Origin of the sequence: Lactobacillus isalae, from assembly GCF_947539375.1 — a bacterium.
GTDB classification, from domain to species: domain Bacteria; phylum Bacillota; class Bacilli; order Lactobacillales; family Lactobacillaceae; genus Lactobacillus; species Lactobacillus isalae.
This window is the reverse complement of sequence record NZ_OX443569.1, coordinates 865,073-980,415: the sequence shown is the minus strand read 5'-3', so window position 1 is coordinate 980,415 and position 115,343 is coordinate 865,073. Positions and strand designations below refer to the sequence as shown.

Annotated in this window: 106 protein-coding genes, 3 pseudogenes and 1 CRISPR repeat array (2 of these 110 running past the window's edge); of the genes and pseudogenes, 96 read left to right on the top strand and 13 right to left on the bottom strand. The window is 33.2% G+C overall.

The features are described 5' to 3' along the window. The 6 genes from QM512_RS04710 to recD2 all read left to right on the top strand — a co-directional run. Positions 1-215, top strand: the 3' portion of a protein-coding gene (locus QM512_RS04710) for a cysteine desulfurase family protein (RefSeq protein ID WP_282806357.1). Its footprint begins 940 nt before the window's first position; the window shows 215 of its 1,155 coding nt (coding positions 941-1,155); the start codon falls outside the window, past its left edge; the stop codon is at positions 213-215. A gap of 116 nt (positions 216-331) precedes the next feature. Beyond that, positions 332-667 (top strand): DUF1831 domain-containing protein, encoded by a 336-nt coding sequence (locus QM512_RS04705; protein WP_282806356.1) that lies wholly within the window; start codon positions 332-334, stop codon positions 665-667. A 17-nt stretch (positions 668-684) separates the two neighbouring features. Then, complete coding sequence (gene mnmA / locus QM512_RS04700; RefSeq protein ID WP_282806355.1) at positions 685-1,812, top strand: tRNA 2-thiouridine(34) synthase MnmA; 1,128 nt, start codon at positions 685-687, stop codon at positions 1,810-1,812. A gap of 102 nt (positions 1,813-1,914) precedes the next feature. After that, complete coding sequence (locus tag QM512_RS04695) at positions 1,915-2,574, top strand: histidine phosphatase family protein (protein ID WP_282806354.1); 660 nt, start codon at positions 1,915-1,917, stop codon at positions 2,572-2,574. Position 2,575: 1 nt separating this feature from the next. After that, complete coding sequence (locus QM512_RS04690) at positions 2,576-3,220, top strand: tetratricopeptide repeat protein (RefSeq protein WP_282806353.1); 645 nt, start codon at positions 2,576-2,578, stop codon at positions 3,218-3,220. After that, entirely contained in the window at positions 3,207-5,585 is a 2,379-nt protein-coding gene (gene recD2 / locus QM512_RS04685; RefSeq protein ID WP_282806352.1) for an SF1B family DNA helicase RecD2, read from the top strand. Before QM512_RS04690 ends, recD2 begins: the two co-directional genes overlap by 14 nt. 36 nt (positions 5,586-5,621) lie before the next feature. Here recD2 and QM512_RS04680 read toward each other — a convergent pair whose 3' ends face one another. The 4 genes from QM512_RS04680 to def form a co-directional block, all read right to left on the bottom strand. After that, positions 5,622-6,557 (bottom strand): diacylglycerol/lipid kinase family protein, encoded by a 936-nt coding sequence (locus QM512_RS04680; RefSeq protein WP_282806351.1) that lies wholly within the window; start codon positions 6,555-6,557, stop codon positions 5,622-5,624. A 48-nt stretch (positions 6,558-6,605) separates the two neighbouring features. Beyond that, the gene (gene rnjA / locus QM512_RS04675) at positions 6,606-8,285 is read right to left on the bottom strand and encodes a ribonuclease J1 (protein WP_282806350.1); all 1,680 of its coding nucleotides are present in this window, start codon (positions 8,283-8,285) and stop codon (positions 6,606-6,608) included. 5 nt (positions 8,286-8,290) lie between these two features. Beyond that, the gene (locus QM512_RS04670) at positions 8,291-8,518 is read right to left on the bottom strand and encodes a DNA-dependent RNA polymerase subunit epsilon (RefSeq protein ID WP_003648621.1); all 228 of its coding nucleotides are present in this window, start codon (positions 8,516-8,518) and stop codon (positions 8,291-8,293) included. A gap of 187 nt (positions 8,519-8,705) precedes the next feature. Beyond that, the gene (gene def, locus QM512_RS04665) at positions 8,706-9,260 is read right to left on the bottom strand and encodes a peptide deformylase (RefSeq protein ID WP_282806349.1); all 555 of its coding nucleotides are present in this window, start codon (positions 9,258-9,260) and stop codon (positions 8,706-8,708) included. Between the two features lie 245 nt (positions 9,261-9,505). Here def and typA point away from each other — a divergent pair, with 245 nt between their 5' ends. The 9 genes from typA to holA all read left to right on the top strand — a co-directional run bounded on the left by typA (position 9,506) and on the right by holA (position 19,004). Beyond that, positions 9,506-11,362 carry a translational GTPase TypA gene (gene typA, locus QM512_RS04660; protein ID WP_049149733.1) on the top strand — a complete coding sequence of 619 codons (1,857 nt, stop codon included), beginning with the start codon at positions 9,506-9,508 and terminating at the stop codon, positions 11,360-11,362. A 113-nt stretch (positions 11,363-11,475) separates the two neighbouring features. Further along, a complete protein-coding gene (locus QM512_RS04655) occupies positions 11,476-12,660 on the top strand; it encodes an FtsW/RodA/SpoVE family cell cycle protein (RefSeq protein ID WP_282806348.1) in 1,185 nt (394 codons plus the stop codon). Beyond that, positions 12,657-12,992, top strand: coding sequence for a YlbG family protein (locus QM512_RS04650; RefSeq protein WP_282806347.1), 336 nt, complete (start codon positions 12,657-12,659; stop codon positions 12,990-12,992). Before QM512_RS04655 ends, QM512_RS04650 begins: the two co-directional genes overlap by 4 nt. Next, positions 12,989-13,537 carry a 16S rRNA (guanine(966)-N(2))-methyltransferase RsmD gene (gene rsmD, locus QM512_RS04645; protein ID WP_282806346.1) on the top strand — a complete coding sequence of 183 codons (549 nt, stop codon included), beginning with the start codon at positions 12,989-12,991 and terminating at the stop codon, positions 13,535-13,537. Before QM512_RS04650 ends, rsmD begins: the two co-directional genes overlap by 4 nt. A gap of 1 nt (position 13,538) precedes the next feature. Continuing rightward, positions 13,539-14,039, top strand: coding sequence for a pantetheine-phosphate adenylyltransferase (gene coaD / locus QM512_RS04640; RefSeq protein WP_282806345.1), 501 nt, complete (start codon positions 13,539-13,541; stop codon positions 14,037-14,039). Then, positions 14,026-15,036, top strand: a complete 1,011-nt coding sequence (locus tag QM512_RS04635; protein WP_282806344.1) for a SepM family pheromone-processing serine protease — start codon at positions 14,026-14,028, stop codon at positions 15,034-15,036. The genes coaD and QM512_RS04635 overlap by 14 nt, the downstream gene beginning before the upstream one ends. Positions 15,037-15,095: 59 nt before the next feature. Beyond that, positions 15,096-15,779, top strand: a complete 684-nt coding sequence (locus QM512_RS04630) for a helix-hairpin-helix domain-containing protein (RefSeq protein ID WP_282806343.1) — start codon at positions 15,096-15,098, stop codon at positions 15,777-15,779. Continuing rightward, positions 15,736-18,018 carry a DNA internalization-related competence protein ComEC/Rec2 gene (locus QM512_RS04625; protein WP_282806342.1) on the top strand — a complete coding sequence of 761 codons (2,283 nt, stop codon included), beginning with the start codon at positions 15,736-15,738 and terminating at the stop codon, positions 18,016-18,018. Before QM512_RS04630 ends, QM512_RS04625 begins: the two co-directional genes overlap by 44 nt. Then, on the top strand, positions 18,015-19,004 hold the full coding sequence (gene holA / locus QM512_RS04620) for a DNA polymerase III subunit delta (protein WP_282806341.1): 990 nt from the start codon (positions 18,015-18,017) through the stop codon (positions 19,002-19,004). The genes QM512_RS04625 and holA overlap by 4 nt, the downstream gene beginning before the upstream one ends. A gap of 70 nt (positions 19,005-19,074) precedes the next feature. Here holA and rpsT read toward each other — a convergent pair whose 3' ends face one another. Then, positions 19,075-19,332, bottom strand: coding sequence for a 30S ribosomal protein S20 (gene rpsT / locus QM512_RS04615; RefSeq protein ID WP_003647133.1), 258 nt, complete (start codon positions 19,330-19,332; stop codon positions 19,075-19,077). A gap of 194 nt (positions 19,333-19,526) precedes the next feature. On the opposite strand from rpsT, the gene rpsO reads away from it, so the two are divergent. From rpsO to QM512_RS04440, 35 genes are all read left to right on the top strand, one after another. After that, complete coding sequence (rpsO, locus tag QM512_RS04610) at positions 19,527-19,796, top strand: 30S ribosomal protein S15 (RefSeq protein ID WP_004894315.1); 270 nt, start codon at positions 19,527-19,529, stop codon at positions 19,794-19,796. A 163-nt stretch (positions 19,797-19,959) separates the two neighbouring features. After that, positions 19,960-21,735, top strand: a complete 1,776-nt coding sequence (locus QM512_RS04605; protein ID WP_282806340.1) for a ribonuclease J — start codon at positions 19,960-19,962, stop codon at positions 21,733-21,735. Continuing rightward, positions 21,735-22,592 (top strand): hypothetical protein, encoded by an 858-nt coding sequence (locus tag QM512_RS04600; RefSeq protein WP_282806339.1) that lies wholly within the window; start codon positions 21,735-21,737, stop codon positions 22,590-22,592. The genes QM512_RS04605 and QM512_RS04600 overlap by 1 nt, the downstream gene beginning before the upstream one ends. Positions 22,593-22,769: 177 nt before the next feature. Further along, positions 22,770-23,960 carry an elongation factor Tu gene (gene tuf / locus QM512_RS04595; RefSeq protein WP_282806338.1) on the top strand — a complete coding sequence of 397 codons (1,191 nt, stop codon included), beginning with the start codon at positions 22,770-22,772 and terminating at the stop codon, positions 23,958-23,960. A 160-nt stretch (positions 23,961-24,120) separates the two neighbouring features. After that, a complete protein-coding gene (tig, locus tag QM512_RS04590; RefSeq protein WP_282806337.1) occupies positions 24,121-25,470 on the top strand; it encodes a trigger factor in 1,350 nt (449 codons plus the stop codon). Between the two features lie 144 nt (positions 25,471-25,614). Further along, positions 25,615-26,880, top strand: a complete 1,266-nt coding sequence (gene clpX, locus QM512_RS04585; RefSeq protein WP_282806336.1) for an ATP-dependent Clp protease ATP-binding subunit ClpX — start codon at positions 25,615-25,617, stop codon at positions 26,878-26,880. After that, a complete protein-coding gene (yihA, locus tag QM512_RS04580; protein ID WP_282806335.1) occupies positions 26,880-27,464 on the top strand; it encodes a ribosome biogenesis GTP-binding protein YihA/YsxC in 585 nt (194 codons plus the stop codon). The genes clpX and yihA overlap by 1 nt, the downstream gene beginning before the upstream one ends. Before the next feature lie 212 nt (positions 27,465-27,676). Then, positions 27,677-28,153, top strand: a complete 477-nt coding sequence (locus QM512_RS04575; RefSeq protein WP_282806334.1) for a low molecular weight protein-tyrosine-phosphatase — start codon at positions 27,677-27,679, stop codon at positions 28,151-28,153. After that, complete coding sequence (locus QM512_RS04570; protein ID WP_282806333.1) at positions 28,153-28,668, top strand: SA1002 family membrane protein; 516 nt, start codon at positions 28,153-28,155, stop codon at positions 28,666-28,668. The genes QM512_RS04575 and QM512_RS04570 overlap by 1 nt, the downstream gene beginning before the upstream one ends. A 120-nt stretch (positions 28,669-28,788) precedes the next feature. Then, positions 28,789-28,959, top strand: coding sequence for a hypothetical protein (locus QM512_RS04565; protein ID WP_282806332.1), 171 nt, complete (start codon positions 28,789-28,791; stop codon positions 28,957-28,959). An 18-nt stretch (positions 28,960-28,977) separates the two neighbouring features. Next, positions 28,978-29,628 carry a DsbA family oxidoreductase gene (locus QM512_RS04560; RefSeq protein ID WP_282806331.1) on the top strand — a complete coding sequence of 217 codons (651 nt, stop codon included), beginning with the start codon at positions 28,978-28,980 and terminating at the stop codon, positions 29,626-29,628. A 141-nt stretch (positions 29,629-29,769) separates the two neighbouring features. Next, on the top strand, positions 29,770-30,300 hold the full coding sequence (locus QM512_RS04555; protein ID WP_282806330.1) for a DUF4767 domain-containing protein: 531 nt from the start codon (positions 29,770-29,772) through the stop codon (positions 30,298-30,300). Between the two features lie 95 nt (positions 30,301-30,395). Continuing rightward, the gene (locus tag QM512_RS04550) at positions 30,396-31,664 is read left to right on the top strand and encodes a hypothetical protein (RefSeq protein WP_282806329.1); all 1,269 of its coding nucleotides are present in this window, start codon (positions 30,396-30,398) and stop codon (positions 31,662-31,664) included. A 67-nt stretch (positions 31,665-31,731) separates the two neighbouring features. Then, positions 31,732-32,397 (top strand): DsbA family oxidoreductase, encoded by a 666-nt coding sequence (locus QM512_RS04545; protein ID WP_282806328.1) that lies wholly within the window; start codon positions 31,732-31,734, stop codon positions 32,395-32,397. Positions 32,398-32,515: 118 nt separating this feature from the next. Next, on the top strand, positions 32,516-33,370 hold the full coding sequence (locus QM512_RS04540) for a hypothetical protein (protein WP_282806327.1): 855 nt from the start codon (positions 32,516-32,518) through the stop codon (positions 33,368-33,370). A 204-nt stretch (positions 33,371-33,574) separates the two neighbouring features. After that, the gene (locus QM512_RS04535) at positions 33,575-34,063 is read left to right on the top strand and encodes a sigma-70 RNA polymerase sigma factor region 4 domain-containing protein (RefSeq protein ID WP_282806326.1); all 489 of its coding nucleotides are present in this window, start codon (positions 33,575-33,577) and stop codon (positions 34,061-34,063) included. 246 nt (positions 34,064-34,309) lie between these two features. Continuing rightward, a complete protein-coding gene (locus tag QM512_RS04530) occupies positions 34,310-35,314 on the top strand; it encodes an LCP family protein (protein WP_282806325.1) in 1,005 nt (334 codons plus the stop codon). A gap of 6 nt (positions 35,315-35,320) precedes the next feature. After that, a complete protein-coding gene (locus tag QM512_RS04525; RefSeq protein WP_282806324.1) occupies positions 35,321-36,181 on the top strand; it encodes a YveK family protein in 861 nt (286 codons plus the stop codon). A gap of 10 nt (positions 36,182-36,191) precedes the next feature. Continuing rightward, the gene (locus QM512_RS04520; protein ID WP_282806323.1) at positions 36,192-36,959 is read left to right on the top strand and encodes a CpsD/CapB family tyrosine-protein kinase; all 768 of its coding nucleotides are present in this window, start codon (positions 36,192-36,194) and stop codon (positions 36,957-36,959) included. A gap of 5 nt (positions 36,960-36,964) precedes the next feature. Further along, positions 36,965-37,735 (top strand): tyrosine-protein phosphatase, encoded by a 771-nt coding sequence (locus QM512_RS04515; protein WP_282806322.1) that lies wholly within the window; start codon positions 36,965-36,967, stop codon positions 37,733-37,735. Between the two features lie 24 nt (positions 37,736-37,759). Beyond that, a complete protein-coding gene (locus QM512_RS04510; RefSeq protein ID WP_282806321.1) occupies positions 37,760-38,419 on the top strand; it encodes a sugar transferase in 660 nt (219 codons plus the stop codon). Positions 38,420-38,436: 17 nt separating this feature from the next. Then, on the top strand, positions 38,437-38,886 hold the full coding sequence (pssD, locus tag QM512_RS04505) for a PssD/Cps14F family polysaccharide biosynthesis glycosyltransferase (RefSeq protein WP_003647154.1): 450 nt from the start codon (positions 38,437-38,439) through the stop codon (positions 38,884-38,886). A gap of 9 nt (positions 38,887-38,895) precedes the next feature. Beyond that, positions 38,896-39,393 (top strand): glycosyltransferase, encoded by a 498-nt coding sequence (locus QM512_RS04500; protein ID WP_282806320.1) that lies wholly within the window; start codon positions 38,896-38,898, stop codon positions 39,391-39,393. Positions 39,394-39,395: 2 nt separating this feature from the next. Continuing rightward, positions 39,396-40,457, top strand: coding sequence for a glycosyltransferase (locus tag QM512_RS04495; RefSeq protein ID WP_282806319.1), 1,062 nt, complete (start codon positions 39,396-39,398; stop codon positions 40,455-40,457). Positions 40,458-40,682: 225 nt separating this feature from the next. Beyond that, a complete protein-coding gene (locus tag QM512_RS04490; RefSeq protein ID WP_282806318.1) occupies positions 40,683-41,438 on the top strand; it encodes a capsular polysaccharide synthesis protein in 756 nt (251 codons plus the stop codon). Beyond that, entirely contained in the window at positions 41,431-42,426 is a 996-nt protein-coding gene (locus tag QM512_RS04485; protein ID WP_282806317.1) for a glycosyltransferase family 2 protein, read from the top strand. Before QM512_RS04490 ends, QM512_RS04485 begins: the two co-directional genes overlap by 8 nt. Next, positions 42,410-43,627 carry a hypothetical protein gene (locus QM512_RS04480; protein ID WP_282806316.1) on the top strand — a complete coding sequence of 406 codons (1,218 nt, stop codon included), beginning with the start codon at positions 42,410-42,412 and terminating at the stop codon, positions 43,625-43,627. Before QM512_RS04485 ends, QM512_RS04480 begins: the two co-directional genes overlap by 17 nt. Further along, positions 43,620-45,650, top strand: coding sequence for a glycosyltransferase (locus tag QM512_RS04475; protein ID WP_282806315.1), 2,031 nt, complete (start codon positions 43,620-43,622; stop codon positions 45,648-45,650). The genes QM512_RS04480 and QM512_RS04475 overlap by 8 nt, the downstream gene beginning before the upstream one ends. Beyond that, entirely contained in the window at positions 45,631-47,136 is a 1,506-nt protein-coding gene (locus QM512_RS04470) for a lipopolysaccharide biosynthesis protein (protein WP_282806314.1), read from the top strand. Before QM512_RS04475 ends, QM512_RS04470 begins: the two co-directional genes overlap by 20 nt. Before the next feature lie 13 nt (positions 47,137-47,149). Continuing rightward, a complete protein-coding gene (locus QM512_RS04465; RefSeq protein ID WP_282806313.1) occupies positions 47,150-47,980 on the top strand; it encodes a LicD family protein in 831 nt (276 codons plus the stop codon). 120 nt (positions 47,981-48,100) lie between these two features. Beyond that, positions 48,101-49,837 carry a hypothetical protein gene (locus tag QM512_RS04460; RefSeq protein WP_282806312.1) on the top strand — a complete coding sequence of 579 codons (1,737 nt, stop codon included), beginning with the start codon at positions 48,101-48,103 and terminating at the stop codon, positions 49,835-49,837. 169 nt (positions 49,838-50,006) lie between these two features. After that, a complete protein-coding gene (locus tag QM512_RS04455) occupies positions 50,007-51,743 on the top strand; it encodes a phosphotransferase (RefSeq protein ID WP_282806311.1) in 1,737 nt (578 codons plus the stop codon). After that, a complete protein-coding gene (locus tag QM512_RS04450) occupies positions 51,736-52,449 on the top strand; it encodes a sugar phosphate nucleotidyltransferase (RefSeq protein ID WP_282806310.1) in 714 nt (237 codons plus the stop codon). The genes QM512_RS04455 and QM512_RS04450 overlap by 8 nt, the downstream gene beginning before the upstream one ends. Position 52,450: 1 nt before the next feature. Then, entirely contained in the window at positions 52,451-53,950 is a 1,500-nt protein-coding gene (locus tag QM512_RS04445; protein ID WP_282806309.1) for a BCCT family transporter, read from the top strand. Between the two features lie 123 nt (positions 53,951-54,073). Beyond that, positions 54,074-56,188 carry a hypothetical protein gene (locus QM512_RS04440; RefSeq protein ID WP_282806308.1) on the top strand — a complete coding sequence of 705 codons (2,115 nt, stop codon included), beginning with the start codon at positions 54,074-54,076 and terminating at the stop codon, positions 56,186-56,188. 71 nt (positions 56,189-56,259) lie between these two features. Here QM512_RS04440 and QM512_RS04435 read toward each other — a convergent pair. Beyond that, a pseudogene (locus QM512_RS04435) lies at positions 56,260-56,655 on the bottom strand (transposase); the annotation flags it as partial. 1,269 nt (positions 56,656-57,924) lie between these two features. Between QM512_RS04435 and QM512_RS04430 the strand changes: the two are divergent. From QM512_RS04430 to QM512_RS04310, 25 genes and pseudogenes are all read left to right on the top strand, one after another. Next, on the top strand, positions 57,925-58,764 hold the full coding sequence (locus tag QM512_RS04430) for a sce7726 family protein (protein ID WP_282806307.1): 840 nt from the start codon (positions 57,925-57,927) through the stop codon (positions 58,762-58,764). Positions 58,765-58,766: 2 nt separating this feature from the next. Continuing rightward, entirely contained in the window at positions 58,767-59,657 is an 891-nt protein-coding gene (locus tag QM512_RS04425) for a sce7725 family protein (protein ID WP_282806306.1), read from the top strand. A 4-nt stretch (positions 59,658-59,661) separates the two neighbouring features. Continuing rightward, complete coding sequence (locus QM512_RS04420; protein ID WP_282806305.1) at positions 59,662-60,777, top strand: RES family NAD+ phosphorylase; 1,116 nt, start codon at positions 59,662-59,664, stop codon at positions 60,775-60,777. A 400-nt stretch (positions 60,778-61,177) separates the two neighbouring features. Continuing rightward, positions 61,178-62,119: a hypothetical protein gene (locus QM512_RS04415; protein ID WP_282806304.1), complete on the top strand. Its 942-nt coding sequence runs from the start codon at positions 61,178-61,180 to the stop codon at positions 62,117-62,119. Between the two features lie 197 nt (positions 62,120-62,316). Continuing rightward, positions 62,317-63,489 carry a MerR family transcriptional regulator gene (locus QM512_RS04410; protein WP_282806451.1) on the top strand — a complete coding sequence of 391 codons (1,173 nt, stop codon included), beginning with the start codon at positions 62,317-62,319 and terminating at the stop codon, positions 63,487-63,489. Between the two features lie 130 nt (positions 63,490-63,619). Beyond that, positions 63,620-64,657, top strand: a complete 1,038-nt coding sequence (gene rfbB / locus QM512_RS04405; protein WP_282806303.1) for a dTDP-glucose 4,6-dehydratase — start codon at positions 63,620-63,622, stop codon at positions 64,655-64,657. Positions 64,658-64,663: 6 nt separating this feature from the next. Continuing rightward, complete coding sequence (gene rfbA / locus QM512_RS04400) at positions 64,664-65,548, top strand: glucose-1-phosphate thymidylyltransferase RfbA (RefSeq protein WP_282806302.1); 885 nt, start codon at positions 64,664-64,666, stop codon at positions 65,546-65,548. Between the two features lie 31 nt (positions 65,549-65,579). Continuing rightward, positions 65,580-66,188, top strand: a complete 609-nt coding sequence (gene rfbC / locus QM512_RS04395) for a dTDP-4-dehydrorhamnose 3,5-epimerase (protein WP_004897504.1) — start codon at positions 65,580-65,582, stop codon at positions 66,186-66,188. Between the two features lie 16 nt (positions 66,189-66,204). After that, positions 66,205-67,191 (top strand): dTDP-4-dehydrorhamnose reductase, encoded by a 987-nt coding sequence (gene rfbD / locus QM512_RS04390; RefSeq protein WP_282806301.1) that lies wholly within the window; start codon positions 66,205-66,207, stop codon positions 67,189-67,191. Positions 67,192-68,132: 941 nt separating this feature from the next. Next, entirely contained in the window at positions 68,133-68,930 is a 798-nt protein-coding gene (locus QM512_RS04385) for a hypothetical protein (protein WP_095154648.1), read from the top strand. Positions 68,931-69,164: 234 nt separating this feature from the next. Beyond that, a complete protein-coding gene (locus tag QM512_RS04380) occupies positions 69,165-70,286 on the top strand; it encodes a hypothetical protein (protein WP_282806300.1) in 1,122 nt (373 codons plus the stop codon). Positions 70,287-70,404: 118 nt separating this feature from the next. Continuing rightward, a pseudogene (locus tag QM512_RS04375) lies at positions 70,405-70,854 on the top strand (SDR family oxidoreductase); the annotation flags it as partial. A 123-nt stretch (positions 70,855-70,977) separates the two neighbouring features. Continuing rightward, positions 70,978-71,844 (top strand): annotated as a pseudogene (locus QM512_RS04370) (glycosyltransferase family 2 protein). A gap of 201 nt (positions 71,845-72,045) precedes the next feature. Continuing rightward, positions 72,046-76,206, top strand: coding sequence for a type II CRISPR RNA-guided endonuclease Cas9 (cas9, locus tag QM512_RS04365; RefSeq protein ID WP_282806299.1), 4,161 nt, complete (start codon positions 72,046-72,048; stop codon positions 76,204-76,206). Between the two features lie 205 nt (positions 76,207-76,411). Beyond that, positions 76,412-77,320 carry a type II CRISPR-associated endonuclease Cas1 gene (gene cas1 / locus QM512_RS04360; RefSeq protein ID WP_282806298.1) on the top strand — a complete coding sequence of 303 codons (909 nt, stop codon included), beginning with the start codon at positions 76,412-76,414 and terminating at the stop codon, positions 77,318-77,320. Next, positions 77,298-77,603, top strand: coding sequence for a CRISPR-associated endonuclease Cas2 (gene cas2, locus QM512_RS04355; protein WP_282806297.1), 306 nt, complete (start codon positions 77,298-77,300; stop codon positions 77,601-77,603). Before cas1 ends, cas2 begins: the two co-directional genes overlap by 23 nt. After that, positions 77,600-78,268 carry a type II-A CRISPR-associated protein Csn2 gene (gene csn2 / locus QM512_RS04350; RefSeq protein ID WP_282806296.1) on the top strand — a complete coding sequence of 223 codons (669 nt, stop codon included), beginning with the start codon at positions 77,600-77,602 and terminating at the stop codon, positions 78,266-78,268. Before cas2 ends, csn2 begins: the two co-directional genes overlap by 4 nt. Positions 78,269-78,300: 32 nt before the next feature. Next, a CRISPR array of direct repeats spans positions 78,301-79,459; the repeat unit is 36 nt; unit sequence GTTTTAGATGGTTGTTAGATCAATAAGGTTTAGATC. A gap of 254 nt (positions 79,460-79,713) precedes the next feature. After that, positions 79,714-80,019 (top strand): PTS sugar transporter subunit IIB, encoded by a 306-nt coding sequence (locus QM512_RS04345; protein WP_282806295.1) that lies wholly within the window; start codon positions 79,714-79,716, stop codon positions 80,017-80,019. A gap of 20 nt (positions 80,020-80,039) precedes the next feature. Continuing rightward, positions 80,040-81,269 (top strand): PTS sugar transporter subunit IIC, encoded by a 1,230-nt coding sequence (locus QM512_RS04340; RefSeq protein WP_282806294.1) that lies wholly within the window; start codon positions 80,040-80,042, stop codon positions 81,267-81,269. Between the two features lie 12 nt (positions 81,270-81,281). Beyond that, on the top strand, positions 81,282-81,620 hold the full coding sequence (locus tag QM512_RS04335) for a PTS lactose/cellobiose transporter subunit IIA (protein WP_282806293.1): 339 nt from the start codon (positions 81,282-81,284) through the stop codon (positions 81,618-81,620). Between the two features lies 1 nt (position 81,621). After that, positions 81,622-83,079 carry a glycoside hydrolase family 1 protein gene (locus QM512_RS04330; protein WP_282806449.1) on the top strand — a complete coding sequence of 486 codons (1,458 nt, stop codon included), beginning with the start codon at positions 81,622-81,624 and terminating at the stop codon, positions 83,077-83,079. 22 nt (positions 83,080-83,101) lie between these two features. Then, the gene (locus QM512_RS04325) at positions 83,102-84,988 is read left to right on the top strand and encodes a BglG family transcription antiterminator (RefSeq protein WP_282806292.1); all 1,887 of its coding nucleotides are present in this window, start codon (positions 83,102-83,104) and stop codon (positions 84,986-84,988) included. A gap of 363 nt (positions 84,989-85,351) precedes the next feature. After that, on the top strand, positions 85,352-85,777 hold the full coding sequence (locus tag QM512_RS04320; protein ID WP_282806291.1) for an HIRAN domain-containing protein: 426 nt from the start codon (positions 85,352-85,354) through the stop codon (positions 85,775-85,777). Positions 85,778-86,046: 269 nt separating this feature from the next. Continuing rightward, the gene (locus QM512_RS04315; RefSeq protein WP_282806290.1) at positions 86,047-86,964 is read left to right on the top strand and encodes a M48 family metallopeptidase; all 918 of its coding nucleotides are present in this window, start codon (positions 86,047-86,049) and stop codon (positions 86,962-86,964) included. Positions 86,965-87,152: 188 nt separating this feature from the next. Next, positions 87,153-87,332, top strand: coding sequence for a hypothetical protein (locus QM512_RS04310; RefSeq protein ID WP_282806289.1), 180 nt, complete (start codon positions 87,153-87,155; stop codon positions 87,330-87,332). 119 nt (positions 87,333-87,451) lie between these two features. On the opposite strand, the gene QM512_RS04305 is transcribed toward QM512_RS04310, so the two are convergent. Next, positions 87,452-88,291, bottom strand: coding sequence for a hypothetical protein (locus QM512_RS04305; RefSeq protein ID WP_282806288.1), 840 nt, complete (start codon positions 88,289-88,291; stop codon positions 87,452-87,454). Between the two features lie 121 nt (positions 88,292-88,412). On the opposite strand from QM512_RS04305, the gene QM512_RS04300 reads away from it, so the two are divergent. Further along, on the top strand, positions 88,413-88,853 hold the full coding sequence (locus QM512_RS04300) for an 8-oxo-dGTP diphosphatase (RefSeq protein WP_282806287.1): 441 nt from the start codon (positions 88,413-88,415) through the stop codon (positions 88,851-88,853). Positions 88,854-88,887: 34 nt separating this feature from the next. Here QM512_RS04300 and QM512_RS04295 read toward each other — a convergent pair whose 3' ends face one another. Further along, complete coding sequence (locus QM512_RS04295; protein ID WP_317133740.1) at positions 88,888-89,529, bottom strand: hypothetical protein; 642 nt, start codon at positions 89,527-89,529, stop codon at positions 88,888-88,890. A gap of 190 nt (positions 89,530-89,719) precedes the next feature. Here QM512_RS04295 and QM512_RS04290 point away from each other — a divergent pair, with 190 nt between their 5' ends. The 3 genes from QM512_RS04290 to QM512_RS04280 all read left to right on the top strand — a co-directional run bounded on the left by QM512_RS04290 (position 89,720) and on the right by QM512_RS04280 (position 91,609). After that, entirely contained in the window at positions 89,720-90,121 is a 402-nt protein-coding gene (locus tag QM512_RS04290) for a hypothetical protein (protein WP_282806285.1), read from the top strand. 80 nt (positions 90,122-90,201) lie between these two features. Further along, positions 90,202-90,585: a DUF1828 domain-containing protein gene (locus QM512_RS04285; protein WP_282806284.1), complete on the top strand. Its 384-nt coding sequence runs from the start codon at positions 90,202-90,204 to the stop codon at positions 90,583-90,585. A 217-nt stretch (positions 90,586-90,802) separates the two neighbouring features. Continuing rightward, positions 90,803-91,609, top strand: coding sequence for a Rib/alpha-like domain-containing protein (locus QM512_RS04280; RefSeq protein ID WP_282806283.1), 807 nt, complete (start codon positions 90,803-90,805; stop codon positions 91,607-91,609). Between the two features lie 61 nt (positions 91,610-91,670). On the opposite strand, the gene QM512_RS04275 is transcribed toward QM512_RS04280, so the two are convergent. Next, on the bottom strand, positions 91,671-93,023 hold the full coding sequence (locus QM512_RS04275; protein ID WP_282806282.1) for an APC family permease: 1,353 nt from the start codon (positions 93,021-93,023) through the stop codon (positions 91,671-91,673). 248 nt (positions 93,024-93,271) lie between these two features. Here QM512_RS04275 and QM512_RS04270 point away from each other — a divergent pair, with 248 nt between their 5' ends. Beyond that, the gene (locus QM512_RS04270; protein ID WP_282806281.1) at positions 93,272-93,937 is read left to right on the top strand and encodes an SDR family oxidoreductase; all 666 of its coding nucleotides are present in this window, start codon (positions 93,272-93,274) and stop codon (positions 93,935-93,937) included. Positions 93,938-93,974: 37 nt separating this feature from the next. Here the strand turns inward: QM512_RS04270 and QM512_RS04265 are convergent, their stop codons facing one another. The 3 genes from QM512_RS04265 to QM512_RS04255 form a co-directional block, all read right to left on the bottom strand. Next, complete coding sequence (locus tag QM512_RS04265) at positions 93,975-94,772, bottom strand: site-specific integrase (RefSeq protein WP_282806280.1); 798 nt, start codon at positions 94,770-94,772, stop codon at positions 93,975-93,977. 108 nt (positions 94,773-94,880) lie between these two features. Continuing rightward, a complete protein-coding gene (locus tag QM512_RS04260) occupies positions 94,881-95,492 on the bottom strand; it encodes a DedA family protein (RefSeq protein WP_282806279.1) in 612 nt (203 codons plus the stop codon). Positions 95,493-95,500: 8 nt separating this feature from the next. Further along, on the bottom strand, positions 95,501-96,427 hold the full coding sequence (locus QM512_RS04255) for a nucleoside hydrolase (protein WP_282806278.1): 927 nt from the start codon (positions 96,425-96,427) through the stop codon (positions 95,501-95,503). A gap of 142 nt (positions 96,428-96,569) precedes the next feature. Here QM512_RS04255 and uvrC point away from each other — a divergent pair, with 142 nt between their 5' ends. The 8 genes from uvrC to QM512_RS04215 all read left to right on the top strand — a co-directional run bounded on the left by uvrC (position 96,570) and on the right by QM512_RS04215 (position 105,732). Beyond that, positions 96,570-98,372 (top strand): excinuclease ABC subunit UvrC, encoded by a 1,803-nt coding sequence (gene uvrC / locus QM512_RS04250; protein WP_282806277.1) that lies wholly within the window; start codon positions 96,570-96,572, stop codon positions 98,370-98,372. 107 nt (positions 98,373-98,479) lie between these two features. Continuing rightward, positions 98,480-99,766: a GTPase ObgE gene (gene obgE, locus QM512_RS04245; RefSeq protein WP_282806276.1), complete on the top strand. Its 1,287-nt coding sequence runs from the start codon at positions 98,480-98,482 to the stop codon at positions 99,764-99,766. Between the two features lie 30 nt (positions 99,767-99,796). Beyond that, a complete protein-coding gene (locus QM512_RS04240) occupies positions 99,797-101,722 on the top strand; it encodes an acyltransferase family protein (RefSeq protein WP_282806275.1) in 1,926 nt (641 codons plus the stop codon). Between the two features lie 13 nt (positions 101,723-101,735). Further along, positions 101,736-102,665 carry a ribonuclease Z gene (gene rnz, locus QM512_RS04235; protein ID WP_282806274.1) on the top strand — a complete coding sequence of 310 codons (930 nt, stop codon included), beginning with the start codon at positions 101,736-101,738 and terminating at the stop codon, positions 102,663-102,665. Between the two features lie 4 nt (positions 102,666-102,669). Beyond that, positions 102,670-103,464, top strand: a complete 795-nt coding sequence (locus QM512_RS04230) for an SDR family NAD(P)-dependent oxidoreductase (RefSeq protein ID WP_282806273.1) — start codon at positions 102,670-102,672, stop codon at positions 103,462-103,464. Between the two features lie 8 nt (positions 103,465-103,472). Next, on the top strand, positions 103,473-103,799 hold the full coding sequence (locus QM512_RS04225; RefSeq protein ID WP_282806272.1) for a lipopolysaccharide assembly protein LapA domain-containing protein: 327 nt from the start codon (positions 103,473-103,475) through the stop codon (positions 103,797-103,799). A gap of 116 nt (positions 103,800-103,915) precedes the next feature. Beyond that, positions 103,916-104,107: a 50S ribosomal protein L32 gene (gene rpmF / locus QM512_RS04220; protein ID WP_004894461.1), complete on the top strand. Its 192-nt coding sequence runs from the start codon at positions 103,916-103,918 to the stop codon at positions 104,105-104,107. Between the two features lie 59 nt (positions 104,108-104,166). Then, entirely contained in the window at positions 104,167-105,732 is a 1,566-nt protein-coding gene (locus tag QM512_RS04215) for a bifunctional metallophosphatase/5'-nucleotidase (RefSeq protein ID WP_282806271.1), read from the top strand. A gap of 66 nt (positions 105,733-105,798) precedes the next feature. Here QM512_RS04215 and QM512_RS04210 read toward each other — a convergent pair whose 3' ends face one another. Beyond that, entirely contained in the window at positions 105,799-105,999 is a 201-nt protein-coding gene (locus QM512_RS04210) for a YjzD family protein (protein WP_282806270.1), read from the bottom strand. 102 nt (positions 106,000-106,101) lie between these two features. Between QM512_RS04210 and QM512_RS04205 the strand changes: the two genes are divergently transcribed. The 8 genes from QM512_RS04205 to scpB all read left to right on the top strand — a co-directional run. After that, the gene (locus tag QM512_RS04205; RefSeq protein ID WP_282806269.1) at positions 106,102-109,218 is read left to right on the top strand and encodes a DNA polymerase III subunit alpha; all 3,117 of its coding nucleotides are present in this window, start codon (positions 106,102-106,104) and stop codon (positions 109,216-109,218) included. Positions 109,219-109,393: 175 nt separating this feature from the next. Next, positions 109,394-110,353: a 6-phosphofructokinase gene (pfkA, locus tag QM512_RS04200; RefSeq protein ID WP_282806268.1), complete on the top strand. Its 960-nt coding sequence runs from the start codon at positions 109,394-109,396 to the stop codon at positions 110,351-110,353. 34 nt (positions 110,354-110,387) lie between these two features. Beyond that, a complete protein-coding gene (gene pyk, locus QM512_RS04195; protein WP_282806267.1) occupies positions 110,388-112,157 on the top strand; it encodes a pyruvate kinase in 1,770 nt (589 codons plus the stop codon). A 112-nt stretch (positions 112,158-112,269) separates the two neighbouring features. Then, a complete protein-coding gene (locus QM512_RS04190) occupies positions 112,270-113,160 on the top strand; it encodes a CvfB family protein (RefSeq protein ID WP_282806266.1) in 891 nt (296 codons plus the stop codon). Further along, the gene (xerD, locus tag QM512_RS04185) at positions 113,150-114,040 is read left to right on the top strand and encodes a site-specific tyrosine recombinase XerD (protein WP_282806448.1); all 891 of its coding nucleotides are present in this window, start codon (positions 113,150-113,152) and stop codon (positions 114,038-114,040) included. The genes QM512_RS04190 and xerD overlap by 11 nt, the downstream gene beginning before the upstream one ends. A gap of 5 nt (positions 114,041-114,045) precedes the next feature. After that, entirely contained in the window at positions 114,046-114,408 is a 363-nt protein-coding gene (locus QM512_RS04180; RefSeq protein ID WP_282806265.1) for a reductase, read from the top strand. Beyond that, positions 114,401-115,144, top strand: a complete 744-nt coding sequence (locus QM512_RS04175) for a segregation and condensation protein A (RefSeq protein ID WP_282806264.1) — start codon at positions 114,401-114,403, stop codon at positions 115,142-115,144. Before QM512_RS04180 ends, QM512_RS04175 begins: the two co-directional genes overlap by 8 nt. After that, positions 115,134-115,343, top strand: partial view of an SMC-Scp complex subunit ScpB gene (gene scpB / locus QM512_RS04170; RefSeq protein WP_282806263.1) — the 5' end (the start) only. The gene runs 381 nt beyond the window's last position; only the first 210 of its 591 coding nucleotides appear in the window; it begins with the start codon at positions 115,134-115,136; the stop codon falls past the right edge of the window. The genes QM512_RS04175 and scpB overlap by 11 nt, the downstream gene beginning before the upstream one ends.

Below are 115,343 nucleotides of genomic sequence, written 5' to 3'. Positions count from 1 at the left end.
CTAATTTAGACTTAAATGGATATGCGGTTTCTGGTGGTTCTGCATGTACTGCCGGTTCTCTTACACCTTCTCACGTCTTAGAAGCAATGTACGGCGAAGATTCTCCTCGAATTGCAGAATCTATTCGAATCAGTTTTGGTCGTTTTAACACAGAAGATGAAGTTAAGAGCTTTGCTGAAAATCTAGTTAAGATGTGTCAGCGATTAAGTAAGTAATTAACAAGTTCTAACCAGCTTTTGGCTAGAACTTGTTTTAATGTATAATGATTATTGAAAATCATATACTTGACACTTACAAAAAATAAGATAATAATATTGAGAGTGATATTTTTATGGCAAATACAGTAATTATTAATGGCGATAACCGTAAATTTACGATTAATCCAGAAATTAAGCGTTATGCTTTAATTGATGCAGGTTTTACAAAGACAAAGCGTGGAAATTTCATGTACAAGCATCCCTTGTATAATGAGTCTCCTTACAATGCTACCTGTCAATTGAAGTTGACAATTAATGAAGATTTAGATCATTTAACAATGGTAGTCACTGATACTAATGGCTTGCAAAAGGTTAATATTTTTAAGAATAAACAATTGGCACCCATGGTTGAACTGCTTGACTTCATTTTAAAGGATCTTGAAGATCGTCAGATTATTGCACCTTGCTAAAAGGAGAAAAAGATAAAATGGTAGATAACAGCAAAATTAGAGTCGTTGTTGGTATGAGTGGTGGAGTTGATTCTTCAGTTTCTGCACTTTTACTCAAACAACAAGGCTTTGATGTTGTCGGCGTCTTCATGAAGAATTGGGATGATACTGATGATTCCGGAGTTTGTACGGCAACTGAAGATTACGAAGATGTAAAAAAAGTTGCAGATGAAATCGGCATTCCTTACTATTCTATTAACTTTGAAAAGGATTACTGGGAGAGAGTATTTGAGTATTTCTTAAATGAATACAAAAAAGGCAGAACTCCAAATCCAGATGTAATGTGCAATAAAGAAATAAAATTTAAGTCATTTTTAGACTTTGCAATGGATCTGGATGCAGATTATATTGCAATGGGTCACTATGCCGCAACGAAAGTTGATGAAAATGGCGTTGTGCATATGATGCGTCCAAAGGATGGTAATAAGGACCAGACTTATTTCTTAAGTCAACTTTCACAAGATCAATTGAAAAAGGTAATCTTTCCACTTGCTAATTTAACTAAGCCACAAGTGCGTGAAATTGCCATTGCTGCCGGTCTTGCAACTGCTAAGAAGAAAGATTCAACTGGAATTTGTTTCATTGGTGAACGTAACTTTAGAAAGTTCTTGAGTGAGTTTTTACCAGCTCAATCAGGAAAGATGATTACTCCTGATGGTAAAGTAGTAGGTGAGCATGCTGGTTTGATGTACTATACTATTGGTCAAAGATCTGGTCTTGGTTTGGGTTCAACCAAAGAATCAACAGATCCTTGGTTTGTAGTAGGTAAGGACTTAAAGAAGAACGAATTAATTGTTGAGCAAGGATACGATAGCAAGCTTTTATATGCTACTAGCTTAGATGCAAGTGGTGTTTCATTCTTCACTGGTCAGCCAGATCATGATGTTGATTTGAAGTGTACTGCTAAGTTTAGATACCGTCAACCAGATGTTGGTGTTACTATGCATTATCATGCAAAGGATAACACAGTTCATGTTGAATTCGACGAGCCAGCACGTGCCGTTACTCCAGGACAGGCAATCGTTTTCTATAATGGTGAAGAATGCCTAGGTGGAGCTACGATTGATCGTGCATATCAAAATGAAAAGCAATTACAATTAGTATAGTTTAAGAGAAGTCGCTTTGAGGCTTCTTTTTTATTTTTATAAACTGTTATTTTCTCCCTTTAAAACTTATAATAGTAATAAAAGTGGAGGGATAAGCAAATTATGCAATTATATTTTGTAAGACATGGAAAAACAAAATGGAACTTAGAAGGGCGCTATCAAGGTGGTAGTGGTAATTCACCTCTTTTGCCTGAAAGTTATGAAGATATTAAGAAATTAGCTGAATATCTAAAAGGAACAAAGTTTAGAGCCTTTTATTCTAGTCCCTTACAACGTGCATTAACAACTGCTGTGATGCTTAGAAATGATATGGGAATTACTGTACCAGTCGTTGTTGACGACCGTTTAAAGGAGTTTAATTTAGGAGATCTGGAAGGAATGAAGTTTGTTGATGCTGAAAGTCAATATCCAGATCAAATAAAAGCATTTCGTTATTTTCCTGATCGTTATGACCCATCAACTTTCCATGGTGAAAATTTTGACCATATGATAGAACGTGGAAAGAAATTGATTGCTGATATTGTAAAAAGATATCCTAACAAGGATGATAAAGTATTATTAGTAAGTCATGGAGCTGCTCTGTGTGCCTTAATTAGAACTTTAGAGGGTTATGATATTGCCGATATTAGAAAGCGTGGCGGTTTAACTAATACCAGCCTTACCATTCTGGATACTGAAAATCACGGGAAGACTTTCAATGAAGTAGCATGGAATGAAACTAGCTACTTAGATCGAAAGATTACTAGTAGGGATACAATTTAAAATGGATAAAAAAATAGCCAACTTATATGATGCTGGCAAGGTTGATGATGCCATACACTTATTAATCGAAAAAATAAATGATAGTCCTAAAAATATTGAAAATTATCTACAACTATCAACTTATTTAATTGAACAAAATGCTGCTGATCAGGCTTTAGAATTATTAGAAAAAGCTCGTGGTCTTGTTGATCAACCCGAGGCTTTAACTTATAACATTGCTGTTTGCTATTATATGCAGGGAGAATTTGCTAAATCGCTAGCTTTGCTTAATTCGATTCCTGATGATGAAGAGACCATGTATCAAAAAGCTTTGATTTTTATGAAGTTAGGTCAATATCAAAAGGCTCTGGCTTATGCCTTAACTTTAAAAAATCAAGATGAGAGAACGTTAGAGCTGCTTGGTGATATTTGGCTTAGCTTAGGTGATCTAAAATCTGCTAATCAAACTTATAGTCAAATTATAAAAGACCAAAGGAACGCAAAAGTTAACTTTTTGCTAGGCTTAACTTTATTTGATACTAATCCTGATAAGGCAGAGAGTTACTTTAAATTATCAAAAGAGCAGGATCCTAAATATTTTGCACAAGCACAGAAGCAATACAATGCTGTAGCAAAATTGATTAGAGGTAAAAATGGCAGAAACTAGTTTTACTGGACGAATTAATGGAATTGTTTTTGAAAATAATCAGGATCTTTTCAAAATTGTTGATGTAGACCTGATTAGTAAATTACCGGATTATGATCGTGAAAATATCCGTGTAACTGGAAATTTTGGTGATATTCAGATTGGATCGACATATAAGTTTGTCGGTCAAATTGTGGTGCATGAAAAATTCGGTAAACAATTTCGTATTAGTTCATATGAACCAGTTTTACCACATGAAGAGGGAAGTCTGGCAAAGTATCTAAGTTCTGATAAATTTCCTGGAATTGGTAAAAAGGCTGCTGAGAAAATTATTGATAGTCTGGGCACGAATGCCTTAGACTTAATTAAGTCTAATCCGACTGAAATTGAGAATCTTGATTTAACGCAAAAACAAAAAGACAGTTTATTGTCTGGCATTAATCAAATGGATTCTTTTTCAGAAATTGTTATTAAGCTAGCCAAATATGGAATTAACAAAAAAATTGCAGGTAATATTTATAAAGCCTATCATGGAGATTCCCTAAAAAAACTTGAAGCAGATCCTTATCAAGCGGTTGGTGAAATTAGAGGTTTCGGTTTTAAGACAGCAGATAATATTGGTCAAGCACTTGGAATTGAATTAAATGATCCAAGAAGAGTTAGGGGCGCAATTTTAAGTATTTTGCAGACTGCTTTAAGTACATTAGGAGATACTTATGTAGCACTCGAGGACTTATTAACTCAAGCATATGAATTGATTCAGGCAAGTTCTTATGATGATTTAGCAAATAGCGTGAATGAACTTCAGCGACAAGGCAAAGTAGTTGTCTCAGGCGATAAGGCAGCCTTACAAGGAATTTTTCAAACTGAACTTGATATTGCCAATGAATTAAAGCGTCTAGTCAAAAATCAGGTGGAAAAAGAAGAGTTCAGCGATAAAAAAATTGAGCAGGCAATTAATCACGCTGAAGAAGAGCTTGAGATTAAGTATGACGAAACTCAAAAGACTGCGATTAAAAATGCTTTAAATAATCCAATTTCAATTCTTACTGGTGGACCGGGTACTGGTAAAACAACAATTATCAATGGAATTTTGATGTGCTTAAAGGAACTTGCTGAGATTCCAAGTGGAGCTTTATATAGTGAAGATCCACCATTTTTATTAGCGGCACCAACTGGTCGAGCAGCTAAGAGAATGAGTGAAATTACTGATATTTCTGCTAAAACTATTCACCGTTTGTTAGGACTAGGTATTGGAGAAAACGATGCAACCGATGTTAATGAATTAAATGGTGAAATTTTAATCATTGACGAGATGTCAATGGTTGATATGTTTTTGTTTAAGCAGTTGCTATCGGGTATTAATTCAACAAAAAGAATTGTTTTTGTTGGGGACCAAGACCAGCTACCTTCGGTTGGAGCAGGAAATATTTTTAGTGACCTGATTAGATCAGAAGCTTTTCCAACTACTAGATTGCAGGTAATTCATAGACAGGGAGAAGACTCGTCAATTATCAAGCTAGCTCATGCAATTAATGAGGAAGATGCTGAACAGATAATTTTTAATAAAACTAAAAACTATTCTTTTATTCCGTGTCAACCAAGTTTAGTTGGAGATGCAATTGATCAGATTGTTAATTTGGCTATTAAGCGTGGGTTTAAAAAGGACGATGTTCAAGTCCTGGGAGCTATGTATAATGGTCAAGGCGGAATTACCCACTTGAATGATATCTTGCAAGACGTGATGAATCCGATGTCTTCTAAAACCAAGGTAATTGAAGCGCATAATGAAAGTTTTAGAATTGGTGATCGGATATTACAATTGCAAAATAATCCCGAAAAGGATATTTATAACGGCCAGATTGGCAAAATTATTGGACTTAATCCTGACGATAAGGCGAAGATATTGATTGCTGATTTTGATGGTCGAGAAATAGAATTTAACGTTAAAGATTTAAATGACATTACTCGTGCTTATGCCATTACGATTCATAAATCACAGGGATCAGAATTTCCTTTAGTTATTTTGAATCTTACTATGCAGAATTATATGATGTTGAGACGTAATTTACTCTACACGGCGATTACTCGTGCTGAGAAAAATCTGGTTATGGTAGGAGAAAAGAAGGCCTACATTATGGCCTTACGTACCCCAGGCAATGACCGTAAAACAGATTTAGCTTCTAAAATCAGGCATGAACTAGGACTAAAAGAAGTTGTTAAGCATGATTCTAAGGTAAATACTGAACCAGAGCAGGTTCAAACTGAAGTTAAGGAAAAAACTAATGAACCTAAAAATTATATCTTAACTCCGGATTTAATATATTCTGGTAAAATTGATCCAATGATTGGAATGGAAGATATAGAATTAAAAGCAAGGGACTAGCAAAAAAGCCAACTCATTTTGAGTTGGCTTTTATATTTACCTTAAAAGATTAAAGTGATCAACTTTAAATTTTAAATGGAATTTTCTATTATTCAATTCCTCTCCATCAAGCTGACCATATTCTGATTGATAAGTTTTAACTTCGATTTCAGAAGCTTCAAAATAATGAAACTGATTGCTATTCATATGTGATCCATTAATTAAAAGCTTAGAGAAGAGATACAAAAATTTAAATATGTTAGGCTTTTCAACAATTGCAATGTCCAATTTTCGATTATGAATATTAGCAATTGGTAAAATTGGAACACCACCACCAAAATAGGGATGGTTAGTTGTAGTAACTAGGTATGCGTGATCATAAGAATAAGTATGATTATTGGCTGAAATCTTGACCCTAAAATTATCTTGTCCTTTGAGTGCTTGAGCAATATTTATTCCGTAAGTTAAGTTTCCACGATTTATCTTATTAAACTTAGTTTTGAGCTTTGAGTGATTGGTTTTGTTAACTACATATGCATCAAAGCCAATTCCTAAATTATTAACAAAATATTTTTCTTCGCCTGTAATTAAGTCCTGATACCTACCGCAATCGACTTTTGTAACTGTTGGGTGATTTTTTAGATGCTTGATAAATTTTAAAGGATCATCTTGAAGCTTAGCTGCTCTAGCAAAATCATTTCCAGTACCTGCTGGAAAATAGGCTAGGGGAGTATCAGGATAAAGTGAATTTTTTATGCCATTCAGGGCTTGGTTTAAAGAACCATCGCCCCCAATGACAACAATACATTCGTGATTATTCTGGATGTCATTAGCTGTCTTAGTCGCAATTGGAACCAGTTGTCCAGGATAAGTAGAAATTTGAACGTCATATACTACTTTTTCATCTTTTAAAATAGTTTCAATTTCTTTCAAGGCTTTTTCGCCTTTATTACTTCCAGATTTTAGATTTACAAGTAAATGAATTTTTTTCATTATTAATAGCCTAACTTATATAAAAATAAGCCCCGGATGGGGCTTATCTTATTTCTTTTCAATTAGCATTGGCAAAATCATTGGTCTTCTTTCAGTCTTCGAATATAAGAAATCTTGAAGATTCTCAATAATTGCTTTTCTAATCTCATTTTCTTTTGGTTGTGGGTCTTTAGCCATTTCTGTCTTAAGAATATGGTAGACATGCTTTTGTGCTTGACTGATTAATTCAGTTGATTCACGCATGTAAACAAAACCACGACTCAAAATATCTGGTCCAGCTAGAACACGTTGGTGTTTATAGTCAACAGTTGCTACTACGACTACAAGACCTTCTTCAGCTAAAATTTGACGATCACGAACAACAATATTACCAACATCATCGCTACCAGAAGTGTCAACGAAGACATCTGGAATATTAATGTGACCAGCGATTCTTGATGAATCCTTAGTTAAAGCAAGAACATCACCATTTTTCAGAACGAAAGTGTGATCTTTTGCCATTCCAGTAGATTGAGCAGTTTCAGTATGAACGACCTGCATTCTATATTCACCGTGAACAGGAATGAAGTATTCAGGTTTTGTTAGCTCAATCATCATCTTTTGTTCTTCTTGACCAGCATGTCCAGAAGTGTGGACGTTATGAATCTTACCATGAACAACATTAGCACCAGCTTCAGTTAATTTATTAATTAAATGGTTAACACTAGTGGTGTTTCCTGGAATAGGATTAGATGAAAAGATTACTGTATCGCCTGGCTGCAATGAAATTTGACGGTGAGTTCCATCTGCAATTCTTGAAAGAGCAGCAAGGGGTTCACCTTGGGAACCAGTACATAGAATCATTGCTTTTTCAGGTGGAGTATGGTTAATTTCATTAGCATCGACTAAAGTTCCTTCAGGAATATCTAAGTAGCCGAGATCAATACCATTTTGAACTCCGTTTTCCATTGAGCGACCAAAGATTGCAACTTTTCTTCCAGTGTCGACAGCTGCTTTGATAGCAGTTGATACACGATAAAGGTTAGAAGCAAAGGTTGCAAAAATAATTCTGCCTTTAATTCCAGTAATGATATCGTGTAAGGAATGAGCAACAAATCTTTCTGACTTTGTAAAAGTTGGAACTTCAGCATTAGTTGAATCAGATAAGAGGGCAAGTACGCCTTCTTGACCTAATTTAGCCATCTTTTGGAAGTCAGGAGCAGGTTGGTTCATTACTGGAGTTAAGTCAAATTTGAAATCTCCTGTAAATACTACTGCACCTTCTGGAGTATGAACTGCAATTCCTAAAGTATCGGGAATTGAGTGGGTTGTTCTAAAGAAGCTAACAGAAAGCTTATCAAACTTCAAAACAGTATCTTCATGCTCTTCATGAAGTTCACTAGAATTTAAAATCCCATGTTCATCAAGTTTCCCGCGGATTAAAGCGAGAGCAAATGGTGTTGCATAAACTGGGATTTCAGGAATCTTCTTTAAAAGGTAAGGGATTCCACCAATGTGGTCTTCATGTCCGTGAGTGACAACTAATGCTTTGATTTTCTTTCTATTCTTAATTAGGTAAGAATAGTCTGAGATAACATAATTAATTCCCATCATATCGTCTTCTGGGAATTTGATACCGCAGTCCATGATGATGATCTCATCTTGGTACTCAACGCAGTACATATTACGGCCGATTTCGCCTAGACCCCCTATAGCGAAAACGCCGACTTCGTTATTCTTTAATTTCAAGGTCGTTATTTATCTTCAGATTTGAAAGTTGTCAGCTTAAAATCTGGACTTTGCTTTTCATAAGCAAGTGAGTTTCCAGTTAATTCTTGGATGAGTTCAATGTTGTAGGGGGTATTATCCTCAACCATAGTTCTTGCTGCAACTACATTATCTGCTTCTAAAAAAAGAGTTTTAGTAGTTTCTCTTCTTGGATTAACGATCTGGTCTTTTTGGTATAAAACTTTGTAGATCATTTCTTATAATCTCCTTATATTTAAAACGTTCAAAAAAACTTCTGCGCAAAACCGCAGAAATTCATAGCTATTAAAATTTTATCATAAACTTACTTTTAAGTATACCAATTTACTTCATATATAGCATGGAAAAAGGCGATAGAACATCGTGTCCTAACGCCTAGTTTAAAAATTCAAAAGCTAGTTTTTAAGAAATAACAATGGTATCTTCGGCTAAATCAAAAGGATTTTGCTTATTGATGCGGTCATAGAATAGGTGACCGTTTAAGTGGTCAATTTCATGAGAAGCAACAATTGCTGGATAATCCTTTAAACGGATTGTTTTTTCTTCGCCATCAACTGTGTAGTAGCGAATTTTCAACTTATCAGGACGAGGAACGTAGCCTTCAATATCTTTATCGACACTTAAGCAACCTTCTCCTTCTGCAAGACAAGCCTTTCTAACTGATTCAGAAAGAATCTTAGGATTAACGAATACTTCTTTGAAGATAATTTCACCTTTGTCATTTGGAACTAAAAGAGCAGCCATTTGGATGCTTTTACCAACTTGAGGAGCAGCTAAACCGACACCTGCTCTTAATTGATGCTTTTCAGCAATTTTAGGGTCTTGAGAGTTAATTAAATATTGCATCATTTCATCAGCTAGTTCCTTGTATTCATCAGCTAATGGGAAGGTTAAAGGCTTAGCAACTTGTCTTAGGACAGGGTTGCCATCGCGCGTAATATCATGCATTAAAATCAAAATAGATATCTCCTTAATTTTTAAATTTGCTATGAATATGATAACAATTGAAAGAAAAGACGGCAATAATCGAAGTTTTTGGTATAATATTTTTGTTAAAAATAAACAGTTCACAGCTTGTACTTCCGTTGACGGCATTATATTTTTAGAGTAGAATTGTAAAACGAAACTATAGAGATATAAAGCTTCAATAACTGCATTATTATTTTGCATAAGAGAGCTGTGACTGGAGTCACAGTTTTTTTATGAAGTTCGGGGAGGAATTTCTTTTGCAAAGAAGAGACGATATTAGAAATATTGCCATTATCGCACACGTTGACCATGGTAAGACTACTTTGGTTAACCAATTATTAAAACAATCAGATACATTGCCAGAGCACATGAACCTAGAAGACCGTGCAATGGACTCCAATGCTATTGAACGTGAACGTGGTATTACTATCTTATCTAAGAATACTGCTGTTAAGTACGGTGATACTACAATCAACATTTTGGATACGCCAGGACACGCTGACTTCGGTGGTGAAGTAGAACGTATCATGCACATGGTTGACGGATGTTTATTGCTTGTTGATGCTTACGAAGGTACTATGCCACAAACTCGTTTTGTGCTTAAGAAGGCCTTAGAAGCTGGTGTTAAGCCAATCGTAGTTATTAACAAGATTGACCGTCCAGGTGCTCGTCCAAAGGAAGTATTAGATGAAGTTCTTGAATTATTTATCGAATTAGGGGCAAGCGATGAACAACTTGATTTCCCAGTTGTTTACGCATCTGCTTTAAATGGTACTTCTTCATATGATTCAGACCCAGCTAAGCAAGAAGAAACAATGGATCCTATTTTTGATACTATTGTTAAGAACATTCCTGCTCCAGTTGATAACTCTGACGAACCTTTACAATTCCAAATCACTATGCTTGATTGGGATGACTATGTAGGTCGTATCGGTGTAGGCCGTATTTACCGCGGAAAAGTTAAAGTTGGTGACAACATCACTGTTATGAAGCGTGATGGTTCAACTCAAAACTTCCGTGTTACTAAATTGTTTGGTTACTTCGGTTTGAAGCGTAACGAAATTCAAGAAGCAAAGGCCGGCGACATTATTGCTATTTCTGGTATTAATGATATTTACGTTGGTGAAACTATTGCTTCTGCAGACAAGCCTGAAGCGTTACCACTTCTTAAGATTGATCCACCAACTCTTCAAATGGATTTCGTTGCAAACGACTCACCATTTGCAGGTCGTGAAGGTGATCAAGTTACTCCTAAGAAACTTGAAGATCGTTTGATCCGTCAAACTCGTACTGATGTTTCTTTGAAGGTTGAACCAACTGATCAATTAAATGCTTGGACTGTTTCTGGTCGTGGTGAATTGCACTTATCAATTTTGGTTGAAGAACTTCGTCGTGAAGGCTTTGAATTACAACTTTCACGTCCTAAGGTTATTTACCGTGAAATTGATGGTCAAATGTGTGAACCATTTGAAGCAGTTCAAGTTGATACTCCAGATGCATACGTAGGTTCAGTTATCGATTCTCTTTCACAAAGAAAAGGTGAAATGAAGAATATGGAATCTACTGGTAATGGTCAAACTAGACTTGAATTCTTAGTTCCATCACGTGGTTTGATTGGTTACAACAATGAATTCATGTCTCAAACTGCTGGTTACGGAATTATGAACCATACTTTTGATTCATACAAGCCTGTAGTTAAGAACTGGGAACCAGGTCGTCGTAACGGTGCTTTGGTTTCAATTAACCAAGGTCAATCAACTACTTACTCACTTCAATCAGTTGAACAACGTGGTGAATTATTCATCGGTGCTGGTGTTGAAGTTTACGAAGGTATGATTGTTGGTCAATCATCACGTGAACGTGATATTGCTGTTAACGTAACTAAGGGTAAGAACTTAACTAACACCCGTGCAGCAGGTAAGGACCACTCAGCTTCAATTAAGACTCCTAAGACTATGACTTTGGAAGAAGCTATCGAATTCTTGAATGACGATGAATACTGTGAAGTAACTCCAGAAAGCATTCGTTTACGTAAGAAGATCTTAAACACTAACGAAAGAAAAAAGGCAGATAAGAAGCGTAACAAGTAGTTAAATTCTTATTTGATTTTAAAAGTAGCTCAATTTTATTGAGCTACTTTTTTTTATATGTAAAGGTAGTGATATAATAAGAAAGATTATTTAACTAAAGGGGCAGGTATATCGTGCGACAGAAATTAAGATACTTAGACTATAGCATCTTGATCCCATACCTTATTTTGTCAACCATTGGGGTTATCATGGTCTATTCAGCAAGCTCAGATATTTTGTTAGTAAATGGCTTTTCACCTAGTGTATATATGAAAAGGCAAATTATATATTTTATTGCTGCAGTTCTATTCTTTGGAATCCCATGTTTTGCTTTAAAATTAAAAGTATTCAAAAATAGAAAATTTGTTATGTCTTATTTAGGCGTTTCATTTTTAATGCTATTGTTTTTGATTGTTCTTAAAGTAATTAGTCATGGAAAAGCTGCTGTTAACGGAGCAGTTGGTTGGATTAACTTGGGCTTTATCAATATTCAGCCTGTGGAAGTAGCTAAATTATCTTTGGTATTGTATTTAGCATTTGTCCTCTCAAGACGTGATGGAAAGTTTATTCCAGGTCAAATTTGGCATAATTTATTTGGGCCAACGGTTATTTCATTTGCGATGATTGGGCTAGTTATTTTAGAGCCAGATTTTGGTGGATCAGCTATTTTGTTCATGATCGTATTTGTGATGTACAGTGTTTCTGGTATTCCAACTAAGTTAGCCGTTTATTGGCTTATTGGGCTTTTTGTTGGAATTGTTTTACTAATGCTAGTTCTATTAGTTTGGACACCCGGCTTTATTAAAGATTCTTATCAGTTCCAGCGGTTACTAGCTTTTGTTCATCCATTTAAGCTAGAAAAAACTGGTGGTGCTCAGTTAGTTAATTCCTATTATGCAATTCATAATGGTGGTTTATTTGGGGTTGGTTTAGGTAACAGTATGCAAAAGCGGGGTTACTTACCAGAGCCATATACTGACTTTATTTTGTCAATTACTGCTGAAGAATTAGGTGTAATTGGGGCAATTGTTATTATTAGCCTCTTGTTTTTCTTAATGTGGCGTATTATGGAAGTCGGAATCCATGCTGATTCACAATTCAATGCTTTAGTTTGCTTTGGTGTCGTAACCATGATCTTTACTGAAACGCTCTTTAATGTTGGAGCAGTTTTAGGTCTATTGCCAATTACTGGGGTAACCTTGCCATTTATTTCTTATGGTGGGTCCTCAATGATAGTTTTAACTGCTGCTTTAGGTTTAGTCTTAAATATTTCCGCTGCTGAGAAGAAAACATTGATAGAAAGTAGGAGTGTACTTTGAGTTTGGTTTTTAAAGATGAGCCAAATAATAAAATGACTGCGCGCACGCAGCTAATTGTTTGGCTTTATCAAATTAGCGATCAATACAAGTTACGCCGGTTTGGCAATATTATTTATTTTTCGCGTAAGAATAAGTATGTAGTTCTATATGTAAGTTCAGAATATGCATCTAAGGTAATCGCTGAACTAAAAAGTAAGAATTATGTACAGTCAGTAGAGACATCTAAAACTGATGAGCTTGACTTTTCTGCTGAACATGAAGAAGAAATGATGCGTGATTTGAAGGAAAAAGCAGAAAAATTACGAGAAGAAAACGAGGATTTACGGGTTTGAGAATTATTGCAGGAAAATACGCTAAACGTAATTTACACACTTTAAAAAGTAATGCAACACGGCCAACAAGTGATAAGGTAAAGGGTTCTTTGTTTAATTCTTTAGGTCAATTTTTTGATGGCGGTCAAGTGCTTGACCTCTACGCAGGAAGTGGAGCTTTAGGAATTGAAGCTGTTTCTCGTGGCTATGATAGTGCAGTTTTAGTTGATATTAGTGGACAAGCCTGCCAAGTTATTAGGAAGAATGTCGAGTTAACTAAAGAAGAGGATAGATTTAGAGTTTTAAAATGTAGTGATAATCGTGCAATTAAGATTTTGAATGAGGAAGGGAAAAAATTTGATTTAATCTTTCTTGACCCTCCCTATGCTAAGCAAAAGATTGTTAAGATTATGACTAAATTGCTTGAAAATGATCTATTAAATGCTAATGCGCTTATTGTAGCTGAAACCGATGAGCATGATGAATTACCAGAAGTTCCTGGTTTTGTCATTGTTAAGGATCATCAGTTAGGAAGAACAAAAGTAAAAGTTTATAAGAGGGATTAAAATGACAAAAGCAATTTTTCCTGGAAGCTTTGACCCGATAACCAATGGACATGTTGAAGTTGTCGAAGCAGCAGCGAGAATGTTTGAAAAACTGTATGTGGTGATTATGACTAACACCAGCAAGAGGTATCTTTTTAATGAAAAAGAAAGACTAGACTTAGCTAGAAAAGTTTTCGAAAATGATGACAATGTTGAAGTAATTGCTCGTCCCGCAGAATTAACCGTTGAAGTAGCGCATGAGCTTGATGCAGGAGCTATTGTTCGCGGCTTGAGAAATACGGCCGATTTTAATTATGAACGTGATATTGCTGGAATTAACAAGACATTAGATCCAAACTTAAATACAGTTTTATTATTTACCCGTCCCGAAGATAGTTTTATTTCCTCAAGCATGATTAAAGAAACTGTATTTTTTGGCGGAGATGTTTCAACTTTAGTTCCAAATCCAGTTGCAGTTGCTTTGGAAGAAAAATTGAGGAATCAAAACAATGAAGAAAAATAAAAAGATAAAATTTTGGCTGCTTGGAATAGCAGCATTTTTAATAGCAGTCGTCTTTTGTTTGTGGCCTACTCAATACTATATTGAAGCTCCAGGTGAGGCTTTTCAAATTAGTAAGTATGTCAAAAGCACTAAAAAGGCCAATCCTAATTTTTATCTCGTAACTGTGAGTGAACGACCTGCAGTTATGATTGACTATTTGACTAGTTTCCTGAGGTCGGCGGATAGTCGTTATTCAAAAGCCGAATTAATGGGAACGTCAAGTAGTGCTGAATATAATCAAATGCAGCAGTATTACATGGAAACTAGTCAGAATAATGCGATTTATTATGCTGCAAAAAAAGCAAATGTCCCTCATCGACAAGAATTTTTAGGCGTTTATGTGATGGAAATTATGAAGAATTCAACTTTTAAAAATAAACTAAAAGTTGGAGACGTCCTAGTTAGCGTAAACGGTCAAAAATTTAAGTCTAGTCAAGATCTGATTAAGTATGTTTCTTCTCTAAAAGACAAAAAGGTGAAGGTAGAAGTTATTAGAGAAAATAAGCATTTAACTTTTTCTGGAAAAACTGTAAAACTAGCGGGAACAAAACGTTATGGAATTGGCATTCAGTTAGTAGACCATACTCAAGTAGTGACAAAGCCTGCAGTTAAGATCGACGCTGGCGATATTGGCGGCCCTTCAGCTGGGTTGATGTTTACGCTTGAGTGCTATCAATTATTTACTGGTAAAAATCTTAGTTCTAAGAAGATAGCTGGTACTGGCACAATTGATAATGATGGTAAAGTGGGGATGATTGGCGGCGTTGATAAGAAAGTAATAGCAGCTAGTCGACAAGGAATGAAAGTCTTTTTTGCGCCAACTGACCAACCAGAAGGCGTTAAAAAGAGTGAAACAAACTATGCTGAAGCAGTAAGAACAGCAAAGAAGATTCACACTAAGATGAAAATTGTTCCTGTAGCCCGTTTTGAAGATGCACTAAATTATTTAGAAAAATAAATTGAAAGCAGCAAAAAAATTGCTGCTTTTTTTCGTAATAAATAATGAGGTGATAAAAAATGGATTTTGAAAAAATAAAAGAATTCATAATCAAAAAGAAGTTCATTGTAATTGGAGTTATTGTTTTGGTTTTAGGCGGAGGATATTTCATTCAGAAGAATAATCAGCCAGCGGTCAATAATAACCAAGTTTTAAGCGAAAGGAACAAAACGCAGTCTACAGAATTTTCTAAGAGCGAAACTAAAAGCCCGTCTTCTACATCAAGTTTCAATGGATCGTCTAAACAAAACACGGTAACAGTTGATATTGCAGGAGCCGTTAAACATAGCGGTGTCTACACACTGAAAAATGGAGCACGATTAAATGACTTGCTAAAAATGTGCGGTGGTTTAACTGATAAGGCAGAAACACGTGCTATTAATCGTGCAGCTCTTTTGAAAGATCAAGATCAGATTTATGTCCCGCATGTTGGTGAAAAAGTAGAAAATATTCCAGCAGCAACTAGTTCTAGCAATAGTTCGACTTCATCTGATTCCACTAATTCTAGTTCAGAGCAAGTTCATTTAAATTCGGCAACAGTTCAAGATCTACAAAAATTAAATGGAATTGGACAAAAGAAGGCAGAACAAATCATTGAGTATCGTGATCAAAATGGTGGTTTTAAGCAAATTGAAGACCTAACTAAAGTAACAGGAATTGGTGAAAAGACTTTTGAAAAGCTCAAAGATCAGCTGGCACTTTAGTTTTTATGCAGCAGGGTTTTATTTGTTGCTTAGTTTGGGATGTATTGCGATAACCTTTCTTATCTTGCAAGCCACTAAATTTTCTCAGCTTGCTATCGGAATAATTCTTTTAAGTATATTTTTTTTATTGATACTTTATAAGTTCTCGCAATATAAGCAGTTGATCATATTATTTTTAGGAATAATGATGGCACTGAGTTTTGTTAGTCAAAAAACGAGCAAATTTAAGGCTGGAGAACCAATTTTAATTTATAGCGATCAAATTAAAGTGAGTGATAATTTCTTCTACGGTGAAGGAAAAGCTGGAAAGAACAAAATATTAATTAATGGTAATGCAAATAAGTCGTTTCAAAAATATTTAAACAAATACCATGCTGCATATTTAGTAAATTACAAGGCCAAAACTGAAAATATCATGCCTGCAACTAACCCTGGTGAATTCGATTATCAAAAATATTATCGGAGTAAAAAAATAAGGGAGCGAGTGAAACTTGATAGCTATCAACTTTATCCTAAAGAAATTTCTATTTTTGATTGGACTCATATTTTACGCAAGCTGTTAATGGATTATTTTGAAAAGATGCCGAAATTTACAAGATTTTTTGCTAGTGAAATGGTTTTAGCGCAAAATCCGAGTGCAGAAAATAAGGTATTGCTTAATAGTTATCGTGATCTTGGAATTATTCATCTTTTGAGCATTTCTGGCTTACACGTAAGTTTATATATCTTAGGTATTACCTGGCTAGGGACAGTGATGAAGAGAACAGAAGAAGATGTTACGATATTTTGTATTGCTTTTTTAGTAATCGAAATCTTATTGTCTAATTTTCAAGCTGGGTTTGTACGTGCGAGTTTAAGCTACTTTTGGGGTGTTTTCTTTAAAAGAAAGAAAATCATGGTTAGTAGTGGCGACAAGCTAGGAATAGTGGCTTTAACACATTTAATGTTTAATCCTTTGTTGTTTTTAAACAGCGGAGCTATCTTAAGTTACTTGTTAGTTTTTGGACTAGAAATAAGTAAAAATTTTAAGAAAATTAGACAAAATATAGTTCTTAATTTGTTAATTACACCAATTTTATTGCATAATTTTTACCGAATTAACGTGTTAACGATTATCTATAATTTTTTAATTGTTCCAATCTTTAATTTTGTGCTCTTGCCATTAACTTTTATCGTGATTTTTTCATTTTGGTGTTTGCCAGCAATTGTAGAGCTAAGTGAACCGATTTTTAAAGTGATTGCCAATGCGACTAATTTTGTAGCTGATAAGCAATTAGGATTAGTTACTTTTGGACAGATAAATTGGCTACAAACATTATTTTTATTAGGCATGACACTATTTTTGATTATTATGTCTAAAAATAATGTCAAAAAATTAAAGCTGAGACCGATTTTGTTAGGAACTTATGCTAGCTTTTTTTGCTTAATTCATTTTCCGCTAAAGGGACAGGTGTTTTTTATTGATGTCGGTCAAGGTGATAGTATTTTGATTACAACACCCTTAAATCGTAAGTCGTATTTAATTGATACCGGTGGTAAGTTGAATTTCGGCAAAAAGAAAAGTGAACCGCAGTTAAATCGGATTACGATTCCTTTACTGTATGCACAAGGAATTGATCACTTAGACGGCGTCTTTTTAAGTCATCAAGATGCTGATCATATTGGCGACTTAAAAGCATTACTAGATCAGATTCCAGTAGAAAAATTATATTTTGCTAGAGGATTAACAGATAACCAATCTTTTAGAAAGAAAATAAATGGACATTTAAGTGATATTCAATTGGTTCCCTTACTTGCGGGAGATAAAGTTAAAACTAAAGATTTAGATTTTGACGTGGTTTATCCTTTTAAACCAGGCTTGGGTAAAAATGAAGATTCTCTGTCTTTAACTTTTAAGCTAGCAAATAAACGTTGGCTTTTTACTGGAGACTTAGGACGAGAAGGAGAAAAAGAAATTTTGAATCGCTATAATTTACAGGTAGACTATTTCAAGTTAGGCCATCACGGCAGTAAGACTTCTAGCGATCCTGATTTTTTAAAACAATTAAATCCGCAACTTGTTTTTATTTCTTCAGGTAGAAATAACCGCTTTGGACATCCCCATCAAGAGACTTTGAAAACGTTGGAAGACTTGAGTATTCCATACTTAAACACGCAAGATAGTGGTACAATTACTTGGAATTACTCACCATTTAAAGGTGAGACAATTACGACTTTTTATAAAGGAAATGCAAAATGACATTAATATCTCTTTTTAAACAGACTAATCCGAAAAATGCCAATCTTTTGATTCAAGGGCCAGATTCTTTCTTTAATGATTATTTGGTGCGTAACTATCTCAATCAAAAGAAGTTTTCTGAGCTTGATCAAGTAATTGTTGATTGCCTTGAAGATGGACTGGATGAATTGATGGCTACGCTGACAGAATCTTCATTGTTTAGTGCTCAAAAAACTGTTGTTGTTAAGAATCCTTTCTTTTTGATGGCTAAAGTCCCACAAAAATATAAGAAACAGATTGAAAAATTGACTAAAATTATCGAACATCTAGCTGATTTAGAAGATGTAGTTGTTTTTGTAGCTAATTATGAAAAGATAGATCGCCGAAAAAAGATTAGTAAGTTCTTGCTTGAACATGTTAATGTCGTTGAAACTACGCTTAAACCTTATGAAATAAGTGGAGTAATTAAGGCAATTAGTAAAGAAGAAGGCTATCAGATCACTAACATGGCACTTCAGATTCTGATGCAGAGAAGTGATCAGGTCCTTGATGTTTCTTTGAGCAACTATTTAAAGTTAAAAAATATTGTTGGTGAAGACAAGAGGATTACTGAGACTTTAATTAACGAAAATATTGATCGCTCTCTTTCGGAAAATATCTTTGAAATATTAACAGCAGCCTTTAATAAAAATTATCAAGAAGCTATGCAGCGTTTAGATGATCATTTAAGGGAAGGAGCGAGTGCGATTCAGTTACTGGCTATTTTTGAATCGCAAATTGAATTTTTGACATGTGTTAAAGTTCTTCAAAATAGACGCTGGAGTAAAGATCAAATTACTAAGGAACTAAAGGTAAATCCATATCGAGTAAAGTTAGCAATGGAGAATAAAGTTTCTTTGAATAAATTAACTGCACTTCTGAAACAGGCAATTGAACTTGATTTTGGATATAAAAATGGAACTTATCGCGGGGATGAGTTCTTGAAACTTTTTTTATTAAAAATTTAGGCGACAAAAAAAGCCCGGAGAAAATTCTCCGAGCTTTTATTTTGCCTAATATAAAGTGTCAAGCAAGTGATTACTTGTTAGCAGCCTTCTTAGATAAGCGTGACTTATCACGGTTAGCCTTGTTCTTAGAAATAAGACCTTTAGAAGCAGCCTTATCTAAAGCACGTGCAGCTTTAACTTCTAAATCGAGGACATCTTTTGCGTCATTTTCAACAGCTTCGTTGAATTTTCTTACAGCAGTTCTCAATTTACTTAATTCAGCAGCGTTGCGCTTGTTAGCAGTAGCAGTAGTCTTAACACGTTTAATTGCTGATTTAATTTGTGGCATCAAAATCACCTCGATAAAATAGATTTACTCGTTAATTATACTTAATAGAAGCTTTTGGTGCAAGGTAATTTAGGCTTGCTTTTTTAAAAACTTCCATGTAATATTATTATTTGTTGGAACCATTAACGCTGTTTTCCCGCCGCCGACGGTTAACGTTGTTAATGGCAATTATTTAAAAGAGAGGTATTTTTCTAATGGCTATTTCAAAAGAAAAGAAAGATGAATTAATCAAAGAATACGCACGTCACGATGGCGATACTGGTTCTCCAGAAGTTCAAATTGCACTTTTAACTAGTGATATCAACAACTTGAACGACCACTTAAAGGCTAACAAGCAAGACCACCACTCATACGTTGGTTTGCTTAAGAAGATTGGTCACCGTCGTAACTTACTTCGTTACTTGAAGAACAAGGATATTCAACGTTACCGTGAATTAATCAACAAGTTAGGTTTACGTCGTTAATCTTAATAATTCATAAACCTCAGCTACTCTTTGCTATAAAGAGTAGCTTTTTTGTTTCTTTCAAATTCATATTATTATATGGTAAAATTAATTAGATTAACTTCGTTTTGATCATTAAGATCCATAAATAATATTTAAGTAAAAAATAGAAAGAAGCAAAAAAATGTCACAAAAGATTAAGATAATGATCTTGGGTGGCGCACGTGAAAATGGTAAAAACATGTACGCTGTTCAAGTAGAAGACGAAATTTTTATTATGGATGCAGGTTTGAAGTATCCTGATTCATCATTGCTAGGAATCGACGTTGTAATTCCTGACTTGGATTTCTTCCGCGATTATGGCGATAAAATTGCAGGTATCTTTTTAACTCACGGTCACGCTGATTCAATTGGTGCCTTGCCATATATCTTAAGAGACTATGATATTCCAGTCTTTGGTTCAAAGTTAACTATTGAATTAGCTAAGATTGCGGTTCAGCGTGAAAATAGACGTCGTAAAAATGATCTCTTCCACGTTATTGATGCTGATACTGAAATTGAATTTAAGAATGCAAATGTATCTTTCTTTAAGACTACGCACTCAATTCCGGACTCTTTAGGAATTGATATTTCTACTAAAGAAGGAGAAATTGTTTACACTGGTGACTTTAAGTTTGATCCGTCAGCAAAAGAAGGCTACCGAACTGATTTTGTTCGTTTATCTGAAATTGCTCAAAAGGGAGTTTTAGCACTTCTTAGTGATTCAACTAATGCTGAAGCAAACTTTCCAAATGACCGTCAAACTAGCATTGAAAAATACATCTATAATATTTTTGAAAATTATGATGGTCGCATTATTGCTGCAGCTAAGGCATCAAACATTGTCCGCGTTCAAGAAATTTTCCAAGCAGCAGCTGCAACTGGAAGACATGTTTTCTTAACTGGTAGGGATGCTGGCAAAATTGTTTATACTGCAATGAAATTAGGTTACTTAAATGTTCCTAAAGGCCTCCTAGTTCACAGCAAAGATTTAAAGAAGATTCCTGATAAAGAACTAGTTATTTTAGAAACTGGTCGAATGGGCGAGCCTCTTAAGTCGCTTCAAAAAATGGCTACAAACCGCCATCGCATGATTAAGATAAAGAAGGGCGATTTAGTCTTTATTGCTACTACTCCTTCACATTCAGTTGAAACAATGGTGGCTCAAACTAGCGATATGATTTATCGTGCAGGTGGTACTGTTAAGGAACTGGGAAGAGACAAGCATACTAGTGGACACGCAACTGGGCGTGATTTGCAATTGCTAATTGATACTCTTAAGCCTAAATTCTTGTTCCCAGTTATTGGTGAATATCGTTTACTTGAAATTCATAAGGACTTAGCAATTGAAGCCGGCATGAACAAGAAAGATATTTTCTTGCCACATAATGGCGATGCATATGCTCTAGAAAAGGGACGTTTCTATCGTACAGATGCTGTTCCTGGCGAAGATATCATGATTGACGGTTCTGGTGTCGGTGACGTTGGTAATATTGTTTTAAGAGACCGTGAAGTCTTATCTGATGATGGTGTCTTTATTGCTGCGGTTACTATTGATCGAAAGAAAAAGAAGATTATTTCAGAACCACGCGTTTCAACTAGAGGATTTGTTTATATCAAAGCTAACCACGCTTTAATGAATGGCGCAGCTGATGTAATTAAAGAAGCAGTTAACAATAATTTTGAACATAAGAAATTTGATTGGACTGAATTAAAACAAGATGTTCGAAATGATGTTGAAAAGTATCTTTACAAGCAAACAGGACGTCGTCCAGTTGTATTGCCAGTTGTAATGGAAGTTAACCAAAACAGACACCGTGCAATGGCAAGACGCAATAATCAAGAAAATAATTCAGAAAAGCGCCCAACTAGAAGAAATCATCATAAAAAAGATTTAGAACAAAAGAAGGCAAAAGCTTAATGACACATGCAAGCCAAGACAATTTTCTTCTTTTAGCCAAAGAGGCAAAAGAAAATAATGACTTACCACAAGCTAAGCAGTATTTGCTTGAAGCTTTACGGTTAGGTCATGATTCAGATATTGTTTGTGAGTTATGTGAGATATATTTAAGCCAAGAGAAGGGAGATCAGGCATATTCTTTGATTAAGGAAGAGCCTGACCTTTTTTCTAATAAGAAGGTATATGATACTTATCTTAAGATTTTGGCTTTTCAGCATTACGCAATTGAAGCAGACCAACTTGAATACTTACTGGATAAAAAATTACCAGTTAAAGTTGAACCGGTTAGCCAAATTAAACAGCTAGAAATAATGCGCAACTTTAGAAAGCTTAAATATATCCAGGAAAGGGATTATTTACTTTTATATTGTTTAAATGCAGAAAACTTTACTAATTTGGCAAAAAGTATTTTAATAGATCCATCTCCTAACTTCGCATTAAGATTATCTTTATGTGAAGACTTAGTAAAACTTGGATATAGTGAAAAAATTCAAGTTTATATTTTAGGAGAGTTAAAAGAATTTATTCCTAAAGAAACAGATCTACTTGAAAAGAGTCCAATTTATCGAGAAGTTTGCGTAAGTTTAGCTGATTATTTCAGACAAGATCCAAGTAAGCTACCTTTGATGATTGGTGAGATGAATGTTTGCTTGGGGATGCTTTATCCACGCTTGAGGGATTATATTAAAGATCCTGACCAATTTGCTCATGACTTTAGAAAATACCTTGAAAAAAAGGAAGGCGGAGCAAATCAGAAACTTTTAAATAAAATATATGAATATTTGGCATATGAAAAAGCAACAAATTCTGATTTTTAGTTCCGATATTGAGCAAAAAAGGTTTACATTTTCTGTGGATCTAGTATAATCAATAAAGGATATTTTCAAAGGGGTACGAGCTAGGCTTTTACCTTTGAAAGTAGTATAATAATCAACAGAGAATTATCCGTTACTTACTCAACGGACTTCTTGCAAATTTACAGGAGGGTCATATTAATGGCAGAAAAAGAACATTACGAAAGAACTAAGCCGCACGTTAACATTGGTACTATCGGCCACGTTGACCATGGTAAGACCACTTTAACTGCAGCTATCACTACTGTTTTGGCAGAAGACGGTTTGGCACAAGCTGAAGATTACTCACAAATCGATGCTGCTCCAGAAGAAAAGGAACGTGGTATTACTATTAATACCGCTCACGTAGAATACGAAACTAAGAATCGTCACTACGCTCACATGGATGCTCCAGGTCACGCTGACTACATCAAGAACATGATTACTGGTGCTGCACAAATGGATGGTGCTATCTTGGTTGTTGCTGCAACTGATGGTCCTATGCCACAAACTCGTGAACACATCTTACTTGCTCGTCAAGTTGGTGTTCAATACATCGTTGTATTCTTAAACAAGGTTGACTTAGTTGACGATCCAGAATTGATCGACTTAGTTGAAATGGAAGTACGTGACTTGTTAACTGAATACGATTACCCTGGTGACGATGTTCCTGTTATCCGTGGTTCAGCTTTGAAGGCACTTCAAGGTGACCCAGAACAACAAGACGTTATCAGAAAATTAATGGAAACTGTTGACGAATACATCCCAACTCCAGAACGTGATACTGACAAGCCATTCTTAATGCCAGTTGAAGACGTATTTACTATCACTGGTCGTGGTACTGTTGCTTCTGGTCGTATCGACCGTGGTACTGTTAAGGTCGGCGATGAAGTTGAAATCGTTGGTTTAACTGACAAGGTTGAAAAGTCAACTGTTACTGGTTTGGAAATGTTCCACAAGACTCTTGATCTTGGTGAAGCCGGCGATAACGTTGGTGTATTGCTTCGTGGTATCGACCGTGATCAAGTTGAACGTGGTCAAGTTTTAGCTGCACCTGGTTCAATTCAAACCCACAAGAACTTCAAGGGTCAAGTTTATATCTTGAACAAAGATGAAGGTGGTCGTCACACTCCATTCTTCTCAGATTACCGTCCACAATTCTACTTCCACACTACTGACGTAACTGGTAAGATTGAATTGCCAGAAGGTACTGAAATGGTTATGCCTGGTGATAACGTTGAATTCACTGTTGAATTGATCAAGCCAGTTGCCATTGAAAAGGGTACTAAGTTTACTATCCGTGAAGGTGGTAAGACTGTTGGTGCTGGTCAAGTTACTGAAATCCTTGACTAATTCCAAACTTTCTTAAAAGAAGATGTATCTTAGGATACATCTTTTTTTTATCCAAAAATTTAATAAATCTTTCTCTGGATTTGTGTTTTAGCAGCGTTTAGGGTAAGATAGTTAAGTGTGCAATAGCAAACCCAAATTTGACATCGGAGGTATTTAATTAATGTCTGTAAAATGGGAAAAGACCGGTAAAACATCCGGTGAATTAACTTTTGAAATCTCACAAGAAGAAGTAAAAAAAGGCTTAGATCAAGCTTTCAAACGTGTTAAGAAGAACTTGCGTGTACCTGGTTTCCGTAAGGGCCACGTTTCTCGTGTTGTTTTTGATCAATTTTATGGCGAAGAAGCTCTTTACGAAGATGCTTTAAACATTGTTTTACCAGAAGCTTACACTGCTGCAGTTAAGGAAGCTGGTATTGATCCAGTTGGTCAACCACAAATTACTCCTGTTTCAATGGATAAGAACAAGCCTTGGGAAATGAAGGCTACTGTTTCTGTTAAGCCAGAAGTTAAGTTAGGTGACTACAAGGGTATCGAAGTTCCTAAGCAAAGTACTCGCGTTTTAGTTAAAGACGTAGATGCAGAATTAAACAAGCGTCGTGAACAAAATGCTGAATTAGTATTAAAGGACGGCAAAGCTGCTAAGGGCGATACTGTAACTATCGATTACACTGGTACTATTGATGGTAAGCCATTTGACGGCGGTAGTGCTCAAAACTACTCATTAGAATTAGGTTCAGGTACTTTCATTCCTGGCTTTGAAGATCAACTTATTGGTCACAAGGCTGGCGATGATGTAGATGTTGTTGTAACCTTCCCAGAAGATTACGGTGCAAAAGACTTAGCTGGTAAAGAAGCACACTTTGCTACTAAGATTCATGAAGTGAAATCTAAAGAATTACCTAAGTTAGATGACGAGTTTGCTAAAGACGTTGATGATTCAGTAGAATCACTTGATGAACTAAAAGATAAGATCAAGAAAGACTTGAAGAAGCACAAGGAAGATGACGCAAAAGACGCTATCCAAGATGCAGCAATCAAGGGTGCAGTTGAAAATGCAACTATTGATGAAATTCCTCAAGCAATGATCGATGAAGATGTTCAAAACCAATTGAACCAATACTTAGGCAACATGCAACGTCAAGGTATTGACCCACAAACTTACTTCAAGTTAACTGGTACTACTGAAGCTCAATTGCGTGAACAATTAGCTAAGGGTGCTGCAGAACGTGTTAAGACTAACCTTGTTTTGGAAGCAATTGTTGCAGAAGAAAAACTTGACGCAACTGCTGATGAAATCAAGCAAGAAATTAAGGACTTAGCACACGACTACAACATGGATGAAAAAGTTGTTCGTCGTAGCTTGAGTGATGATATGCTTAAGCATGATATTGCTATCAGAAAAGCTATTGATTTAGTTGCTGACAAGGCAAAGCAAGTTGCTAAAAAAGCTACTAAGAAATCAAGTGCTAAGAAGTCAACCAAAGATGACGCAAAAAAGGCTGATAAATAATAGTTGATAACTAGTTTAAGAAAAGGGCGGCTATGACAGTCGCTTTTTTCTTTACTATTAATTAATAAGACAATTTTCTTTACTCTGTCAAAGTGAACTGCTAAGCTTATTTTGACATAAAGTAAGTGAAAAGGAGGAAGGCTCATGGCTAATGAAATTACTGAACAAGAAGAAGTAAAATGTTCTTTTTGCGGTAAACCACAGTCACAAGTTAAAAAAATTGTGGCTGGAAATGGAGTCTACATTTGTAACGAGTGTATCGATCTTTCCAAAAAAATTATTGATGACGAATTAAAAGCAGATTCCATCAAAGAAACAAAAGATTTGCCTAAGCCAATGGAAATCAAAAAGCAATTGGACGAATATGTAATTGGCCAAGATCGTGCCAAGAAAGTTCTTTCAGTTGCTGTTTATAACCATTACAAACGTATTAGTCAAATGGATATTGATAGTTCAGGAACTGAACTTCAAAAGTCAAACATCGCTTTAATTGGACCAACTGGTTCAGGTAAAACATATTTGGCTCAAACTTTGGCTAAAATTTTGAATGTTCCATTCGCTATTGCAGATGCCACAACATTAACTGAAGCTGGTTACGTTGGTGAAGATGTAGAAAATATCTTGCTTAAATTATTACAGAATGCTGACTATGATTTAGAGCGAGCACAACGTGGAATTATTTACATTGACGAAATTGATAAGATTTCTAAAAAAGCAGAAAATGTTTCAATTACTCGTGATGTTTCCGGTGAAGGTGTTCAGCAATCACTTCTTAAGATCCTAGAAGGAACTATTGCTTCTGTTCCACCTCAAGGTGGACGTAAGCATCCACAACAACAGATGATTAAGATTGACACTACCAATATCTTATTCATCGTTGGTGGTGCTTTCGATGGTATTGAAAATATCGTTAAGAACCGTCTAGGTAAAAAGACAATTGGTTTTGGTGCAGAAAATGGACTTAACCAAGTAGATGCAGATGATTGGCAAAAGAACCTCACTACTGGTGACTTAGTTAAGTTCGGTTTGATTCCAGAATTTATTGGACGTATTCCAATTATCACTACGCTTGATAAGTTGAGTACTGAAGACTTAATCAGAATTTTAACTGAACCTAAGAATGCACTAGTAAAGCAATACAAGAAATTATTGTCTCTTGATGACGTTGATCTTGAATTTACTGAAGGATCCCTCAAGGCGATTGCGGATATGGCGATTAGTCGTCATATGGGTGCACGTGGTTTACGTTCAATCGTTGAAAATTCATTGATGGACGTTATGTACCGCACACCTAGTGAGGATAACATTCAAAAGGTAGAAATTACCAAGGATGTTATTACTAAACATGCACAGCCTAAGATCACTTATAAGGATGAAAAGGCTAAAAAAACGAGTGAGGCGACTAAATAATGAAAGTCGTAGATACTGAATTTGTAATTAGTGCAGTTTCTGAAAAACAATATCCTAAAGATGATTTACCAGAATTTGCCTTAGCTGGTCGTTCAAATGTTGGAAAGTCGAGCTTGATTAATACGATTGTTAATCGTCGTAAATTAGCTCGTACTTCTCAGCAACCAGGTAAAACTCAAACGCTTAATTTCTATAAGGTTAATAATGAGTTATATTTAGTTGATGTACCAGGTTATGGCTACGCCAAGGTATCTAAAAAGCAAAGAGCTGCTTTTGGCGAAATGATTCAAGATTATCTTGAAACTCGTGCTGATTTAAAGGGACTAGTTCTTTTAGTTGATGCGCGGCACGATCCAACTGCTGATGATATCAATATGTTTAATTATGCTCTCTATCTTGATATTCCAATATTAGTGGTAGCAACTAAGATGGATAAACTAAAGAAGATGGAAGCAAGCCAAATTAAACAAAAAATCGGCAAGAGCCTAGATTTGAAACAAGAAAATGTATCGTTCTTACCATTTTCAAGTGTTTCTAAATTAAACGTTGATAAGTTTTGGAACTGGATTGAAGATAATATGTAATTTAAAAAAATTGCATAATTTACTGATTAAATCTATCTAACTTTGTTATAATAAAATACGTTGAAAATATTGAACTGATAATATTTCAACAACCTTTGAAAAAGAAAAATACCGGTTGGAGCTAATAAGCTCTAGTCGGTATTTTTTCTTGCTTAAATAAATGAGTTAGCTTTAGAATTAAAATATATACTTTAAGGAAATAGGAGATAAAAATGACTAAGAAAATCTTATTTGTTTGTCATGGTAATATTTGTCGTTCACCAATGGCTGAGTTTATTACTAAAAAGATTGTCAAAGAGCTTGGTAAAGAAACTGAATATGAAATTGCATCGGCTGCTACAACTGAAGATGCAATTATTGGTGGTATTGGCCATGATATTGATGTACGCTCACAAAGAGTTATGAATGAACATGGTATTCCTTTTAACCATCGTCAAGCTAGAAAAATGATCAAGAGTGACTATGCTAAATACGATTATATTATTGGTATGGATGAAGAAAACTTTTTTGACATGAATCATATTTCAGCAGGAGATCCAGAAAGAAAGGAATATAAGCTCTTATCCTTTGCTGGTTCTATGATGGATGTTGATGATCCGTGGTACACGGGTGACTTTGAAGCAGCTTATCAGGATATTTACCGTGGTTGTGAAGCTTTGATTAATAAGATTGAGAAGTCAGATAACTAATGCAAGTTTTACCAATATTCTTAATTATTTTGGCGGTAGTAGTTACGGGCTATATTTTTACCTCTAAAAATCGCTTCTACTTTTTAAAGGCAATCATCTTATTTTTAGGACTCCTTATACTTAGTACGATTAATTTCTTGATCTTTTTTGGAATTGCGGCCTTGTTTATTAATCGAATTCACGACATGAAGCTAGGAAACTTATTCTTACTTCTAGCAGCGCTTGTAATTCTATCGGGCCTCTTTATGTATGAAGGGTTAAAGAGATTTAGCAAGCATCATCAGATTTCGGAGATTACATTAACTCTGATTGAATACTGCATCCAGTGGTCTTTGATCTACGTTACGGTTTATCAATCGATCTTTAATAATATCGCTAAAATCCATACCATCACTAAGATGATAAAAAATGTCCACATCCTAAATCCAGATTTGTTAGTAGTGATTATTTTACCGTCATTTATTTCGATTTGGATTGCAGTTGTTCTTTTGAAAAAATATCAGCATGACCTGTAAAAGATAGTCTTATAGAAGGACTATCTTTTTATTATGTGAAGCTCAAATTTTTGTCATTAAGCTACTATCCTCATACAATTAAAGATGAGAGCGGATTATATATGAAAGGAGGCTGTGATTATGACAGTTCCGACATTTGATCGTGAAAGAGAAGAAATTATTAAAGATGTACGTGAAATGATCCATCGTGACCGTAATAATGGTTTCATTTTGGAAGAGTTACAAAGTAAATATGGTAAAGATTTTTCTGATGATGACTTGAAGGCTTTGATTAAAAAAGCTAGTGAATAGCAAGAAAGTAGGCATACTATGAAAATTAATTTTTGGATGGATTATGCATCTCCATTTTGTTATATTGCTTTTCATAAGTTAAACGAAGCGATAAAGTCAGTAGGTATTGATCAAAATAAGTTAGAATATAACTTTTGCGCTTTTCAAATTGATCCAACCGCTACTGAAAATCCACGCTTAACACGCGGAGAGATATTAATGCAAAAAGATGGTTTAACCAAACAGCAACTTCGTGAAAGATTTCAAAATATTACTGAACAGGCTAGAGATGCTGGTTTAACTATTGATTATGCAAATACGCTTCCTATTAATACGATGAAGGCTTTGCGCTTAACTGAATGGTCTAATGATACGCAAATAAACCAAAAAACAGCTAAGTTAATTGATGAGATCTTTACAGCTTACTTTGTTGAAAACAAAAATATAGCTAATGATGATGTTTTATCAAAAATAGTCAACGACGCTGGATTGGATGCCTCATCTGCCAAAAAGATTCTTACTAGTGAAGAATATAGAGATGTAGTTATTGAAGATGAAAATGACTTAGCTAATCGAAATGCAGATGCAGTGCCATACTTTGAAATCGGTCAATATCATGACGAAGGTCTGCCTACTAAAGAAGCTTTGATTGAAGCAATTAACAATTTAATATATCAGAAGGCAAACTAGCCTCTTATTACTAAATTTCTTCTATTTAAAGTGTAATTTTGCTTATCAAGTGAAATTGCACTTTTTATGTAGGTTTAAAAAGGTCCGAAAGTTAAGATTTAATGGTAGGATAAGAATGGAAGAAAAAGGAGAAAAATACAGATGAAGAAAATATTGCTAATGAGCGCAGTAGCTCTCAGCTTACTTGGGGCTAGTGCTTGTTCAAATAATTCAAATTCGACTAGTAATAATAGTACTAAAAGTTCTAAAACTGTTCAAAAGAAGTATTGGAATAAGAAAAAAGACCAAAAACTTGTTAAAGAGATGGACAAGTATGGTAAAGACAAGAAGCAGACTTACACTAAATACGATGGTAAGAATAAGCTGACTACTGCAAGCCGTATTTACCCAGATGCATTTAAGAAAGATACTTTTAAGCTAAATGGTAAAAAGATTAGTATTGGCTGGAGTCCCCAAGGCGAGCATCATTATGACTATGATGTATTGGCTATTTATAACCATGACTTGACTAAAAATGGTCAACATAAGACTTTTCTCTTTTGCTGGCACAAGCAAAAGCCAATTGTTCTTGTAGATGAATCTGGTAAGGGCGATATTGTTAACTTACATGTTAGCCAAGATAAGTCACTAAATGGTAGCTTTTCAAATATTATGTATGGTGAAAATATCTAGCTGAAAGTCTGCTTCGGCAGGCTTTTTGTGTCTAAAAATAAATATCCGTATAATAGATGACAAGCGAGATGATTGAAATAGGTAGGAAATAAAAAATGTTAAGTAAGAGAATGAAAGAATTACTCGATATGGTGTATGAAACACCAAATACAATTGATTTAGCAGTGGTTGTACAAACACCTGATTTTGATGAAACATTCATTAGTGATAATCTACGACGTTCTTATCAGCCAGCAAGAGCTGAAGGACTAATTTTTAGATTAATTGGAACTTTTGTCCAAACGCTTGACTTAGATTATCGTGAATTCATTGATGTCTTAAAGGGCGACTTAGAAAATGATCTATTTAATGTGAATGCCATGAAGAAGTTAAAGCGACCTAATCAAAAACTTTCTGATGATAAATTTGAACGAGCAGAAAAGCAAGTAGAAGATGTGGTTGATTTTGCGGAAAAATTAGTTAGTGAAGGTTCAATTGGCGATTATGTTTTAGTAGTTAACTATAATCAAGAAATAGGAGACGTTTTCTTCCATGATACTAGCGATCAGAATATGTCGACGTATCATGACATTCAAGTTATGGTAATGGAATATGCTAATCGCAAGCTTCTTAACCCCGTGGCTGTTATAAAAGATTTAAACAAAAGAAGACCTGCTCCAGCCAAGTTACTTAATAAGAAAGCTTTTGAAGATAGAAATATTGATGGTTTTAAGATAGAAGATTTTTGGCAAATATATCGTGCTCCTTATCAGGGCGGACAGTTTGACTTAGAAACACCAGAAAGTTTGCGGTTAGAAAAAGCACTAATTAAATATAGTAAAAACTTGCAGCGGTTAAATTTAACTTATTTTCTCTTATTTGTTAAAACTGACCGCTATGTCTACTTGGTAACCCCATCATTTAGGACTGAAGAAGACTTGTTGGAAGCCTTAGTAGGATATTTAACTACTTTAGAAGTTAATATGGACTTTACTGATGAAAAGTTCAAAGAAATTAGCGATATGATGCTTGAAGAAAAATCTTATTTGGGCTTAGCTCATGGTAAAGAACATGTTTATGCAATTGATTTGCCAATTAAGCGAGAAGTTGATGATGGTAAAGAAATTCGTAAGCAAATTAATGATATTTTCAGTGAGCTTTTGACTTATCAAAAGATGGGTACAATTCACGACTTTTACTTATTTGCAAATGTTGAGGATAATAATTTCACTGGCGGGATGATGGAAGGAAATAACTTAACTAGTTACTTATTGAATTTCGTTGAATTATTAGCATATTTAACTCATATGTATCCAAATTTGGCTCCAAAAAAAATTATTGACTTGGTTACAACTAAAGAAGAGTTAAGACGTAAGCGGAAATAGTTGATTTCTTAGCTTAAAGTTCCTATTGTAATAGTGAGAGTGTAATTAAGAGAAAGAAGAGTTGAAAATGAAAATTTCAATTTGGAGCGATTACGCATGCCCATACTGTTACATTGGTGAAACTTACTTGCAAAGGGCAATTAAGGAATTAGGCGTTCAAGATAAGATTGATTATGACTTAAATGCTTTTCAAATTGATTTAGATGCTCCTAAGTCAACTAAGTCAACCAATGCTGCTCTTTTAGCTTATGAAAAGGCTATTCCTTTAAGTAAGGCAAATGCAGCTTATGATCATGCTAAGGTGCTGGGTAAAGAAGCGGGGCTGACAATTAATGAAGCAACTGCTTATAACACTAATACGATGGACGCTCACCGGATGGTTCAATGGGCTAAGAATACTTACCATGATTCTAATCTAATTGAAAAATTAGCCGATGACTTGTTTTATGCTTACTTTACTGAAAATAAGGAATTGGCAGATCACGAAGTGCTGCTTGAAATTGCAAAGAAAAATAATTTAGACTTAAATGAAGTAAAGAAATTATTAGAATCAAATGATTATCAAGATGTAGTCATGCAAGAAGAAGCAGACTTGCAAAGTCGCGGTATTCAATCGGTTCCCTACTTTATTATTGCTGGTCAGCAATTTGATGGTGTTCAAGATGTTTCAACCTTTAAAACAGCAATTGGAGCAGCTTTAGGGATGAAGCCAGGAGAGTTTTTAAACTTTTAAAAGTTATTTTAAGATCCTACGTTTTTATGGGCGTAGGATCTTTTTTATATGGTGATTTTCTGGTATTATTATAATTCATAATAATAGTTGTTATATAATTTTGGAAAAGGAGATGAAAATGAAAAATAAACTAAATCTTTTTAGCATTGGACTACCACATAATGAAAGCTTAAATAACTGGTCCAAAGATCTAATTAGGCAGAGATTAGAAAGTAGTAAATTAGCCTCATACCTTATACCATTTGTGTCTGAGAATATAAGCTATGAATTAAATGAAAACATGGTAGCTTTATATGATTTCCACCAAAGTCCAATTAGAGGAAAATATCAGACAGTAATTTTTGATAAAAAAGATGGTATTATTTTATGCCAGAAAAACAGTCGTCAATTGATTAATCATTTGCTAAAAGACCAAATGATTTTAGGGGCTGTTTTACAAAAGAAGCTGCAAAAAGAACTTGGCTTTTATTATCGTCATACAATTTCTTTAGGCGAGATCGCATATTTTTCGCTTAGAGCTCATTCGGAAAAACATACTTCCTGGATTGGTTTGCATCATATGCAGACAGTACGGCAAGAAGAAGGAAAAGTGACTTTTTCGTATCAAGAGAATGGTTATAGTTACAACTTTGAGTTTGAAGATTGTGCACCGCACTTGTACAAGCGATTAGCTGAGGGAATCACTCATAATCATGTTTTAGGACAAATGTTAGTGAGGTATGCGAATTCGCATGGCTTTCATTTGAATCTCTGCAAGTGCCGAAAGAATAACTTAGTTGCTAATCAAGAATACTTTTACTTAACTAAGATTCAGAATGCTTTGAACTTAACTGACTTAGCTGAGGAAGCAATTGAAGAATTTCATAAAAATTATGGTCGCCATTGTGCTGAGTTTTTTGATATTAAGGACTGGCAGGTGCATGACCATAATCTGATTTATCGATTGTCTAGAAGAATTAAATCAATTTTGTAACACGCTTTTGAGCGTGTTTTTTCTTTACCAGAAATTGAGTTGCTGATCATAGTAAATGCAGGAAAGTAGTTAGCGCAAAAAGAATAGAAAGTTAGAGTTTGCAACGCTTTTTGCCTATCAAGTCTTGGATTTTAAGAAGATTTTCTTCTTGATACTATGCTAAATGCACAAGCGCTTGTGACATTACTTAAAAGGAATGATCACATGATTAGAGAAGAAAGTTTTATTAAAGCCTGGGAAAATCGTCGTTTAGTTGGTGGAGCAATTAAGGCAGCTGGAGTTAGAGCGAATTATCAAGATTATGCTGATTTGTTTCAAGACGGGGTCTTGATTTATGCAGGGATGATTGAAGAAAGTCCTAGTCAAAATATTGATAAGTTAGCTTTTAAGAAAATACTCTGGCACACGCTAGATGAGTTAAGGAAAAACCAGCGTAGGAGCGAACGAAATGAAGAAATAAATAACGAGCTAGAAACAGATCAAGATTTTGCAAAAGCAGAAGTTGACTGGGATAGTTTAGTTGTTTTGAAAGATGAAGTTAAGAAGTTAAACAAGCTTGAGCGACTCTTGTTTTTTGAACATTTGCTGGCGCAAAGAGAAATTTCTGGGTTGGTTGAGCAGGCGGGATGCTCCAGAAGAACTTTGCAGAGAGTGAAAAAAGATCTGCTCTTAAAATTACGAAAATCATTGTAAAAATAAGAAAAATCCTCTTTTGAATAAATAACATAATAACTTTTTCAATGAATTCATATTGATTTTATGGGGGGGGTGAAAGTATACTTATATGCGTGAAGATGGTTAGGACGCTATTTAGAGCATGTTTTAAATTTAATAAAGATATTTTTTTAAGCCAATTGTGAATTTTCTATGAATTTTTAAACATTTTTTGTATAATGATTTTTAGTGTTACTAAAAAGCAAAAAATAAAAGAGGAATAAAATGGATCATAATAATAGTGATAATCACATAAAGCATCGCTCACATCATCACCGTCATCATCGACGTAAAAAGTTTTGGCGTATCTTTTGGATTGTATTAGGTGTCTTCCTTGTGGTAGATATCATTGCGGTTATTATCGCTTGGCACAATATCCATGTTGCCACTAACAATATGTATAATCCGATGAGTAACGAGATTAGTGATCGGAAGGTTAGCGATACTCTTAAGGATAAAAAGCCAATGAGCTTGCTTTTGCTGGGAACAGATACAGGTGAATTTGGTCGTTCTTACAAGGGTAGAACTGATACCATTATGATGATGGTTATTAACCCTAAGACTAATAAGTCAACAGTTGTTAGCTTGCCTCGAGACATGAAAGTTAACTTGCCGGATTATCCAGACTATTCACCAGCCAAGATTAATTCAGCTTATACTTATGGCGGTGTAGATGAGACTGTTAAGACGATCAAGAAGTACTTTAATATTCCAACTGATGCTTACGTGATGGTAAACATGGGCGGATTAGAGAAGGCTATTGATCAAGTTGGAGGAGTGACAGTTAAGTCGCCATTAACATTTGATTATGAAGGCTATCATTTTACTAAGGGCGCAACTTATCACATGAATGGGAAGAAAGCTTTGGCATTTAGTAGAATGCGTTATGATGATCCCAAAGGAGATTATGGGCGTCAAGAAAGACAAAGACTTGTAATTATGGCATTATTAAAGAGTTCCATTTCGTACAAGACAGTCGTTAACCAACCATTCTTGAACTCAATCTCTAAGCAAACCATGACGAATTTAACTTTTGACAATATGGTTGCTTTAGCTCAAAATTATCGTCATGCGACTGATAATGTAACTACTGACTACGCTCATGGACAAGGCGACTGGGAGAATGGCGTTGCCTATGAATCAGTTAGTCAAGCAGAGTGTCAAAGAATTAGTAATAAGTTACGTGCTGCCTTAGGGCTTAAGCCGGAAACCTTGAAGACAGGAGAATAGGAAAAAGTGGAAAACAGTACAAAAACTGAAAATACAATCGATTTACGTAGATTATGGATGCTCCTTCGAGCACATATCTGGTCTATTATTCTATGGGCAATTGGATTAGGAGCAGTTGGGTTTATCTTAGCTGCTTTTGTGGTTGAACCTAAATATACTTCAACTACTCAAATCTTAGTTAACCAGAAACGTAATGCAAATGATGCAAATCAGGCATATAATGCACAGCAGGCTGATGTTCAGGTAATCAATACCTATAAGGATATTGTTACTAATCCAGTTATCTTAAAAGATGCTTCTAAATGGATCAAGAATCCTACTGAAGTAGTGAAACCTGCTAAGAAGGCTAAATATCGTACATTAGCTGATGGTACTAAGAAATTAGTTAGTCCAGCAGAACCAGCAGTAGTTAGAAGAGCTGGACGTGGATATAGTGTTAGTGCAAGTGAAATGCAAAAGTCTGTTTCTGTTTCTACACAACAAAATTCTCAAGTATTCACTATTAGTGCTAAAAGTAACGATCCTGAAAAGGCTCAAGCAATTGCAAATGCAGTTGCTCAGACTTTTAAGCGTAAAATTAAAACAATTATGAATGTAAACAATGTGACTATTGTTTCTCCTGCTTCTCGTGGTAGCAAGACTTTCCCAAAGACTACACTCTTTACATTAGCAGGTATTGTGTTGGGGTTAATTATCAGCATTGCTTTAGTAATTTTGCGTGATTCATTTAATACTACAGTAAGAGACGATGATTACTTGACTAAGGAATTAGGATTAACTAATTTAGGTCATGTATCACACTTCCACTTATCCAATAGTTTTAGTATTAATAATGATAATAATTCTGGGAAGAAGAAACGAGTATAGGAGCGTATAAATGGGATTGTTTAATAGACGTAAAAAACGTGGTACCGATGAAACCATGCAATATGGTGCTAAGTTAATCACTGTAGCTAAGCCACAAAATCCAGTTAGTGAACAGTTTAGAACTGTAAAGACAAATATTGATTTTACAAGTGTAGATCATCAAATTAAGGCCTTAGCCTTTACTTCTGCTAATATAAGTGAAGGTAAGTCAACTGTTACAGTTAATACAGCTGTCACTATGGCTCAAGCTGGTAAGAAGGTATTACTAATTGATGCCGATCTTCATAGACCTACACTACATCAAACTTTTGATATTCCTAACCGAGTAGGGTTAACCACAATTCTAACTTCACATTCTAATGAAGTAGACATGGCAGATATTGTAAGAGAGGATATTATTCCAAATCTTTCAGTTATGCCTGCTGGTCCTATTCCACCTAACCCAGCACAATTATTGGGTTCTAATAGAATGCGAGCATTCTTAAATATGGTTAAAGAGCACTATGATTTGGTTGTCTTAGACCTTGCTCCTGTTCTTGAAGTTTCTGATACCCAAATTCTTGCTGGTGAAATGGACGGGGTAGTACTTGTTGTTCGACAAGGTGTTACCCAAAAGGCAGGTATTGAACGTGCCTTAGAAATGCTTAAGCTAACTAAAACACATGTTTTAGGGTATGTAATGAATGACGTAAGAACTGGCCCAGATGGTTACGGATATGGCTACGGTTACGGATATGGCTATGGATATGGTCAACAAAAAGATGGAGAATCGAAGTAAAGAAAATGGTATTAGTTGATATTCACTCGCATATATTGCCAGGTATTGATGATGGATCTCCTGATTTGGATTCATCGTTAGGTTTGGCTGAGGCAGCAGTAGCAGATGGAATTACTCATGCTTTGATGACGCCTCACACTTTAAATGGAAAATACCTAAATCATAAAGAAGATATCATAAAAGAAACTACTGCTTTTCAAAAGGCTTTAAAAGAAAATAATATTCCTTTAAAGGTCTTTCCTAGTCAAGAAGTTCGTTTAAATGGTAATTTACCTCAAGCCCTGGATGATGATGATATTCTGTTTTGTGATGAAGATGGCAGATATATGTTATTGGAATTTCCAAGTGAAGATGTACCAACTTATGCCAAGGATATGACTTTTAAGTTGCTCGGTCGTGGTATTACACCAATCATTGTTCACCCTGAGAGAAATTCTGGGATCTTAGCCCATCCGGAAAAGTTACAGGAATTTATCGAACAAGGGTGTTTAACTCAAATTACAGCTAGTTCGTATGTGGGAGTATTCGGTAAAGAAATTGAAAAATTAGCTGATAGATTTGTAGAAGCAGGACAAGTGGCAACTTTTGCTTCAGATGCTCATACATTGCCAAAACGTGAAAGTCGAATGCATGATGCTTATGAAAAGTTAGAAAAGACGCAAGGATTGGATGTTGCTAATAGTTTTAAGCAAAATGCACGAAATATTATTAATTCTGATAACGTTAACTTAAATTGGAGACCATTGAAGAAAAAGAAAAGATTTTGGTTATTTTAAATTTATTGGGGGATAGAGTTTTAAATGATGGCACAAGAGGTTAAGAAAATAAAACTAGATCCGTCAAAAGTTAAAGGACGTTGGGGCTATCATGTTATTAAAAGGGGATTTGATGTTTTAGCTAGCGGAATAGCTTTGATATTATTATCGCCACTTTTTTTAGTGTTAATTATCTTGATTAAAAAAGAAGATGGTGGTCCAGCCTTTTACTCACAAGAAAGAATTGGAAAAGATGAGAAACCTTTCAAAATGTGGAAGTTTCGTTCTATGATTGTCAATGCCGATAAAATGGTAGAACAATTAGAAGAACAAAACGAAATTGATGGGGCTATGTTTAAAATTAAAGATGACCCTCGTGTAACAAAAGTTGGTCATGTAATAAGAAAATATAGCTTAGATGAATTGCCTCAACTTTGGAACGTCTTGAAAGGCGATATGTCTTTAGTTGGACCAAGACCACCTCTACCAATGGAAGTAGAAGATTATACGCCATATGATAAATTGCGTTTAATTGTAATACCAGGTTGTACGGGCCTTTGGCAAGTAACTAAGCGTAATGACGCAGATTTTGATGAAATGGTAGAATTAGATCTTGAATATATTAATAATAGTAGTTTATGGTTTGATTTTAAGATTTTATTGAAAACTGTTGGAGTTGTTATTCATCCAAATAGTGCATATTAAGGAGAAATGTTAAAAGTATGAAAGTTTGTTTAGTTGGTTCAAGTGGCGGACACTTAACTCATCTTTATATGTTAAAACCCTTTTGGCAGAATAAAGATAGATTTTGGGTTACTTTTGATAAAGAAGATGCAAGAAGTAAACTCAAGGGAGAAAAGATGTATGGTTGTCACTATCCAACAAACCGTAATTTAAAAAACTTGATTCGTAATACTTTTTTAGCAATTAAAGTGCTCCGTAAAGAACGTCCTGATGTAATTATTTCTAGTGGGGCTGCAGTAGCAGTTCCATTTTTTTATATCGGAAAATTAATGGGAGCAAAAACCGTTTATATCGAAGTTTTTGATAGATATGATAAACCAACAATTACAGGAAAACTTGTGTATCCTATAACAGATAAGTTTATTGTTGAATGGGAAGAAATGAAGAAAGTTTATCCTAAAGCAATTAATTTAGGAAGTATTTTTTAAGGTGATAGAATGATTTTTGTTACTGTAGGAACACATGAGCAGCCCTTTAATCGTTTAGTAAAAAAAATAGATGATTTAGTAGCTGACGGCACGATCAAAGAAAAAGTAGTTATTCAAACTGGGTTTAGTACGTATCAACCAGTTCATTGTGATAATCATAAAATGATGTCTTTTGAAGAAATGCAAAATACTTTAAAAGAGGCACGTATTGTAATTACTCATGGTGGACCGTCAAGTTTCATTGAAGCACTTCAATTTGGAAAGGTACCGATTGTTGTCCCAAGACAGGAAAAATATCATGAACATGTTAATAATCATCAGGTTGATTTTACTGAATTAATTGATAAAAGAATGAATAATATAATTCCTGTTTATGATATAGAGCAGCTTGCTAATACAATTAAAAACTACGATAAAGTTGTGAAAACTAAAAACTCTGGTGAAAGCAGTAATAACAAGCAATTTAATGAAAAATTAAGTAAGATTATCGAAATCTTGGTGAACTAGACGTGAAAATTTTAGAAATTTGTACTGTTAATTTTAAGTTGAGTGGAATTCCTATTCACATACGAAATTACTATAATGAATTAAAGCATGAAAATCAAATTGATATTGTTTCTAGAAATTTTGATCCTAAGATTTTGAAAACAATGCCATTAGAAAATAAAACTAAATTATATAATTTACCAAGGAAGAAGAATTTATTTAAGTATTATTTTGGATTAAAAAAAATAATAAAAAATGGAAATTATGATGTAATTCATATACATGGCAATAGCGCTACCATGGCAATTGAACTTTTAGCTTGTTCATCTTCAAATGCAAAAAAAATTACTCATACGCATAATACAGAATATCAAGCAAAATTAATAAGCAAATTATTTTCTCGATATCTTAATGAACATACTGATAGACGGTTTGCAAGCAGTGATGATGCTGGCAAAAAATTATATGGTGAAAATAAATATGAGATTATAAAAAATGGTATTGACGTAGAATCAATACAATACAATAGAAAAGCAAGACAATCTCTTCGAAAAAAATATAATGTATCAGATGATATGTTTGTCATTGGACATGTTGGACTTTTTTGGAGACAGAAAAATCAAGAATTTTTGCTAGAGGTTGCAAAAATTTTAGCGCAAAAAAACGTAGTATTTAAAATGATTTTAATTGGCGATGGTGAAGAAAAAAAATCATTGATTCAGGATATTAAAAAAATGTCTTTAGAAAAGTATTTCTTAATTTTGCCTTCTACTAGTAAAGTTAATAAATACTACTCCATGTTTGATTTGTTTGTGTTGCCCTCTCGATGGGAAGGATTAGGCATGGTTGCAATTGAAGCACAATATGCTGGATTACCATGTTTATTATCGAAGAATGTGCCCTATGCAGCAAAGATTAGTGATTCTGTAGAATTTCTTCCATTAAGTGCTGAAGAATGGGCTAGAAAAATAATGGAAGAAAAAAATATAAAACATGATAGAACTAATTTAAAAATTTATAATTCTTATGATATTAAAGATTGTGCTCAAAATTTAGAACATGAGTATCAAAAATTATTAGGGTAGTAAGTATGAAAAATTTGATTTCGAACTTTAGTAGACGCTTTGCATTAATAACAAAACCTAAAAGAATAAAAAAATATGGGATACAATATATAATATTTGAAATTTTAATATTAATGTGTCACCGTAGTTCTTCAAAATTTGAACATTATATTACTTTGAAACGAGATAAATACATAAGAAAATATTTGTTGGAAAATTATGGAGATATAGTGGAGAAATATTTTAATGAATAAAATAAAGAAATCCCCAATTTTTGTATTATGGTATCAAGGTGAAAAGAATGCGCCTCCATTAGTAAAAATGTGTATACAGAGTATGCGAAGGAATTCTAATGGGCATAAAGTAGTTGTGCTCGATCGAGAAAATTTATCTGATTGGGTGGATTATGATCCAATCGTTAAAGAAAAATTTTTAAGTAAAAAATTTTCAATACAATTAGAGTCAGATTATATCAGATTAAATATTTTAAAAAAGCATTCGGCTTTATGGTTAGATTCTACGATTTTTGTATCAAAACCTATCCCAGATGACGTGTTTTCTATGGATTTTTTTGCGGTTATAAGAAAAGAAGCACAAAAGAAAGATATAACAAATAAATTGTCTCCTTTTTTACTAGGAAGAAATAGCAGTGATAGAAGTAAAAAAGTATTTAGTTTTGCCTTCGATTTAATGGAGACTTATATAAAGAATGAAGATGATCTGATTAATTATCTGTTAATTGAAAATATTTTAAATATTGCTATTGAAAAGGAAACATGGTTAAACGATTTAGTGAATGAGCAATTGTTTAAAAATAAACAGGATATATTAGGGCTGGTAAAATTACTGAATGATCCGATGTCAGCAAAAGTAAATAAGTTTTTATATAAAAATTTATTTAATAAACTTAACTTTCATCAAAATTACGATTTATTAACTTCTGATGGTCAAGAAACTGTATATTCATATTTACTCAATAATAAGGAAAAATTAAATGAATAAAGTAAGTGTTATTATCCCCATGTATAATTCCGATGAATCTATTAGAAGATTATTGAATGAATTAAGTGAGCAAACGTATCAAAATTCTGAATATATTATAGTGGATGATGGGTCTAAAGATGAGAGCTATTTAATTGTAAAAAAATATATTGAAGAAACCCATGATAATCGATTTGAATTATATCATCAAGAAAATAAAGGAGTTAGTTCTGCAAGAAACCTTGGACTGCAACATGCTAGTGGAGAATATTTAATATTTATTGATGCAGATGATAAAATTGAAAAACTTTTTATTGAAAAATATGTTAATAAAATAAAATCCACTAAATCTGATATAGCAATCTTTCCTATTAATGTAATTTCATCATTATCTTCAGATAAAGCTGAATCCGTGATTAATAATTGTCTAGTAGACGAAAATGATATAACTGCCAAAGAACTTTTAAACAAAATACTTGCCGGATATATTAATACATATCTTTTTGGTTTTATTTTTAAACGTTCTTTATGGAAAAATGTTTTATTTGATGAGGGAATATCCTATAAGGAGGATTATCTCAGTATTTGTACGATCTTATTTAATAATTGGAATTGCAAAATTGTTAGAGATAGCAATGCATACTATTGGTATTGTGATAATCAATCGGGATTATCTGGTAAATATACTGAAAAAAGAGTAATGGATGGATTAACTGTTTCTAGAAAGATATTAAACAGAATAAGATTAATTCAATTTCCTAATTATGGTTTAGCTGTTTATTCCAATTTAGTATCTGATCTAGAAGCAATTAATTTTGGAATAAATAGCAATAACAAAAGAATATATATTAAGTATTCTAAAGAGTATTTAAAGATGCTGAAATATGCTAGTTTTCCAAATATTAAAATGAAAGTTAAACGTATTTTACAAGGAATCCTTTTGCGAGCCCATGTATATAAAGTAGTTTATAAAAAAATGAAGAGTGTAAAAAATGAAAATAACATATAAAAATATATATGCATTTAGCATATACCTAGTTTTTTTTCTTAATCTGGGATTTTTAAATCTTTTTGGAGCATTTGATAGAAAAAGTTTTTTGTTCTCCATTATTATTTCTATAGTTACTTTTTTTATTTATCTTAGTCAACCAAATAAAAAGAATGTGCATTATCCTATGATTAACATATATGTAGTGCTAGCTATAGTGATTTTTTTTATTCAACTAATTAGAATTAGAGCACTTAATTTCACAAGAATGTCTTTAGGTAGCGCATTTATAACTTTTGGGGGAGTTTTATTATTATTATTAATTTTTCCGTTATATGAGTTAAATATCAGTGAAAATACAAAATTTTTAAAAAATATTGTATTTTTAGGATGTAGTGCATTAGGATTAAGGACTATTTTGTGGCTTTTGTTTAATTTTGCAAGCATTAATTTAGCACCAGCTTTTTTTGCCGGAAAAGAAACATGGGGACGGTTAATATTTGGAAAGTATTTAACGAGATTAACTGGAACTTTTCTGGATGGTTTTATGTTTGTGTATTTTGTTATAAATTTTTTTAAAACAAAGTCTAGCAATAAGTTTTTGTTCTTTATTGGAATTTTATACTTGTTTATCTATTCGATGATTATTTATCAGTCTAGATTTCAAATGTTAACTTATATAATTGTTTTCACTATTATGGCGTTTATTTTAACAAATTCAGTTAAAAATAAATTCTTTATAATTTCATTTTTAGTGCTACTTATTATGTTTTGTTTTAGTTTCTTAACTAATTTCTTTAGTACTTTTTCTGTTAATTCAGTAGAATATGGTGGTTCTACACAAGCTCGTTTGGATGGCATACAATATCTTTTTAATGAATGGAAAGAAATAAGCACCTGGTTAGGTTTTGGTTTTAGGTATGATGATGAAACTAAATATAGGTGGACGGTATTTTATTTAAGTGACTATGGAATCTTGGCTAATTTATTTCAATTAGGAATAATTGGATTTGTAGTATATTTAATTCCTTTTTTTAGTGGAATTATTACCAGTTTTAGATCAAGACAAAATACATTGTTGATGGCTTTTACAATTTTCCTATGTATTTATAGTTGTTCGATTAATCCGTACTTGATGCAGCAAATAACAATTTTGCCATTATTTGTAGGATTTATCTTGTGTGGGAAGAGTAAGGAAAGGAAATTAGGGATTAATGGATAAAGTATCAATAATTGTTCCTGTATATAATGTAGAAAATTATTTAAATCAATGTATAACCTCTATTGTCCATCAAACATATAGAAATTTAGAAATAATATTAATTGATGACGGATCACCTGATACTTGTCCTCAATTATGTGATGAGTGGGCAAAAAGAGATGATAGAGTAAAAGTAATCCATAAACAAAATGGAGGTTTATCGGATGCGCGCAATGTTGGATTAAGTGAAGCAACTGGAAAGTATATTCTGTTTGTTGATTCTGATGACTGGATTTCATTGAATATGGTTTCAAATTTAGTCCAAATAATGGAAAATGAAAATGCAGATATGAGTATTTGTCAATTTGCAAATGTTTTTCCAGATGGAAGAATAGAAGCTAATTCCTTATTTGAAAAATCAAAAATGGTTTTGAATAGAAAAGCTGCATTTAATTTGCTTATTGAAGATACATCTCTTACAAATCATGTATGGCGGAAAATGTATAAACGTGAACTTATTAGTAAAAGTGTTTTTCCAAAAGGAAAAAACTTTGAAGATATTTATGCAATGCCATCACTTTTAGAGAAATGCAAGAGAATAGTATGTATAAATAAAGTAGAATATTTCTATCGGCAAAATGATGAGGGAATTATTCAAAATAAATCCTTATCGAATTATAAAGATCAAATTGATGCCTTAGAATTCGCAAAAAATAAAATAATTTCTATTGAGCCAAGACTACAAGAAAAGGTTTATAGTTATCAAATAGTTAAATTAATTGGAATTTTACGCGAGCTTGTTAAAAGTAGAAGTAATGACTTATTAAAGCTAAAAGAAATTGTAGAGAATAATATTTTATCCATTCCGATTTCAACATATAAAGATATACCAGGGAAAAAAAATAAATTAATCTATTTGTTTTTAAAACGATCTGATAAGATTTCTTTATTATATAATGCCGGTAATAAGTTAAAGAAAATATATCGCCCAATAAAGAATAAAAAACAAAGTAATAAAGATAAAAAAGAATTACTTCAAAAAATTACTCAAAATAATCGGCCGAAGTTTTATATAATAGGAACGCCAGAATATGGTAATTTAGGTGACCAGGCGTTAATGTTTGGAGAGTTTGAGTTTATCAATAAATATTTTCCTAATTATACAATCATTCCTATTCCACAGCGCCAATTATATATGGTAGAAAAAGTAAAAAATTATATAACCAAAGAAGATATTGTTGCACTTCAAGCCGGAGGAAATATCGGTACTCTTTATCCAGGGATTCATAAGGTTCAGGAAGATGCAATCTTTAAATTAAGAGACAAAAATTTAATAATATTTCCTCAAACTTTTTTCTATGAAAACTCGGAACAAGGGAAAAAGAGTTTAGAAAATACATATGAAGTCTATAAAAGGTGTAAAAATTTAACAGTTTTTGTAAGAGACGATAAGTCGTTAGAGTTATTACATAAATACATGCCAAAAGTAGACGCATATCTAGTACCTGATATGGTATTGATGTTAGGCTTTAATGGAACCATGTATGATAAGGATAATACTCAACGAGAAGGAGCTCTTATTTTACTTAGACATGATAGTGAGCAAACGTTAATATGGGAAGAACAAAATAAAATTTTCACAAAACTTGAAGAAAAATTTAATACTGTATTAGAATCTGATATGCATATGTATCATGATTTTGAATCTGTTTCTGATGCTAAGGAAAGTGTAAAAAGACAGCTACAGTTGGTTCGTCAATCTGAACTTGTGGTAACTGATCGCTTACATGGTATGATTTTTGCGTATCTTACAAATACCCCTTGCATCGTTTTAAAAAGTAAAAGTCCCAAAATATTAGGTGTATACCAATGGATAAAAAATAGAAAAAATATATGTTTAATAGATAAAATTGAGGATATGGATCAAAAATTAGAAGTAGTAGAAAAACAATCTTCTGATAACAATAACAAAATAGAAGAAAGATTTTCCGAAATTGCAAAAATTATTAAGGAAAAGGGATTAAATGGCGTCAAGAACAACTAATTCGATAAAAAATATTATTTTTAGTTTAGCTTTTCAATTGGTTACGCTTATATTAAGTTTTGTTAATCGAACTATATTTATATGGATACTAGGTGTTAATTATTTAGGTATTTCTGGTTTGTTCAGCGATATTTTATCAATGTTATCATTAGCTGATCTAGGTTTTGGTGTTGCGTTAACTTACAGTATGTATGATCCGTTAGCAAAACATGACTATGAGCGCTTAGCAGGTTTGATTAATCTGTATAAAAAAGTTTATAGAATTATCGCATTGGCAGTTACTGTTATAGGGGTAGCCTTGGTACCTTTTTTAAAATATTTAATCCATTTAGATAAGCCAATTCCACATATAACATTGTATTATCTTTTATTCTTAGCTAATACAGTTGCGTCTTATTTGGTCGTATATAAGACTTCAATTTTAACAGCTGATCAAAAAGAATATAAATTAAATAAGTATAGAAGTATTTTCAGTATATTACAAACTACTTTTATGACTATATTCTTGTGGTTGACGCATAATTATACTGTTTATTTATGTGTTCAAGTAGCATTTACGTATATGCAAAATTTTTATTGTTCTTATGTAGCAGAAAAAGAGTATCCTTTTATTAAAAAGAAGGTTGAATTACCTTTTAAAGATGTAAAAGAGATCTTTAAAAACTTGTATTCGGTGTTTTTATATAAAATTTCAGGTGTATTATTAAATGCAACAGATAATACATTGATTTCTGTATTAATAGGGACTAGTGTAGTTGGTATATATTCAAACTATTCTTTAATTATTACTAGAGCTACAAATTTAATTAATACAGTTTTTTATTCTTTAACGGCTAGTTTAGGAAACTTAGTGGTTAAAGAAAATGCTGAAAGAAGATTTAAAGTATTCCAAATGATGCAGTCTATGAGTGTCATTTTATCAACGATTTGTGTTTGTGGATTTACCTTTTTAATTCAAGATTTTATTAGATTATGGCTTGGAAATAAATATGTGTTGAGTAATGAAGTCTTGATTGCAATTATTATTAATTTCTATTTAGGAATAATTCTTTTACCAATTTGGGTATATAGAGAAGCAACAGGACTTTATCAACAAACTAAATATGTCATGGTATTAACAGCAATTATAAATTTAGGTTTGTCGATCGTCATGGGAAGAACTATTGGATTGGCAGGTATTCTTTTTGCTTCTGCTATTGCTCGATTAACTACTTATTTTTGGTTTGAACCAGTTCTACTGTTTAAGGAATATTTCGGAATATCAAGTTGGGTATATTTTAAAGGAATAATTAAAAGTTTGATTTTTACACTTGGTTTAATGCTTGCAGAATTGTTGTCTGCTAATCGTTACTATCCTACTACTTGGATACAGTTTTTCTTTAAAGTAGTAATGATTGGAGGCATGACAGTAATTTTAGTTTTAATGTTTTACTTTAATAGTCCGGGCTTAGAACTGATTAAAGAAAAATTTAGAAAAAATCGGTAAGGATGGATAAAAGATGAAACATTTTTTAACAGACAAAGAAAGAAAAAAAGTTCAAGAATATGAAATTACGATTTTAGAACAATTTGACAAAATATGTAAACAGTATAATTTGAATTATACTGTTGCGGCAGGCACAATGATTGGGGCCGTTAGACATAAAGGATTTATTCCATGGGATGATGATATAGATGTCTATATGCTAAGAAAAGACTTCAATAAATTACGTGAAATTGCTCCTAAAGAATTACCTAAAAATATGTTTTATCAATCGCATCATACTGATTCGGAATATTATTATTTATTTGATAAAATTCGATTAAATGGAACTATTTTTAAAGAAACTTTTCTTTCTAACCATAATATTAATCATGGTGTATTTATTGATGTATTTCCAATCGATGCTATTTCCGATAATGCATTTAAAAGTAATTGGCAATATTTTCGCTATCGATTTTACAGATTAGGTTTAATGGCAAAGTATGTTAATTTAGATGCTAGAAAAGGAAAAAAGAAAAAAGTGGTTCAAATTTTGCAGAAATTATATGCTTTTGCAGATATAAATAATTTGTATGACAAGTGTGAAAGAATTGCAAATGAGAGCCTAAAATTAGAAGGATCTACTAAATTTGTGAGAAATTTGAACAGTTTAGGTAGTGATGGGAAAAAGGAAACATATTCTACGAATTCTTTTAAAAATTTTCATCCTACTCAGTTTGAAAATTCAAATTTTGCAATCTCAGATAATTTTGATGAAATGTTAACAAAATTATATGGTGACTATATGCAGTTGCCACCCGCTGAAGATAGAAAAACAAGACATGATCTTAAAGAATTAAAATTATAATTGTAGAAAACGTATTATTGCTTTAATGATAGTAAATAATGCGTTTTTTTATAAAATATAGAATGAAATAAATTTACTCTGAGTTATAATAAGATAGTAATTTTAAGGAGGAAAAAGCAAATGAATAAAAGGTTGAGAAGAAGTATATTCTTATCATCAGTTTTATTAGGATTAGGTGTTAATGTAATTGTAACTACTAATGTAAAGGCAGATACTGTTGGTAATAGTAATGAGACACAAGTAGTTGCAAAAGAAAAACAAAATGGGTCTGATATATCAGTAAGTACTAATAAAGATTTGAAGCAAACACAAGGTGTAACACAAATAAATAGTGATAAAAACCATGTTAATAGTACATCTCTGAACACAGAGAGTTTAAAAAGTTCTGATGATCAAGTAAACTTGAAACAGACACAAAATAAGAAAGCACAAACTAATACAGTTACTTTTAATGTGAAACAGGCACAAGATCCAGTTGTAGCATCTGTTAATACGAAATCTTTAAGGGCAAGTGCATACAGTGTTCAAGAAGGTTGGAGAAGAAACTCTGATGGAGATTGGGTTTACACTTTATCAAATGGACAGGTAGCTAGAAAAGAATATAGTAATTCATGGCAACATTTATCTGATAGTACGGGAAATCATTGGTTTTACGTGAATGAATATGGTGTGCCATATATGAATACATGGATCACAGATAGTAATAATGATACATATTATATGAATAATATAGGTCATATTGACTACAACAAGGGATGGAGAAGAAATTCCGATGGAGATTGGGTATTTGTTCATTCTAATGGAAAGGTAGCCAAGAAGCATTATCAAGATTCATGGGATAGATTACCAGATAGTACAGGCTGGCATTGGTTCTATTTAAATGAATATGGTGTCCCATATATGAATACATGGATCACAGATAGTAATAATGATACATATTATATGAATAATATGGGTCATATTGACTACAACAAGGGATGGAGAAGAAATTCCGATGGAGATTGGGTATTTGTTCATTCTAATGGAAAGGTAGCCAAGAAGCATTATCAAGATTCATGGGATAGATTACCAGATAGTACAGGCTGGCATTGGTTCTATTTAAATGAATATGGTGTCCCATATATGAATACATGGATCACAGATAGTAATAATGATACATATTATATGAATAATATGGGTCATATTGACTACAACAAAGGTTGGAGAAGAAATTCTGATGGAGATTGGGTATTTGTTCATTCTGATGGAAAGGTAGCCAAGAAGCATTATCAAGATTCATGGCAATTATTGCCAGATAGTACAGGCTGGCATTGGTTCTATTTAAATGAATATGGCGTCCCATATATGAATACATGGATCACAGATAGTAATAATGATACATATTATATGAATAATATGGGTCATATTGACTACAACAAAGGTTGGAGAAGAAATTCTGATGGAGATTGGGTATTTGTTCATTCTGATGGAAAGGTAGCCAAGAAGCATTATCAAGATTCATGGCAATTATTGCCAGATAGTACAGGCTGGCATTGGTTCTATTTAAATGAATATGGCGTCCCATATATGAATACATGGATCACAGATAGTAATAATGATACATATTATATGAATAATATGGGTCATATTGACTATAACAAGGGATGGAGAAGAAATTCTGATGGAGATTGGGTATTTGTTCATTCTGATGGAAAGGTAGCCAAGAAGCATTATCAAGATTCATGGCAATTATTACCAGATAGTACAGGCTGGCATTGGTTCTATTTAAATGAATATGGTGTGCCATATACTAATACATGGATTACAGATGAAAAGGGTAGATCATATTATATGAACAGTATGGGATATATTGCTTAGCGTAAATGCAATTAATGATATAAATGTGATTAAATTTAGAGTTAAACAGCTATCGTATAGTTGTTTAACTCTTTTTTTATAATCGTAAAGTAATTATTTGATATTGGTTTGAATAAAATGTTTATATGATATACTTATAGTGTTCAGCAAAAATAAAAAGGAATAAAATATGAACACAAAAGAAATTGAAGTATTAAGAACAATAAAACCAGGTATTAGCCAAAGAGATTTAGCTAAAAAGCTTAATATCTCACTTGGAAAAGTTAATCAGATAATTAGTGAATTAAAAGGGCAAAAATTTATAGACCAAAATAACAATATTACTACTAAGGCCAAAGTATATTTTGAGTCTCATCATCCAAAAAATGCGATTATTCTTGCAGCAGGATATGGGATGAGAATGGTGCCTATTAATACTGAGGAACCAAAAGGGTTGCTGGAAGTTAAAGGTGAAACTTTAATTGAACGCATGATTAAACAATTACATGAAGTGGGAATTAAAAATATTGAAATTGTAGTCGGCTTCATGAAGGAACATTATGAATTTTTAATTGATAAATATAATGTCAATTTAGTTGTTAATTCTCATTATAAGGATTGGAATAATATCTACTCTTTATTTTTAGTTAATAATGCTATATCCAATACTTATGTTCTCCCTTGTGATGTATGGTTTAAAACTAATCCATTTTCTACGGTTGAAGATAAATCGTGGTATTTATTTGGGGAAGAAATAGTAACGGGATCGGATTGGCAAGTTAAAAATAATGGTAAGGTGCGTTTTAAGGCATCAAATGGAAATAAAATGATTGGTCTTGCATATATAAATAGTACGCATGGAAAAATTGTTTCAAAAAGACTAGAAGAAATGATTAAAAAGGAGCATCGTACTTCTTTCTGGGAAGATGTTTTAGAGGATAAAAAAACGTTCTTGCTAAATGGTAAAGTTATTTCTGATGATTCACATGCTGAAATTAATTCTTATGAACAATTGCTAGACTTAGATTCAAGATCAACTCATTTAAAAAATGACGCAATTGAGATTATCGAACAAGTTTTAAAGGTAAATAAAAAAGATATTCATAATATTCATACTTTAAAAAAAGGAATGACAAATAGATCGTTCATTTTTACAGTTAATAATAAAAGGTATATTATGCGGATTCCTGGTGAAGGAACAGATAAGCTGATCGATCGAAAAGAAGAGTATGATGTTTACCAAAAAGTGAAAACAGAGCCATATACTGAAAAAATATTATATTTAAATCCAGATAATGGATACAAAATATCTGAATTTCTAGAAAATACTAGAAATAGCGATGCAAATAATTTTCAAGATGTTAAAAATAGTATGAATGTCTTACGACAATTTCATAAGCAAAACTATCAAGTTAATCATACTTTTGGCATTTGGAAGCAGATAGATTTTTATGAAAGTCTTAGAAGTACAGATTCAGCTTATCGAGATTATTCAGAAACGAAGGACAATGTTCTCAAGCTAAAAAAATTTATTGAAGATAATGTTGATAGATGGTCTTTATGTCATATAGATGCCAATTCAGATAACTTCTTGATTGATCAGAACGAAAATGTATTTCTTATCGATTGGGAATATGCTGGTATGCAGGATCCTGATTTGGATATTGCAATGTATGCCATTTATGCTGGCTATAATAAAGACGAAATCGATGAACTAATAGATATTTACTATGAAAATAAATGTAAAGATAATATTAGACATAAAATTTATGCTTATGTTGCTGTAGGAGGACTACTGTGGAGTAACTGGTGTGAATATAAGCAATCATTAGGACTAGATTTTGGTGAATATTCAATCGCACAATATCGTTATGCAAAAGAGTATAGTAAATTAGTTTTAAAGTATTTGGAGAAGAAGAATGACTAAATTAGATAATGCAATAATAATGGCAGCCGGTTTAGGAACCAGAATGAGACCTTTAACTAATGAGACGCCTAAACCCTTAGTAAAGGTAAATGGAACTAGAATGATCGAAAGTATTATTCAGGCGTTGCATCGGAAAAATATAAATGATATTACAATCGTAACGGGATATTTAGCAGATAAGTTTGATTTTTTACCCAAAAAGTATGCTGGTGTTAAGCTAATTAATAATCCATATTTTAACAAGTATAATAATATTTCTTCTCTATATGTGGCTAGAAAAGAGTTAAAAAATACAATCATTTTAGATGGTGATCAATTAATCTATAATCCAGAAATTTTAAGTGCTGATTTTGAAAAATCAGGTTATGCAGGAAGTTTAATTAATGAATGGTCAGATGAATGGATAATGCATACTGATAACAAAGGTAGAGTTATATCTTGTGATCGAGATGGTGGCGACCATGGTTGGCGGCTATACAGTGTTTCTAAATGGAATGCTAACGATAGTGCTATACTAGGAGAACTTGTAGAAAAGGAATTTGAAAATAAAAACTATGATATTTATTGGGATGACGTTCCAATGTTTATCTATGCTGATAAGTTTAACCTTTCTGTACATAAAATAAATAAAGAAGATATTGTTGAAATTGATAGTATTGAAGAATTAGCTGATATAGATTCTTCATATAAAAGATATGTAAAGTAAGATGAAGAAAAAAATTTCTAAAATAGATCTTTCGTTGATCTCTATTCCTCTATTATCGGTTTTATTTTTAAGTTGTATATTTCTTATTTTCCCCAATGAATCAAAAAGTTTCTTAGTAAATATTCGTTCGGAAATTAATAAATATTTCTCTGGTTATTATCTTTGGGTAGGAATTCTATTTTTATTAAGTACGTTGGTCTTAGCTTTTTTACCATTAGGAAATATAAAAATAGGAAAGGAAAGCGATAAGCCAATTTATCCACCTCTTAAATGGGGGATGATGATTTTTACCTCTACAATGTCAGCGGATGTCATTTTTTATTCCTTGTGTGAGTGGATGATGTATATTGGAGAGCCGACTATTCAAAGCAAAAATAATCCATTTGAGTGGTCGTTGACGTATTCATTATTTCACTGGGGTCCGATTGCATGGTCATTTTATATTATGCTGGCAGTTGCATTTGGATATATGCTTTATGTATCGCAAAATAAAAAGCAAAAATTTTCTGAAGCTTGTCGACCAATATTTGGAAAAGCGATTGATGGTCTTGTAGGTAAGATTATTGATTTAATTGCAATTTTTTCTTTAGTTGCTGCTACAGCCACTACTTTTTCAATGTCACTTCCTTTATTAGCTCAAGTTGCGAAAACTTTGTTTCATATAGGAACTGTACAAGGTTGGTCTTTAATTTTAATGGCAGTGATAGTAATAATTTATTTATCGGTCTCTTTACTTGGCTTAAAAGCAATGAGCCGTTTTTCAGTAATAGCTTTCTCTATGTTTGGACTTTTATTATTATATGTCTTACTTGTAGGAGGTGGAGTGAGTTCTGACTTCTTGGCAGGCGGAGCTGCAATAAGAAATTTAACTACTAATTTTATTTCTTTAGCACTGCCAAATAAAATTAATAGTTTTACTCAAAATTGGACTGTATACTATTGGTCCTATTGGATTGTTTGGTGTGTTGCTACTCCATTTTTTATTGGAAGTATCAGTAAAGGGAAAAAAATTCGTGAAATTATTCTAGGTGCATATTTTTGGGGATTGAGTGGCACTTTCTTATCCTTTATTATTTTGAGTAATTTTGGGATTAGAGAACAAATTCGAGGAATTATCAATGTTACAGCTTTATTAAGCAAAGACGTTTCTTATCCGGTAATCATAACTACTCTTTTTAAAACTTTACCTCATTATGAATGGGGATTAATTATTCTTAGTGGGGCAATGATAGGATTATACTGTACGGTTTTTGATTCTATAACTATGGTCATTTCCAAATACTCATACAAGAATTTACTTGTAGAAGAAACTCCAAGTAAAAAAATGAGAGCATTTTGGGCAATTGCTTTTAGTATTTTTCCTTTAGTACTGATTCTGACTGGGGAGTCTGTTTATAATATTCAATCAGTGGCGATTATTGCTGCACTACCAACTAGTATAGTTATGATTTTAATTGTAATTAGTTTTTATAAGAGTTTGCTTGGGCGGAAGAAAGATTGAGTAAAAATATTGGATATTTAATGAAATATTATGTTTAAAGTCTACTTGTAAGTGATTGAATTCTGTGCAAAAATTAAGATGTATTTTTTATGGAAAAATATAAGTATAGAAAGTGATCTAACAATGCATAATCATAAAAAATTGAATATTGGCCTATCATCTTTAGTTTTAGGAGCACTCTTTTTAGAATTTAGCGTTTCACAAGTTAAGGCAGATGATGTCAAAACTGGTTCTCCTTATAACGAACAAGTTAATTCTAAGATAATTAATCAAAATGGAACTTCTAAAAATAATGTAATAGTTCAAAACTCAGTGGCTACTTCTAAATACCAGAATTCTTTAGTATCGTCTGCTGGTACTAGTACTCAAAATAATTTAAATGGGAAATTACTAGAAAGTAAGGAAACAAAAACTGAAGAAAATGGAGTCCAACATTCAAATAGTACTAAGCATCATCAATCAGCTCCAGTAACTATGTCGTTGTATTCAGTTAATAAAGATAGTGCAAATAAGTGGAGATATAACTCTAATATCAAAACATGGAGTTATATAAAAAGTGATGGTACAGATGCCAATCAAGAATGGATAAAGACCAAATATAATCAATGGTATTATTTTGATCAAAATGGAAATATGGCTACGAATGGCTGGTTTTCTACTAGTTCGAAAAAAGAAAATAATGGGGAAAAGTACTATTTTGATAAAGATGGTCATTATTTAACCAATCATTGGACATATGATCCTTATGGCAAAACATGGAGTTATGCAAAAAAAGATGGTGTACAGGCCAATGATGAATGGGTAAAGAGTAAATATAATGAATGGTATTATTTTGACTTTAACGGAAATATGGTGACAAATAGTTGGTTTGATACCGATGGAAAATTATATTATTTTGATCAGAATGGTCACTATTTAACCAATCATTGGGTATATAGCTCTGATGAGAATATTTGGCGTTATGCAAAAAAAGATGGTACACAAGCAACTGAAGAATGGTTAAAAATGCCAGATGGTCATTGGTATTATTTTGATGTTAGCGGAATTATGGCAGCTAATGGATGGGAATCAATTTCCACGGGAGAGAATGATTCCAAATATTATTATTTTGATCAAAATGGTCACTATTTAATAAACCATTGGGCTTATGATAAATATGAGAAAACTTGGAGCTATGCAAAAAAGGATGGAACTCAAGCATTAGAAGAATGGGTAAAAGGAGCCAATGGAGCCAGATATTATATTAACGATAATGGGGTTATGGTAACAAATAGCTGGTATGATACACCTTCAGAAGGTGAATATTACTTTGATAAAGATGGTCATCCAGTAAATCTTCATTTAGCCACTGAATTTGATCAAAATGGTGCCCCTATAACCAATCATTGGATTTATGATTCAAATAATCATCTCTGGGGTTACACCAATTCAGATGGTACTCCAGCATTAGAAGAGTGGGTAAAATCATCAGATAACCAATGGTATTATTTTAATAACGCCGGAGTTATGGTGACAAATGGTTGGTATAATACTCAGTTAAAAGATGGTAACTGGAAGAAATATTACTTTGACAAGAATGGTCACTATTTAATAGATCATTGGGTATATGACTCATACGGTAAAACTTGGAGCTATGCAAAGCATGATGGAACCCAAGCACTAGCAGAATGGGTAAAGACACCTAACGGGCGCTGGTATTATTTTGATAATATTGGGATGATGCCAACAAATGTGCTTTTAGACACTCATCTAAAGAATGACGTCTGGAAACCGTATTACTTCGATAAAGATGGTAATTATATGACTAATGCATGGGCTTATGATTCTGCTGATAAGATGTGGATTTATACGAAAAATGATGGTATACCTGCAGTACAAGAATGGTTAAAAAACAATGACGGTCAATGGTATTACTTTACGGCTTCAGAGGCTATGGCAGCAAACGGTTGGTTTAGAACTCGTTGTGTAAATGATTATTGGAAAACATATTATTTTGATAAAAATGGCCATTATTTAGCAAATCATTGGGCTTACGATGCTGATAATAAAACTTGGAGCTACGCGAAAAATGATGGTACAAGAGCAACAGAAGAATGGGTAAAGACATCAAGTGGCCAATGGTATTATTTCGATAAGAATGGAAATATGGCAAAAGATGGTTATTACGACACTTATGTAGGAAACGGTAAGTGGAAAAAATACTACTTTGATAGGGATGGACATTACTATCAAATCTAATAGATAAATATGTTAATGAGAAATTAAGGGCTCTTTTGCAAATCCTGTTGATGGATAGTTTTAAGAAGGAATTAAGCAGCTAAGAAATAGCTGTTTGATTCCTTTTCTTTTATAATATTTTCTTCGAGTCTAATTCTAATTAATAAATGTTTAAAATTTCTATAGCCATAAGCAGTACGCTCAATTTGTTTAATTTTACGGTTAACTCCTTCAAGACAGCCATTAGAATAAGTTGAGACAATACCATTTAGGACACCAGAATAATTACGTTTAAAAGTTAATAGAGTTTGATGCATTTGTTTACCGACAGTTTGTTTTGAATGAGGTAGATGGATAACTTTCTTTTCATCGTTATTCTGAATGACAACCATAAAGTCTTGCATAACCCAATATGTATTTTCGATATCTTTGTTGCAGTCTAAGCCGTCTAAGACAACATGTTCCTGAGTGAGATAGCCTTTAAGGTACTTTATCTACTACATGAGATAAGATTTCTGAGAATATTGAAAAATAATATTTATGGCTTTATGCATGATATCTTTTTAAAGTTTGAATTCATCAAATACTGAATATTCCGCTATATGATCAGCACTATCATAGAATTTTGAGGATCTAGAGTTTAATATATTGTGAACGATATATTATATATTGGGACCAATGCTAGATATTGAGCAATCTTCCGTAAGAGAAAAAAAGCAATTTGGGTTTAGAAATAAGATTAGTAGAATGATAACAAGAAGTCTGAGTATATTTAGTAATAAATATGTTGTGATACCTACTGTTAATATTCTCATTTAAAATAATTAGAAAAAATAATCTTCGGGTCTTCAATATCAAGTTGAAATTTAATACAATTATTAAAAGAGAATGTAAGTAATCATCTGTATGATGTAGAGAGGAATCAGAAAATTTAATGCAGTGAGGCTTATGGCCTCTATTTTTATTCTAATAAAGAAGTTAGATTGACGTTAAATGTATTTATTAGTATAATCGTGGCTTTATAGATTATAGTAGTTGCAAGTGGTTATTTAAAATGATAACTAGTACCATCAATTAAGCAATAAAAAATTTTTTGATAACGTAGTAAACATAGAAATCGCAGCTACTATAATCGGCGAATTATTAGTCTTATCAAGAGATTAAATTTATTAATAGTATGGTTATACCATTTAGAATATAAAAGAAAGTAGAATTTTGTGGGCTATACTAATGTTATATAGTAGTTAATTGGAGCGATATACTGTGTCAAGGAGTTATAATGATGAGGATCCAAGTAAGTAAGATTTCTAAAGGAACTTTTTATAATGACGATATCATTTATTAGACATCTCAACTAGACAAGAAATTTAGTAATTATCTAAAAGTTGAGTCAAAAGAAATAAGTAATAGAAAATTGCTGACTGTTGATTTGGCGCTTAAAATGAAGCATTTGAATTAATTCAAATGGTGAGTTAGAGATTACAGGTTCTTCAAAGATTATATAGGAAGGGATAGTTAAAACTGCAATAAGATTTATTTGTATAATGAAGCTAAATTATCAATAATGTTACTTTATACTACTTAGTAAAATATCAAATAGTAGTTTTCGTGTGACACTACTATGTTTTAGATGTTTTTCAGTTGAAGAATTCTTTAATAAAGGAAAAATATAAGGATAATTTATACTCAAAGAGAATTAATAGGAACTATTTAATATTTGTATTTTAAATTAATTAAAAGGATAGAGGTGATTTCAAGTGGATATCTTATTAAATCGCGTCTTTACTGCAAAAGAATTAGATTCTTTAGTGAAATATAAATCGATGAAATATGTCGAAAAAGCAACTGAAAGATACGGGATAACATCTAAGGATTTAGCTACACAGATAAAGGATATATATGCTTATTTAGGAAATCACCATAGGAATGAATATTTCTATAAAAATCAGTTACTTAATAATATTGTGTTAGGTAGACATAGCCCAAATACAACCAGTGCTTTGAGAGAAGTGCCAGTTGCAAATTCAATAGCTGATTTCCTTGTTATGAATGGAAAAGCACAAGTTTATGAAATAAAAACAGAATTGGATACTTTGCAGAGATTGAATAGACAAATAGACGATTATTACAAAGCTTTTTCATATGTTAATGTAATTACTGATAAAAAATACGTTAATAAAATTAAAAAAATTGTAAATCAAGATGTTGGAATATTTACTCTTACTAATAGAAATCAAATCCATATAGAGAGAAAACCTCAATTACATAGTCAGAATTTGGACAGCAAAGTTTTGTTTAAATTATTAAGAAAACCTGAGTTCGAAAAAATTAATAAAGAAAAGTTTGGAGAACTTCCTAAAGTGGGTGCATCAAAATATTATGATGCTAATTATCGCTTATTCTCAACGTTGTCAGTGAGTGAACAACAGAAGAGTGTTACGTTCGCATTGAAACAACGAAATTTAAATAGGTTCAAAGGAAAAGCAACGTTATTAAAAGAATGTCCAAAAGAATTGAGAGAACTTATTTATTTTTCTAAACTCAAAGATCAGCAAATAGAAACTTTAATAAATATTTTAAAAATGAAAGAGGGATAAATATGTATTTCCCATATTTAAGAGGAAAATTGTACGAATTAGTAGCAATTAGAGAATTGATTCAAAAAAATTTAATTCAATCTAGTTATATATCACCAATTATTGAACCGGTTAGAGATAATGGGACGTTTAATAGTTTAATTAAGGTTTCTAATGAGAATAAATATGTCCTAAATATAATTAGTAATCCACAAGTGGGTGAATACAGTGATTTAGATAAATTAAAAAGTATAATAGACAGTAATGAATATTTAAGAAACAGTGTAATTGTTTTAGAGAATCAAAAAAATGGTTTTAATAAAGGTGATCTTTTATTTTATACATCACCGGTTAAAGGACTAGATTGTGATGATATTCAAACTATAAATGTTACTCCGTATGATTTAGATTACAACGCTATAATAAGACCAGAGCAGCCTAGAGTTGTATTTACGGATTCTTTTGACAAAAAGGATAGAAATGCTGACTATTTAAAATATCCGGATGTAAATTTTTCTAATTATCATAAATTATATAAGAGTGCAGGTTTTTATGGATATGGTGATTATTCAATAATTGGTGAAGACTATTCGGATTCGGGATTTGCACCTTTTGCTGTTGCAATTCATATAGTATATTTTGATGATAATAATGCACTTCGTTTGAAACATTTTGTATCAAAAAGTAATGATGATATGTATAATCCGGCTAATAAGTTACATGAAGCATTAGAAGAAATGAATAGATGGTATTCTTCTGCAGATTTTGATAAGGATAAAAATGATTCGGTAGGTTTACAAGAACTTGAAAATTTATATTTGCATGATAAATATTCAGGGTTAGGTTATCTAAAAAAACTTGAATTAATGCATCATTTTGAAATAATGAATCGCTACTTGATGAAAAAGGAATAACAAAATGAAAATATGTGCTAATTGTTTCAAAGATACAGATTTGAGAATGCGGATATTAAGTTTAAAGAATCTAAAAAAATGTGATATTCATAATAGGCGAGAATATATTTTTGATACGGATGATGATACTGTTAGTATAAAAGTCGATATGGGGCGTTTAGTTAATCTTTATGATACTACATCTAGTATAGATAACAGTAGTTTAACGGGTAAGACCTTGATTGATCGAATTCAAAATGATTGGCAAATATTTTCAACTAATATAAATGAGAATCAGATACGTACAGTGCTAGTTGAATTGTTAAAAGATTCGTTTGATAAAGATGATCCAATATACAAAAGTCCATTAGTTATTCCTGATTTATACAATAATCAATTTAAAGAAGATTATTCTATCATAAAAAATAAAGATTGGAATAGTTTTAAAGAAAATATTTTACATGGAAATCGTTTCTTTAATTCAGACCTAGATAAAGAATTATTGACTAATATAATGAAATATTCTGTTGAAGAGCTACAGAAGAATTCTTTATTGTTCAGAGCGAGAATTGTTGATAGCTTTGACGATATTAGGGAAGAAAAGGATATGCTTATCCCTCCTAAAAAAATATTGGATAGTAGGGATGGTAGGATGAATCCAAGAGGAGTAGGGATGCTCTATCTAGCCAGTAAGAAAAATATAGCTATTAGAGAAGTAAGATCTTCTTTTAACGATAAAGTTGTGATAGCCCCAATCGAAATAGTGAAAAATATTAAAGTGGTTGATTTGACTAGAATTGCAAAATTATCACCTTTTAACATGTTAGATACTATTTATCCTAAAGTATATCAATTAAATAAGGAAACTATAAATACTATTGTAGAAGAATTGGAGACACCTATAAGAACTAACCATAAAAGTTTAGATTATCTTCCAACTCAATATTTAAGTGCGATTGCACAATTGAATTTTGAGGGTATAAAGTATAGTAGTACAATGGTTGACCGTGATCCAAATAATTTTAATGTTGTGTTATTTGATAAACAAATTGAAAGTAAAGTTAAAGTTAGAAAAAATGATAGGGAAGAATTAAAAATTAAAATGGTAAGATATAATACTTATCCAGAATTAGTAAATTAATCTTAACCCTAGCGTATTTAATAATAGATGAAGTGCTATAAAGTAAGCACCGAAAATTTAAAAAAGTAGTCTAGGATATCAAGATCGTTGCTAGGCTGCTTTATTTTTTGTCTTCTTTAACATTATATTCTCTGTGAATTCACTAGGATAAATATTTTATTGCAATAATAAGATTGTTGTTTAGACAGACATTTTCTTTGAGTAAAGAATTAGATTGCTTCTTTCTTCTAGACATTCTTTATAAAAAATGAAACAGTCTCGTAGTCCAATTGTAGTAGCGAATAATAGATTATTTTCTCTTTTTTCAACAGCGTTTAATTTTTGGCGGTAACATAGTATTAGTAAATTTTAATTTAGAAGGACAACATTGTTTTAATAATAGGATCGAGAAGAGAGAACAATGGAAATGATTGAATGTAATATGTATAGTAATGTTGATAATTATATAGATAAGATTAGTGATTCGACAAATAGGATTAAACTAGAAAATAGTGATATTAATGCTTTACAAATAATTATACCCAATCGCTCTGCTGATTTAATAGGTGCGATCAATAAAGGTAAAACGAATATTATTCCATTATTTAATATCGAGAGCGTTTTTAATGAAAGAGAGCAATTTACTTTAACGCCATTTTTAAAATTGGAGACGTCATTTAAGGTTAGTACGAGTTTTATACTTGGTATGATAATGACAGTCATTTATGCCTATAAAGAACTACACTTAGTAAGTATGAATCATTTTGCGTTCAAATACAAAAAAGCTAATAAAACCGGAGGGCCAGATTTTATAGGATGGGATAAAAACGGAAATGTTTTTTGGTTAGAAGCAAAAGCAACTATATCAGAAAACAGAGTATCTAGCACCAGAATAAAGAAGGCTGTAAATCAGTTAGGTAAAGTAAAAACCAATAATCGAATTAGTTTTTCAAATAATAAGCTCGTTGTAGCTTCGAGCTTTAGAAAAAAAATACAGCCAAATAGTAAACAAATTAGTTTAAGTATTATCGATCCTGAATTTAAAGAGATTCCTGATGATTATTATAGTGTATATGATTTGTACTCGAGAATTACTAAAGAGGGATTATCTCATATGGAATTGAATTTAGATAATGTAATAGATGATTTTTGTGGGAATAGATTTACGATAAATGATACTTCCGTAATAATTTTTATTAATAAAAATTTGGTTAAGTTAAGTTCTTCAAAGAACACTAAGACAACTTTTAAGGAAGAATTATTTGACTTGCAAAATATAATTATAAAAAAGTATGAGAAAATAAAAAATGAAGTAAAAAAAGATAGTGTATTTGCATATAATGGAATAATAATTGCCTATTAAATGCCTCTAATTCTCAATTGACTATCTGATGTCATTACCTAGTATCAATATTTTATATTGTAAAGTTGACTATATTATATATTAAAAATATGACATTTAGAATTAAGAGGAGAAAAAATTAAAAAGGGTAGCACAATAGAGGAGTATATATTAACTGCAATAAATCTAGTACTTAAAGAATTGAGTTGATGTTTTCTATGCCAACTTACTATACAAGCGGTGAATTTGCGAAAAAGGCGCATGTTTCAATTCGTACAATTCGCTATTACGATCAAAAAAATTTATTAAAGCCATCAACACACACGGCGAGCGGTGCAAGACTCTACACTGATACTGATTTTGCCAAATTGCAACAAATCCTCCTATTAAAGTATCTTGGATTTTCTTTAACAGACATCCGAGAGATGACTTTAGGATCAGGAGACAGGCAGCTTTTACTTGATTCTCTGCAGATTCAAAAAAGATTAGTGGAAGAACGTCTTAAAGAAATGCAAAATGTTGCTGCAGCCATTGATTCAACTAGTAGCACTTTGAAGGCAGGGCAAGAAGTAGACTGGAGCAAGATGTTAGACTTGATTCATTTGACTTCAATGAATCAGTCCCTAAGTAGTCAATACCAAAATGCTTCTAATATTTCTGCGCGAATCAAACTTCATCGGGATTATTCTCTTAATAAAGAGGGATGGTTTCATTGGTTGTTTAGACAACTAGACTTAAAGCCGGGGATGAAGATTCTAGAATTAGGAGCTGGTAATGGTACTTTATGGGCACAAAATCTAGATAGAATTCCAAAAGGATTAACCATTGTTTTATCTGATATTTCTGAAGGTATCTTAGCTGATGCGAAAAGTGAAATTAGGGATAGATCAGAATTTCAATATGCGGTATTTGATGCACAAAAAATACCTTGTGCGGATAATACATTTGATTTGGTAATTGCTAACCATATGCTTTTCTACTGTGACGATATTCCTAAGACCTTGAAAGAAGTAAAGAGAGTAATGAAAAAGGGCGCTTCTTTTGCTTGCTCGACTTATTCTAAAAGGCATATGCATGAAATTACTGATTTAGTTCAAGAATTTAATCCAGAGATTGTCTTGTCTTCAACTAATTTATATGATCGCTTTGGCTTAGACAATGGGATAGAAATTTTATCCCATGATTTTACTGATGTTACTTGTCATAAGTATGAAGATGCGGTTGAATTGTCTGAATCTACGCCGGTAATTTCTTACATCTTATCTTGTCATGGTAATCAAAATTCGATTTTACTCGATCACTATAATGAATTTAAAAATTTTGTTGACGATAAAGTAAGCGATGGTTTCCACATTACTAAAGATGCAGGTTACTTTATTTGTAAGAAATAGTAACAAAGATCAAGCACATGAAGTTAAGTGCTTGATCTTTTTCTATAGAATTAAAAATTCTTATTTTCTTGAAGGTGACGTAACGTAATGTTATATGATAAGTAATGAATAAAGAAAGGCAGACCTAATTATGAAAGTTATTGTTACTGGTGGTGCCGGTTTTATCGGTTCAAACTTTGTTTTTTACATGTTAAAGAAGCATCCTGATTACGAAATTATCTGTTTAGATAGTTTAACTTATGCGGGTAACTTATCTACTTTAAAGGATGTTATGGATAACCCTAACTTCAAGTTCGTTAAGTTAGATATTCGTGACCGTGAAGGTGTTTACAAGTTATTCGAAGAAGAAAAGCCTGATGTAGTAGTTAACTTTGCTGCTGAAAGTCACGTTGATCGTTCTATTGAAAATCCAGAAATTTTCTTGGAAACTAACATTATCGGTACTTCTGTCTTAATGGATGCTTGCCGTAAATACGGTATCAAGCGTTTCCACCAAGTTTCAACTGACGAGGTTTACGGTGATTTACCATTAGATCGTCCAGATCTTTTCTTCCACGAAGATACTCCACTTCATACTTCAAGTCCTTACTCATCAAGTAAGGCTAGTGCCGATTTACTCGTTGGTGCCTACGGTAAAACCTATGGTTTGCCAGTAACCATTTCACGTTGTTCTAACAACTATGGTCCATATCAATTCCCAGAAAAATTGATTCCATTGATGATTCAAAGAGCATTAAACAATGAAAAATTACCAGTTTACGGTGATGGTAAAAACGTTCGTGACTGGCTTTACGTTGAAGATCACTGCAACGCAATTGACCTTATCTTAGAAAATGGTGAGCCTGGTGAAGTTTACAACATTGGTGGTCACAACGAAATGGCTAACATTGATATTGTTAAACTCATCTGTGATTACTTAGACAAGCCTTACTCCTTAATCGAACATGTTACTGACCGTAAGGGTCATGACCGTCGTTACGCTATCGATCCAGAAAAGATTCATAACGAATTAGGCTGGCTTCCAGAAACTATGTTCAAAGATGGTATCAAGAAGACTATCCAATGGTACCTTGACAACAAAGACTGGTGGGAAAACATCATTTCTGGTGACTACCAAAACTATTACGACAAAATGTACGGTAAGAAGCAAGTTTTAGATAAGGACTAATTCAGCATGAAGGGAATTATTTTAGCAGGCGGTTCAGGTACTCGTTTATATCCATTGACTTTAGTAACTAGTAAGCAATTATTGCCAGTTTACGACAAACCAATGATTTATTATCCATTATCTACTTTGATGTTAGCCGGTATTAAAGATATTTTAGTTATTTCTACTCCGGCTGACACTCCACGTTTTAAGGAACTATTAGGTGATGGTTCACAATTTGGTGTTAACCTTTCTTACAAGGTTCAACCAAGTCCAGATGGGTTGGCTCAAGCATTTACCTTAGGTGAAGATTTCATTAACGGTGAAGCATGTGCCATGGTTTTAGGTGATAACATTTTCTACGGTAATGGTTTTACTGAGTTGCTTAAGAATGCTGCTGAAGATGCTCAAAAAGGTAAGGCAACTGTCTTTGGTTACTACGTAAATGATCCAGAACGTTTTGGTGTTATTGGTTTTGATGAAAATGATAATGTTGTATCTATCGAAGAAAAACCAGAACAACCTAAGAGTAACTATGCTGTTACTGGTCTTTACTTCTACCCAGCTGGTGTAAGTGAAAAGGCTGCTCAAGTTAAGCCAAGTGCACGTGGGGAAGTAGAAATTACTAGTCTAAACGATATGTACTTACAAGACGATAACTTAGGTGTACAACTTTTGGGTCGTGGTTATGCATGGCTTGATACTGGTACAATGCAAAGTTTAGTTGACGCTTCTAACTACGTTAAGATGATTGAAGAACGTCAAGGCGTTTCTGTTTCAGCTCCAGAAGAAATTGCTTATATTCACGGCTGGATTGACAAGGATCAATTACTTGAAGCAGCTAAGCACTATGGCAAGAGCCCATATGGTAAGCACTTAAAGTCTGTTGCTGAAGGTAAAGTTCGTTACTAAAATTTTTAATTTAAGAAAGAAGCTTTTAAAAATGGGACAAATTAAAGTTGAAAAAAATGTTGGTGGTATTGAAGGTTTAGCAGTTATCACTCCAACTGTTCATGGAGACGATCGTGGCTACTTCATGGAAACTTTTAATCAAAGAGACATGATGGATGCTGGCTTTAGCATTAACTTTGTTCAAGATAACCAATCAAGTTCAACTAAGGGTGTGCTTCGTGGTTTACACTTCCAAAAGAAATACCCACAAATTAAATTAGTTCGCGCAGTTCGTGGTTCAGTATTCGATGTTGCTGTTGACCTTCGTAGCGATTCTAAGACTTATGGTAAGTGGTACGGTGTTGAATTAACTGCAGAAAATAAGAAGCAATTCTTAATCCCACAAGGTTTTGCTCATGGTTTCCTTGTTTTAAGTGATGAAGCTGAATTCTGCTACAAGGTTAATGATTTCTGGCATCCAAACGATGAAGGTGGTATGGCTTGGAACGATCCTGAAATTGGTATTGAATGGCCACACCTTAAGGGCGACTACCCAGGCAGTCCTGATGCTAGTGGCTATACTCTTGACGATGGTACTAAATTAACTTTGTCTGACCGTGACCAAGAATGGAAAGGCTTAAAGGATACTTTTAAGTTTTAATTAGTGAGGTAATTAAATGAGAGTTTTTGTAACTGGCGTTAATGGTCAACTTGGCCATGACGTAATGAATGAACTTGCTAAGCGTGGCTATGAAGGCGTAGGTTCTGATTTAGCACCTGAATATGCTGGTGTTGCTGACGGAAGCAGTGTTACCAAGGCAGCTTATGTTTCTTTAGATATTACTGATGCAGAAGCTGTAGATAAGGTTATTTCTGAAGTAAATCCTGACGTTATTGTTCATTGTGCTGCTTGGACCGCAGTTGACATGGCTGAAGATGATGACAAGGTAGCTGCTGTTCGTAAAGTTAACGTTGATGGAACTCAAAACATCGCTAATGTTGCTAAAAAGCTAGATGCCCCAATGGTTTACTTATCAACTGACTATGTCTTTGATGGTCAAGGAACTACTCCTTGGGAACCTGATTTTAAGGGTTACAAGCCGTTAAATGTTTACGGTGAAACTAAGCTTGGCGGTGAAGCAGCTGTTGCTAATACCTTGGACAAGTACTTCATCGTTCGTATTGCTTGGGTATTTGGTGTAAATGGTTCTAACTTCATTAAGACAATGCTTAAAGTTGGTTCAAACCATGATGAAGTTAAAGTTGTTAGCGACCAAGTAGGTACACCAACTTACACTTTTGATTTAGCTCGTTTATTGGTAGACATGATTGAAACTGATAAGTACGGCTACTACCATGCAACTAATGCTGAATTACCAGCAAATGAAGGCGACTATGATGAAAATGGTACTAAGACCGGCTATATTTCTTGGTACGATTTCACTAAAGAAATCTACCGCCAAGCGGGCTACAAGACTAAGGTAACTCCTGTAACTACTGAAGAATATGGCTTATCAAAGGCTGTTCGTCCATTTAACTCTCGCTTAGACAAGAGTAAGTTAGAAGAAAACGGCTTTAAGCCACTCCCAACTTGGCCAGATGCTATCAGCCGCTACTTAGATATTTTAAAGGCTGACGGCTTCTTTGATGAGTTAGGGAAGTAAGTTTTTAATTAGATAATACCGAATGAAAGATCAATGAAGTTTAAACTCCAGCGTTGGACATAAATCCAATCTGGGGTTTTTATTATGAGCAAATATACAGTTGAGACTAAATTAAAATCAATTGAATTATATAAAAACAATCTGGAAAGTAGACAAATTCAACATGAATTGAATATTTCATCACATTCTACAAGTGATGGATTGACTATATTATTTAAGAAATATGGAAAAGCTGGTTTAAAAAGTTTTCGAGAATGCAGACCACGGTTATACTGAATCGATTATTCAAAATACCTCATTAGATTATATTTTCTTACACAATTCATTATTTGCTGAAGTTTTCATTACTGATTCTTATCGCGCAGTTAACAATCATGAAAACAATATTGAAAAGAAGATGACCGGTGGAAGAATCTGGTTCATTTCTAGAAAAAATGCTACATTAAGTGCCGCTTGAGCGTTGAACAATGATTTACTTCACCGCACTGTTTTGAATATTAATGGATCTGAGCCATTTACATATCAGAAGTTTTTAGATATTGCTAATGGTGTGTCTGGCAATCATATTTCTCACATTCGCAAGACTGATGAAGAATTATACAGTTATATCAATCGTATCGGTATGCCGAGAAATACAGATGGCGATTTCTCAAAGAGTCCAATTAAAGCAACTTCAGAAAGAATGGTTTCGGTACGACCGTTCGAGAAGGGTATTTGGAGGTACTGGGTAGCGACTTCAGTAATTTAATTGGTCATAAACCAATCACGGTTGAGTACATATTGAACACAAAAAATGCTTTCAACTAGGCGACTGTCATCCTCTGGAGTAGAAAGTTGGAGGACTTGATAAGGAGAAGCGGCTTTTTGGAGGGCCTCTTTTTTGTTGTGAGTAAATTGAGGTAAAATGTACATGATAGCTCAATAAGTAGGAGAAGTTAGAATTGAATCAAATTATAGTGCCAATTATTACAGTACATAGGATATGTCAAAGAATTGCATGTTATCTTAATAAGGATGAAGTTATTGATGTATTAAATGCATATATTTTTCAGTATCATTTAGATATTGCTAAAATTGAGAGTAATGATGATAGATATGATTGGCAAGTTCTTTGTGATACAATTAATGACTTTCCAGATGCAAATAAGCTTGATTTTATAGGACAAATTTTGGATGCAGGCTATATTACAATAGAAGATGATTTTAATTTTATAAATGAATTTGTTATGAAATATAATTATATTGAGGTTCAAGAAAAATTATTTGAGCAACTAGCTGCATTTACTTCTGATGCAGTGACAGCTCAAGAAATTTTTGCAGAAAGACTGAAGATTAATCATCCAGAATCACTTAAATGTTGGAAAAATAGCATAGAAATGTTAAAGGGCAGATACTATTCAGAAGCTGGGAATGATATAAGAAAATCGTTTGAATTTTTATTATGTGATATTTTATGTAATAAAAAATCTCTTGAAAATCAAATTAAAGCTCCAGAACATGATTTTATGCGATCCGAGGTAGGTAAATATTTAAAAGAAAAGGGGATTAATAAGCAAAATGTCAGTTTTATCGTTCATTTGACATCAGCTGTTCTTTATATTTCTAATGAAAAATTTAAACACGGAGAGCCAACAGGACTTACTGAAAGTGATATAAGATTTTACATGAATGAAACGTTTTTGATTATGCAAAGATTTCTTGATATTGAAGAAGAGCATTTACCATTATTGAAGAAATAAGAACTATGACATATGTAGATAGTAGAAAAATTTTTTAAAAGGTAAAGCTAGTAAAGTAATAATTAGTTTTTTAGAGCAAAATAGCTAGCATATAGTCATTTTCCTTTTTATCTAATTTATATAAAAAATCATGAATTTTTAATTCAGATTCAAATTTCCATTAGAGGTGTAGCATCATCATAATTTATATTATTATATATTTATAGAACTATAATACTACGTGGGAGAGATAAAATGAATTCTGAAATTTCAATTCTTAAGTTTAATCGTAAGACCAATTTTTGGTTGTTACGTGCTGAAGGAGGTAAATATTTTTCTGATTTTTTAAATAATGATTATATCGGTATTAAATACAATAAGCTGACGATTGATAATATTAAAAAACTGCAGAAACAAGAATTCGTAACGCTTGAAGATATTAAGCAATTGATGTTCAAACAGTACATTAAAGATAACAGAACAACAATAAATAATTTATCTACTACTGCAAAGGCACAATTAACGATTCATGCAAAACAAACCTATCTATTTGTCTATGAGATTAAGATTGGCGATTTTATTTTAGTTCCTGCTAAACATTCATATGAATTTGCTTTAGGAATTGTTATTGGTGATCCATATGATGAGAGTATTACGAATATTGAAAAATTGAAAAAAGATTATGAAAATCAAGATATCTCCTATAAACCTTCTGGTTATCTAAAAAGAAGGTCTGTTCAATGGATTTCTATAATCAATAGAAATGATCTCCCAAAGGAATTAGCGTGGATAATGAATGCTCACCAAGCAGTGGCATCTCTTGACATAGATAATAAAACAAAGCTGTTTAATTTAGTTTCTCCTGTATACAAATATGAAGGTAAATTCTATCTTCGTGTTCATACTTCAAAGGGCTCAGAGTTTTCTATTTCTGATTGGTCAAAGTTAGTTTCCGTTTTTCCAAAAGAAAAAAGTAATAACATTGACATGAAAGCAAATATAAATTCTCCTGGCTTTTTTACTTTAGTAACACATTCGATTAATGATATACATTTTTTTATAGAAGTTGTATTTGGATCGGGCGTTTTTGGATCCTTTGTATTTATACTAAATAAATCTCTAAAATTGTTATTAGGAAAAGAAAATTTGAAAAAGAAAGGATTAATAGAAACATGTCAAGATATTTGGAGTAAGCATAAACAAAATAAAGTCAAAAATTTAAAAGCTGATATAGAATACAGAGAATTAAAAGCAAAAGATATAAGAGGAAAAGAATTAGGGTTAAGCATAAGAAAAGAAGGAAAACCAATAGAAAAGAATAAAGATAAAATAATTAGTCTAGATATGAAGAAACCAAAAGATAAAACTGATAATTAATTGAATTTAACTGTCTAATTTGAACATCCAGCCAGTTGTGGTAAGTGTAGTTTTAGATAGCATAGCTAAGTGAGTTGAATATATGAGTAAATTTTTAGCATTATCTATTTTTACGTACTTTATTAAGACAATGCTTAAAGTTGGTTCAAACCATGATGAAGTTAAGGTTGTTAGTGATCAAGTAGGTACACCAACTTACACTTTTGATTTAGCTCGTTTATTGGTAGACATGATTGAAACTGATAAGTACGGCTACTACCATGCAACTAATGCAGAATTACCAGCAAATGAAGGCGACTATGATGAAAATGGTACTAAGACTGGTTACATTTCTTGGTACGATTTCACTAAAGAAATTTATCGGCAGGCTGGCTATAAGACTAAGGTAACTCCTGTAACTACTGAAGAATACGGCTTATCAAAGGCAGTTCGTCCGTTTAACTCTCGCCTAGATAAGAGCAAGTTAGAAGAAAATGGCTTTAAGCCACTTCCAACTTGGACTGATGCTATTAGTCGTTACTTAGATATTTTAAAGGCCGACGGCTTCTTTGATGAGTTGGGGAAGTAAACTTTGAATTAAATAATACCGAATAAAAAGGATCAAGCGCAGGCTTGGTCCTTTTTCGTGTTGGGGTAGTGTATAATGAGCTTTTAATACTTATTCTTATATTAGAAAGCTCTAGGGAAAAACATGAAAAAAGTATCAGTAATAATTCCAGTTTATAATGATGAAAAGTACTTAAATCAGTGTGTTGATAGCATTTTGAAGTAAACTTATTCAAACATTGAATTGATTTTGATAGATGATGGCTCAACCGATAATTCACCTAAAATTTGTGAAGAGTATAGACAAAAATATGGTCAGGTTAGGGTTCTTCATAAGAAAAATGGTGGCGTTGGGTCTAGCAGAAATGCTGGATTAGCTATGGCAAGTGGTGATTATGTCTCATTTGTCGATAATGATGATTGGTTACCGGAAACTCATATTGAAGATTTGTATAATCTTTTGAAAAAAGGCGATGCAGATATTGCAGTTGGCAATTTTAACGAATTCGACGAAGAGAAATCCGCATTTTTATACTGGATGAACGAGGATGATTATTTTGAAAAGTGCTATTCGCCAAAAGACTGGTTTAAGTTGGAATATAGAACCGTCTACTATAACATGTCAATGGTTTTCGTAGTTCCATGGGGAAAGTTGTATAAGCGAGAACTTTTTAAAAATATTGTTTATCTAATTAATGCAAAAGTTGAAGATGATTTAACCACCTGGAAAATTTATTTACTTGCTGACAAAATTGCGTACATGAATAAAAGTATTTATACGCATCGTATTTTAAACGCCAGTGTTACAGCACAAGTTGATAAATTATCAGTCTTTCCAGCAGAAGCAGTTGAGCAGCGAATCAGTTTGTTGAAGTTAATTGGTTTTGATACAACTGAAGAAGAAAAAGCCTACAAAAAACGTTTAGCTCTCTTGCAATTTGACGATGACTATTTGAAGTCCCGAGACGCCAAGCAAAAATTAGCTATTTTGAAGAAGTATCGAGGGGAGTAAAAGAAGTTTTTAATAAATTTTTGTTTAGAAAACATTTAGTTAGTAGTAAAATATAAACGTGAGCAAATCTTTTTGATTTAGTTAGTAGTTTTAGATGGGTGTTAGATCAATGAAATTTAATCAAGGAGTTGCTCATATTATTTTTACAATGTAAGAAAGCGCTTAAATGCTAAGCTGATTAAATACTAGAAAGGAAAATATATGACAAAAATAACCAAAGATTATATTGTGGGCTTGGATATCGGGACTAATTCTTGTGGCTGGGTAGCAATGGACTCTAAAAATACTATTCTGCGAATGCATGGAAAAACTGCTATTGGTTCTCACTTATTTGATGCAGAAAATTCGGCAGCTGATCGTCGGGCTTTTCGAACAACACGAAGAAGAATTAAAAGAAGAAAGTGGCGATTAAAGTTATTAGAAGAGATATTTGATTCTCATATGGCAAAAGTTGATCCATACTTTTTTGCTCGTTTAAAAGAATCTGGTCTCTCACCTTTAGATACAAGAAAAAATGTATCTTCAATAATTTATCCAACATCTCTTGAAGATAAGAAGTTTTATGTTGATAATCCTACTATTTATCATCTTCGTTACAAGTTGATGACTGAAGATCGAAAATTTGATTTAAGAGAAGTTTATCTTGCAATTCACCATATTGTGAAATACCGCGGTAATTTTTTATATAATACACCTGTAAAAGACTTTGAAGCTTCAAAAATAGATGTAAAAGGTAGTTTAAAGAAATTAAATGAGTTATATGAAGGATTAGACTCAGAATTTAATGTAAAGCTTGATAGTAATAATGCATTAGAAATTGAAAATATTATTCGAGATAAAAAAGTCTTCAAGATAAATAAAGTTAAGGAAATTAACCAATTACTTTCTTTAAAAACTGATAATAAGGAACGTACTAAGTTAATAAAGGATGTTTCTAAGCAAATAGTAAATGCTATTTTAGGTTATAAAACTAAATTTGAAATTATTTTATTAAAAGACATTAGTAAAGATGAAGCAGATGATTGGGAATTTAAGCTTACTGATGTGGATGCCGATAATAAGTTCGAAAATTTAATTAGTGATCTTAATGAAAATGAACAAGAAATTCTGGCAGTAATTAGAGAATTGGCTAATGCAATTACTTTAAGTAACATTGTCGAAGAGGGAAAGACTTTATCTGAATCAATGATTGATAAGTATGAGAATCATTCAGATGATTTGAAATTATTGAAACAGGTTATTTCTGATCATCCCGATCGAGATAAGGCTAAGAAATTAGCCCTGGCTTATGACTTGTATGTCAACAATCGACATGGAAAAATTCTTCAGGCTAAAGACGTTTTAGGAAAGAAGAAAACTTTATCAAAAGAAGAATTTTATAAAGAAGTTAAAAAGAATTTAGATGATTCAAAGGAATCTCAAGAAATTTTAGATGCAATTGCCTTAGATTCATTCATGCCAAAACAGAGAACAAATGAAAATGGAGTAATTCCATATCAGCTTCATCAGCTTGAATTAGACAAAATTATTGAAAATCAGGGAAAGTATTATCCATTTTTGAAAGAGGTAAATCCTGTTTCTTCACATTTAAAGCAAGCCCCATATAAGCTTGATGAACTAATTAGATTTAGAGTCCCTTATTATGTAGGACCATTAATTTCACCAAACGAATCTACTAAAAATAACCAAACAAAGAAAAATCAAAATTTTGCTTGGATGATACGTAAGGGGCAAGGACAGATTACTCCTTGGAATTTTGATCAAAAGGTAGATCGAATGGCATCAGCAAATAAGTTCATTAAAAGAATGACAACTAAAGATACTTACTTATTAGGTGAAGATGTTTTACCAGCTAACAGTTTACTTTATCAAAAGTTTACAGTATTAAATGAACTTAATAACATAAAAATTAATGGTAAGCGAATATCTGTGCCTTTAAAACAAGAACTATATAATAACTTGTTTAAGAAGAATTCAACTGTAACTACTAATAAGCTTAAATCCTATTTGAAAGAAAATTATAAACTTATTAATGTTGAGATTAAGGGCTTATCCGATGAAAAGAAATTTAACTCTGGATTGACAACTTATAATAAATTAAAAAATTTGAAGATTTTTGATCAGCAAATTGATAATCCTAGCTATAATAAAGATTTTGAACGGATCATCGAATGGTCAACTATTTTTGAAGATAAGGCTATTTATAAAGAAAAGTTGAAAACTATAGACTGGCTCAGTGATAGACAAATTGACAAACTAAGCAAGATTAGAATGCAAGGTTGGGGTCAATTATCGAAGAAATTATTATCACAATTAACTGACAATAATGGTCAAACTATTATTGAACAACTTTGGGATAGTCAAAATAATTTTATGCAAATTGTAAATCAAGCTGATTTTAAAGATGCTATTGCAGTTGCTAACCAAAATTTACTAGTTGACACAAGTGTAGAAGATATTTTAAGTGAGGCTTATACGTCACCAGCTAATAAGAAAGCAATCCGCCAAGTAGTTAAAGTCGTTGATGATATTGTTAGAGCAGCCTCAGGAAAGGTTCCTAAGCAAATTGCAATTGAGTTTACTAGAGATGCAGACGATAATGCTAAAATAAGTCAAACTCGAGCAAATAAATTACGCAAAGTTTATAAAGAATTATCTAATGAATTAGCATCAGAGACTATTAGAAATGAGCTGGAAAGGGTTGCTAAAGATCAAAAATTGTTGAAAGATAAATATTATTTATACTTTATGCAACTTGGTAGAGATGCTTATACGGGTGAACCAATTGATATTGATGATCTAGAACAATATGATATAGATCACATTCTTCCACAAAGCTTTATTAAAGATGATTCCTTGGAAAACCGAGTTTTAGTTAAAAAAGCAGTCAATAATGGTAAATCGGATAATGTACCAGTTAAATTATATGGAAATCATATGGCAACTGACTTGGGAATGACGATTCATCATATGTGGGAAAAATGGAAAGATCAGGGATTAATTACAAAGACTAAGTATAATAATTTAATTATTGATCCAGATAAGATTAATAAATATGAATCTTCAGGTTTCATACATAGACAATTAGTTGAAACGAGTCAAATTATTAAATTGGTTTCAACAATTTTGCAATCTAAGTATCCTGATACTGAAATAATAGTTGTTAAGGCTCGATATAATCATTATTTACGAAAGCATTTAAACTTATATAAGAGTAGAGAAGTCAATGATTATCATCATGCAATTGATGCCTATCTTTCAGCTATTTGTGGTAATATTCTTTATCAAGTTTATCCTTATTTACGTCCTTTCTTTGTATATGGACAATATAAAAAATTTAGTTCCGAACCTGAAAAAGAAAAGATAATTTATGATAAAACAAGAAGATATAATTTTATTTCGCAAATTTTTGAAAACAAGGGTAACGATATTATCAGTCGTGAAACTAAGAAAAAGGTTTTTGACAAAAAAGATATAATTGAAAAATTGAAACATGCATATAATTATAAATACATGCTTGTTTCTCGAGAAACCGAAACTCACGATCAGGAAATGTTTAAGATGACGGTCTATCCACGTTTATCACGTGATAGAAAGAAATCACGTAATTTGATTCCTAAAAAGAAAGATATGCCTACTGAAGTATATGGCGGATATACAAATAATTCCGATGCCTATATGGTTATTGTTAGAATTAATAAGAAAAAGGGAACCGAATATCGCGTGTTCGGAGTACCAATGCGTGAATTGATTAATTTAAGAAAAGCTGAGAAAAAAGGTCACTATAATGCTTATTTAAAGCAGGTACTTGAACCTGAAATTATGTATAGCAAGAATGGAAAGAAAAATAAAACAATTAGTTCATTTGAGATTGTTAAAGAAAAAGTCCCATATAAGCAAGTAATTTTAGATGGTGACAAGAAATTTATGCTTGCAAGTTCTACGTATGTCCAAAATGCTAAGCAATTAACTTTATCTCAATATTCTATGCAAGCAATTACTGATAATTGTGAAAATGATACTGAAGAGGAGAAAGCTTTGGTTGAAGCATATGATGAAATTCTTACAAATATTGATAAATATCTACCATTGTTTGATATTAATAAATTTAGAGAAAAATTACATGCTGGGAGAGAAAAATTTGTTGATCTATCATTAGCTGAGAAAAAAGACACAATTTTGCAGGTATTAAATGGATTACATGATAATGCTGTAATGCCTAAGATTAAGTCTTTAGGATTATCTACGGAATTGGGAAAATTACAGATTCCTACAGGTGTAAAATTATCTGAAAATGCAAAATTAATTTATCAATCTCCAACAGGTCTATTTGAAAAACGCGTTAAGATTTCAGATTTGTAAAGAAAATAGGGAACCACCAATGTGATTCCCTATTTTTTGTATAAAAAAAGTCCCTCGATAGCTCGGGACAAGTGTTGAAACTTTGCATCAAAAGATGCATTGCTTGATTTTAAATCTGGTTGTTAGATCAATAAAGTTTAGAGTTGGGAGCTACCCAACAAATTAATAATATCATGTATAGGCAAAAGATACAAGGAGGAAACATATGGGATGGCGATCGGTAATAATTACGCAACATACTAAATTAACGTATTCAATGAATATGATGATTGTGCAAACAAGAGATGGGATTAATCAGATACCTATTAGCGATATCAATTTATTATTGGTATCAACCTCTCAAGCAGTAATTACAAGTGCACTAATTAGTAAACTAGCTGAAAATCAATCTAAAATAATTTTCGTTGATGATAAATACCAACCTGTCAGTGAAACAATAGATTATTATCCGAATAGTAGAAGTCTTGCTAAATTAAAAAATCAGTTTAATTGGGATGAAAAGCAAAAAGAGCTTTTGTGGACGAAAATTGTAGCAAGGAAGATTCAAAATCAAATTAAGGTATTGCAAAATTATAATTTGATTTGGGATGATGTTCAAAATGAATTAGATCAAATGGAATTGAATGATTCAACTAATCGAGAAGCAGCTGCAGCTAGAAAATATTTTATTAGTATGTTTGGCAAAGATTTTATAAGAAGAAATTCAGGTGCAATAAATGCTGCCTTAGATTATGGATATGCTATTTTACTTTCAGCTTTTAATCGTGAAATTGCGGTAAATGGTTATTTATCTTATTTAGGTATTCATCATCACTCCCAAGAAAACCAATTTAATTTGGGGTCAGACTTAATGGAGCCTTTTAGACCTTTTGTAGATTATTGGGTTAAAGCGCATGAAAATATTGATGAATTTACGCCTGATATTAAATTTGGATTAGTTGAATTGCTTAGTTTAGAAATAAAATTCAATGGTAGGAAGACTTTACTTTCTAATGCAATTACAGTTTATGTTAGGGATTGCCTAAGATTTTTAAGTGGAGAAATTGATAATATAAAAATAGAAATGGAGTTAACGGATGAGGTACCGAATGATGCGATTAATGATAATGTTTGATTTGCCGGTTGAGACGGCTAGTGAAAGAAGAGAGTATCGTCAGTTCCGTAAAAGGCTAATTAACGAAGGATTCTTAATGATTCAATATTCTATATATGAAAGAGTATGTGTAAGTAGAAAAACAGCAATTTTTCTGGAAAAACGAATTAAAAGTTTTTTGCCAACTAGTGGCGTCGTTCAATCTTTAATGGTTACTGAGAAACAATACAATGATATGCATTTCTTAGTTGGAAATCCCGTTGATGATGTAAGAAATAGTTCAGATCGGACAGTGATTTTATGATTTTATCTTATTTATCTCATAAAAAGATGGTTATGAAAAGTAGTGGAATAAAGGTAATAGCAACTTCTAGTCCGATAGTTTATCAAGATTTAATTCGGAGTTTTCAAGGTAAGAAAGATATGCTTCTAAGTTCGGATGATGATTATAATCAATTAGATATAATTAAAGATTTTGATTTTATCGCTGATCCAGTATTAAATCGAAATGTTTTTGACAAATATATGCCCGTTATTATAAAAGAATATATTGAAGAACTCAATGAAACGAATCGTAATGAAATATTAAAAACATATCATGAATTAGAAGGGATAATACAAGATTCATTGTTGCTTGAAGATTTACCTCTAGAACTTGAATTTAACGAAGACTTGAAGAAGTTTTTGAAGTTAGAAAATCTGCATTTAGATACTAAGTTTTTAGAGGAACCATATGCTATAATTGAATCGATCTTAAAAATACATCAAAACTATAATTTGCATTCTATACCTGTTGCTTGTAATGTAGCTCATTATTTAAATTTAGCTCAGTTAGGAATGTTAAATGATCTATTAAAAGAAATGAAGTTGAAATTAATTTTAATAGAATTCACATCTGCGGATTTTCTGGTTTTTCCAAAAGATGTTGATTATTTCTACATTGATCAAGACCTTGTTGATTGGTACTAACTATCTGATTAAAAACTGATTATAAAATTTCGGTTTTAGATGGTTGTTAGATCAATAAGGTTTAGATCTCACATGTTAGATCTAAAACAAGATTGAATGTTTTAGATGGTTGTTAGATCAATAAGGTTTAGATCCTCTTACCGTTTTAACGGGGGAAGTTGGAGGTTTTAGATGGTTGTTAGATCAATAAGGTTTAGATCTGGTAAAGGCGTTAAATGTATTTTTTGATAGTTTTAGATGGTTGTTAGATCAATAAGGTTTAGATCATGATTATCCTAATGGCGAGTATAATTCTAGTTTTAGATGGTTGTTAGATCAATAAGGTTTAGATCATCCATCACTCGATACAACCCAGACGATCCGTTTTAGATGGTTGTTAGATCAATAAGGTTTAGATCTTAAGGAAGCTCAAAACAAATTAGCAAGCTGTTTTAGATGGTTGTTAGATCAATAAGGTTTAGATCTTCTTAATTTTTATTACATGACTAATTATAGTTTTAGATGGTTGTTAGATCAATAAGGTTTAGATCGCATAATATCAACAATAAGTATCTTCATAAGTTTTAGATGGTTGTTAGATCAATAAGGTTTAGATCTTAAGGAAGCTCAAAACAAATTAGCAAGCTGTTTTAGATGGTTGTTAGATCAATAAGGTTTAGATCGCATAATATCAACAATAAGTATCTTCATAAGTTTTAGATGGTTGTTAGATCAATAAGGTTTAGATCAAAACCAGGTTGAACGTTAAAGATATAAACGGTTTTAGATGGTTGTTAGATCAATAAGGTTTAGATCCAAAAAGAATCTAGTTCATTGGTTTCGCCAGTTTTAGATGGTTGTTAGATCAATAAGGTTTAGATCATATAATACTTCTTTTTATTACTTTTGTCTGTTTTAGATGGTTGTTAGATCAATAAGGTTTAGATCAAGTAGCCTTGTAAATATGGCACAGAAACAGTTTTAGATGGTTGTTAGATCAATAAGGTTTAGATCATTCCTTGGGTGTAGCACCTAAGATTACGTGTTTTAGATGGTTGTTGGATCAATAAGGTTTAGATCGAAAGATGTTGATGTACGTAGCTGAAGGTAGTTTTAGATGGTTGTTAGATCAATAAGGTTTAGATCCCTGGCACAAAGTAAACGCAAAGCTGGTGAGTTTTAGATGGTTGTTAGATCAATAAGGTTTAGATCACTTTAGTGCAAGCCGTAGCCAAGCAGTCCGTTTTAGATGGTTGCTAAGATCATTAAAGTTTAATTTATAGTGAGTTACGATAATTAGTCATAATTACACTATTAGTCCATTGCTTTTGCAATGGGCTTTTTTATACCCTCCAAACCATTTTTCACCTCTGTGGTGCAAAAGTGTATTTTAAATGTAAGCGCTTGTTTAATACTATATAAGTGTCAAGAGAAATAAAAAGAAAGTATTAATGGAGGATTTAAAAATGACTAAGTATGTTTTATTAGTATGTGGTTCAGGTGCATCATCAGGCTTTATGGCTGCTAACATGAGAAAAGCAGCAAAGAAGGCTGGTTTAGATTACAAGATTCAGGCTCGGAGTGAAGCAGAATTAGGTGACTATGCAGATCAGATTGACGCTTTAATGGTAGGACCTCACTTAAAGGCAGAGTTTGATACAATTAAAGCGCAAGTACCTGACAAAGTAAAAGTAATTTTAATGAAGCCAGATTATTATTCAATATTAGATGGCAAAGCAGCAGTTGAAGACTTACAAAGTCAGCTAAGTTAAATTCATAAGAGGTAAATAAAATGAACGGTTTTATGAATTTTCTAAATACTAAATTTGCACCCAGAGCGCAGAAGATAGCTAACAACGGTTGGATTGTAACCATAAAAAATTCTATTTTGGAAGTACTTCCATTTATTTTTGTTGGTTCTTTTATTACTTTATTAAATATTCCGCTTAATTTTTGGAAATGGTGGCCAAATTTAGCACCAATTAGTAGTTTTACATTTGGCTTAGTTTCAATTTTTATTGCTTTTCTATTTCCGTTTAATTTTATGGAACATATGAAATTAAACAAGCAAAGAATCATTGCAGGCCTTTCATCAGTTGCTTTGTTTTTGATGCTTGCTAATCCAACTTGGGATAAGAGTGGATCAATTATTTCTTACCAATTTTCCGAACTCGGTGCTGGTGGTATGTTTGTTGCCTTGGTTGTAGGGATCTATACTGCTCTAATTATGGAAGCATTCGGTAAATTCTCATTCTTTAGCGATGATACATCAATGCCAGATTTTGTTATTGCATGGTTTGATTCGATGTTACCAATCACAGTAGTAATCGCAACAGGTTGGTTATTATCAGATATCTTGCACTTTAACTTTTATCAACTAATTGTAAATATTTTTTCACCGTTAGCTACATCGTTAGATACTTGGTGGGGATTTACCTTATTCCTGTTTTTCCAATGTTTTATTTATTCAATGGGAATTTCAGGTTGGGTTTTAGCAGCTATTGATCAACCTGTGATGCTTGCTGGAATTGCAGCTAATGCACGAGAAGTTGCTGCTGGTCATGTCGCTACTCATATTTTTACTAGCGAATTGGTTTATAGTTTTCCATGGATTGGCGGGGTTGGTTGTACTTTACCATTAGTTTTATTAATGCTATTTGCAACTAAATCTAAGAGAATGAAGGCACTAGGTAAAGCATGTATTTTACCTTCAATCTTTAACATTAATGAACCAGTTGTATTTGGTACCGTAGTTTGGAACCCATATTTAATGATTCCGCTTTGGATTAACGGAATCGTTTTACCATTAATTACTTCATTATGGTTTAAAGCTGGTTTGTCTCCAATTCCTCACTCTTTAATGCAAATGTGGTATATTCCATTTCCGTTTGTGACTTGGATTGTTAGTCCAGCTATTAGTTCAATAATTTTATTATTAATCTTATTTGTTGTAGGTGGCTTAATTTGGTATCCATTCTTGAAGGTTTATGACAATAGTTTAATTAAAGAAGAAAAAGCATAAGGAGAGTTTAAGATGAATGAAAATGACAAATCTGTTAAAGACACAATGGAAATAATTATTAATGCTGGAGATGCTAGAGAATTAATCTCTGAAGCATTAGATAATGTTGCCGATTTTGATTACCAGTCTGCAGAAGAAAATATGGAGAAAGCAAAGGAAAAACTAGTAATAGCTCACCGTTTGCAAACAGCAAAAATTCAACAAGAGGCAGAAGGTAAGAAGGTTGAGTATTCTGTTCTGTTCACACATGCGCAAGACACTTTAATGACTATTAATAGCGAGTATAAGCTAACAGTTCATTTAATTAAAGTATTTAAAAAGCGTGATGAAAAGGAGAAACATAATGATTAAGATGCGGAAAAACAAGTATCCATATTTTCCTAAAAATTTTCTTTGGGGAGGAGCACAAGCAGCCAGTCAAGCTGATGGCGCCTATCAAGAAGATGGAAAAGGTTTAAATTCATCAGACGTCCAACCTTATTTGAAAGATTTATCAAATGCTGAAATTCAAAAAATTGAGACCGAAGGAATGACGGTTAAACAAGTAGAAAAGAATTCCAAGGATACAACTGATTACTATCCAAAAAGATTTGGCATTGATTTTTATCATAATTACAAGGAAGATCTGAAACTTCTTGCGGATGCAGGTTTTAAAACTTTTAGAACATCCTTAGATTGGTCGAGAATTTTTCCAAATGGAGATGATAAAAATCCAAATGAAACTGCTTTAAAGCATTACGATGAAATGATTGATTACATGATAAAGCTAGGTATTGAACCAATTATTACCATGAATCACTATGAAACGCCTATCAATATTACTTTGAAATATGGTGGTTGGCCAAATAAAGCAGTTATTCCAATGTTTGAAAAATTTGGTAAAGTTTTACTCGATCATTTTGGCGATAGGGTAAAGTACTGGATTGTAGTTAATCAAATCAATATGGTCCAGATTGAACCATGGCTTTCTGTCGGAGTAGCTAGCGATCAGTACGAGAATATGCAAGAAGCATTGTACCAGGCTATGCATAATCAATTTGTTGCGGCTGCAGCTATTCAAAAATATGCAAAATCATTACATAATCCTAATCTTCATATTGGAACGATGGTAGCTGATGGAACAGTATATCCAGCAAGTAGCAAGCCAGACGATATAGTTTTGGCTATGCAACAAAATCGTATGCAATATTTTGTTACAGACGTGCAATTTAGAGGAGAGTATCCTAAGTTTGCATTAAATTATTTTGCTGATAACAATATTCATCTTGAAACTACTGAAGAAGAGTTAAATCTAATCAAAGATAATCCGATGGATTTTTTAGCTATTTCTTATTACTATTCTAAGATGGTTGATTCTACGAAGAATAAAATGCAACCAGCAGACACCAGTGACAATCCTAACCTAAAGCAAAGCGATTGGGGATGGTCGGTAGACCCACAAGGATTGTATAATTCACTTTCTCAATATTATGATCGCTATCAAAAACCAATTATTATTGCTGAAAATGGACTTGGGGCATATGACGAATTAGAAGATAATCATGAAGTTTATGATCAGTATCGTTCCGATTATTTAAGAGCGCATATTGAACAAGTAGGGCGCGCCATTCATGATGGAGCGGATGTGATTGCTTATTGTGCTTGGGGCCCAATTGATATTGTCTCTTGTTCTTCACAACAAATGTCTAAGAGATATGGATTTATTTATGTTGACTTAGATGATGAAGGAAAAGGTAGCGGTAAACGTTATTTGAAGGATAGTTATAAGTGGTATAAAAATGTGATTTCTTCTAATGGCGCTGAAATCTAGTTAGAAAGTGGGATGGTTGTCAATGAGTAAGAGAGATAACTTATTAAAATACTTACAGAAAAATCCAAGTTGGCATACATCTCAAGAATTAGCCATCGAAATTGGTGTTTCCAGTCGAACAATTAAAAACTACATTAGTTTTTGGAAAGCAGAAAAGTATCCAATAGAATCTAGTATTAAAGGTTATAAGTTAAAATATAAAAAAGTTTCTGAAAATGAAAAGACTGTAGTTTCTACGCAGAGTAGTTCTAAGGAGAGAATTAACTGGATTATTAATTATTTCATTACAAAAGATTCAGTAATTAATTTTTATGATCTTGCAAGCAAATTATATGTGAGTGAAACTACAATATTACAAGATTTAAATAAAGTAAAAAATAAGGTAGCTTCTTTTGGAATGAAGCTAGATAGACATGGTGATAACTTTGAGTTGATTGGTGAAGAGCGAAGAAAGAGAAGCTTGTTGAGTGCATTAATATATGAAGAAACTTCTGGAACTTTTATGAATCAAGAAGTTATCCAAAAGAATTTTAAGGATATTGATGTTAGCTTGCTTCGAAAAACAATCTTAGAGTCATTTAATCACCGAAATATTTATCTTAATACCTTTGATTTGAATAATATTCTTTTACATTTTGTAATTGTGTTTGCAAGATTAAAACACGGTCATGTAATATCAAAATCTAATCTTGAAAAATATTATAATATTAACGATAAAAATGCACTCGCGTGTGAAATTGTAGAATCAGTTGAAAATGCACTTTCAATAAAGTTTGAATCACCGGATTTTCAAGAATTAGAATTAATCGTTGAGGCATCTGTTATTGATAAGGATAGTAATCTACATAATAAGATTAATCCAGAAACAGCAGACGTGGTGGCAGATTTAATTAGCTATGTTTGGAGCAATTATCATATTAATTTAGATAATGATAATTTTAAGGATCGATTTGCTCTTCATTTAGATCGTTTAATTGCAAGAGCTCGTCAAGAAAAAATTCAGCATAATCCCATTGCAACTAATATCAAAAATTCGTCGCCTACTATTTATGAATGTGCAGTAATTATAGCGGACAGAATTTCTCAAAAGCTGAATATAACTATTGATGATAATGAAATTGGATATATTGCGATGCATATCGGAAATGCAATGGCAGAACAAATTTCTGATAAACAAAAGTTAGCTGCGGTTATACTAATCCCCCAGTATTATGACAATGCAGCTGTGTTAACAAGAAAGATTCAAAAGCATTTTGCTCAATATATTAATATTAAAGATGAAATTCATGATCCTATTCAATTGCATGCAAGGAAACTAAAAATAGATCTCATTATCGCAGTTGATACAAATTATGTTGACGAAAAAATAAGTACGGTTAATATTTCACAGTTTTTCTTAAAAAATGATATCCAGAAATTAACGATTGCAATTACTACTAAGCAACATCAGCTTAGAAAGGATATCTTTCAAGAGAATTTATTTAAGTTTTTTAATAGTGAAGATTTTGAAAAAAGTGATGCAATTACTAATATAGATGATTGCTTTAATTTAGTTGGTTCTAGATTTTCTAAAGAACGAGTCGTTGATAAGAATTTTAAGCAGGCGCTGTATAATCGTGAAGATATGTCGAGTACAGCGTTTGGTAGAGTTGCAATTCCGCATTCGTTAACAATGTCCGCCAACAAGAGCCGTGGTTTTATTATTATTAATCCGCGTGGTATTAAGTGGAGTAATAACAATGAGGTATATTTAGTTATTGCCCTCGCGATTGATCCTGATAATAAGAAGTTGTTTAGGGATGTATTTGATGAATTATCAAACATTGTGACAGATATTAATAATGTGAGCCAATTAGTTCATTGCAATAGCTACAGTGAGTTTATTATTAAATTAGTCGATTTATTGTGATATTTGAACTAATTGAAAAAGTCTATTAGTTTAGCGTTTAATTTGGCTAAGCTAATGGGCTTTTATATTTTCTGCATACGAGTAGAGTTTATTAAAGTTGTATGTGTAATCATCAATTTCTAAATGAAGCCATTGACTTAAATAGAATATATAGTAGAGTAAAAGTTACAAGGAAGAGCGGTAAATACTCTACGGAGTCTATTGCGAGGAAAGCACCTTTATATTACTAATGAGGGTGTTTTTTGTTTAGAAATGTAAAACAAGAATATTTTTTATTAAAATGCTTAGCAAAAGAAACCCACTATTATTCAATAGATATTAGGCAATATAAGTTTTTACATAGAAAAGAAAGTGTATCAGACAATGAGCATTTATAGAAATGATGATATTTTAATCACAGACTTAATGGACAGAATTGATAAGTTAGAAAATCAAGTTACTGATTTGAAAAAAGTCTATTATAAACAATCAGGGGAAAGTCACAGCACATTTTTATACGGTTGTGAAGTGCGTGGATCTGACTATTTACATCTTGAAGATAAGGTGATTCCGCGTTTAAAAGAGAATGATCCAGTTTTATTAATACGTGAGACTGATAACAAATACGATAAAAATGCTATTTCTGTAGCTACTCCGTATGGATTAAAATTAGGTTATATTCCACGTGAACATAATTTGATTTTTAGTCGTTTGATTGACTCTGGGAATCTTTTATTTGGTCGAGTAAAAAACTTCCATTGGGATGGTAAAAACTTGGAGTTAGTAATTAAAGTTTACTTGGCAAATTAGAATATTTTAAATAAGAAAAAGGTCTGTTACTTGGTGATAACAGACCTTTTTAATACCTCCACATACGTGGAGAACACGAATTAACTTTATTTGGGTTAATAACCGTCAAAGGATCATCTCCACATACGTGGAGAATACACTAAAAGGTCCTTGATATATCAGTCATCCTTAATTCAAATAATAGCATTTTTTGACATTTTAGGTATTATCAATTGAAAATTTTGTATAATTAGTTCATAGACTTTTAGCATAAATAGTTGGAGTGAAAAATGCTATATAAACAAATAGAACAAAATAAGAGAAATACATGGATCATTTTGGGATTGTATACAGTTTTAATACTGGTATTAAGTATTTTTCTTGGGATGATTTTTACTTCATATGTAGGAATTGGATTTTTTATTATCGGATTAATTTATATTGCGCACGTTTACTTTGATGCAACTCAGCATTTAATGAAAGTTACGAATGCGGTTGAAATCACTAAAGAAAGCGATCCTGAAATATATGAACTTGTTGAGGAACTCTGTTTAGCAGGGGGCTTGCCTGTTCCTAAAATTTATATTACTCCTGATCCAGATCCAAATGCTTTTGCAACAGGACGCGATCCTGAACATGCAAGTTTAGCTCTTACGCAAGGACTTCTGAGCATGATGAACAAGAAAGAAGTTCAAGGCGTTATTGGCCATGAACTTTCTTATATTAGAAATTACGATACACGTATTACAGTGCTAGCGAGTGCTTTGACGAGCTTGATCACTATGACTGGAATTGGAATTGTATTGTTTGGTTGGGGCGTATTGACTAGCGAGAGCAAGGGATGGCTAGGACTGATTATTAAATTCTTTGCAATGTTTTTAATTATAGTTGGTGGGATTATTTCGATCGTTGGTATTCCTTTGGCTAAACTTTTGTTTTTACTAGTCTCGCGCCAGAGAGAATATTTAGCCGATATAGGTTCAGTTGACTTAACGCGTGAGCCGAGTGGTTTGATTTCGGCTTTATCTAAACTTGAAAAAATGGATGAAAGTGAATCAACACCAGGAATTAGTTCTCAGGATTTGACTTTGCAACACTTATATTTTAATTTGCCAAATGCAGGTAATTGGCTTGATCGGCTGTTTTCTGATCATCCTCCGCTAGATAAGAGGATAGAACGGTTGAAGAATAGCGATAAAATTAAGTAGGAGAGAGATCCAGCATCATTTTGGATGTTTAATGAAGAAAATAATTTTACGAGAAATACAATCTCTATAGATCTATTTCAATTAATGCTATTGAGAAGTTGTATATAGACCCAAATGCATTTAGTAATTGAATTCATTTATAATTAAGAAGTAGTATAAGTAAAATTTTGTATAGGGTAAAAGATATAATGACTAAAAAATTAAAGATTTTAGTTGTAACGCCCTACATTGAAAAAGGTATCTCATGGGTTGGTCTTCAAGGTACCAATGACATTTTTGAACATAAATATCTATTAATTGACGATGGTAAAAAACATGAAATTGTAGGAGCATATATGCAAATGATAATAAAATTGTTGATTTATTAGTAAAAGGTGAATTTGACTATATTGAATCAATTTTTAAGATGAAAAATTATTCTCCACACCACGTGGAGTCATCAAAAAAGGGATGTTTCTATACACCAGAAACATCCCTTTTAAAATATCTATTTACCAATCATTTGCTGAAAGTCGCTAACTAATTTTTGAAAGGCTGCATTTAAATTCTGCATAAATTCGTTTTGATTATTTTTCATTTGATTTAATAATGAATCGGCCTGATTTGGATTTTGTTTGATTTGATCGATAGTAGAGCCCAGTTGATCGATTTGGTTTTGCAAGGCTTGATTATTAGTTGCGTTATTCTTCAATTGTTGATTTTCATTTTTTATTTGATTTAACTGATTTTGTAATTCTTCTTTATTTTGATCCTGCTTATAGGTATTAATAGCGCTTTGCAGTTCTTTATTTTGCTGCATTAATTGTTTATTTTGTTCAGACAAATTATCTAACTTGCTGTTAGTATTATTAAGTGCGTTGCTTTGTGCTTGTTCATTTTGAACCGTGTCATTATGTGCTTGGCAAGCCGAGATTCCAAAAATAATAGCAATTAGCAGCACAAGAATTCCAAGTACGATATACACAACTTTTTTCTTACTTTTCTTTTTTGGACTAGTTGTTTGAGATGGTGCCTTATACTGCGGAGCAGGAGTAGGGCGCACTGGAGGATGAGTAGCACTACTTACATTATTTTTGTCAGTTACCCAAGCTTGAATTTTCTTAGTTGCATATTCATTATTAGAACCAATTGCAGTAATGATTACCGGATAAACGCCTGCTTCTGAACGATTGACAGCTTTTTTATTGATACTTAAATTATCGTTTGAAATTAGTTGCCCATTTTCAGTTACGGTTAGCTCTAATTGAGAGATTATTTCTTGGTTAGTTAAGTTTTGATTTAGTGGCCATGTGATAGAATCAACGCGGGTATTAATTTGCAAAGTCATTTTTAATTCCTTCTAATAATTATTCTATGTATATTAATTATACTAATAAATAAGTATTTAGAAAAATGAATCGACAGTAGTAAAATAAAACTTAATTATTATAGAAAGTGAACTTTAAATAATGAAGCGCTCTGAACCTGTAACTTTAACTAATATGTGTATGATTAAGAAAAAAGATAAAATTTTAGTTCTTGATCGAAATGATCCTGTTTGGCCCGGCTTAACTTTTCCTGGTGGACACGTTGAATCGCACGAGTCTTTTCATGATTCTGTAGTTAGAGAAATTAAAGAAGAAACAGGACTATCCATTAAAGATCCGCGTTTAGTTGGTGTAAAGCAATTCTTTGATAAAAATGATGAGCGATACTTAGTATTCTTTTATATTGCGACCGATTTTACTGGAAGAGTAAAATCTTCAGACGAAGGAAAGCTGTCTTGGATGACAAAAGAAGAACTGAAAAGTAAGAAATTAGCCTATAATTTTGATCATGATTTGCCGGTTTTCTTTGATAAAGATATAAGTGAACACTTGCTAGATGGAAAAATAGATCAAATATATTAAAAAGGCACTCTTTTGATTGAGTGCCTTTTTAATATTAGTCGTTTTGAGTTTCTTCACTTGATTCGGCTGAATTAGAATCGTTATTCTGTGTAGCCGGTGTTTGATTTTCTTCAGTTGAACTTGAAGAATTTTCAGATGAAGTGTTAGAAGAAGCACTTGATTCTGACTTCGAACTACTTGTTGCAGAACTCTGGTTGTTTGAATTAGTATTACTATTTGTTGACCAATTATTGTAACTACGCTGAGGAGTGTAATAACTATAATTTTGACGCGGAATAGTGTATAAAGAGGATCCAAAGTTTGATCTAAAACTTCTATTATTTTCTGCATTATTCTCGCGTTTAGAGTTACTTAAAGCTGGAACAGATGAACTTGATTGAGACTCAGAGCTTGAGCTAGTCTCATCATTAGTATTTAGAGTATCGATTTGATCATCCATCTTTTTATCTTCGTCTTTTGACTTATCATCCGTCTTTTTCTTTTTGTCTTCGCTCTTCTTTTTAGGCTGTTCCACTTTTTTGTGGGATTTTTTATGGGAAGAAGACTGGATAATTGCGTAATCTTCTGCGGAAGACTTGTGTTTAGGTTCCACTAAGTTATTACGACAACCAGCTAGTAATAAAAGACCACAACTTAAAGCACCAACAATTAACTTTTTCAAATTGAATTCCTCCACTTAAAACTCTCTTTATTATAACCAAAATTATTAACATAAGACAGCTAATTTATGTGATAATAGCGCTATATTGAAAATAATATATTATTTTTTGAATTTCAGAGCTTAAAGAACATATTTTTTTGAGAAAAGATATAATAGAAAGTGTAGTTAATTAATTTGTTAAATAAAGATGTTGGAGGTCAAGCTTATGTATGATCTTGAAGACGTTTTAATGAAATCTTTTAGAGATGATAATGGTATTAGTTCTGCATTTTCTATCGAACCAGTAGATGAGAATGAATATCGTGTTTCTACTAATATAGTTGATGGACTAAATGATACAATTCATTTCAATCTAATCGTTTACCCTAATGGTACTTATGCCCTAAATGATCGCTTCTTTACTGCTAGAGCGATTGATGATAATATCGGCAGTTTTTCAAGTATTGCAACCGATGTTGCACGCTTAGCTAGCGAATTTGGCGTTTTACTTGATGATCGCGGTGAGCTGACTCGTGATTATATTAATGGTCATGATTTGCGAAGCGAAGTAAATAATTTTGCTCAATTATTAAATCGGGTAGTTGAATTCGCTCAACTTACTAGATAAGAATTATAGAAGCTATGGTTTAGCTTCTTTTTTTTTGTCTTTCTAAGTTATAATTTAATGAAAGCACAGGAGGGATAAACATGAAAGATTCCGAATTAAAATCAATTGAACAAAATTCGATGAATTGGCTTAAACAAAATATTCATTTTATTCAAGCAGGCGATGATATTGAAGTTGCTACCCCATTGATTGGAGCATATGGAGATTTAGTTTATTGTTGGATTGAGAAAGAAATGGATGGCACGTACCGAATTACTGATGATGGAGGAACTTTATTCAAGTTAGATCCAAGTCAGGAGAATTTTGATTTACTTGAAGAGGCTGCTGATATTGTAATTGGAGCAGGTTTTGAATTTGATGAAGATAATTCAGAAATTTATCAAATTGTCGATCAAGAAGATATTGCGCAAACCATTAGTGATTTAACACAATTACAGGTTGCCTTGACTTACTTAGCCAATTAGATTTATTGTCTGATCACGATTTTAAGCATAACTTTTTTGTTTTAAAAGTAGTTATGATATAAAGATAATGAAAGCGCTAATAATAGCAATTTCTTAAAATATTACAAAGAATGTAAAAATTCTATTAATTTGTAACATTTTTGTAAAACTACTGTATAATAAAAGTAAATAGAACAGCAAGTTTAAGTATAGCTTACCTTGCTGAGGAGCGTGAATTATGATGAGACAAATTAAGAAAAGAAACATAATTACAGGTTTAGGTGCAGCAGCAATGCTTGCTTCCTTAAGTTTGAATGGTACTGCTTTTGCTGCAACTACTGATAGTGCAAATGCAGCTAGTGATCAAGCTAAGACTTATCAAACTCAGCTTGAACAACATAAAAACTTACAAGCTTACACTAATCCTTTAACAGTCAAAACTTTAACTACTAGTAAGGGTGTTTTACCAGACGCAACAAGTGGTATTTCTAATTGGAGCACGGTTCCAGCAGGTACTGTTGCAAATTGGGATCAAGCTCCTGAGATTAATAAGGCGGGCACAAGTTATGGTACAGTTTATGTAACTTTCCCAGATGGATCTAGATCAAGATTAGCTGTTTATGTAACTGTTAAAGATACTGCAGCACAAGATTCTAAGACGAGTAAGTCTGATGAAACCAATAACTCTTCAGCTTCAGTATCTTCATCAGATGCAAGTAAGCAAAGTAGTAGTTCAAATGAAAATGTAGAAAAGTCTACTGCTAAAGTGAATGCAAATAAGACTAGCGATGACAGTGCTAATAAAGATGTAGTGGTAAAAGATTTAGGCTCTACTACAGTTACTGAAAAGAATGTCAGCGTTGAAAACACTTCTAAAGATAAAGACAAAAATAGTAAGAAAACATCAAATCCAGTTTCTGTTGCAACACAATTACCAGAAACTGAAGGAAAGGCTGTCAATCCACTTGTTGTAGTTGGTGGTTTAGTAGTAGCAGCTATTGGTGCAGTAGCTATTTGGGGCAGAAAGTTAAAGAACAAACTTTAAAATTAAGTATAATAAAACGAGCTTACGATTTATTCGCAAGCTCGTTTTATTGTATATGCATTTATTTTGTATGCCGTAATTTAGCTAAAAAGTCCTCATGTTCTTTTTCTAATTTTTCATCTTTATCAATGAAGAAGTAGCAGGCAGCTGCAATTACCGCAACAACTGCTCCTAAGAGCAAAGTCTTAGGGGTAAAGTTAGTAACCATATAGCAAGAAATAATTAAAGCAATAATTGGAATTGTATATTTTCCAGGAAGAGAAAATCCATGAGTAGGATATTCATTGCTATGCTTAAACTTAATAACCGCTAAAATTGATGGCACATATTGAACAAATGATGCTAGAACCGTGCAGGAAACAAGAAATAGGTAGCTTTGAGTAGCTAAGGCAGCCGATAAAATAGCTGTAAAGATAATTCCAACCCAAGGCGCATCATGTTTGTTTTTCTTTCCAATCCATTTAGGTAACATCCCATGTTCATTAGCAAGTGAAGCAATTAATGATGGGGTATTAAATGAAGCACTAAAGGCAACACCAAAAATTGAAATTAACATCCCAATGATCATAAAGGCAAAGCCCCATTGGCCAACCCCAGTTTTTAAGGCACTAGCCAGAGGATTAGAATAGGTTCCTAACTTTTGACCACTCAAGCCAATTGCTACTAATAACATTAAGCAGTCAAGAATTGTCACACTAGTCATAACCGCGATTAAGACACGTGGGATATTCTTTTCTGGGTTGTTCATTTGCTTAGCAGCAATTGGAATAAATGAAAAGCCAGTAAACAAATAAAAGATTGGTGTAAATGCATCACCGAAATGTTTAAAGAATGGTGTAACACCAGTTAATGCAGCATGCGGGATTACAGGAGTGAAGTTTGCTTTTTTAATAAAGAAAGCTCCTACAATAATGAAGACAATCAGAGTAATAATCTTGGCAGCAGCTGAAATATTATTGACAATTTTTACCCAGGATCTACCGAAGAAATTAATGATTGAAAACAGTAAGATTAAAAAGATGATACTACTAATGTAAACAGCATTATTTTTAAAAATTGGTAGAAAACTCTTTAAAACCGTCAGCAAAGCAACTACTTCAGCTGAAAGAGTTGTACATCCCAAAAACCAGGTGAAAATCCCCAACTCGTAACCAGAAAAGCGACCAAAAGCATTATATGAATAAAGCCAGGCGGCTCCTGATTGTGTGAAACGGCTTGATAAGTCAGCATAGCACAGGGCAATCATGCTGACGGTGACAGCAGTACATAGAAGAACAAGAATAGCTGTTAGGTTCATGTAACGATAAATTACAGAAGGTAGCAGGAAAGTTCCTGATCCAATGACCGCATTAATACCTAAGAAATATATTGATATAAAGGATAATTTCTTAGGTACAGAACTTTTATTAGTCATTTTTTTACCTCTCTATCTAGTAACGTTCTCCTTTATCTATTGTAATGCTTTAAAAATGTAAATCTATACGAATTTTCAAGAAAAAATAATAAAATCAATAATAGATAGTTGACTTATTAATAATAAGTATTACTATTAAATTGTAAGTAGGGATAGCTAGGTAAGGAGAAAATTATGACTGAAATTATTCAAGTTTGCACTTTAGCTTAATATTTGTTGAAGAGTTTTTATTAGAATTAAAATTATTTTTGAATAAGGCGAGGAAAATAAAAATGAAAAAAATTGCTATTTTAGGTGCTGCTGGTCAAATTGCTCAATTAGTTGAACCAATGCTATTAAAGAAAGACGATATTGATATGATTTTATATCTACGTCATCCAAATAAGCTAAATCAAGTTAATGAGGCTCGAGAAAAGGTAATCAAAGGCGACGCAAGTAATTTCGAAGAATTAAAGGCTGCTTTAGCAGGCGTTGATCTTGTTTATGCTAATTTGGCTGGCTCAAATATTGAGGATCAGGCTAAAACCGTTGTTAAGGCAATGGATGCAAATAATATTAAGCGTTTGATCTGGGTTTCTTCCTTAGGAATTTATGATGAAGTACCTGGAAAGTTTGGAGAATGGAATAAAAATATTTTGGGTTCATATTTAACAACTTATCGCGCAGCGGCTGATCAAATTACAGCTAGCGACTTAGACTACACAATTATTAGACCTGCATGGTTAACTAATAAGGATGAAGTTAGCTATGAGAAGACGGTGGGGGCTGAAACGCCATTTAAAGGAACTGAAGTATCTCGCTTAAGCGTGGCTGACTATATCGCTAATTTAATTGAAAATCCAGAAAAAGATGTTAAAGCAAATGTTGGCTTAGACAAGCCAGGAACAGATGGCGATAAGCCTGCATGGTATTAAGGCATTTAAAACTAAGAATATAAAAAGAACGGCTAACTTAGGCCGTTCTTTTTGGTGTAAAGGGAGCTAATTTAAGTTTATCCAATTGATTACGATAATAGGTTAAACTTTTTCGATTGCAATTTAGGATTTCCATTAATTTTAAGTCTGAGAGACTAGGATCATTTACTTTATAGTAAATATAAGAAAGTCGAAGCTTACCAGGAGTGAGATCAAAATTAAGAATTTCTTTATCTGGAGCAATTTTTCTAGTTAAAGAAGTAAGAGCTGCAATTTCTTTACCAGATTTGGTTTGAAAGACTAGGGGCTTGTCGAGTGTATTGGCTTGTAAAATCTTTTGATAATTAGCATTTTTGACTTGTTCAAGATCGCTCGTAGTTAAGCTAAGAAAGTTTTTAGGATCAAAACCATGTGCGATTAAAATTAGAACTTTTTTACATGTCAAACTAATTTCAGGCCAGGTTATAATTTCGTCTAATTGGTCGATCCAGTCAATACAGATATGAGGTGTTCGATCAAAAGTATAGCCATGAAGATCGATAAAAAGATAATTTTTAACCAGTTGATGGTCGTAAAGAAAAGAGAAATACTTTTTTAGGTGGGTAACATACTTATTGATCGTACTAATTGTTTTATTTTGATCTTGTTCTAGGTGATCAATGAAAGATCGGATATCTTGAGCGGATACATTAGTAATTTTGGGTTCTGAGTTTGAATTTTGTAAAAAATAATTCCAAAAGTAATAGAGCGACTGATTAATTGATGTGATTGTTCTTGGTGCAAGATTTTGACTTTTACACCATTGATTAAAATTTTTTTCATAAGGAAATATCATTTTTTGTACCTCATTAACATAAATGTAATTGTTACTTTAACAATAAAATAAATTATAACAAAAAAGGTTGGCGAACTTCCAGTTCGCCAACCAGTATACAGCAAAATTTTACTTCTTGATTCTAGTTTTATACCATTTAATTCCAAAGTAGATAAATAAAATTAATAGGATAGCAATAATTACAAGTGTATAATCATCAAAGATTCTAACTACAACTTGCCAATTTTTCCCCATGTAATGGCCTAAGCCAACTAAAACGCTATTCCAAACTAAGCTTCCCAATGTAGTTAAAACTAAAAACTTGGTCCAGCCAACATGAGCAATTCCTGCAGGAATTGAGATTAGGCTTCTTACAACAGGGATGCAGCGACCGTAAAAAATTGCACCAATTCCATGTTTATCGAACCAGTCAATTGCTTTTTGCGCATCGTCTTTTTTAAAACCTAAAAGCTTGAACAGTTTAGTTTCAAGCAATTTTTCTAGTCTTGGTAAAGTTAGGTTACGACTAATAGAAAATAAAATTATTGCTCCAATAATTGAACCAAGTGTAGAAGCTAAAATAACTCCAATTAAAGTTAATTTTGTTCCGCTAACTAAGAATCCCCCAAGTGTCAAAATTACCTCAGAAGGGATTGGCGGGAAAATATTTTCAACGGCAATTAAAAGAATAATGGCAATATAGCCAAAGCTTTCGATAAATTGTGTTAACCAAATTGTCATTTATATGTTTATTGTCTTTCTAAAATTTTATCTATTTTCTTAAAGAATGAATCTTTATCTGCTTTTGTAACTTCAGTAATTTCTTTTCCATTAGGGTCAATGAACATCCGACCGCTTGCTAAACCTGAAGTAATTACATTTGCCTTAACTTGACGAGTTTCAACCAGTTCAGGATATAGAGCAGACATAGTTGTTAGAACGTCCCATAAGTATAGTTCTGCATTAGGAACTGAGATAATTAAACTGTAACCTAAGCCGACTAAGTCAATAGCTGGATATTTTCTTAAACTAGCCCAGTGTTGACGCAGCTCATCAGTTAATGGAAGTTCTTCAGTACTTTCAAGACCGACCATTTGAATATTAAGATCTGAATCTAAGACACGACCTACAGCTTCTGGATCCCAAAAGGCATTCCATTCTTGCGTTCCGTCTGCGTCTACGCTAACTACATTACCGTGTCCATCTAATGAACCGCCCATCCAGTAAACCTTGTCAATTTTTGATTGGATGGAAGCATCTTCATCTAAGGCTCTTGCTAGGTCAGTAATTGGACCTGTCATGACTAGGGTAACGGGACCATCTGCTTTTTTAATTTTATCGATCATATCTAAGTGAGCAGGTAAAGCAGCTTCGGGAGTTTTAATTTCTCCACTTTCATTCAAGATAGGGAAGTAATTAAATGAATAAGTTGCCATCCGCCATTCTTTTGGAAATTGATGAATGGCGCGTGAGTTAGAGCGGGCTACTTCTAGCTTGTCGCCGCGTAAGTTGAATTTATCTACCATTTTACGACAAGCTTCTACTGCTGGATCAATATAGCCGTCACCATCAATTGCACTAATTCCAATTAATTTGATATCAGGCGCTTGCAATAGCAAAAGAAGTGAAACTAAATCATCGATGTTTCCATCATGATTAAAATAAATATTTTTCATTTATTTGCGACCTTTCTTTTTGTCTACATTCTATTTTATAAGAAAATGAATGGTTGCGTAAATAAAAAAGGCATCTTACTTGGTTTTAAGAAGGAACGTGATAAAATACTATGGGAATTTTAATAGGAAGGAAAAATAATTAATGGCAACGGAATATATTGAAAATAAATTAAAACTTTTGCCAGATAAACCAGGTTGCTACTTAATGAAAGATGTTAATGGCAATGTGATTTATGTGGGAAAGTCCAAAAACTTAAAGAACCGCGTTCGTTCCTATTTTAAGAGTAAGCAAGTTGGCAGACGTGCCGAACTTGTTCGTGAAATACGTGATTTTGATATTATTACTGTTTCTTCAGATAAGGAATCTTTTTTATTAGAAATCACTTTAATTAAAAAATATCAGCCTTACTATAATGTGCAATTAAAACAAGGAACAGGTTATCCTTATATTGAAATTACTAATGAACGCGATCCGCAAACACGTCTAACATCAATTGTTCATAAGGATCATGGCTACTATTTTGGACCTTATCCAAATGTTTATGCTGCCCAAGCAACGCTTAAGTTCATTCAAAAAGTTTGGCCATTGAGAAGATGCTCAGGCCATCAAGGTCGTCCATGTCTTTATTATCACATGGGACAATGCCTAGGTGCATGTTTTAAGGAAGTACCAAAGAGTGCTTATGATGCTCAAATTAGAAAAATAAAGCGGTTTTTGAATGGGGATATTTCGCAGGTTAAGCAGGATTTAACTGAAAAAATGGCGCAGGCGTCAATGGATTTAGAATTTGAACGTGCTGCTGAAATTAGAGATCAACTGAAATACATTGAGCAAACCGTTGAAAAGCAGAAGATTATTTCTAACGATCATACACAAAGAGATATTTTTAATTTTTATGTTGATAAATCTTGGATTTCAATTCAAATTTTCTTCTTACGACAAGCTAAGTTGCTTCGTCGAGAGACGCGTTTATTTCCTTTGACGGATACTAACGAGCCTCAAGATGCCTTTGTATCCTTTATTGCACAATTTTATGGGCAAAGAAATCGTGTTTTGCCAAAAGAAGTCTTAGTTCCAGCTGGAATTGACAATGAAGCTTTATCTGAAGTTTTAGGCGTTCCAGTAAGAACTCCTCAAAGAGGCCAAAAGCGTGCATTGTTAGAAATGGCACATGATAATGCTAAGCTAAAATTAGATGAAAAGTTCCGCTTGTTAGAATTAGGAAACCGTAAGACCAAGGGTGCACAAAAGGAAATTTTTGATGCCCTGGGATTACCTTACGGACATCGAATTGAAAGTTTTGACCATTCGCATATTCAAGGAGCAGACCCAGTCTCAGCTTTAGTAGTTTTTACAGATGGCGAGCCAGACAAGCATGAGTATCGTAAATATAAGTTAAAAGGTGAAGTTGAGCATCAAAATGCGGCTGACGAAGTTGGAAATACACGTGAAGTGGTTCGGAGACGCTATAGCCGTTTGTTAAAAGAACATAAAAAGATGCCGGACTTAATTTTAATGGATGGAGGACAGATTCAAGTTGATGCATGTTTAGATGTTTTAAGAAATGAACTGAATGTTAATATTCCAGTTGCCGGGATGGTTAAGGATGATCATCACAGAACTAATCACTTGATTTTTGGAGATCCAACTCAAGGTGAAGAATTAAAATTGATCCCTTTGAATCCCAAGTCTGAAGGCTTTTACTTAATGACTAGAATTCAAGATGAAGTTCACCGCTTTGCCATTACTTTTCACCGCAGAACACATGCTAAAAATGCTCTTTCAAGTAAATTAGATGAAATTAAAGGGATTGGTCCTAAGTCGAGAAACAAACTTCTTAGAAAATTCGGTTCTTTAAAGAAAATTAAAGAAGCATCGGTTGATGAATTGAGAGAAGCAGGCTTAACTCTTCCACAAGCGCAAACTGTAAAATTGAGTTTATAAATTAACCTAGAAAAGACCTGATTTAATAGGGCTTGATATGGTATTATAGTTAAGAAACTTTAAGGAAAATTTTAATTATAAATTGATATATAAAGGAGGCACACATAATGTTTGTCGACCAAACAAAAATTGATGTACAAGCAGGAAAGGGCGGCGACGGTGCCGTTGCTTTTCGACATGAAAAATATGTTCCACTTGGCGGTCCAGCAGGTGGAGATGGTGGCCGAGGCGGTAGTATTATCTTAGTTGCTGACTCCGGCTTAAGAACTTTAATGGATTTTCGCTTTAGACGTAAGTTTAAGGCTGATAATGGCGAAAATGGCCGTATCAAATCTCAATATGGACGTGGTGCAAAAGATGTACGCCTAAAAGTACCAATGGGAACAAGTGTCTATGATTTTAATACTGGTGAACTTTTAGGTGATTTAGTTGAAAATGGGCAAGAGCTTGTAGTAGCCCATGGAGGAAAAGGCGGAAGAGGTAATATTCACTTTGCTACTCCAACTAGAACTGCTCCTGAAATTGCTGAAAACGGTGAGCCGGGAGAATTTCGTACTTTACGCCTAGAATTAAAGGTTTTGGCAGATGTAGGATTAGTTGGATTTCCTTCAGTGGGTAAATCAACCTTATTATCTGTTGTAACTAAGGCTAAGCCAAAGATTGCTGCTTATGAATTTACTACCTTAACTCCTAACTTAGGAATGGTAGTTCTTCCTGATGGTCGTGACTTTTCAATGGCAGACTTACCAGGATTAATTGAAGGTGCATCTAAGGGTGTTGGACTTGGAATTCAATTCTTACGCCATGTTGAACGTACTAAAGTTATTTTGCACTTAGTTTCAATGGATCCGAATAATGGCCGAGATGCCTATGAAGACTATGAGACTATTCGCAAGGAATTAGCAGGTTACACTAAAGATTTAACAACTAAGAAAGAACTTATTGTAGCAACGCAAATGGATATTCCTGGAAGCGAAGAAAAACTTGCTGAATTTAAGAAGAAATTAGGAGATAAGACTGTATATCCTATTTCAAGCGTTACTCATAAGGGTGTTAGTGAGTTAATGGGTAAGACAGCTGATCTTGTTGCAGAAGTTGCTAAAGAGGAAGCTGAAAAACCAGCAGAAATTAAAGTTGCCGAAAAAGAATACGTTTATAAGAAGCCAGAAGATGAAGGATTTAAAGTTGAGAGAACCGGTGAACATAGCTTTATTGTTACTGGCAATAAGCTAGAGCGTCTCGTTCAAAGAACTAACCTTGATCATACTGATGGAATTATGCTTCTGGCTCGTAAATTAAAGCGTTTGGGTGTTGATGAAGCTTTAAGAGAAAATGGAGCAGTAACTGGCGACGATGTTTCAATAGCTGACTTTACTTTTGAATTTGTAGATTAGTAAAATTTAAAAAAGTTGGGAGTAAGACTTTTGAAAAGAAAGAACCGCTTTATTACGGGTTATGCCGGACTTCGTGCCTTAGCAGTTATTGGAGTAATTCTTTATCACCTTAATCCAAATCAATTTATGGGTGGATATTTAGGTGTACCGATATTTTTAGTACTGTCTGGATACCTAGTGACAGACCATATGTTTCATGCCTATGAAGAGCGGGGAGAGTATGATTTTAAGTCTTTTTATGTAAGACGAATTAAGAAACTGTATCCTCAGATGATTGCATTATTGTGGGGATGTAGTGCCTATATCTTACTTTTTCAGCAAAATCTTCTAGCTAAATTGAATCAAATAGTAGTTACTAATTTACTGAATGTCTATAATTTTTGGCAGATAAAAAATGGACAAAGCTACTTCGAACGTTTTGCTTCTAATGAATCACCATTTGTTCATCTATGGACAATGTCAATTGAGGGGCAGTTCTACATAGTTTGGCCATTGGTGATTTTCTTATTAGTCAGGTTTGCCAAAAAGAAAAAAACAATCTTTTGGACAATTACAGCCTTAACACTATTTTCTGCTTTAGAGATGGCATTTTTATTTAAACCTGGTGTTGATACAAGTAGAATCTATTATGGAACTGACACCAGATTCTTTTCTTTAGGGCTAGGCGCAATGCTAGCAGTCTTTTGGCCAACTTGGAAATTAAATGCTAATCTTGAAAAAAGTGATAGAAGATTTTTAAACATTATTGGCGGTGCAGCTTTAGTTGGTATTTTACTAATGGCTACTAGTCCGATTTTTAATCCGCAAAAAGCTTTTGCCTATCGTGGAGGGATGTTTTTATTCTCGCTAGTAACAATGATTTTTGTCGGAGTAATTGCTCATCCTGGTAGCAGTTGGAATAAGTGGCTAACTAACCCAGTCTTTAACTGGATTGGATCACGTTCTTATGGTATTTACTTGTACCAGTTTCCAGTTATGATTTTCTTTGAAGATAAGGTGAAAGATATTGCCGACCATGTTGTTTTGTATCATTCAATTGAGATTATTTTAATTTTAGTAATTGCTGAATTAAGTTATCGCTTCATTGAAAAGCCTTTTGGTCGAATTAACTGGGAAAAGGTAAGGCAGTTTTTAACTAAAGCATTAAACTTAGAAGCCAAGCACTATCAAGCAAAAGCCTTGTTTGCAACAGGAGTAATTGTCTTTATTTTAGGTAGTTTTGGAATTATTAAGGCACCAACTGTGAAGGCAGAAAATCCAAATCATTCTGAATTAGCAACGCAAATCAAGTCAAACCGTAGTAAGCAGCTAAAAAGTAATAAAAAATTAATTAAGGAAGCACAGTCTAAAAAGAAGTCTTCTCCAACTTCAAAGGCTGAACTTTTGAAGCAAGCTAAAAAAGCTGCAGCTACTAAGCCAGTGAATAAGGATTTTGAAAAATATGGAATTTCACAAGTTGACTTGCAGCTGGCTCAAAAGATTCAGGTAACGGCAATTGGAGATTCTGTGATGGCTGGTTCTAGTCAAAACTTACAAAAGTTAATGCCGCACTTAATTGTCGATGCCGCTGTTTCTCGTCAATTAAGTGATACTATTCCACTTTTTGAGCAATATAAAGAAAAGGGTGCCTTGAATGACAATGTTTTGATTGGACTTGGAACGAACGGACCTTTCTCGCCTAAAGATCTTGATCATTTAATGCAAATTATCGGACCAAAGAGGCATGTTTTTTGGATTAATACGCATGTTCCAACTCGTGATTGGCAAGATCAAGTTAATGGCGAACTAGATGCGGCAACTAAGAAATATCCAAATTTAACCATTATCAAATGGCATGAATTTGCTGGTAGTCATCAAGACTGGTTCTATGATGATCATACGCACCCAACTCCAACAGGATCGAAATTTTACAGTGCCTATGTAACTAAGACTTTAGTTACTGAAGGAAAATATTAGAAATAGGGTTTTCATGGAAATACAATTTTTAGGAACAAGTGCAGGGCAACCGTCAAAAAGTAGAAACGTTTCCTGTACCGCGCTTAAATTATTAGATGAATTAAATGAAGTATGGCTATTTGATGTAGGAGAAGCTACTCAGCATCAAATTTTAAAGACTAACATTAGACCTAGAAAAGTAACACGAATCTTTATCTCGCATACACATGGTGACCATATTTTTGGCCTTCCAGGATTTCTTTCATCTCGCTCTTTTCAAGGTGACGGTGGACCATTAACAATTTATGGGCCGGCTGGAATTGAACAATTCGTTCAAACTTCTTTAAGAGTTTCAAAAACTCGCGTATCATATCCAATTAAGTACGCTGTACTAAAAGAAGACGGCTTGATTTTTGAAAATGATATTTTTGCCGTGTACACTGCGCGTTTAGATCACCGTGTACCAAGTTTCGGTTTCCGAGTAGTTGAAAAGCCGCGTCCTGGCGAGTTATTGATGGATAAAGTGGCAGAGTACAATGTACCAAATGGTCCACTTCTTGGTCAATTAAAGGCTGGAAAAACCATTACTTTAAGCAATGGTCAAAAGCTAGATGGAAGAGAGTTTTTGGGAGAGGAGCGACCAGGGAGAATTGTTACAATTATCTATGATACGCGTCCAACCAAAAATATTGGTGAGCTAGCAGATAATGCAGATGTTTTAGTTCATGAAGCAACATTTAACGGAGAAGAAGAAAAAATGGCACATCGCTATTTTCACTCTACGTGTGTAGATGCAGCTCGTGTTGCTCGAGATCATCATGTTGGAGAACTATATTTAACGCATATTTCTGCTCGCTACACTGGAAAAGCTGGAAAGCAGTTAGAACATGAAGCAAGAAAGATTTTCAAGCATACACGGTTAGCTAATGACCTAGATAATTTTGAAATCACATTGAGGGGATAATAATATGAGTAATTCATTAAGGGACAAAGTAGTAGTAGTTACTGGAGCTTCTAGTGGCATTGGACGGTCAATTGCTTTAGAAAGTGCAAGTCGTGGGGCGACTGTCATTTTAATGGCGCGTCATCAAGATAAATTAGAGGAGATTGCTAACGAAGCTCGTCAACTTTCAGGAAACGATGTTTTTGTATTTCCAACTGACATTAGTAAAGCTGATCAAATTGATCGTGCCTTTAATGAAATTATTAGTCATGTCGACCATATTGATTATTTAGTTAATGCAGCAGGCTTTGGCGTGTTTAAGGAGTTTTTAGAAACTTCACCTCAAGTAGTAACTGATATGTTCCAAACTAACGTCTTAGGATTAATGTACTTCACGCGTCTTGTTGCTCGTGTCATGATTGATCAAAAAGATGGTCAAATTATTAATTTTGGTTCCATTGCTGGCATTGTACCAACTACTAAAACAGCTGCTTACAGTGCTACCAAGGCAGCTGTTATCCAATTTTCAAACGTTTTACGTTTAGAATTAAAGCCATTTGGCGTTAAAGTTATGACAGTTAATCCGGGACCAGTCTACACTAATTTCTTCAATATCGCAGATGAAAGCGGCTCTTATGTTAATAATGTTCAACGCTTCATGCTTGATCCAGATGATGTAGCTTGGCAAGTAGTTCACTTCTTTGGTTCTAACCGTCGTGAGTTGAACTTACCGTTGAGTTTAGCTACTTTAGCTAAGCTTTACCAAATTTTCCCTCGTATTGGAGATTGGGCAAGCTTAAAATTTGCTAGTAGAAAGTAGGCAAAATCATGAATAAACAAAGAAACCTTGTAATTGGATTAATAATTGTTTTAGTACTAGTAATTTTTGCCTGCTTAAATACAGAGCCTGTAGCAATTAATTTTGGCTTTTTCCAACCAAAAATGCCTTTAATAATTGTCTTAGTTATTATGTTACTTTTGGGAGCTTTGGTTTCTCTTTTAATTGGAAGAGGTGAAAAAGTCTCCTCAGATGTAAAAAAAGCACTAGCAAAACAGAAGAAAGAATTAGATAATAAATATCGGAGCGAAATTGAATCTAAAGATAAACAAATAGCTGAATTGAAGAAAGTTAATAATTCTGAAGCTACAAAATAAGATTGGACTTGATTTATCGGCTCTTAGATTGTATCATTGAAATACGTGAGTATTTAGTGAATTTGTTTATTTAAAGGTTCGCAAGTCTCAATTCTATAAAAAAGGAGATCTAACTAATGGCAGTTCCTGCAAGAAAAACTTCTAAGCAAAAGAAACGTTCACGTCGTGGTCATATTAAATTAACCACACCAGCAATGCATTACGATGCTACTACTGGTGAATACCGTTTAAGCCACCGCGTTTCACCAAAGGGCTTTTACAAAGGCCGTCAAGTTGCTAACGAAAACAAGCAACAAAACAACGATTAATTAAAGACACCCTGGGGTGTCTTTTTTTATATAAATTTTGATTAAAGGAATAAGGATTAATGAAACTAGTTATTTTACATTCAAGTGATACGCATGGCTTTTTAATGCCAACTGATTATCAAGATAAAGACAACTACGATGCTCCAATTTCTCTTAGTCGTGTAAGTAGCGTTGTGAAAAGTGAAAAAGAAAAATATGGTGCTGAGAATGTTCTAGTTACTGATAGTGGAGATTGTTTACAAGGTTCTCCTTTAGCTAGCTTTACACAAAAACTTCCCGAGGATGAGGGCTTACGTAAGTTCACTGAAGCTTACAATGAAGTTGGTTATGATGCACGCGCATTAGGTAATCACGATTTTAATTACGGCTTAGATTATTTATCTTACTATGTTGATAATAATCGTGCTCCATTTATTAACGATAATGTCTTAGACGCAGAAACTAACGTACCTTTTTTTGGTAAAGAATATACCATTATTGAAAAGGCTGGTTTAAAAATTGGTATTATGGGAATTACTACTCAGTATATTTCTCATTGGGAATCAGAAGAGCATATTAAAGGATTAAAGTTTGTTTCTGGCTATGATGTGCTTTCTAAATTAGCTAAAAAATTGCGCCCACAAGTTGATATTCTTTGTGCTATGTATCATGGGGGCTTTGAAAGTGATCCATTGACTGGAGAAGCAACAGAACCTCATACAGGCGAAAATGAAGGCTATAAGATCTTAACTGAAATTCCAGAAATTGATGTTTTCTTAACTGGTCATCAGCACCGTCGCTTAAATTTGGTTACTCGTGATACAGCAATTGTTCAACCAGGCTATCGCGGAGAAGCAGTAGGTAAGGTAGTAATTGACTTTGACAAGGATAAAGATGGTAAAGTCCAAATTAATGATATGACTACCGAACTGATTGATAGTAAAGACTACGCTCCTGATCCTGCAATTGAAAAGATCGTTAAAAGCTTGGACGAAGAAACACAAAAGTGGCTAGATCAGCCAATTGCTCATTTATCTGAACCTGCGCCAATTAAAGATGCAATTAAGGGTAGAATTGAAGGCGCACCTTTCATTAACCTTATTCAACAAATGCAGCTTTGGTTTACTGGAGCAGATGTTTCAGCAACAGCAATTATGTCTGAATCTGCTCATGGATTTTCAAAAAATGTGACAATGAGAGAAGTGTTGCTCAATTATCCATATGCAAACCAGCTCTGTATTGTTAACTTAACTGGCAAAGAATTGAAAGAAATTATTGAATATTCTGCTGGTTTCTTAGAAAAAGATAAAGACGGCAAGATTAAGTTTATCGATCGCTGGATTACGCCAAAGCCAATGCTATATCATTTTGATCTTTTCTACCCGGTAAAATATGAGGCTGATCTTTCTAAGCCAGTAGGTCATCGTCTAACTAAAGTAACTTTAGATGGAAAAGACATTGAAGATGATAAGGTGTACAAGCTAGCTGTTAATAATTACCGCGCATTAGGTGGTGGTTTTTATCCAGCTTATAGCATGGATAAAATTGAGAAGATATTTGATCAAGATTACGTTCAAATGTTTAGTGAATATCTTACTCATGGCGATATCAAAGTCGATACAAGTAAGAACTACAAATTTTATTAATTAAGACATCAAAAAAAAGCTGTTTCGTGATGAAACAGCTTTTTAAAATATTCAAATTTAGTTCAATTAAAGTTTGTTGTACTTACTTTTATCCTTGTAACTTTTAGCAGTAATGGCGGGAATAATAATTGCGAATAGCAAGCCAAAGACTGCGCCAATAATCAAAGATTGCATAGGATTAAATTGCATCTGAGTTAAGGATGCAGCAATAAAACCGATAACTTCGCAAAAAATGCATGACCAAATCATTGTAATAATGTAGCGCATAATCTCTCCTTCTTTCGCTAGGTATCTTAGCAAAAATAAGAGGTTTTCGCAAGCGAAGTAGAGAGAATTTGCTATACTTAAACTATTAGAAAGGGTGAACATATGGGAGCAGTTAGTTTGCAAAACCTTAGTAGCTTTACGTTACTTGAGAGTCCAACTAAAGTTAAAAATTTAGCTGAAAATGCTAAGAAAAAGGGGTATTCTGCACTTGCCTTAACCGATATTAATATTACCTATGGTTTGGTTGACTTTTATAAAGCAGCTAAAGAGGCTGGAATTAAGCCTTTGTTAGGCATGCAATTAAGAATTAACGGTTTAATTGATCAAGCTAACAAATATGATTTAATTGTTATTGCTAAAGATGATCAGGGCTACAAAAATATTTTGCGCTTATCAAGTGCGGTCAATCTTTTAACGGAAAATGGTGAAAAGGATAATATTTTAACTTTTGAAGAGTTGAAAAAATATCTTGGTCATTTAGTTATTGTGACTCCTAGCAATTTACACAGCGAACTTAAAATGCTTCAGACTAATAATCCTAAAATGGGAGCTAACTATGTTCGTAAACTTAATGAAACTGTCCCTACATCTTCATCCGTCTACCTTGGCGTTTACGCTGATCAAGAGCAGCGAGAATATATAAATTATATGCGCTCGTTGTCGACTCAATTTGACCTATCTTTAGCAGCAGTTGAGGATGGACAATATCTTAATCGAAATGAACAATTTTTAAGACGAACTTTACAAGCAATTAAGAGCAATACTCATTTAGAAAATGTCGAACAATTAGCTAAACAAGCAGGTTCGCATTATTTAAAGACTAGCGAAGAATTGCAGGTTAATTATCGTAAGTTTGGAATTGAAGATGCGCTAAAAAATGCAGGAGAAATAGGCGCAAGCTGCAATGCCAAAATTACTTTTCAGGATCCGCAACTACCCAAGTTTAAGCAAAATAAGTTTCCAACTTCAAAAGAGTATTTGCACTCTTTAGCACAGAATGGGCTTGCCAAGAGATTTAATGGACAAATTCCTGCCAAATATCAAGAACGGTTAGATTATGAGTTAAAAGTAATCAACGAAATGGGATTTGATGATTATTTTCTTATTGTTTGGGATGTAATGAATTTTGCACATAGTGTACATATTACGACTGGACCAGGTAGAGGGTCTGCAGCTGGGTCTCTTGTTTCATATGCTTTGAAAATCACCGAAGTAGATCCAATAGAATACAATTTACTTTTTGAGCGGTTCTTAAATCCGGCTCGGCAGCAAATGCCTGATATTGACTTAGATATTCCTGATAACCGACGGGATGAAGTAATTAAGTACATGTTTGAAAAGTATGGGATGAATCATGCAGCACAAATTTTAACGTTTGGTACATTAGCAGCCAAGCAAGTCGTAAGAGATGTTTGTCGTGTTTTTGGTTTAAATAAGGTCGAAACCTATCGCTGGCTAGATGCAATTCCGCATACTAAGGGGAAAATCACTTTAGCTGAAGCTTATCAAAATTCAAAAGAGTTGCAGCTTTTAGTTAATACGAACTCTTTTAGTAAAATTCTATTTGCTACTGCAAAGCACTTAGAAAATATACCAAGACACTATTCAATCCATGCCGCAGGATTAGTAATTACAGATGATTCATTAGCTGAAATTGTTGGTTTACAAGCCGGTCCTTTAGGAATTCCCGTAACTCAACAGACTAAGTTAAATGTTGAATCTTTAGGGTTACTTAAGATTGACTTTTTAGGTTTAAGAAACTTAACAATTTTAGGGAATGTAATGGCTGCTTTGAGGGATGAAGGAATAGTAATTGATCCAAATAAAATTCCTCTGAATGATCAAGAAACACTTGCCTTGTTTCAACGCGGCGACACAGACGCAGTTTTCCAATTTGAATCTGATGGTATCAAACATGTTCTTGAGAAGCTCCATCCAGATAGCTTTGAAGATATTGTTGCCGTGAATGCCTTATATCGTCCAGGTCCAATTAATAACATTGACCATTTCATTAATAGAAAGCATGGAAATGAAAGAGTTCAATATCCAGACCCTAGTTTAAAGAAAATTCTAGGACCGACTTATGGGGTCCTTGTTTATCAAGAGCAGGTTATGCAAACAGCCCAAGTTTTAGCAGGTTTTACTTTAGGGGAAGCTGATCTTTTAAGACGTGCGATGTCTAAGAAAAATGCGGACGTAATTCAAAAAGAACGAGAAAAATTCGTACAAGGTGCAATTAAGCTGGGACGAAGGAAAGAAACAGCTGAAAAAGTTTATGATTATATTGCTCAATTTGCTAATTATGGTTTTAACAGGTCGCACGCTGTTGCTTATAGTAAAATTGCATTTTGGCTTGCTTACTTTAAAGTTCATTATCCAGCAGCTTTCTACCTTGCACTTTTAAATAGCAATCTGGGCAATCGAAATAAGATCGCTCAGTATTTAATGCAGGCGCAAGAAGCGGGGATCAAGATTTTAGCACCGGATATTGAGAAGAGTAAGGCAGATTTTTCGATAGAAGATGGCAAAATTTTAGTCGGTTTAAGAGCAATTCGGGGTTTAAGAAGTGATTTACTAAAGCAAATATTAGAAATCAAACGTCCAATTAAGTCGATGACGGATTTTCTTTGGAAAATCGATAATAACTTGTTAAGTGCTGACTCTATCGCTAACTTGATTAAGGCTGGAGCATTTGATCGATTATCTCCTAACCGAAATGAACTCTTAAATATAAATAAAGACTTAGTTGAAAGCGTAAAAATGGCTGGATCTAACTTATCTTTGTTTGAAACGCTAGAGCCAAAAGTAGAAGAAGAAAAAATGCCGACTCCAGCTGAAAAATCAGCAATGGAAGTTGAAGCGATGGGTTTTAGTACGGGCATTAATCCAATAATTGCTGTACAGAAATATGCTAGAAAGTATAATGCTAAAAGATTGCAGGCTTTTGAAAATAATGAACAGGGAATTGCGGTTGGAAAATTAATGAAAGTGAAGCAAATTACTACTAAAAAAGGAGATAGCATGGCTTTTGCTGTCTTTAGCGATAGTAGCGGTGAAAAAGACTTTACGATTTTCCCTCAAGTTTGGGAAAGGTTAGAGGAAAACTTGAAAATTGGCGAGATTTATTTGCTTCAAGTAAAAACGCAAAGTGATCGTTTTACTCCCACTAAGACGCAATTTTTACTATCTAATGCTCGTCAGGTTAATTTCAAAGATTAATGAAAAAACTTGTAAAACTAAGTAAAGTAGATCCTAATAGGATTGAAAGCGAAAACATTTATTTAACGGTAATTATTAAAGAAAAAAATAGGCTTTTTTTTGAAGACAATGAGTTAAAAAAATGGTACGATAAAATCGATGTGAGTAAAACACAGAAAATCGTAGAGGTGAATTCATGAAACGGATTGGTATTTTAACTAGTGGTGGAGATGCCCCTGGTATGAACGCTGCCATTAGAGCTGTCACTCGTACAGCTTTGGCAAACGGTATCGAAGTTTGCGGAATTCGTTATGGATACGCTGGTTTAGTTGCTGGTGATATTTTCCAAATGACTTCTGAAACAGTTGCGGACAAGATTAGCCGCGGCGGTACCTTTCTTTATTCAGCTCGTTTCCCCGAATTTAAGGAAGAAGAAGTTCAACTTAAGGGAATCGAACAATTAAAGAAACATGGAATCGATGCTTTAGTTGTTATCGGTGGTGACGGTTCTTACCACGGTGCATTGAAGCTTACAAGACATGGCTATAATGCTATTGGTCTTCCTGGTTCAATTGACAACGATATTCCTTACACTGATTTCACAATTGGTTTTGACACTGCATGTAATACTGCAATGGATGCCATTGATAAGATTCGTGATACTGCAACAAGTCACCAACGTGTATTTGTTGTTAATGTTATGGGTCGTGATTGTGGAGATATCGCAATGCACGTTGGTGTTGCTACCGGTGCAGATGCAATTGTTATTCCAGAAGAACCTTATGACATTAAGGAAATTGCTGAAAACTTGAAGCAAGGATTTGCTAATGGCAAGAAGCATGGAATTGTTGTTTTAGCTGAAGGTGTTATGGACGCTGAAAAATTTAAGGATGAACTTCTTAAGTATGGCGACTTTGACGCTCGTGCTAACGTATTGGGTCACATGCAACGTGGCGGAAGCCCAACAACACGTGATCGTGTGTTAGCAAGTGAAATGGGTGCTTATGCTGTTAAGTTATTACTTGAAGGTAAAGGCGGCTTAGCTGTTGGTATTGAAAACAACAAGCTTACTCACCATGATATTCTTGATTTGTTTGATGCAAAACACCACGGTAATTATGCGTTATACTCATTAAACAAAGACTTAGCCAAGTAGTTTTTGATTTTGTATTATAGGAGATTTTTTCAAGATGAAGAAAACTAAAATTGTTAGTACTTTAGGGCCAGCCTCAAATGATGTTGAGACTATTACTAAATTAGCTGAAGCAGGCGCAAACGTATTCCGTTTCAACTTCTCACATGGTGACCATGATGAACACCGTGCACGTATGAACATGGTTCGTGAAGTTGAAAAGAAGACTGGTAAACTTCTTGGCATTGCACTTGATACTAAGGGTGCCGAAATTAGAACTACTGAACAAGAAGGCGGCAAGTTCACTATTAACACTGGTGACACTATCCGTATTTCTATGGACGACACTAAGAAGGGTAACAAGGACATGATCCACGTTACCTACGATGGTCTTTACGATGATACCCACGTTGGTGGTCACGTATTAATCGATGATGGTTTAGTTGACCTTTTGATTAAAGACAAAGACGATGCTAAGAGAGAATTAGTTTGTGAAGCTCAAAACACTGGTTTAATTGGTTCTAAGAAGGGTGTTAACGCTCCTGGTGTTGAAATTCGCCTCCCAGGTATCACTGAAAAAGATACTAACGATATTAAGTTCGGTTTAAAGGAAGGTATCAACTTTATCTTTGCTTCATTCGTTCGTAAAGCACAAGATGTTCTTGACATTCGTCAATTGCTTGAAGAAGCACATTGTGAATACGTAAAGATCTTCCCTAAGATTGAATCACAAGAAGGTATTGACAACATCGACGAAATCTTAAAGGTTTCTGATGGTTTAATGGTTGCTCGTGGTGACATGGGTGTTGAAATTCCATTTATCAATGTTCCATTTGTACAAAAGGAATTAATCAGAAGATGTAACGCATTAGGTAAGCCAGTTATTACTGCTACTCAAATGCTTGACTCAATGCAAGAAAATCCACGTCCAACTCGTGCCGAAGTTACTGACGTTGCTAACGCTGTTCTTGATGGTACTGACGCAACTATGCTTTCAGGTGAATCTGCTAACGGTCTTTACCCAGTTAAAGCTGTTAAGGCTATGGCTGAAATTGACATGCGTACTGAAAAGCAACTTGCTAAGCGTAACAAGTTAGCTCTTCAAAGATTTGAAGAATACAAGGGTTCAAACGTTACTGAAGCTATTGGTGAATCAGTTGTTAGAACTGCTGAAGAATTGGGCGTTAAGACTATCATCGCAGCAACTGAATCTGGTTACACTGCACGTATGATTTCTAAGTACCGTCCAAACGCTGACATCATCGCAATGACATTCAACGAAAAGATTGAACACTCATTAGGTGTTGTTTGGGGTGTAAAGCCAATGTTGGTTGAAAAGCCTAAGACTACTGAAGAAATGTTTGACAAGGCAGCAGAACTTGCTAAAGAAACTGGTCTTGCAAAAGACGGCGACTTAGTAATTATCGTTGCTGGTGTTCCTTTGGGTGAAACTGGTACTACTAACTTGATGAAGTTACAATTAATCGGTACCCAACTTGTTAAAGGTTTAGGCGTTGGTGAACAATCAGTTATTGGTAAAGCTGTAGTTGCAACTTCTGCTGAAGAAGCTAACAACAAAGTTCAAGATGGTGACATCTTAGTTGCTAAGACTACTGATAAGGATTACTTACCAGCAATCAAGAAGGCTTCAGGTATGGTAGTTGAAGCTTCAGGTTTAACTAGCCACGCAGCTGTTGTTGGTCTTTCACTTGGTATCCCAGTTATCGTTGGTGCTACTGATGCAGTAGAAAAGATCAAGGATGGTTCTAAGATTACTGTTGATGCTCGTCGTGGTGCTGTTTACCAAGGTGAAGCAACTAACCTTTAATCTGAATTAAATAGCTTATTAAAATAGTCAGCGAAAGCTGGCTATTTTATTTTTGTCTTTTTTTCCTTATACTATAAGATGACAGACAATTTAAAAGGATTGAGGCACTAATATGTTAGGTGAAATAAGAAAAGGAAAAGTTACTGATGAAAATGAATCTGCTTTTTATGTACAAGTTGATGGCGTAACTTTTGAACTGAAAAAAATTGAAATTACGCAAGATGAACCAATCCATTTAGGCGATGAAGTACAAGGCTTTATTTATGAAAATAAAGATAAAAAGAAGGAAATGACGCAATTTTATCCTTTTGCTCAAAAGGACCAATACGGTTGGGCTACAGTAACTGAAGTACGTCGTGACCTTGGTGTATTCTTAGACATTGGTTTAAATGACAAAGATGTCGTTGTTTCTTTAGATGATCTTCCCCTTGAAAAGGATCAATGGCCAAAGAAAGATGATCGTTTACTCGTACGGCTTGAAACTGATGATAAAGAACGTATTTGGGCTAAAATGGCAGAAGAAGATGTATTTGAACAATTAGCTGCTAATTTTCCTGCACATCTAGAAAATAAGAATATGTCAGGAACAGTTTATCGAAACTATGAAGTTGGTTCTTTTGTAATTACTGATCAATATTATTTAGCCTTTGTCCATAAGTCAGAAATGTTCCGTCCTTTACGTATAGGTCAAAAAATTAAGGCTCGCGTGATTGGAGTTAGTCAATATGGTAGATTGAATTTGAGTGTTCTACCTCGTGCATTTGAAGAGATTGATGATGATGCTCAAATGATTTTAGTAAGTTTACGTCGTGAAGCTACTAAGACTTTGCCATTTTATGATAAGAGTGATGCTCAAGAAATTAAGAATCACTTTGGAATTTCCAAGTCAGCCTTTAAGCGTGCTCTAGGTCACTTATTGAAAAATGGATTAATTACTGAAGATAAGGATGCTGGAACAATTAGTTTGGTAGAAAAAGATGCAGACGCAGATGATGAAGGATAATTTGGAGGATTATTTACGGTTTAGTCAGGTAGAACGCGGATTAAGTCCTAATACGATTATTTCCTACCGGACTGATTTAGAAGAATACCTAAATTACTTACAAGATGAAAATGAAACAAGCTGGGAAGTTGATTATTTAGTTGTCGATGCCTTTCTTGCTACTCAAAAAGACAAGGGGAAGGCGACTACTTCAATTAGTCGAATGATTTCAAGCTTGCGGAAATTCTATCAATGGCTTTTAAGACAAGATATAATTGAACGTGATCCCTTAGTGAAAATTGATTCACCAAAAAGTGAGCGTAGATTACCAACTGCTTTGAGCGAGGAAGAAGTTGACAAACTTCTCGCTGCTCCTGACACGACAACTCCATTAGGAATCAGAGATCGGGCGATGTTAGAAGTCCTCTATGCAACTGGTATGCGGGTTAGCGAACTAATAAATTTGAAAACTGGTGATATTCACGCTGATTTGAAAATTATTAGAGTTCTTGGTAAAGGTTCGAAAGAACGACTTGTGCCAATTACTGAAGTTGCGTTATCATGGCTAGAAAAGTATCAAAAAGATGTCAGAGATGCGCAAGTTTTAAAAAGCGGTCAATTTACTGACGTGATTTTTCTGAATAATCATGGTCATCAATTGACAAGGCAGGCTGTTTGGCAAAAGATTAAAAAGTATTGCCAAATTATTGGAATAACAAAAAATGTAACACCGCATACGCTTAGACATACTTTTGCTACGCATCTGCTAGAAAATGGGGCAGATCTACGTGTGGTCCAAGAAATTTTGGGACATAGTGATATTACTACTACGCAGATCTATACTAATCTGACGCAGAAACATATTTTGGAGGTTTATAATCAAGCACATCCACGTGCCTAACTATTATGATCAGCAAATATAAAAAAGATTACGAAAAAACTGTGATGGGATATTTGTCTTATCTTCCAGATTTTAAAAATATTAAGAACTTACAGGAAGAAATGAAGCTGTACACTAGCGACTCTAATCAGTTTGAAGTTCTTATTTATAAGCAAAAAGGTAATGCAAGAGGAATTATTGGTATCCAAGAAGAGAAAGATTTTATTATTATTCGTTATTTGTCTCTTGATCCAACTATGCGAGACCAAGAAACAGAACAATTAATAATGAATGATTTAAAGCATCTTTATCCTGATAAAATGATTACTGCTTTGCCTGATTGGGCCTTTCTATTAAATTATTTAAAGGAAAAGAAAACCGATGAATAACGTTGACGAATTAACTTTAGATCTTCCTAACTTTACGGGACCATTAGATTTACTTTTGCATTTAATCAGATCGCAGAAGATTGATATCTATGATATTCCAATTGCAAAAATTACGGGGCAGTATCTAGCTAATTTAGCTCGCTGGCAAACTTTGGACTTACAAATTGCTGGCGAGTATTTTGTGATGGCGTCAACTCTTTTAAGGATTAAGTCACAATATTTACTTCCAAAAAATGACTTTATTGAAGAAGATCAGTATCAAGAAGATCCGCGTGCTGAATTAGTTGAGCAATTGGTTCAGTATTCTGTTTTTCAAAGAATTGCGGAATACTTTAAAAAGAGAGACGAAGAAATGCCAATTACAGTGGCTAAAGATCCTTCCGTTTCTCCTAAAAAAGAGGTTGAACCACTTCCTTTAGGAGAAATTACCAGTGATGAACTTGCAAATACATTTAAAGTCGTTTTAGAACGATTTAAGTTAAGAAAACCACAAGTAGGTAAAATTGAAGTTCACGAAACCTCAATTGAAGAAATGACAACATTTCTAAAAGAAAGACTTCATCACAAAAAATCAACCAGCTTCTTTAACTGTATTAAAAATTTTCAAGATCTGGATCAAGTAATTGGGCTATTTTTAGCAGTTTTAGAGTTGTGTCGTGATCATAAAATTTTAGTAAAGCAAAACAGAGACTTTGGTGATCTAGAGTTAGAGAAAGTTGAGACTAATGGCAAGTAAAGAAGCACAATTAGAAGCCTTACTATATGCAGCAGGGGATGATGGCTTAGAGACAGATAGTTTGCTGCAATTATTAGAGATTTCTCCATCTGCTTTAAGAGAATTGGCTGGGCATTTAAAGAATCGATTAGGGAATGACGAAAATTCAGGATTGCAACTGATTTGTATTAACGAAACATACAAGTTAACTACGAGTGCT

What these genes read in the sequence shown, in the direction of transcription:
- QM512_RS04705 (WP_282806356.1), top strand. Translation starts at nt 332, where the DNA reads ATGGCAAATACAGTAATTATTAATGGCGATAACCGTAAATTTACGATT.
- mnmA (WP_282806355.1), top strand. Translation starts at nt 685, where the DNA reads ATGGTAGATAACAGCAAAATTAGAGTCGTTGTTGGTATGAGTGGTGGA.
- QM512_RS04695 (WP_282806354.1), top strand. Translation starts at nt 1,915, where the DNA reads ATGCAATTATATTTTGTAAGACATGGAAAAACAAAATGGAACTTAGAA.
- QM512_RS04690 (WP_282806353.1), top strand. Translation starts at nt 2,576, where the DNA reads ATGGATAAAAAAATAGCCAACTTATATGATGCTGGCAAGGTTGATGAT.
- recD2 (WP_282806352.1), top strand. Translation starts at nt 3,207, where the DNA reads ATGGCAGAAACTAGTTTTACTGGACGAATTAATGGAATTGTTTTTGAA.
- QM512_RS04680 (WP_282806351.1), bottom strand. Translation starts at nt 6,557, where the DNA reads ATGAAAAAAATTCATTTACTTGTAAATCTAAAATCTGGAAGTAATAAA.
- QM512_RS04670 (WP_003648621.1), bottom strand. Translation starts at nt 8,518, where the DNA reads ATGATCTACAAAGTTTTATACCAAAAAGACCAGATCGTTAATCCAAGA.
- typA (WP_049149733.1), top strand. Translation starts at nt 9,506, where the DNA reads ATGAAGTTCGGGGAGGAATTTCTTTTGCAAAGAAGAGACGATATTAGA.
- coaD (WP_282806345.1), top strand. Translation starts at nt 13,539, where the DNA reads ATGACAAAAGCAATTTTTCCTGGAAGCTTTGACCCGATAACCAATGGA.
- QM512_RS04635 (WP_282806344.1), top strand. Translation starts at nt 14,026, where the DNA reads ATGAAGAAAAATAAAAAGATAAAATTTTGGCTGCTTGGAATAGCAGCA.
- QM512_RS04630 (WP_282806343.1), top strand. Translation starts at nt 15,096, where the DNA reads ATGGATTTTGAAAAAATAAAAGAATTCATAATCAAAAAGAAGTTCATT.
- holA (WP_282806341.1), top strand. Translation starts at nt 18,015, where the DNA reads ATGACATTAATATCTCTTTTTAAACAGACTAATCCGAAAAATGCCAAT.
- rpsT (WP_003647133.1), bottom strand. Translation starts at nt 19,332, where the DNA reads ATGCCACAAATTAAATCAGCAATTAAACGTGTTAAGACTACTGCTACT.
- rpsO (WP_004894315.1), top strand. Translation starts at nt 19,527, where the DNA reads ATGGCTATTTCAAAAGAAAAGAAAGATGAATTAATCAAAGAATACGCA.
- QM512_RS04605 (WP_282806340.1), top strand. Translation starts at nt 19,960, where the DNA reads ATGTCACAAAAGATTAAGATAATGATCTTGGGTGGCGCACGTGAAAAT.
- QM512_RS04600 (WP_282806339.1), top strand. Translation starts at nt 21,735, where the DNA reads ATGACACATGCAAGCCAAGACAATTTTCTTCTTTTAGCCAAAGAGGCA.
- tuf (WP_282806338.1), top strand. Translation starts at nt 22,770, where the DNA reads ATGGCAGAAAAAGAACATTACGAAAGAACTAAGCCGCACGTTAACATT.
- tig (WP_282806337.1), top strand. Translation starts at nt 24,121, where the DNA reads ATGTCTGTAAAATGGGAAAAGACCGGTAAAACATCCGGTGAATTAACT.
- clpX (WP_282806336.1), top strand. Translation starts at nt 25,615, where the DNA reads ATGGCTAATGAAATTACTGAACAAGAAGAAGTAAAATGTTCTTTTTGC.
- yihA (WP_282806335.1), top strand. Translation starts at nt 26,880, where the DNA reads ATGAAAGTCGTAGATACTGAATTTGTAATTAGTGCAGTTTCTGAAAAA.
- QM512_RS04575 (WP_282806334.1), top strand. Translation starts at nt 27,677, where the DNA reads ATGACTAAGAAAATCTTATTTGTTTGTCATGGTAATATTTGTCGTTCA.
- QM512_RS04570 (WP_282806333.1), top strand. Translation starts at nt 28,153, where the DNA reads ATGCAAGTTTTACCAATATTCTTAATTATTTTGGCGGTAGTAGTTACG.
- QM512_RS04565 (WP_282806332.1), top strand. Translation starts at nt 28,789, where the DNA reads ATGACAGTTCCGACATTTGATCGTGAAAGAGAAGAAATTATTAAAGAT.
- QM512_RS04560 (WP_282806331.1), top strand. Translation starts at nt 28,978, where the DNA reads ATGAAAATTAATTTTTGGATGGATTATGCATCTCCATTTTGTTATATT.
- QM512_RS04555 (WP_282806330.1), top strand. Translation starts at nt 29,770, where the DNA reads ATGAAGAAAATATTGCTAATGAGCGCAGTAGCTCTCAGCTTACTTGGG.
- QM512_RS04550 (WP_282806329.1), top strand. Translation starts at nt 30,396, where the DNA reads ATGTTAAGTAAGAGAATGAAAGAATTACTCGATATGGTGTATGAAACA.
- QM512_RS04545 (WP_282806328.1), top strand. Translation starts at nt 31,732, where the DNA reads ATGAAAATTTCAATTTGGAGCGATTACGCATGCCCATACTGTTACATT.
- QM512_RS04540 (WP_282806327.1), top strand. Translation starts at nt 32,516, where the DNA reads ATGAAAAATAAACTAAATCTTTTTAGCATTGGACTACCACATAATGAA.
- QM512_RS04535 (WP_282806326.1), top strand. Translation starts at nt 33,575, where the DNA reads ATGATTAGAGAAGAAAGTTTTATTAAAGCCTGGGAAAATCGTCGTTTA.
- QM512_RS04530 (WP_282806325.1), top strand. Translation starts at nt 34,310, where the DNA reads ATGGATCATAATAATAGTGATAATCACATAAAGCATCGCTCACATCAT.
- QM512_RS04520 (WP_282806323.1), top strand. Translation starts at nt 36,192, where the DNA reads ATGGGATTGTTTAATAGACGTAAAAAACGTGGTACCGATGAAACCATG.
- QM512_RS04515 (WP_282806322.1), top strand. Translation starts at nt 36,965, where the DNA reads ATGGTATTAGTTGATATTCACTCGCATATATTGCCAGGTATTGATGAT.
- QM512_RS04510 (WP_282806321.1), top strand. Translation starts at nt 37,760, where the DNA reads ATGATGGCACAAGAGGTTAAGAAAATAAAACTAGATCCGTCAAAAGTT.
- pssD (WP_003647154.1), top strand. Translation starts at nt 38,437, where the DNA reads ATGAAAGTTTGTTTAGTTGGTTCAAGTGGCGGACACTTAACTCATCTT.
- QM512_RS04500 (WP_282806320.1), top strand. Translation starts at nt 38,896, where the DNA reads ATGATTTTTGTTACTGTAGGAACACATGAGCAGCCCTTTAATCGTTTA.
- QM512_RS04490 (WP_282806318.1), top strand. Translation starts at nt 40,683, where the DNA reads ATGAATAAAATAAAGAAATCCCCAATTTTTGTATTATGGTATCAAGGT.
- QM512_RS04485 (WP_282806317.1), top strand. Translation starts at nt 41,431, where the DNA reads ATGAATAAAGTAAGTGTTATTATCCCCATGTATAATTCCGATGAATCT.
- QM512_RS04480 (WP_282806316.1), top strand. Translation starts at nt 42,410, where the DNA reads ATGAAAATAACATATAAAAATATATATGCATTTAGCATATACCTAGTT.
- QM512_RS04475 (WP_282806315.1), top strand. Translation starts at nt 43,620, where the DNA reads ATGGATAAAGTATCAATAATTGTTCCTGTATATAATGTAGAAAATTAT.
- QM512_RS04470 (WP_282806314.1), top strand. Translation starts at nt 45,631, where the DNA reads ATGGCGTCAAGAACAACTAATTCGATAAAAAATATTATTTTTAGTTTA.
- QM512_RS04465 (WP_282806313.1), top strand. Translation starts at nt 47,150, where the DNA reads ATGAAACATTTTTTAACAGACAAAGAAAGAAAAAAAGTTCAAGAATAT.
- QM512_RS04460 (WP_282806312.1), top strand. Translation starts at nt 48,101, where the DNA reads ATGAATAAAAGGTTGAGAAGAAGTATATTCTTATCATCAGTTTTATTA.
- QM512_RS04455 (WP_282806311.1), top strand. Translation starts at nt 50,007, where the DNA reads ATGAACACAAAAGAAATTGAAGTATTAAGAACAATAAAACCAGGTATT.
- QM512_RS04450 (WP_282806310.1), top strand. Translation starts at nt 51,736, where the DNA reads ATGACTAAATTAGATAATGCAATAATAATGGCAGCCGGTTTAGGAACC.
- QM512_RS04445 (WP_282806309.1), top strand. Translation starts at nt 52,451, where the DNA reads ATGAAGAAAAAAATTTCTAAAATAGATCTTTCGTTGATCTCTATTCCT.
- QM512_RS04440 (WP_282806308.1), top strand. Translation starts at nt 54,074, where the DNA reads ATGCATAATCATAAAAAATTGAATATTGGCCTATCATCTTTAGTTTTA.
- QM512_RS04425 (WP_282806306.1), top strand. Translation starts at nt 58,767, where the DNA reads ATGTATTTCCCATATTTAAGAGGAAAATTGTACGAATTAGTAGCAATT.
- QM512_RS04420 (WP_282806305.1), top strand. Translation starts at nt 59,662, where the DNA reads ATGAAAATATGTGCTAATTGTTTCAAAGATACAGATTTGAGAATGCGG.
- QM512_RS04415 (WP_282806304.1), top strand. Translation starts at nt 61,178, where the DNA reads ATGGAAATGATTGAATGTAATATGTATAGTAATGTTGATAATTATATA.
- QM512_RS04410 (WP_282806451.1), top strand. Translation starts at nt 62,317, where the DNA reads ATGCCAACTTACTATACAAGCGGTGAATTTGCGAAAAAGGCGCATGTT.
- rfbB (WP_282806303.1), top strand. Translation starts at nt 63,620, where the DNA reads ATGAAAGTTATTGTTACTGGTGGTGCCGGTTTTATCGGTTCAAACTTT.
- rfbA (WP_282806302.1), top strand. Translation starts at nt 64,664, where the DNA reads ATGAAGGGAATTATTTTAGCAGGCGGTTCAGGTACTCGTTTATATCCA.
- rfbC (WP_004897504.1), top strand. Translation starts at nt 65,580, where the DNA reads ATGGGACAAATTAAAGTTGAAAAAAATGTTGGTGGTATTGAAGGTTTA.
- rfbD (WP_282806301.1), top strand. Translation starts at nt 66,205, where the DNA reads ATGAGAGTTTTTGTAACTGGCGTTAATGGTCAACTTGGCCATGACGTA.
- QM512_RS04380 (WP_282806300.1), top strand. Translation starts at nt 69,165, where the DNA reads ATGAATTCTGAAATTTCAATTCTTAAGTTTAATCGTAAGACCAATTTT.
- cas9 (WP_282806299.1), top strand. Translation starts at nt 72,046, where the DNA reads ATGACAAAAATAACCAAAGATTATATTGTGGGCTTGGATATCGGGACT.
- cas1 (WP_282806298.1), top strand. Translation starts at nt 76,412, where the DNA reads ATGGGATGGCGATCGGTAATAATTACGCAACATACTAAATTAACGTAT.
- cas2 (WP_282806297.1), top strand. Translation starts at nt 77,298, where the DNA reads ATGCGATTAATGATAATGTTTGATTTGCCGGTTGAGACGGCTAGTGAA.
- csn2 (WP_282806296.1), top strand. Translation starts at nt 77,600, where the DNA reads ATGATTTTATCTTATTTATCTCATAAAAAGATGGTTATGAAAAGTAGT.
- QM512_RS04345 (WP_282806295.1), top strand. Translation starts at nt 79,714, where the DNA reads ATGACTAAGTATGTTTTATTAGTATGTGGTTCAGGTGCATCATCAGGC.
- QM512_RS04340 (WP_282806294.1), top strand. Translation starts at nt 80,040, where the DNA reads ATGAACGGTTTTATGAATTTTCTAAATACTAAATTTGCACCCAGAGCG.
- QM512_RS04335 (WP_282806293.1), top strand. Translation starts at nt 81,282, where the DNA reads ATGAATGAAAATGACAAATCTGTTAAAGACACAATGGAAATAATTATT.
- QM512_RS04330 (WP_282806449.1), top strand. Translation starts at nt 81,622, where the DNA reads ATGCGGAAAAACAAGTATCCATATTTTCCTAAAAATTTTCTTTGGGGA.
- QM512_RS04325 (WP_282806292.1), top strand. Translation starts at nt 83,102, where the DNA reads ATGAGTAAGAGAGATAACTTATTAAAATACTTACAGAAAAATCCAAGT.
- QM512_RS04320 (WP_282806291.1), top strand. Translation starts at nt 85,352, where the DNA reads ATGAGCATTTATAGAAATGATGATATTTTAATCACAGACTTAATGGAC.
- QM512_RS04315 (WP_282806290.1), top strand. Translation starts at nt 86,047, where the DNA reads ATGCTATATAAACAAATAGAACAAAATAAGAGAAATACATGGATCATT.
- QM512_RS04310 (WP_282806289.1), top strand. Translation starts at nt 87,153, where the DNA reads ATGACTAAAAAATTAAAGATTTTAGTTGTAACGCCCTACATTGAAAAA.
- QM512_RS04305 (WP_282806288.1), bottom strand. Translation starts at nt 88,291, where the DNA reads ATGACTTTGCAAATTAATACCCGCGTTGATTCTATCACATGGCCACTA.
- QM512_RS04300 (WP_282806287.1), top strand. Translation starts at nt 88,413, where the DNA reads ATGAAGCGCTCTGAACCTGTAACTTTAACTAATATGTGTATGATTAAG.
- QM512_RS04290 (WP_282806285.1), top strand. Translation starts at nt 89,720, where the DNA reads ATGTATGATCTTGAAGACGTTTTAATGAAATCTTTTAGAGATGATAAT.
- QM512_RS04285 (WP_282806284.1), top strand. Translation starts at nt 90,202, where the DNA reads ATGAAAGATTCCGAATTAAAATCAATTGAACAAAATTCGATGAATTGG.
- QM512_RS04280 (WP_282806283.1), top strand. Translation starts at nt 90,803, where the DNA reads ATGATGAGACAAATTAAGAAAAGAAACATAATTACAGGTTTAGGTGCA.
- QM512_RS04275 (WP_282806282.1), bottom strand. Translation starts at nt 93,023, where the DNA reads ATGACTAATAAAAGTTCTGTACCTAAGAAATTATCCTTTATATCAATA.
- QM512_RS04265 (WP_282806280.1), bottom strand. Translation starts at nt 94,772, where the DNA reads ATGATATTTCCTTATGAAAAAAATTTTAATCAATGGTGTAAAAGTCAA.
- QM512_RS04260 (WP_282806279.1), bottom strand. Translation starts at nt 95,492, where the DNA reads ATGACAATTTGGTTAACACAATTTATCGAAAGCTTTGGCTATATTGCC.
- QM512_RS04255 (WP_282806278.1), bottom strand. Translation starts at nt 96,427, where the DNA reads ATGAAAAATATTTATTTTAATCATGATGGAAACATCGATGATTTAGTT.
- uvrC (WP_282806277.1), top strand. Translation starts at nt 96,570, where the DNA reads ATGGCAACGGAATATATTGAAAATAAATTAAAACTTTTGCCAGATAAA.
- obgE (WP_282806276.1), top strand. Translation starts at nt 98,480, where the DNA reads ATGTTTGTCGACCAAACAAAAATTGATGTACAAGCAGGAAAGGGCGGC.
- rnz (WP_282806274.1), top strand. Translation starts at nt 101,736, where the DNA reads ATGGAAATACAATTTTTAGGAACAAGTGCAGGGCAACCGTCAAAAAGT.
- QM512_RS04230 (WP_282806273.1), top strand. Translation starts at nt 102,670, where the DNA reads ATGAGTAATTCATTAAGGGACAAAGTAGTAGTAGTTACTGGAGCTTCT.
- QM512_RS04225 (WP_282806272.1), top strand. Translation starts at nt 103,473, where the DNA reads ATGAATAAACAAAGAAACCTTGTAATTGGATTAATAATTGTTTTAGTA.
- rpmF (WP_004894461.1), top strand. Translation starts at nt 103,916, where the DNA reads ATGGCAGTTCCTGCAAGAAAAACTTCTAAGCAAAAGAAACGTTCACGT.
- QM512_RS04215 (WP_282806271.1), top strand. Translation starts at nt 104,167, where the DNA reads ATGAAACTAGTTATTTTACATTCAAGTGATACGCATGGCTTTTTAATG.
- QM512_RS04210 (WP_282806270.1), bottom strand. Translation starts at nt 105,999, where the DNA reads ATGCGCTACATTATTACAATGATTTGGTCATGCATTTTTTGCGAAGTT.
- QM512_RS04205 (WP_282806269.1), top strand. Translation starts at nt 106,102, where the DNA reads ATGGGAGCAGTTAGTTTGCAAAACCTTAGTAGCTTTACGTTACTTGAG.
- pfkA (WP_282806268.1), top strand. Translation starts at nt 109,394, where the DNA reads ATGAAACGGATTGGTATTTTAACTAGTGGTGGAGATGCCCCTGGTATG.
- pyk (WP_282806267.1), top strand. Translation starts at nt 110,388, where the DNA reads ATGAAGAAAACTAAAATTGTTAGTACTTTAGGGCCAGCCTCAAATGAT.
- QM512_RS04190 (WP_282806266.1), top strand. Translation starts at nt 112,270, where the DNA reads ATGTTAGGTGAAATAAGAAAAGGAAAAGTTACTGATGAAAATGAATCT.
- xerD (WP_282806448.1), top strand. Translation starts at nt 113,150, where the DNA reads ATGAAGGATAATTTGGAGGATTATTTACGGTTTAGTCAGGTAGAACGC.
- QM512_RS04180 (WP_282806265.1), top strand. Translation starts at nt 114,046, where the DNA reads ATGATCAGCAAATATAAAAAAGATTACGAAAAAACTGTGATGGGATAT.
- QM512_RS04175 (WP_282806264.1), top strand. Translation starts at nt 114,401, where the DNA reads ATGAATAACGTTGACGAATTAACTTTAGATCTTCCTAACTTTACGGGA.